The 96574-nt window shown below is 46.5% G+C and carries 70 protein-coding genes and 3 pseudogenes; 28 read left to right on the forward strand and 45 right to left on the reverse strand.

Annotated elements, in window-relative coordinates; all coding sequences use genetic code 11:
- Nucleotides 1-284 precede the first annotated feature (284 nt).
- Nucleotides 285-1235: a tyrosine-type recombinase/integrase gene (locus E5342_RS05965; protein ID WP_135959034.1), complete on the reverse strand. Its 951-nt coding sequence runs from the start codon at nucleotides 1233-1235 to the stop codon at nucleotides 285-287.
- Between the two features lie 155 nt (nucleotides 1236-1390).
- Here E5342_RS05965 and E5342_RS05970 point away from each other — a divergent pair, with 155 nt between their 5' ends.
- From E5342_RS05970 to E5342_RS05990, 5 genes are all read left to right on the forward strand, one after another.
- Nucleotides 1391-1894, forward strand: coding sequence for a DUF4494 domain-containing protein (locus E5342_RS05970; RefSeq protein ID WP_005855722.1), 504 nt, complete (start codon nucleotides 1391-1393; stop codon nucleotides 1892-1894).
- Between the two features lie 4 nt (nucleotides 1895-1898).
- Nucleotides 1899-2567, forward strand: coding sequence for a YggS family pyridoxal phosphate-dependent enzyme (locus tag E5342_RS05975; RefSeq protein ID WP_135959035.1), 669 nt, complete (start codon nucleotides 1899-1901; stop codon nucleotides 2565-2567).
- Nucleotides 2568-2596: 29 nt separating this feature from the next.
- A complete protein-coding gene (locus E5342_RS05980; protein ID WP_121734957.1) occupies nucleotides 2597-3574 on the forward strand; it encodes a dihydroorotate dehydrogenase-like protein in 978 nt (325 codons plus the stop codon).
- A 142-nt stretch (nucleotides 3575-3716) separates the two neighbouring features.
- The gene (locus E5342_RS05985) at nucleotides 3717-4082 is read left to right on the forward strand and encodes a MarR family winged helix-turn-helix transcriptional regulator (protein ID WP_005855716.1); all 366 of its coding nucleotides are present in this window, start codon (nucleotides 3717-3719) and stop codon (nucleotides 4080-4082) included.
- Nucleotides 4083-4149: 67 nt separating this feature from the next.
- Nucleotides 4150-6618, forward strand: coding sequence for an FAD-dependent oxidoreductase (locus E5342_RS05990; protein ID WP_135959036.1), 2469 nt, complete (start codon nucleotides 4150-4152; stop codon nucleotides 6616-6618).
- Between the two features lie 76 nt (nucleotides 6619-6694).
- Here the strand turns inward: E5342_RS05990 and serS are convergent, their stop codons facing one another.
- From serS to E5342_RS06005, 3 genes are all read right to left on the reverse strand, one after another.
- Complete coding sequence (gene serS, locus E5342_RS05995; RefSeq protein ID WP_008771728.1) at nucleotides 6695-7969, reverse strand: serine--tRNA ligase; 1275 nt, start codon at nucleotides 7967-7969, stop codon at nucleotides 6695-6697.
- A gap of 48 nt (nucleotides 7970-8017) precedes the next feature.
- Nucleotides 8018-8557 carry an NlpC/P60 family protein gene (locus E5342_RS06000; RefSeq protein WP_121734960.1) on the reverse strand — a complete coding sequence of 180 codons (540 nt, stop codon included), beginning with the start codon at nucleotides 8555-8557 and terminating at the stop codon, nucleotides 8018-8020.
- A 169-nt stretch (nucleotides 8558-8726) separates the two neighbouring features.
- Nucleotides 8727-10721: a glycoside hydrolase family 97 protein gene (locus tag E5342_RS06005; protein ID WP_135959037.1), complete on the reverse strand. Its 1995-nt coding sequence runs from the start codon at nucleotides 10719-10721 to the stop codon at nucleotides 8727-8729.
- 76 nt (nucleotides 10722-10797) lie between these two features.
- Here E5342_RS06005 and E5342_RS06010 point away from each other — a divergent pair, with 76 nt between their 5' ends.
- Entirely contained in the window at nucleotides 10798-12537 is a 1740-nt protein-coding gene (locus E5342_RS06010; protein WP_135959038.1) for an SGNH/GDSL hydrolase family protein, read from the forward strand.
- A 12-nt stretch (nucleotides 12538-12549) separates the two neighbouring features.
- Here E5342_RS06010 and E5342_RS06015 read toward each other — a convergent pair whose 3' ends face one another.
- On the reverse strand, nucleotides 12550-13038 hold the full coding sequence (locus tag E5342_RS06015; RefSeq protein ID WP_121734963.1) for a CinA family protein: 489 nt from the start codon (nucleotides 13036-13038) through the stop codon (nucleotides 12550-12552).
- 111 nt (nucleotides 13039-13149) lie between these two features.
- Nucleotides 13150-14169 (reverse strand): tRNA (adenosine(37)-N6)-threonylcarbamoyltransferase complex transferase subunit TsaD, encoded by a 1020-nt coding sequence (tsaD, locus tag E5342_RS06020; protein ID WP_121734964.1) that lies wholly within the window; start codon nucleotides 14167-14169, stop codon nucleotides 13150-13152.
- A gap of 139 nt (nucleotides 14170-14308) precedes the next feature.
- Between tsaD and E5342_RS06025 the strand changes: the two genes are divergently transcribed.
- On the forward strand, nucleotides 14309-18772 hold the full coding sequence (locus E5342_RS06025; protein ID WP_135959039.1) for a translocation/assembly module TamB domain-containing protein: 4464 nt from the start codon (nucleotides 14309-14311) through the stop codon (nucleotides 18770-18772).
- Here the strand turns inward: E5342_RS06025 and E5342_RS06030 are convergent.
- The 3 genes from E5342_RS06030 to mtgA are packed head-to-tail and all read right to left on the reverse strand — an operon-like array spanning nucleotide 18729 to nucleotide 21074.
- A complete protein-coding gene (locus E5342_RS06030; RefSeq protein ID WP_121734966.1) occupies nucleotides 18729-19661 on the reverse strand; it encodes a tRNA dihydrouridine synthase in 933 nt (310 codons plus the stop codon). The genes E5342_RS06025 and E5342_RS06030 overlap by 44 nt on opposite strands.
- Before the next feature lies 1 nt (nucleotide 19662).
- Entirely contained in the window at nucleotides 19663-20328 is a 666-nt protein-coding gene (lipB, locus tag E5342_RS06035; RefSeq protein WP_121734967.1) for a lipoyl(octanoyl) transferase LipB, read from the reverse strand.
- Nucleotides 20274-21074: a monofunctional biosynthetic peptidoglycan transglycosylase gene (mtgA, locus tag E5342_RS06040; protein ID WP_121734968.1), complete on the reverse strand. Its 801-nt coding sequence runs from the start codon at nucleotides 21072-21074 to the stop codon at nucleotides 20274-20276. Before mtgA ends, lipB begins: the two co-directional genes overlap by 55 nt.
- A 140-nt stretch (nucleotides 21075-21214) precedes the next feature.
- Between mtgA and E5342_RS06045 the strand changes: the two genes are divergently transcribed.
- From E5342_RS06045 to E5342_RS06060, 4 genes are all read left to right on the forward strand, one after another.
- On the forward strand, nucleotides 21215-22873 hold the full coding sequence (locus E5342_RS06045; RefSeq protein ID WP_121734969.1) for an AMP-binding protein: 1659 nt from the start codon (nucleotides 21215-21217) through the stop codon (nucleotides 22871-22873).
- Between the two features lie 196 nt (nucleotides 22874-23069).
- Nucleotides 23070-23927, forward strand: a complete 858-nt coding sequence (locus E5342_RS06050) for a pyridoxamine kinase (protein WP_135959040.1) — start codon at nucleotides 23070-23072, stop codon at nucleotides 23925-23927.
- A 44-nt stretch (nucleotides 23928-23971) separates the two neighbouring features.
- Nucleotides 23972-24919, forward strand: a complete 948-nt coding sequence (locus E5342_RS06055; RefSeq protein WP_121734971.1) for a ketopantoate reductase family protein — start codon at nucleotides 23972-23974, stop codon at nucleotides 24917-24919.
- A 2-nt stretch (nucleotides 24920-24921) separates the two neighbouring features.
- Nucleotides 24922-25494, forward strand: coding sequence for a DNA-3-methyladenine glycosylase I (locus tag E5342_RS06060; RefSeq protein ID WP_135959041.1), 573 nt, complete (start codon nucleotides 24922-24924; stop codon nucleotides 25492-25494).
- Nucleotides 25495-25550: 56 nt separating this feature from the next.
- Here E5342_RS06060 and E5342_RS06065 read toward each other — a convergent pair whose 3' ends face one another.
- Together E5342_RS06065 and E5342_RS06070 are read right to left on the reverse strand one after the other, a co-directional pair.
- Nucleotides 25551-26528: a type I phosphomannose isomerase catalytic subunit gene (locus E5342_RS06065; RefSeq protein ID WP_121734973.1), complete on the reverse strand. Its 978-nt coding sequence runs from the start codon at nucleotides 26526-26528 to the stop codon at nucleotides 25551-25553.
- Nucleotides 26529-26550: 22 nt separating this feature from the next.
- Nucleotides 26551-28569 carry an alpha amylase C-terminal domain-containing protein gene (locus E5342_RS06070; protein ID WP_121734974.1) on the reverse strand — a complete coding sequence of 673 codons (2019 nt, stop codon included), beginning with the start codon at nucleotides 28567-28569 and terminating at the stop codon, nucleotides 26551-26553.
- A gap of 98 nt (nucleotides 28570-28667) precedes the next feature.
- Here E5342_RS06070 and E5342_RS06075 point away from each other — a divergent pair, with 98 nt between their 5' ends.
- Complete coding sequence (locus E5342_RS06075) at nucleotides 28668-30956, forward strand: cation:proton antiporter (RefSeq protein WP_121734975.1); 2289 nt, start codon at nucleotides 28668-28670, stop codon at nucleotides 30954-30956.
- A gap of 128 nt (nucleotides 30957-31084) precedes the next feature.
- Nucleotides 31085-31279 (forward strand): annotated as a pseudogene (locus E5342_RS20290) (nitroreductase family protein); the annotation flags it as partial.
- Between the two features lie 53 nt (nucleotides 31280-31332).
- Here E5342_RS20290 and E5342_RS06085 read toward each other — a convergent pair.
- From E5342_RS06085 to E5342_RS06095, 3 genes are all read right to left on the reverse strand, one after another.
- Nucleotides 31333-34314, reverse strand: coding sequence for an AAA family ATPase (locus tag E5342_RS06085; protein WP_135959043.1), 2982 nt, complete (start codon nucleotides 34312-34314; stop codon nucleotides 31333-31335).
- Nucleotides 34311-35561, reverse strand: a complete 1251-nt coding sequence (locus E5342_RS06090; RefSeq protein WP_135959044.1) for an exonuclease SbcCD subunit D — start codon at nucleotides 35559-35561, stop codon at nucleotides 34311-34313. The genes E5342_RS06085 and E5342_RS06090 overlap by 4 nt, the downstream gene beginning before the upstream one ends.
- 188 nt (nucleotides 35562-35749) lie before the next feature.
- Nucleotides 35750-36529: a DUF4469 domain-containing protein gene (locus E5342_RS06095; RefSeq protein ID WP_121734979.1), complete on the reverse strand. Its 780-nt coding sequence runs from the start codon at nucleotides 36527-36529 to the stop codon at nucleotides 35750-35752.
- Nucleotides 36530-36742: 213 nt separating this feature from the next.
- On the opposite strand from E5342_RS06095, the gene E5342_RS06100 reads away from it, so the two are divergent.
- On the forward strand, nucleotides 36743-39028 hold the full coding sequence (locus E5342_RS06100) for an NADP-dependent malic enzyme (RefSeq protein ID WP_135959045.1): 2286 nt from the start codon (nucleotides 36743-36745) through the stop codon (nucleotides 39026-39028).
- Between the two features lie 73 nt (nucleotides 39029-39101).
- Here the strand turns inward: E5342_RS06100 and E5342_RS06105 are convergent, their stop codons facing one another.
- A complete protein-coding gene (locus E5342_RS06105; protein WP_135959046.1) occupies nucleotides 39102-39995 on the reverse strand; it encodes a D-isomer specific 2-hydroxyacid dehydrogenase family protein in 894 nt (297 codons plus the stop codon).
- A 24-nt stretch (nucleotides 39996-40019) separates the two neighbouring features.
- Entirely contained in the window at nucleotides 40020-40499 is a 480-nt protein-coding gene (locus E5342_RS06110) for a DUF456 domain-containing protein (RefSeq protein WP_135959047.1), read from the reverse strand.
- A 145-nt stretch (nucleotides 40500-40644) separates the two neighbouring features.
- On the opposite strand from E5342_RS06110, the pseudogene E5342_RS06115 reads away from it, so the two are divergent.
- Nucleotides 40645-40809 (forward strand): annotated as a pseudogene (locus E5342_RS06115) (efflux RND transporter periplasmic adaptor subunit); the annotation flags it as partial.
- 205 nt (nucleotides 40810-41014) lie between these two features.
- Here E5342_RS06115 and E5342_RS06120 read toward each other — a convergent pair.
- From E5342_RS06120 to E5342_RS06150, 6 genes are all read right to left on the reverse strand, one after another.
- A complete protein-coding gene (locus E5342_RS06120) occupies nucleotides 41015-41416 on the reverse strand; it encodes an FKBP-type peptidyl-prolyl cis-trans isomerase (RefSeq protein WP_121734982.1) in 402 nt (133 codons plus the stop codon).
- 734 nt (nucleotides 41417-42150) lie between these two features.
- A complete protein-coding gene (locus E5342_RS06130; RefSeq protein ID WP_121734983.1) occupies nucleotides 42151-42525 on the reverse strand; it encodes a YbaN family protein in 375 nt (124 codons plus the stop codon).
- Nucleotides 42525-43499 (reverse strand): methionyl-tRNA formyltransferase, encoded by a 975-nt coding sequence (gene fmt / locus E5342_RS06135; RefSeq protein ID WP_121734984.1) that lies wholly within the window; start codon nucleotides 43497-43499, stop codon nucleotides 42525-42527. Before fmt ends, E5342_RS06130 begins: the two co-directional genes overlap by 1 nt.
- 30 nt (nucleotides 43500-43529) lie before the next feature.
- On the reverse strand, nucleotides 43530-45314 hold the full coding sequence (locus E5342_RS06140) for a chloride channel protein (protein ID WP_121734985.1): 1785 nt from the start codon (nucleotides 45312-45314) through the stop codon (nucleotides 43530-43532).
- A gap of 1 nt (nucleotide 45315) precedes the next feature.
- On the reverse strand, nucleotides 45316-46674 hold the full coding sequence (locus tag E5342_RS06145; protein ID WP_121734986.1) for a sugar transferase: 1359 nt from the start codon (nucleotides 46672-46674) through the stop codon (nucleotides 45316-45318).
- Between the two features lie 2 nt (nucleotides 46675-46676).
- On the reverse strand, nucleotides 46677-47237 hold the full coding sequence (locus E5342_RS06150; protein WP_121734987.1) for an L-threonylcarbamoyladenylate synthase: 561 nt from the start codon (nucleotides 47235-47237) through the stop codon (nucleotides 46677-46679).
- A gap of 224 nt (nucleotides 47238-47461) precedes the next feature.
- On the opposite strand from E5342_RS06150, the gene recJ reads away from it, so the two are divergent.
- Nucleotides 47462-49186: a single-stranded-DNA-specific exonuclease RecJ gene (gene recJ / locus E5342_RS06155; RefSeq protein WP_135959048.1), complete on the forward strand. Its 1725-nt coding sequence runs from the start codon at nucleotides 47462-47464 to the stop codon at nucleotides 49184-49186.
- Between the two features lie 9 nt (nucleotides 49187-49195).
- The gene (locus E5342_RS06160; protein WP_135959049.1) at nucleotides 49196-51112 is read left to right on the forward strand and encodes a RecQ family ATP-dependent DNA helicase; all 1917 of its coding nucleotides are present in this window, start codon (nucleotides 49196-49198) and stop codon (nucleotides 51110-51112) included.
- 120 nt (nucleotides 51113-51232) lie between these two features.
- On the opposite strand, the gene E5342_RS06165 is transcribed toward E5342_RS06160, so the two are convergent.
- The 3 genes from E5342_RS06165 to E5342_RS06175 form a co-directional block, all read right to left on the reverse strand.
- Nucleotides 51233-52144: a ThuA domain-containing protein gene (locus E5342_RS06165; RefSeq protein WP_135959050.1), complete on the reverse strand. Its 912-nt coding sequence runs from the start codon at nucleotides 52142-52144 to the stop codon at nucleotides 51233-51235.
- A 40-nt stretch (nucleotides 52145-52184) separates the two neighbouring features.
- A complete protein-coding gene (locus tag E5342_RS06170; protein WP_121734991.1) occupies nucleotides 52185-53042 on the reverse strand; it encodes an ROK family protein in 858 nt (285 codons plus the stop codon).
- 245 nt (nucleotides 53043-53287) lie between these two features.
- A complete protein-coding gene (locus tag E5342_RS06175; protein ID WP_121735076.1) occupies nucleotides 53288-54964 on the reverse strand; it encodes a putative transporter in 1677 nt (558 codons plus the stop codon).
- 108 nt (nucleotides 54965-55072) lie between these two features.
- On the opposite strand from E5342_RS06175, the gene E5342_RS06180 reads away from it, so the two are divergent.
- Both E5342_RS06180 and E5342_RS06185 read left to right on the forward strand, forming a co-directional pair.
- Complete coding sequence (locus E5342_RS06180) at nucleotides 55073-55882, forward strand: peptidylprolyl isomerase (RefSeq protein WP_121734992.1); 810 nt, start codon at nucleotides 55073-55075, stop codon at nucleotides 55880-55882.
- A gap of 23 nt (nucleotides 55883-55905) precedes the next feature.
- The gene (locus tag E5342_RS06185; protein WP_121734993.1) at nucleotides 55906-56295 is read left to right on the forward strand and encodes a hypothetical protein; all 390 of its coding nucleotides are present in this window, start codon (nucleotides 55906-55908) and stop codon (nucleotides 56293-56295) included.
- On the opposite strand, the gene E5342_RS06190 is transcribed toward E5342_RS06185, so the two are convergent.
- Genes E5342_RS06190 through E5342_RS06205 form a run of 4 tightly spaced genes read right to left on the reverse strand, consistent with a single transcriptional unit; the run spans nucleotide 56289 to nucleotide 61451 of the window.
- Nucleotides 56289-57413 carry a glycoside hydrolase family 43 protein gene (locus E5342_RS06190; protein ID WP_236651449.1) on the reverse strand — a complete coding sequence of 375 codons (1125 nt, stop codon included), beginning with the start codon at nucleotides 57411-57413 and terminating at the stop codon, nucleotides 56289-56291. The genes E5342_RS06185 and E5342_RS06190 overlap by 7 nt on opposite strands.
- 17 nt (nucleotides 57414-57430) lie before the next feature.
- Complete coding sequence (locus E5342_RS06195; RefSeq protein WP_135959051.1) at nucleotides 57431-59035, reverse strand: NAD(P)/FAD-dependent oxidoreductase; 1605 nt, start codon at nucleotides 59033-59035, stop codon at nucleotides 57431-57433.
- 13 nt (nucleotides 59036-59048) lie between these two features.
- Nucleotides 59049-60419: a DNA repair protein RadA gene (gene radA, locus E5342_RS06200; protein ID WP_121734996.1), complete on the reverse strand. Its 1371-nt coding sequence runs from the start codon at nucleotides 60417-60419 to the stop codon at nucleotides 59049-59051.
- Between the two features lie 33 nt (nucleotides 60420-60452).
- Complete coding sequence (locus tag E5342_RS06205; protein ID WP_121734997.1) at nucleotides 60453-61451, reverse strand: isoaspartyl peptidase/L-asparaginase family protein; 999 nt, start codon at nucleotides 61449-61451, stop codon at nucleotides 60453-60455.
- A gap of 133 nt (nucleotides 61452-61584) precedes the next feature.
- Here E5342_RS06205 and E5342_RS19975 point away from each other — a divergent pair, with 133 nt between their 5' ends.
- Nucleotides 61585-61719, forward strand: coding sequence for a hypothetical protein (locus E5342_RS19975; RefSeq protein WP_259463402.1), 135 nt, complete (start codon nucleotides 61585-61587; stop codon nucleotides 61717-61719).
- A gap of 59 nt (nucleotides 61720-61778) precedes the next feature.
- Here E5342_RS19975 and E5342_RS06210 read toward each other — a convergent pair whose 3' ends face one another.
- From E5342_RS06210 to E5342_RS06220, 3 genes are all read right to left on the reverse strand, one after another.
- Nucleotides 61779-64031 carry a GH92 family glycosyl hydrolase gene (locus E5342_RS06210; RefSeq protein WP_121734998.1) on the reverse strand — a complete coding sequence of 751 codons (2253 nt, stop codon included), beginning with the start codon at nucleotides 64029-64031 and terminating at the stop codon, nucleotides 61779-61781.
- Between the two features lie 99 nt (nucleotides 64032-64130).
- Entirely contained in the window at nucleotides 64131-64958 is an 828-nt protein-coding gene (gene tatC, locus E5342_RS06215; RefSeq protein ID WP_121734999.1) for a twin-arginine translocase subunit TatC, read from the reverse strand.
- 6 nt (nucleotides 64959-64964) lie between these two features.
- Nucleotides 64965-65159: a Sec-independent protein translocase subunit TatA/TatB gene (locus tag E5342_RS06220; RefSeq protein WP_005858259.1), complete on the reverse strand. Its 195-nt coding sequence runs from the start codon at nucleotides 65157-65159 to the stop codon at nucleotides 64965-64967.
- A 139-nt stretch (nucleotides 65160-65298) separates the two neighbouring features.
- Between E5342_RS06220 and fabD the strand changes: the two genes are divergently transcribed.
- A complete protein-coding gene (fabD, locus tag E5342_RS06225; RefSeq protein WP_135959052.1) occupies nucleotides 65299-66180 on the forward strand; it encodes an ACP S-malonyltransferase in 882 nt (293 codons plus the stop codon).
- Nucleotides 66181-66367: 187 nt separating this feature from the next.
- Here fabD and E5342_RS06230 read toward each other — a convergent pair.
- The 3 genes and pseudogenes from E5342_RS06230 to E5342_RS06240 all read right to left on the reverse strand — a co-directional run.
- Nucleotides 66368-66595 (reverse strand): annotated as a pseudogene (locus E5342_RS06230) (hypothetical protein); the annotation flags it as partial.
- Nucleotides 66596-66843: 248 nt separating this feature from the next.
- Nucleotides 66844-68775, reverse strand: a complete 1932-nt coding sequence (locus E5342_RS06235; protein WP_121735002.1) for a SusD/RagB family nutrient-binding outer membrane lipoprotein — start codon at nucleotides 68773-68775, stop codon at nucleotides 66844-66846.
- 20 nt (nucleotides 68776-68795) lie between these two features.
- A complete protein-coding gene (locus tag E5342_RS06240; protein ID WP_135959054.1) occupies nucleotides 68796-71966 on the reverse strand; it encodes a SusC/RagA family TonB-linked outer membrane protein in 3171 nt (1056 codons plus the stop codon).
- A 571-nt stretch (nucleotides 71967-72537) separates the two neighbouring features.
- Between E5342_RS06240 and E5342_RS06245 the strand changes: the two genes are divergently transcribed.
- The 3 genes from E5342_RS06245 to E5342_RS06255 all read left to right on the forward strand — a co-directional run bounded on the left by E5342_RS06245 (nucleotide 72538) and on the right by E5342_RS06255 (nucleotide 78428).
- Complete coding sequence (locus E5342_RS06245) at nucleotides 72538-75966, forward strand: SusC/RagA family TonB-linked outer membrane protein (RefSeq protein ID WP_135959055.1); 3429 nt, start codon at nucleotides 72538-72540, stop codon at nucleotides 75964-75966.
- Nucleotides 75967-76002: 36 nt separating this feature from the next.
- The gene (locus tag E5342_RS06250; protein ID WP_135959056.1) at nucleotides 76003-77880 is read left to right on the forward strand and encodes a SusD/RagB family nutrient-binding outer membrane lipoprotein; all 1878 of its coding nucleotides are present in this window, start codon (nucleotides 76003-76005) and stop codon (nucleotides 77878-77880) included.
- Nucleotides 77881-78071: 191 nt separating this feature from the next.
- On the forward strand, nucleotides 78072-78428 hold the full coding sequence (locus E5342_RS06255) for a hypothetical protein (RefSeq protein ID WP_121735006.1): 357 nt from the start codon (nucleotides 78072-78074) through the stop codon (nucleotides 78426-78428).
- A 545-nt stretch (nucleotides 78429-78973) separates the two neighbouring features.
- Here the strand turns inward: E5342_RS06255 and E5342_RS06260 are convergent.
- The 4 genes from E5342_RS06260 to E5342_RS06270 form a co-directional block, all read right to left on the reverse strand.
- Nucleotides 78974-79978, reverse strand: coding sequence for a M28 family metallopeptidase (locus E5342_RS06260; RefSeq protein WP_121735007.1), 1005 nt, complete (start codon nucleotides 79976-79978; stop codon nucleotides 78974-78976).
- A 233-nt stretch (nucleotides 79979-80211) separates the two neighbouring features.
- Entirely contained in the window at nucleotides 80212-80373 is a 162-nt protein-coding gene (locus tag E5342_RS19310) for a hypothetical protein (protein ID WP_168354460.1), read from the reverse strand.
- A gap of 186 nt (nucleotides 80374-80559) precedes the next feature.
- The gene (locus E5342_RS06265; protein WP_121735008.1) at nucleotides 80560-81102 is read right to left on the reverse strand and encodes a beta-class carbonic anhydrase; all 543 of its coding nucleotides are present in this window, start codon (nucleotides 81100-81102) and stop codon (nucleotides 80560-80562) included.
- Nucleotides 81103-81136: 34 nt separating this feature from the next.
- Nucleotides 81137-81913 carry a Cof-type HAD-IIB family hydrolase gene (locus tag E5342_RS06270; protein WP_135959057.1) on the reverse strand — a complete coding sequence of 259 codons (777 nt, stop codon included), beginning with the start codon at nucleotides 81911-81913 and terminating at the stop codon, nucleotides 81137-81139.
- A 143-nt stretch (nucleotides 81914-82056) separates the two neighbouring features.
- On the opposite strand from E5342_RS06270, the gene E5342_RS06275 reads away from it, so the two are divergent.
- Together E5342_RS06275 and E5342_RS06280 are read left to right on the forward strand one after the other, a co-directional pair.
- A complete protein-coding gene (locus E5342_RS06275) occupies nucleotides 82057-82812 on the forward strand; it encodes a 3-keto-disaccharide hydrolase (RefSeq protein ID WP_135959058.1) in 756 nt (251 codons plus the stop codon).
- A 184-nt stretch (nucleotides 82813-82996) separates the two neighbouring features.
- Nucleotides 82997-84166: a porin gene (locus E5342_RS06280; RefSeq protein WP_135959059.1), complete on the forward strand. Its 1170-nt coding sequence runs from the start codon at nucleotides 82997-82999 to the stop codon at nucleotides 84164-84166.
- A gap of 697 nt (nucleotides 84167-84863) precedes the next feature.
- Here the strand turns inward: E5342_RS06280 and E5342_RS06285 are convergent.
- From E5342_RS06285 to E5342_RS06305, 5 genes are all read right to left on the reverse strand, one after another.
- Nucleotides 84864-85445, reverse strand: coding sequence for a hypothetical protein (locus tag E5342_RS06285; RefSeq protein ID WP_121735012.1), 582 nt, complete (start codon nucleotides 85443-85445; stop codon nucleotides 84864-84866).
- 70 nt (nucleotides 85446-85515) lie between these two features.
- Entirely contained in the window at nucleotides 85516-89064 is a 3549-nt protein-coding gene (nifJ, locus tag E5342_RS06290) for a pyruvate:ferredoxin (flavodoxin) oxidoreductase (RefSeq protein WP_135959060.1), read from the reverse strand.
- A gap of 38 nt (nucleotides 89065-89102) precedes the next feature.
- A complete protein-coding gene (locus E5342_RS06295) occupies nucleotides 89103-90281 on the reverse strand; it encodes an ATP-binding protein (protein WP_135959061.1) in 1179 nt (392 codons plus the stop codon).
- Between the two features lie 180 nt (nucleotides 90282-90461).
- Nucleotides 90462-91481 carry a branched-chain amino acid aminotransferase gene (locus E5342_RS06300; RefSeq protein ID WP_005858291.1) on the reverse strand — a complete coding sequence of 340 codons (1020 nt, stop codon included), beginning with the start codon at nucleotides 91479-91481 and terminating at the stop codon, nucleotides 90462-90464.
- 243 nt (nucleotides 91482-91724) lie between these two features.
- Entirely contained in the window at nucleotides 91725-92357 is a 633-nt protein-coding gene (locus E5342_RS06305; RefSeq protein ID WP_135959062.1) for an HU family DNA-binding protein, read from the reverse strand.
- Nucleotides 92358-92752: 395 nt separating this feature from the next.
- Here E5342_RS06305 and metF point away from each other — a divergent pair, with 395 nt between their 5' ends.
- Complete coding sequence (metF, locus tag E5342_RS06310; protein ID WP_135959063.1) at nucleotides 92753-93706, forward strand: methylenetetrahydrofolate reductase [NAD(P)H]; 954 nt, start codon at nucleotides 92753-92755, stop codon at nucleotides 93704-93706.
- A 256-nt stretch (nucleotides 93707-93962) separates the two neighbouring features.
- Nucleotides 93963-95087 carry an ATP-binding protein gene (locus tag E5342_RS06315; RefSeq protein ID WP_135959064.1) on the forward strand — a complete coding sequence of 375 codons (1125 nt, stop codon included), beginning with the start codon at nucleotides 93963-93965 and terminating at the stop codon, nucleotides 95085-95087.
- Nucleotides 95088-95091: 4 nt separating this feature from the next.
- Here E5342_RS06315 and E5342_RS06320 read toward each other — a convergent pair whose 3' ends face one another.
- Complete coding sequence (locus E5342_RS06320) at nucleotides 95092-96414, reverse strand: MATE family efflux transporter (RefSeq protein WP_135959065.1); 1323 nt, start codon at nucleotides 96412-96414, stop codon at nucleotides 95092-95094.
- Between the last annotated feature and the right edge of the window lie 160 nt (nucleotides 96415-96574).

Below are 96574 nucleotides of genomic sequence, written 5' to 3' on the forward strand. Positions count from 1 at the left end.
CTGAAAATTGCCATACCTTGAAATATCAGGCTACTTGGGGAGTAGCCTAAAAGGTGCGAGAACGGTTATCACCCGTCTCTACAGGAATACACACAAGTTATGAGGCATGGTGGAATGATACCGGAAAAGAGGTCATTTCACCCGCATCACCATGTCTATACGTCTAGGATAAAATAGGAAAATCAAAGAATAGAGAGAATCAAACGCCTACAATGAGTAAACAAGCACATTTGTTTGCTTGTTTTTAGTTATTTTTTACTACATTTGCGCCATGAAATCTTAGGCTACTCCCCAAGTAGCCTCAACCCCACCTTTGGCATATAATTATATACATTCTCAAAGCAAGACTTATTTACCACCGTCATTTTCTCCAAGGAGAAACTTCTTAGATAAATCTGGGTTGTCTTGATGGACTTATGCCCCAATAACTCGCTGATCATCTCAATGGGGACATTTTGTTCCTTCAAAGCCATGGCAAAAGAATGACGGATCGTGTAAGAAGTCACATCCGAGGCTATTCCGGCAACCTCCTTCAACATCCTCAAGTTCCGGTTAAACCGGGACAAGGCCGCATTGTATTCGAGATATTCCTCATGGCCGTTCTTCTTCCCACTTAAAAAGGGAAATAAATAGCCGGAGCCTCCACCCCTCTCACCTGCCAGCTCCTTATACATAACCTCCGCCGTATCCAAGACCTCCAACCGCATAGAGGTCCCAGTCTTCTGGCGATTGTAATCCAATATGCCGTTCTTGATATTACCCCTATTCAAATGGGCGAAATCAACGAACGACATCCCCCCATATTGAAACATCAAGCAAAGCGTCAGCTGTGTCTTCCTCAACTTCTCTCCTTTTACCGGGACAGTCATCAGGCGATTCAAATCACCCAGAGGCAAGGATTTCTTGCGCTGGCTTTCCACACCCGTAAAAACCCCCTTGAATAATGAAGGGATAAACGCCGCCTCGCCATTCTCCACCGCCTTGTTATAGATACAACGCAAACGGCGGATATACGTGGAGACCGTATTACGCATGCAGCCTTTCTCCAACAAATAAGCCTCGTACCGGCGAAGAGTATCCTTATTTATATATGTATATGGGATACGATCCGTCCCGCTATACCGTATAAAAGAGTTCATCGCATCCTGATAACTTTTCGCCGAGGAATACCGTCCTTCCTTTTGTAACAGACTTATATACTCTCGCATCCCTTCCACCAAATCTTTCTCATCCATATCTCTCTATTTTAAATTCCAATTGAAAACAAACACGCAAAATTAGACATCCTGACAAATTATATCTTTTGCGGCAAGTTGTTTTATTGACGAATAGCCACTATATTTGTACGTTGTTTTAAACAGAGTACAGACTAAATTAAAAAGTAAAGCATATGCACAATTGGTTTGAATGTAAGGTCTCTTACGAGAAAATGCTGGAAAATGGCATGCAGAAAAAAGTAACCGAGCCTTACTTGGTAGACGCCCTGTCTTTTACGGAAGCGGAAGCTCGCATCATCGAGGAGATCCGCCCCTTCATCACGGGTGAATTCACGGTAACAGACATCAAACGAGCTCGTTTATCCGAATTATTCTTCAATGAGAATGGTGATCGGTTCTATAAGATCAAGGTTTATTTTATCACGTTGGACGAGAAGAGTGGAGCGGAAAAGAAAACCGCCGCACAAATGCTTGCCCAAGCCACTACGCTGAAAGAGGCCATCGCCGTATTGGAAGATGGAATGAAAGGTACATTGGCGGATTATACCATCGCCTCGGTAACGGAAACCCAGTTGATGGATGTATTCCCATTCGACGCGAACAGTATTCCCGGCGAGAAGAAAAGCGGCGAGGAACTGATAGCTGAACAAAAACAACAAGCTGAACAAAGAGGATAAAAACATGAGCATCGCTCAAAACATAGTACAACTGAAAACGTCGCTCCCGCAAGGGGTGACGTTGGTTGCCGTCTCTAAGTTTCACCCGGTGGAAGCTCTATGGGAGGCTTACGATGCCGGGCAGCGGGTGTTTGGCGAAAGCAGGGCACAGGAACTGAGCGCCAAGCAAAAAGTACTACCTGAGGATATCGAATGGCATTTTATCGGTCCGTTACAAAGCAATAAGGTAAAAGATATCGCTCCTTTTATTCATTTGATCCATAGCATAGACTCCTTGAAGCTTTTGGCAGAGGTGAATAAACAAGCGAAAAAAAACGACCGCACGATCCGGGTATTATTGGAGATCCATGTGGCGCAAGAGGAATCCAAGCACGGACTCAGTCCCGAGGAATGCAAGGAGTTGTTGCGTGACGAGTCCTTGGCCGAATTCCAGCATATTCGTATTTGCGGATTGATGGGCATGGCTACCAATACCGATGATACGGGGTTGATACGGGAAGAATTCCGCAAGATCCATGATTTATTTATCGAACTGAAAGAGACGCTCTGTAAAGATAATGTCGATTTCAAGGAGATATCCATGGGGATGAGCCACGATTACCCGATCGCTATCCAAGAAGGAAGCACCTTGATACGGGTGGGTACCAGTATCTTTGGCGAACGGGAATATTAAAGTAATTATTAAATCTAAATATAGGCAACATGATTGACATTAAAACCCAATACGCGGGGTTAACACTTCGCAATCCGATTATCGTAGGGAGCTCCGGACTCACCAATAAGGCGGAACGTAACAGGGATTTTGAGAAAGCAGGAGCTGGAGCTATCGTATTGAAATCTCTTTTCGAAGAGCAGATCGAAATGCAGAGCGAGGCTTTGATGCAAGACTCTGATTACCCCGAAGCGGCGGATTATATCCGTGGTTATGTAAAAGCGAATCAAGTAAATGATTATCTGGAACTGATCAAAAAGAGCAAGGAATTATGTACGATCCCTATCATAGCCAGCATCAATTGCTATAAGGCGGACGCTTGGATCGATTTCGCCCGTCAAATCGAGTTGGCGGGGGCGGACGCTCTGGAATTGAACGTGTTCTTCATGGAAACCGAACTGACCGAAAATCTCGAGAGTATCCGGGATACGTATGTCAGTATCATCCGCAAGGTAAAAGAGACCGTATCGATTCCGGTTATTATGAAAATCGGAAAGAATTACAGCAATATTCCTTCGCTGGTTCATTTGTTGAAAGCAAACGGTGCAGACGGTGTCGTGCTATTCAACCGTTTCTATCAGCCGGACATCGATATCAATAATATGCAGATTGTTTCGGGTAATGTATTTAGCAATCATTCCGATTTGAGCGACACGATTCGCTGGACGGCTATCGTATCCGGAAAGATCCCGGGAATCAGTATTGCTTCCTCTACCGGGGTACATGATTGGGAAGATGTCGTTAAATGTCTATTGGCCGGCGCTTCCGCCGTACAGATGTGTAGCGCTGTCTATACACATGGAGCGGAAATCATCTCCCAAGTATTGACTTGCGTGGAAGAGTGGATGCATCAGGCACATTACCAATCCCTTTCCCAATTCCAAGGCAAATTGAATTACGCCAATATCCCGAACCCGGCGATGTATGAGCGTTCACAATTCATGAAATATTTCTCCAACAGAGATTAAAAGAAATACCTAGTAATAGAGACGGGCACGCCCCGTCTCTACTATAGGATAATATACAATAGTCTTAATTATTTTCTACTAGAAAGTATTTTTATTAGAAAATAGTTATATCTTTGCATCATCAAACAAGTTATAAAGAAATATGGAACCAATTTGCGCCATAAAGGATATCTATAAGATACTGTACCAGTTCGAGAAAAATTTCTCGGAAGTACATGCTATCACCATTAACGAGGCCATGTTGCTTTGTTGCTTAAAGGATAATGAGGCAAAGTCTGCGGGAATGATTTGCGATTATATCGGTCTTTCAAATTCCCGGGTCTCAAAGGTGATCACCTCCGTCGAGAACAAGGGATTTATCCGCAGAAACATCAATAAAGAGGATAAGCGGCAAATGTTTTTCTCGCTCACCCCAAAAGGGAAAGAGAAAATACAACAGATGATGCAGGCCGAGCTAAACATGGACAGCTTGTTCAATCAACTCAAAGAATACATACAGAAGGGATGAATCCCTTTTTTTAACCAATTATTGTCTACTAACAAATATGTATAATACAAATTAAATAAAAATAGATATGAAGTACTTGATTATTGGAGGTGTAGCCGGTGGAGCTACCGTAGCGGCCCGGCTGCGTAGAATGGACGAGAAAGCGGAAATCATCCTTTTCGAACGTGGGAAATATGTTTCTTACGCAAACTGTGGATTACCTTATTATATAGGAGACACGATCAACGACCGGAATAAATTATTCGTACAAACCGTGAAAGGCTTCACGGATCGATTCCGCATCGATATCCGTACGGAGCAGGAAGTGACCCGAATCCTTCCCGAATCCAAGCAAGTGGAGGTAAAGAAACTCGGCACAGGAGAAACCTACACGGAGACTTACGATAAACTAGTGCTCTCTCCCGGTGCGGAGCCTTTGCGTCCACGCATCGAAGGAATCGAGAGTAAAAAGATATTCACGTTACGTAACGTACCGGATACGGACACGATCAAGAATTACGTGAACACGGAAAAGCCCCGTACCGCCGTTGTTGTAGGAGGTGGTTTCATCGGCTTGGAGATGGCGGAGAATTTGCATGAGCTGGGTATCCACGTCACTGTCGTGGAAATGGCTAACCAAGTGATGGCACCCCTCGACTATTCCATGGCCGCTATCGTACATCAGCAGTTGATCGGCAAGCAGGTAGGCTTGATGCTGGAAGATGGCGTATCTCGTTTCGAGGAGACCTCCGGAGGCGTGACCGTTCATTTGAAAAGTGGGAAGCAGATCCCGGCGGATATGGTTTTATTGAGTATCGGTGTCCGTCCGGAAACCCGATTGGCCAAGGAAGCGGGACTTTCGATCGGAGCACTCGGCGGTATCGCTGTCAATGAATATATGCAGACCTCGAACCCGGATATTTATGCGTTGGGAGATGCCGTGGAAGTACGCCACCTCGTGACAGGCAAACCGGCCTTGATCCCATTGGCGGGTCCGGCGAATAAGCAAGGACGCATCGTAGCCGATAATATCGTATTCGGCAATAAGGTAACTTATGATGGGACGATGGGAACCTCTATCGCCAAGGTATTCGACTTGACGGTCGCCACGGCGGGGGCTAACGCTAAGCTGTTGAAACGGGAAGGAATCGCTTATCAATCCTCCTATACGCATGGAGCCTCGCATGCGGGATATTACCCGGGAGCCGTGCCTTTATCGATCAAGATATTGTTCGCGCCGGAAGGCGGACGACTGTTAGGAGCGCAAATCGTAGGTTTCGGCGGCGTAGACAAACGGATCGAGATGTTAGCGCAAGTGATCCAGCGGAAAGGTACGGTCTACGACCTGGCAGAGTTAGAACATGCGTACGCTCCTCCTTATTCAGCCGCTAAAGATCCCGTAAATATGGCCGGCTTCGTAGCGGAGAACCTACTTACGGGAAAAGCGAAAGCGATTCGGTGGAGAGAGATCCAGAACTTATCGCCAGATACCGTACGTATCGATGTCCGTACCCGTGACGAGTACAGCTTAGGGACAATCCCCGGCTTCATCAATATCCCGGTTGATGAGTTAAGAGAACATTTGGCGGAACTGCCCAAGGATACACCGATCGTAGTGACTTGCGCCGTTGGATTAAGGGGCTATTTGGCTTATCGCATCCTGACTCAAAATGGCTTCACGAATGTCCGGAACCTATCCGGTGGTTACAAGACTTGGAGTGTAGCGACAGCAAAGATCAAGAATGAGCCGGCCTGCGCACCTTGTTCGTCCGAAGCTGTTTCTGATAAGGCATCTGGTAAAAGTAGCTCTTGCAAATCGACTCCGGCAGCTACGGCGATTAAGGTAGACGCTTGCGGATTAATGTGTCCGGGACCGATCATGCAGTTGAAAAAGAACTATGAGAACTTGCGGGAAGATGAGTCTTTGGAAATCACCGCAACGGATCAGGCCTTCGGAAAAGATGTCTCTTCATGGTGCAAGATAACCGGGGCAGAGTTAGTCTCTCTGGAAAATAAGGGAGGTACGATCGCCGCCACGGTACGAAAAAAAAAAGCTGAATGCAAAATAGCGACAGGTGGCAACAACACCGACAACAAGACATTGATCGTTTTCAGCGATGATCTCGATAAGGCGTTGGCCTCATTCGTCATAGCGAACGGGGCCGCCTCCACCGGAAAAAAGGTGACCATGTTCTTTACCTTCTGGGGGCTTAACGTGATTAAGAAGCGGGAAAAACCTGCCGTATCTAAAGATATCTTCGGCAAGATGTTCGGCTGGATGCTTCCGGCAAATAGCGAAAAGCTGAAACTATCTAAAATGAATATGGGTGGAGCCGGAAGCTGGATGATGCGCCTTATCATGAGGAAGAAACGGATCGACAGCTTGGAAAGCCTTATGGCACAAGCCGTAGAGAATGGTATCGAGATGATCGCCTGCACGATGAGCATGGACGTAATGGGCGTCAAAAAAGAAGAACTGATGGATAACGTTGTCCTAGGAGGCGTAGCCACCTATCTGGAACGTGCGGAAGACGCGAACGTAAACTTATTCATCTAAATCATTCAAAAAAAAATATCCCAGCATATCCACAATAAGGACAATGCTGGGATATTTTATATAAATGATTTGATGCTTATTTAATCATATCAAACCCAGTGTAAGGGATCAACGCTTTCGGGATGCGGATGCCTTCGGGGGTTTGGTTGTTTTCCAATAAGGCGGCTACGATGCGAGGCAAGGCTAAGGCACTACCATTCAAGGTATGGCAAAGTTGCGTTTTCTTATTCTCGTCACGATAGCGGCATTTCAAGCGGTTGGCTTGATACGTATCGAAGTTGGACACGGAGCTAACTTCCAACCAACGTTGTTGTGCCTCGGAATACACCTCGAAGTCAAAGCAAAGGGCAGCCGTGAAACTCATATCGCCACCACAAAGACGAAGGATGCGATACGGCAACTCCAACTTCTGAAGTAATCCCTCCACATGATTCAACATCTCTTGGTGAGATTGCTTAGAGTGCTCCGGTTTATCGATCCGAACCAACTCCACCTTAGAAAATTCGTGCAAACGATTCAAACCGCGTACATCCTTGCCATAAGAACCTGCCTCACGACGGAAGCATTGTGTATAAGCGCAATTCTTGATCGGTAACTGCTTCTCATCCAGAATGACATCCCGGTAAATATTTGTCACGGGCACCTCCGCCGTCGGGATCAAATATAAATCGTCTACCTCGCAATGATACATCTGTCCCTCCTTATCCGGAAGCTGTCCCGTACCATAACCGGAAGCCGAGTTCACCACCGTAGGCGGCATGATCTCCAAGTAACCAGCGTCACGGGCCTCATCCAAGAAGAAGTTGATCAACGCACGTTGCAAACGAGCGCCCTGTCCTTTATAGACCGGGAAACCTGCTCCCGTGATCTTAACACCCAGATCGAAATCAATCAAATCATATTTCTTCGCCAATTCCCAGTGCGGAAGAGCGTTCTTCGGAAGTTCCGTTTCCATACCTCCCATTTTCTCTACCACATTGTCCTCGGCGGAGGTACCCTCGGGCACCTCATCATAAGGTACGTTCGGGATCGTATAAAGTAAGTTCTGCAACTCCTCGGCAGCCTGATCCATCTCAGCCTGCAAAGCCTTGCTCACCTCCTTGATCTCGGAAACATGTTTCTTAGCGGCCTCCGCTTCTTCCTTCTTGCCCTCTTTCATTAATTGTCCGATCGACTTCGAAGTTGCGTTTACCTCCGCTAGGTTCTTATCTAATTGATTTTGTGCGATACGTCTTTTATCATTCAATTCCAACACTTTATCGATGCTTTCTTTCGCACCCTTAAAATGTTTCTTTTCCAGTCCACGGATTACGGCATCCGTGTTTTCAGTGATTAATTTGATTGTCAACATATTCTATTTATGTTTATATAGTTTTTCTAAAACGCGAATTTAGTAATTTTATTTTACCCTACCACCCGTTAGCCAAGTTCTTGTATAATAAGGTTCGCTAAGGTTACTTACCATCACGCCACTGGAAGTGCTAGTATGGATGAAGCGCCCATTTTTCAAGTAAATCCCCACATGATTCGGAACGCCACGTTTCCCGCCACGACCCGTCTTGAAAAATACCAGATCTCCTTCCTGCAATTTGGCACGACTCACTTTCTTGCAATCATACTTCAGCATATCCGCCGAGGAACGAGCCAGCTGTTTTCCGTACACCTCCCGATAAACGATCGATACGAAACCGGAGCAATCCACGCCCCGCTTCGTGCTCCCTCCCAATTTATGACGTACACCCAACCAACGGGCCCCCTCGTTGTACAAGAATATATTATCTTCCGGTGTGATACGTACCCCATATAAGCGAGCCAACTCCTTCGGTCCCTTGAAATCGGCGGGCAGAGCTACTTTTTGTTGTTTCTTACTACCGCACGAGGTCAGGCATATAAGCAGGATAAAGATCCGGATAAACCCTAAAGGAATGCTATTCTTCATATCGTTTTCTCTTAATTAAGGCACGAATATACACATAAAGTTTAGAATGCCCATTGTAGGAACCTTATAATGGGCATCCAAGTTCAAGAAGGTTGAGCAGCTTTCAGATAAGCGTTGAACGCCTCTTTGTAGGCATCCGTCACGTGGATGAAAGCAGACGAAGAAAGGATTAACGTCTCCAGATACGAGCCACCCATCCGCCACCGGGAGCCATATGGATCCTCAACTTGCGATCCGCCGGCACGGGGATTATCTCTTTCTTATAATCGCAGGCGGCACGATCGGCATTTATGCCATCCTTGAATAATTCCAAAATATAATCACCTTCGCCCAAGAAAGACAGGTCTAAATCCAGCTCCCTCGGCGTCCAGTTGGTCAACGCCCCGATATACCAATCATTACCATGACGGCGGGCGATCGCTACATACTCGGAGACCTTTCCATCCAATGAGACCGTCTCATCCCAGATGGTCGGAATGTTAGAGATAAACTCCGTACATTCCTTTTCCCTCCTGTAATTAGACGGGGCATCGCACAACATATTGAAAGGAGACTCGAAGATCACGTAAGTGGCCAACTGGCGGCAACGGGTTCCTTGGCTCATCGGCTCCGAGTTTACCGGCCGATGATTTCCTTTGGCGGCGTTTCGCATAGCACCTTGCGTATAATCCATCGGGCCGGCGATCATACGGATAAACGGGATCGTGACATCATACGTCACCATATCAAACTCCTTCTCGGAAGACCACTTCATTTGCTCCAAGCCATTCACGCCCTCATAGTTCAACACGTTCGGATAGGTCCGTTGAAGACCTGTCGGCTTGAATACGCCATGGAAATCCACTAGCATCTTATATTTAGCGCATACCTCGGAGGCCTCATAAACAAAGTTTACCATTTCCTGATCGTCACGATCCAAGAAATCCACCTTGAAGCCTTTCACGCCCATATCCGAATAATGCTTCACGACATTCTCCATATCACGGGCGAAAGCCCAATAACCCGCCCAAAGGATAATACCGACATTCTTGGACTTACCGTAATCCACCAATTCTTGAAGATCGATCTCCGGTATCACTTGCATCATGTCCGCTTCCAGGTTCACGGCCCAGCCCTCATCCAAGATTACGTACTCGATACCATGCCCGGCAGCGAAGTCTATATAATATTTATAAGTAGGATTATTGATTCCGGCACGGAAATCCACACCGTATAAATTCCAGTCGTTCCACCAATCCCAAGCCACCTTACCCGGCTTGATCCAAGAGATATCGTTTACCCGGGAGGGAGAAGCCAGACGGTAGACCATATCGCAATCGGCCAACTCCTTATCATTCCGGGAGATTATAAACGCACGCCAAGGGAAAGAGCGGGTTCCGGATGTTTTAGCGATATAGTTCTCACGCTCTTTCACCAACATCTGTAACTGATTATGGCCGCCTTGCTCCTTCACTTTCGGATAAGGCGCATGAACCGCTTTCAAGGAAGGTTTTCCCGTCTCGTTATTCAAGAACATCCCAGGGAAATCCTCCAGATCGGCTTCCGTGATACAGATCTTGCGACCATCTCCCAGATCCACCAAAAGAGGCAGGATCTTCAGGCGTTTATCATTCAGGCTTGTGATCGTCTCGTTTACGTAGGGCTGCTCGAAGGAGTTGAAGAATTGCTCCTCGAACGTCGGCTTCGTACTATTCACGTAAGCGGTGAATGTCTTATAATCCGAGGGGAAGTTATAGATGGCCTCCTCGTCAGCAATAACGATCGGTTCCTTTCTTTTCGTCGTGAAACGGTAAGCGACTCCATCGTTATACACCCTAAAAACCAGCCCGTAGTTTCCCCGGAACGAGATTTGCATCTCATTATAAATATCCTTTACCACGTCTTTCTTATAGAACGGAGAGGGTATTTCCTTGTCTACCGAGGTCTTCGTCACTTTCGAGACTTTCGGGTTAGCGCCAAGCACCTCACCTCCTTGTAAAGTCATAGATACGGCAGAATTCATCACTTCCGAATGATCCTGCGCAATAGTGAAAGTGACTTTATCGGCTACCGTAACCTCCACCTTTATATCCCGGTTCGGAGACTGGACTTGATAATTCTTCTGGGCGATCGACGGGATAGCACCCATTAAAAAGAGAAAAACAAATAAAATGTTTTTACGCATGGTTTATTGATTTAAGCTTGTTTATAAATACAAATATATAGTATCTTTGCCATATTCATAACAAAATAATACCGGAATGATGAGACTTCACAAAATCTTCTTAACACTCGTATGCCTTACGGCTCTATCCGCCCACGCACAATGGAAATGGCTCAACCCGCTCGAATGCGGATTCCCTGTCATACAAAACCAAGGATGGACCGAAGAGATCGGAAACAGCTACGTTCGGCTTCCCCAAAGAGCCGAAGGCAAGGTACGTAAACCCGTATGGGATTTATCGCGCAATTCCGCCGGTTTGGCGCTTCATTTTTTCAGCAGCGCCCCTGAACTGAAAGTACGCTATCAAGTAAGCGGGCCGCTGAATATGCCACATATGCCCACGACAGGCGTATCCGGTGTAGATCTATATAGCATCGATAGCGATGGCCAATGGAGATTTTATTTCGGCGGCTATCCTTCCGGCGATACGCTTCAATATCATTATACGAACATAGGCAAAGATATATATCATGACAGGGGCTATGAGTTCCGCCTCTACCTGCCTCCTTATAATACGATAAAGTGGTTGGAAATCGGCGTGCCCGAAAACGATGAGCTTACGTTTATCCCCGTATCGCCCGAGAAACCGATTCTTTTATACGGAACCTCGATCGCCCAAGGCGCATGCGCCTCCCGTCCGGGCATGACTTGGGGCACGATCTTGCAGCGTTCTCTGGGATATCCGCTTATCAACCTAGGCTTCTCCGGTAACGGACGTTTAGAGAAAGAGGTGCTGGATTTTATCTGTGAGATAGACGCACGCCTTTATATCCTTGACTGCCTGCCCAACCTCACGCCAAAAAGCAAAGATGAGATCACACAACTCGTATCGGACGCAGTCAAGCAAATACGTACCACCCACTCCTCGCCGATCTTATTGGTGGAACATGCCGGATACAGCAACGCACTCGCCGACGATACGAAATTACAAGATTATACACGCATGAACGAAGGAGCTAAAAAGGCTTTCGAGGAATTGCAGGCACAAGGGGTAAAGGATATCTACTACCTTACACGAGAAGAGCTGGGACTGCACCCGAACGCTTGGGTAGATTACGTCCATCCTTCCGACTGGGGCATGGAAACACAGGCGGACGCCGTAGAGCGGAAAGTACGGGAAATATTACGCATCCCCCAAGGAGACCTCTCTACCACAAAGCCTGTCACCCAACGCCGGGAACCCAATAATTACGAATGGCAAAAACGTCACCGGGATATTCTCTCGCTGAATCAAAGCAACCCGCCTCGACGGGTGATCCTAGGTAATTCCATCACGCATTTCTGGGGAGGAGAGCCCAAAGGGCCGTCCGTGCGAGGTCTGGAAACATGGGAGAAAATCATGCGTCCGGCCGGATTCCACAATCTCGGATATGGATGGGATAGGATCGAAAATGTACTTTGGAGAGTTTATCATGGAGAATTGGATGGATACAAGGCAGAGGAAGTGACATTGATGATCGGAACGAACAACCTAGGCATCAGCAGCGATGACGAGATCGTGGCGGGTCTTCGCTTCCTGCTTTCCGCTATCAAGCAACGGCAACCGACGGCCCGGATCAAGGTGATCGGGATCTTACCTCGTCGAGACCATGAGAATTGGGTCGTAAACATCAACCGCCGCATCCGGCAAATGGCCGAGACCGGATGGTACACGTTCAAAGACCCGGGTACAAAATTGCTTCAAGCAGATGGCAAGATAAACGAGTCTTTATTCTCGGACGGATTACACCCGAACGAGGAAGGTTACAAACGGATCGCGGACGAGATCGCCCATTAAGCGATAGTCCCTTTACTCACGAATCAATCCGAACAACATACGCAACGCCGCCTCCGCCGACAAGCGAATGTTCTCCCGACGAGGATTCTCCCCGAAATGATAGCACTCGGAGAGAATCCTCTCCTTATAAGCGGCGGCAATCCATACCGTTCCCACCGGTTTCGAGGGACTTCCGCCTCCCGGTCCCGCGATTCCGGAGGTAGCGACGGCACAATCACACCCCAATACCCGCATAGCCCCACGAGCCATCTGCTCCACGACCGGCTGGCTTACGGCTCCAAAAGCATTCAAGTCCGCCTCGGAGACACCGAGCACATTATGCTTCACCTCATTGCAATAGGATACCACGCCTCCGGCAAAATACTCCGAGCTGCCCGCCATGGAGGTCATCATGCTGGCGATCTTTCCGCCTGTACAACTCTCTGCCGTACCCATCATCAGGTGTCCTGACTTGAGTACGTTCGCTACTTCTAACTCTATTGGTAAATCATCTACTTCCATTGCTATAATGATACTAAGGGTTTCATTATGGGAAAACAATAGTTTCTTCCTAACGAAACTATTGTTTTCCTACCACAAAACTTTTGTTTTCTCTATAGTAAAACTATTTTCCTATAAGACAACCCTAGAAAAAGGAGCAGCATCCATCGGACAGAACTCCTTATCCATATACTTATAATATCCCGTGATAGCTACCATAGCGGCGTTATCCGTGGTGAACGAGAACTTCGGGATATGCACTTTCCAGCCATAACGTTTTGCGTGATCCAAGAATGCCTCACGCAAACCGGAATTGGCCGATACACCTCCGGCGACGGCTACTTCCTTTATATGCAAATCCTTCGCCGCCTTACGCAATTTACTCATCAAGATATCGATTACCGTAGCTTGCAAGGAAGCGCATAGGTCTCGCTTGTTCTTCTCAATAAAATCCGGATCATCTTTCAAATGATCACGCAAGGTATATAAGAAGGAGGTCTTCAGGCCACTGAAGCTATAATCATATCCGGGGATATGCGGCTTGCTGAACGTAAAGGCATCCGGATTTCCCTCGTTCGCCAAACGGTTCACGACGGGGCCACCGGGATAACCCAACCCCATTACCTTGGCGCATTTGTCGAAAGCTTCTCCCGCAGCGTCGTCGATCGTTTGGCCGATCACCTCCATATCATTATAAGCGTTCACCTTTATGATTTGCGAGTTACCGCCCGAAACCAACAAGCAAAGGAAAGGAAACGAGGGAGCGTGATCATCATCCGGAGTCTCCTTGATAAAATGAGCTAACACGTGAGCCTGTAAGTGATTGACCTCGATCATCGGGATATCCAAGGAAGCGGCCAAGCCCTTGGTGAACGAGGTCCCGACTAATAAGGAACCCATCAAACCCGGCCCACGGGTAAACGCCACGGCACTCAACTCGGACTTATCGATGCCAGCACGTTTGATGGCCTCGGCTACCACCGGAATGATATTCTGTTGATGGGCACGGGAAGCCAACTCGGGGACAACCCCGCCATAGGCCTCATGAACGGCTTGACTGGCTATTACGTTGGACAGCATCACGCCGTCACGGATCACCGAAGAGGAAGTGTCATCGCAAGAAGACTCGATTCCTAATATCGTTATACTCATATCTTCATTCTTTTTTCCGCGAATTAACGAAATCTATCGCGATATTGTTGTAGATTTGCGCTAAATAAATAGAAAAGATATCAGAGGACTTAAATACATAATCATTACCCTGCTTACGTTATTCTGGATATTCTATGCGCTGCCGGGCATCTTGCTGAGAATCCCTTACATTCAAACCCAAGTCTCGGAAGTAGCCACGACCCAATTATCCAGCCACCTCGGTGTACCCGTAAAGATCGGTAATGTGGATATCGAATGGTTCAATCGTCTGGTACTGGAAGGGCTTTACCTGGAAGACCAAGACGGGAAAGTCATGTTCGAGGCGAACCATGTGGCGGCGGGATTCGAGATCATGCCGTTACTGGAAGGGAAGTTCGTCTTTACGACGGTACGTTTGTTCGGCTTCTCCTTCAACCTACGAAAACATACGCCTAAAAGCCCTTTAAACCTGCAATTCGTCATCGACGCTTTCGCCAGCAAGGATTCGATAAAGAAAGAGAAGAATATCGATCTCCGTTTCAACTCCATCATGATCCGAAGAGGTAATTTCAGCTATCATGTGGATAGCGAGAAAGAGACCCCGGGAAAGTTCAACGCCAAGCATATCGATATCAAGAACCTGAGCGCCAAGATATCCCTCAAGGCTTTTAACAAGGACAGCGTGAACGCCCATATCAAGAAGATGAGTTTCGACGAGGCGTCCGGTTTCTCCTTGAATAAGTTATCGCTGAACGTGGTCGGGAACCGGGATAGCGCTTTCGTACAGGACTTCAAGGTACGCTTGCCGCAGACAGACTTGAAGATCGGGCGTGCCCGGATCAATTTAAGCGAGATAGACAGCCTTCCCGCTCTCTTGAACAACGCTCCGATCGACTTGAATATAACACCTTCGCAAATCTGCCTGAAAGACTTATCCCCTTTCGTCCCGGTATTCAAGAACTTCGCCGACACGATAGAGTTATCGGCCGAGGCAAACGGCTATATCAATAATTTCAACTTGAAACGCCTCACCTTGAAATATAGTGATAAGATGTTGTTCGTAGGCCAAATGGAACTAAAAAACATCACCCATCCCGAGGAAACGTATCTTTTAGGGAAGGTGAATAAGATGTATATCACGACAGACGGTATCTCCAGTCTGGCCAATAACTTCAATGAACACCCAAAGACTCTCCCGGCCCCGGTCGTCAAATTAGGAACGATCAATTTCACGGGCGAGATATCAGGCTTTTTTGATAACCTAGTCGCTTTCGGAAAACTATCGTCTTCCATCGGCTCCATACAGACAGACTTGATATTCGGTAGCAACAAGGATAAGAATATAGCCGCTTACCTACGGGGACGCATCGCCTCCAGCAACTTGCGGCTCCATGAGTTATTCGGCGAGAATAATCCTTTCGGGGAGGCTCGCTTCGACATCAATATCGATACCCGTAGACCTGTTGGCGGAAATTTCTCCGGAAATATCCAAGCGCAAGTCAAGGAGTTCGATTATAAAGCTTATAAATACAAGGATATAAATCTTTCCGGTAATTTCAAGAAGAATAGTTTCGATGGAACCATCCATGTAAACGATCCCAATGGCGAATTATACGCCCAAGGAATATTTCAGCACCAAGCACAAAACTCCTTGTTTAATTTCACCGCCCACCTCGATCATTTCCGGCCGGACCGATTGAACCTGACGGACAAATACGAGGCTCCGAATATCTCCTTGGCTTTAAACGCGGATTTCACCGGAGATAATATCGACAATCTGGAAGGTAGCATCACGTTGGACAGCCTTTCTTTCGAGACCGCTCCCAGCAGCTTCTTCCTTAAGAAATTCGAGGTGGTTGCCTCGGGGCATAGCCTCGACCGGCAATTAACCATAACCTCCGATATCCTGAACGGGGAGGTCACAGGGTCTTATTCATTCAACACACTAGTCCCCAGCCTTATGAATACGTTCAAGGGATATGTGCCCGCCTTGATCAACACGACCCAGAAAAAACAAATCGTGAAGGAAAATAACTTCGCTCTCCTGTTAACGATCGAGAATACGGAAGCGCTTTCTACGACGCTGAAATTACCGTTCACGATGGTGCAACCCGGACGGATCACAGGACATTATAATAATATCTATAATAAGTTCCGTATCGAGGCGTGGCTTCCGAAGTTCAATCTTGGGAAATCCATGTTCGAATCCGGCTACTTGGTCTGCGACAATCCGAACGATAAAGTGAACCTCCAATTAAAAACGATTAATTACAACGACAAGGGACTGCGTAATTACCTTGATCTCAAGGCAGACGCTAAAGACAACTTGGTGAATACCATGATTAGCTGGGCAAATAATAAAGAGCAGTTATTTAAGGCCGACCTCTCCGCCTCTACCCTTTTCGTCGAGGAGAAAAGCGAGAAAGAACCGGCCAAGTTACGTACGGAGGTCACGTTGAATAAAAGCCCCCTCATTATTAAAGACACGCTCTGGACCATCAATCCAGCGAATATAACGATTCGTGAGGGCAAGATCGGCATCGAGCATTTCAGGGTAGATCACGATACCCAATATTTATCGATGGAAGGGACGATCTCGAAAGATCCGGCAGATACTTTATTGGTGGACTTGAAGCAAATAGAACTGAGTTATGTCTTCGACGTATTGAATATCCCAGTCTTGCAATTCGGAGGTGAGGCTACCGGTAAGTTCTACGTGAATGATTTATTCAATAGCCGCATGCTAAACACGGATCTGGAAGTAAAGAATTTCTCATTCAACCAAACCCCCTTGGGTCGCCTCAATCTCTTCAGCGAATGGGACGACACGCAGAAAGGTATCCTTATGCTGGGAAGCATCTACAAGAACGACAGCACTTGGACGGATGTAAACGGCTATGTATTCCCAGTCGGTCCCAATGCGGGGCTATCCTTGTATTTCGATGCCAATGATATCAATCTAGCCTTCTTGCAGCCCTTTGTCGATACGGTCGTAAAGAACTTGCAAGGCCGGGGATTCGGAAGCATACATTTGCATGGCCCCTTTAAGGAGCTGAATGTCGAGGGAGATGCCTATGTCATGGATGGAGGGGTAGGCGTTGATTTCTTGGATACTTATTATACCTTTTCCGATTCTGTCCACCTTGACTCTACATCCGTCAATTTACGGAATATCACAGTCAAGGATCAATTTGACAACACCGGAAAAGTCAGCCTTAAATTCAACCATTTGCATTTCCGGGATTATAGCTTCCTCGTAAACGTGCAGGGTAATAATATGTTGATGTATAACGCCAACCAGAAAAAGAATCCGCTGATCTATGGAACGGTATTCGCCAGCGGAACGGCGCAAATCAAGGGCAACGATAAGTTGATCGATTTTGATATCAATATGAAAAGCGAACCAAAGACTGCCATTTATCTGGACTTCATGAATAACAACTCGGCTACGGACTACGACTTTATCACCTTCGTCGATAAAAGCAAGTTGGCCGCTAACGTAGATTCCACGACTACGCATCCATTGCATATCACCCATGGAACAGATGAGGGGGCCGAACTACGGATGAACTTCCTCCTTGACATTACTCCTGACGCCAATATAGAGCTGATCATGGACCCGGTAGCAGGAGATCGCATCAAAGGGAACGCTAACGGAAGCCTGCAAATACAATATGGTACCAAGAGCGACCTCCGCATGTATGGCGACGTGAACATCCTACAAGGAAACTACAACTTTAGCTTACAGCAAATCATCCATAAGGACTTTAAGATCAGAGATGGCAGTACGATTAATTTCCGCGGCGATCCCTTCAAAGCCAACATGGACATCGACGCAATCTACAATCTGACCGCAAATATCGGAGACTTAGACCGGAGCCTCTTACTGGAAAGCTCTCGGACAAACATACCTGTCAACTGCGTCTTGAACCTTGAAGGCGCATTGCGCAGTCCGTCTATCTCCTTCGACTTGGAATTTCCAAACTCCAACGAGGAGTTAGAGCGTCAAGTCAGGTCGTTCATAGACACAGAGGACATGATGACCCGGCAAATCGTTTATTTGCTGGTGTTAAATAAATTCTACACGCCTGAATATGCCCAAACGACTTATACGTCCAACGAGTTGAACACCGTGGCCTCATCCGCTATCTCAGCGCAATTATCCAATCTGCTAGGCAGTTTCACGGACAAAGTGCAAATAGGGACAAACATACGAGCGGGACAAGACGGTTTCAAGGAAGACACGGAATACGAGATGATATTATCCAGCCAGTTGTTAAACAACCGCTTATTGATCAATGGTAATTTCGGCATGAGAAATACAGTCAACACAGGAAAAAATAACACCTTTATCGGAGAGTTCGACCTAGAATATAAGTTGACCCCTTCCGGTGAGATCCGGCTAAAGGCTTATAACCATGCCAGAGATATGTATTTCGGCCTGAAGCAAGCGTTAACCATACAAGGCGTAGGAATCATGTACCGGAAAGACTTCACGAACTTCTCTGAGATTTTCAGGAGAAGAAAGAGATCTCTTTTGCCCTTGATCCCCAAAGACTCTACGAATGTCCCTCCCGCAGTCAAAGACTCAACAAATCTCTCACTGCCGACTGATAAGAAGTAAGGGAAGTACTTTTCGATACTTTCTTGCGAAGCCTTTTATCGGCCCCAGGCAAAAGATAATCCCAGATTGTCTTCATTTTAGATAGTAGCTGATGCTCGCCGCCTTCCAGCCGGGCAGCATATTCATCCATCAACGACTCATGGAACAAGGCTAGTTTATCCCGCCTCTCATTCACGGTCAAGACTTGTCCGGATACAAACTCCGCAGCCAGCCAAGGAGAGGCCAATAACCCTCGTCCCAGCATGATCCCGGCAAGCCCCGGAAAACGCTCCTTTATTCCTTGGATATCTTCCGGACCGACTAAATCCCCATTATAATATAAAGGATGTTCACATTCCTCATAAAAACGGGAGAATCCCTCCCAATCGACGGCCCCTTTATATTGCTGTACCCCTAACCGGGGATGCAAGGTTATATGCTTCAAAGGCAACTTATTTAATATGGAAAGAAGCGCGAATGACTCGGCCGCACACTCCCATCCCAAGCGCATTTTCACAGAAAAAGAAATATCCGGAAACTCCTCGATCGTACGTAATAAAGACTCGGCCTCTTCCTTGTACCGCAAAAGTCCCGAACCCCTATGGACACGAACCTGCATAGGGAAAGGACATCCTAAATTAATATCCGCTTCCCGATATCCATTCTCTTGGAATAAACGTACGATCGACCGAAACTCGTCCGGTGAGGAAGCGATCAATTGCGGTATGACATGTACCTGCCGATTTCTATCGCAAGCGATATCTTTCAAGTCCTTATTCCGGAAACCACCTTTCTCTATCCTTACAAAAGGGGTATAATAGGTAGCTACGCCCCCGAATATGCGGGCATGCGCCTCCCTATAAACCGAATCCGTATATCCTTGCAAAGGAGCGAAATGAATAACAGCCATATCAAGCGAAAATTTCCAAGAAAATCGATCTCAACTGACTTTTCGCCAACTCAAAGTCTTGACCCTCCCCCAACTCCATAGCCAAGGAAGTAACGCCTTTATCCGTAAAGCCACAAGGATTGATCAATGAGAAGTAACTCAGATCCGTATTTATATTCAAAGCGAAACCATGCATCGTAACAAACCGGCTGCTCTTCACGCCAATCGCACAAATCTTACGGGCACGTCCCGGTACCTCAGGATCTAGCCATACGCCCGTCGCCCCTTCCAAACGTGCCCCTTTCAAGTCGTAAAGCGACAGGAAACGGATGATCGTCTCTTCCAGCATATAGATATATTGTTTCAATCCCAGATTCCAATATTCGAGATCAAAGACAGGGTAACCGGTAATCTGTCCCGGTCCGTGATACGTTATATCCCCCCCTCTGTTTATGTGGTAAAACGAGACCCCCCGTTCCCGTAAAGTTTCCTCGGGAATAAGCAAATTGGAGTCTTTGCCACTTTTACCGATCGTCAAAACCGGTAAATGCTCGCAAAAGAATAATTGATTATCCTCTTTCTTTCCCGCAGCCTTCGCATCCAATAAGGCCTCAAAAGCGGCTATCTGATATTCTAACGCATCGGCATAAGCGATTCGTCCCAAGTCGTGATAACGGAAGCTCTCCATTTCTTTCTTTTTTTAACCTTTCCGGTACCCGGATCAATTTGTCCGGCACCATATCCCATTTCTACTTTTATTAGTTTTCCCATTAAGGAAATTATTTTCGCTTGTCGTTCCAGCATATAAGGCGACGGTTTAGCGGAATTAAATTTCCGGGGATTTGGAAGCGTAGCCGCAATCAAGGCAGCCTCGTTTTTGGTCAATTGGTACGCATGCTTACCGAAATGAGCCTCCGCTACCGCCTCCGCACCATAGATACCCTCCCCCATCTCTATCGAGTTCAGATAGACTTCCATAATACGTTCCTTCCCCCACATCCATTCGATCAAGAAGGTAAAATAGACCTCGATACCTTTCCGTAAATAACTTTTCCCCGGCCAAAGAAATACATTCTTGGCGGTCTGCTGAGAAATCGTGCTGGCACCTCTCACTCTTTTGCCTTTCTCAGCCTCGGCCCGTGCCTTTTGAATTTGCTCTATATCAAAACCATTATGCTCCATAAACAAGTTATCTTCCGACGCTATGACCGCTTGCACCAAAGGCTGGGCGATCTTGGATATAGGAACCCACGTATGATCGAGTTTCATTTTCTTCCCATCCTGATGCTGCTCATACATACGAATAAACATCAATGGCGTATAATATACGGGTACAAATTTATATACCACTACCGCTAATATACTGGAGACAAACAGGAAGATCAACAGATTCCTGCACCAGATCCATATCCGTTTTACCAGAGGTGTTACCATATTCTTCTATTTGGAGAGACAAAGGTAAAGAATATTTCAGTTTCCGATAGATTGAAACTTATAATTTACAGAAAAAGCACTATCTTTGGTTTTTGACAACTTTCCACCTTGTCATATGGTTATTTGATAAATAAATTAGTATGGAGAATCGTTTTTTAGGACTCATAGAGAATAGCATCAAGGAGCATTGGGATCTCCCAGCGTTCTCAGATTATAATGGACAAACCTTCCATTATAAAGATGTAGCTCGTCGAATCGAGAAATTTCATATTATCCTAGAGCATGCCGGCATTAAAAAGGGGGATAAGGTGGCTTTAGTTGGACGGAATTCCTCCAACTGGGCGATCTGTTTCTTTGGGATCTTGGCTTATGGAGCCGTAGCTGTGCCTATCCTGCATGAATTCAAACCGGATAATATACATCATATCGTAAATCATTCCGAGGCAAAGGCAGTCCTTGCCGCTTCCAGCAATTGGGAGAATATGAATGAACGCATGATGCCTGACGTGAAACTGTTCATGATGCTGGATAATTTCTCGATCATTCACAGCAAAAACAAAGAAGCCCGGGTAGTAAGAGACCGGATCAATGAATATTTCGGTAAAAAGTACCCTCGTTCATTCACATCGAACGACGTTCGGTATCATGTGGAAAAGCCGGAAGAATTAGCGGTACTTAATTACACTTCCGGAACCACCAGTTTCTCGAAAGGAGTTATGATCCCCTTCCGGAGCTTATGGAGTAATACCCAATTCGCTTACGATAATTTACCGTTCATCCATCCGGGTGATAATATCGTATGTATGCTTCCGATGGCTCATATGTACGGGTTAGCATTCGAGGTGTTGAATTCCGTAAATAAAGGCTGTCATGTACACTTCCTCACACGTACCCCCAGCCCGAAAATCATAGCGGAAGCTTTCACGACAATCAAGCCGGCGTTGATCCTAGCCGTACCTCTGATTATCGAGAAAATCATCAAAAACAAGGTATTCCCTGAACTTGAGAAACCTTTGATTAAATTGCTCTTGAAAGTCCCCTATATAGATCAGAAAGTACTGGATACCATTTCCGCTAAGTTAACAGCATCTTTTGGTGGGAACTTCGGGGAGATCGTTATCGGAGGAGCTGCCATAAATAAAGAAGTGGAGACGTTTCTTCATTCCATCCATTTCCGCTATACCGTAGGCTACGGGATGACCGAATGTGGGCCACTAGTCTCCTATGCGCAATGGGATAAATTTAAACCCGGCTCCGTAGGACGTATCGTCGACCGTATGGAAGTCCGCATCGATTCAGAAGACCCAGAAAACAAGGTGGGAGAAATATTGGTGAAGGGTATGAACATGATGCTCGGTTATTACAAGAATCCGGAGGCTACAAAAGCCATTATGATGCCTGACGGATGGATGCGTACCGGCGATCTGGGAACCCTCGATAAAGATGGATTTTTATATATCCGCGGCCGTAGTAAAACCATGATCCTAGGTCCCAGCGGACAAAATATCTATCCGGAAGAGATCGAGGATCGCTTGAACAATATGCTATATGTAGCGGAATCGCTCATCATCTCCCAAGGAGGTAAACTAGTCGCCCTCATCTATCCCGATTGGGAACAAGTTGATAAGGCTGGTATACAACATTCTGAAATCGAGAAGTTAATGCAGACCAACATTGACCAAGTAAACGAGAAGATGCCGAATTACAGTAAAATCACTTGCTTCAAGCTATATCAAGAAGAATTCGAGAAAACACCTAAAAGAAGCATCAAGAGATATTTATACCAACCGGCCGAATAAAAACAGAGAAAACGCATATTACCTATCACATACAATATCACATGGTACGAACAAAAAACGATAATCGTATTGGTCGATAATTTCGGGATCGCCAGAATAGATAGCGTAGACGAAGACATGGAACGATTTCTAGGAAAGCAAAATAAACCTTTCTCGATCTGCTTTTGTTTTCTTACCACATTTTAATCAATTAAAGATGAATAAGGAACAACAAAAAAGAGTAGCCGCCATTCATGATCTATCGGGATTCGGCAAATGTTCATTGACAGTTGCCCTTCCGATCCTCTCGGCGGCAGGAATAGAGACAAGTGCCTTACCTACGGCCATACTTTCTACACACACAGGAGGAATCCTCGGTTATACATATAGAGACTTGACGGAAGACATGCGTCCGTTCATGAAGCATTGGAAAGATTTGGATATCCGTTTCAACGCTGTCTACAGCGGTTTTCTCGGATCTTTCGAGCAACTGGATATCGTAAAAGAGTTCTTCTCCCTTTTCAAGCGAGAAGATAACCGGATTCTAGTCGATCCTGTCATGGGCGATAACGGAGAACTATACAAGATATTCACCCCTAAATTCGCCAAAGGAATGAGATCCCTTTGCGAAAGAGCGGATATTATCGTACCGAATCTAACGGAAGCCGCATTATTACTAGGCGAACCCTACCAAGCAGGTCCCTATACCAAAGCTTATATCGATGGTATTTTACATAAACTAAATCAGCTAGGCCCTAAGCAAGTTGTTTTGACCGGTATCTATTTCGACGAGAAAGAACTGGGAGCCGCCACTTTTGATGCGGAACGAAATACAACAGAGTATGTTTTAACAGAGAAAATACCCGGTTATTATCATGGTACGGGAGATGTTTTCGCAAGTACTTTACTCTCCGGTTTGTTAAATAATTTCAACTTAGAGAGATCTGCGGAAATAGCCGTTCGCTTCACGACAGATAGTATTCTTCGAACATTCAAGGCGCAAACGGATTATCGCTTTGGCGTAAACTTCGAACAATCCATTCCTGATTTACTAAAAGAACTGAAACTGATATAAATGAGAGCCTTTTTTTCTCATATTTGCAAATAAAAGGAATATATATGGCTAAATTAAGAATAGCGTTTTCAGGTATCGGTGCGGTAGGTGGTTATTACGGAGGCATGATCGCCGCCCGTTATCAAGGAACAATAAAAGCGGATATCTTTTTTATCGCCCGTGGAGAAAATCTAAAGGCTATCCGTGAAAACGGTTTACAAATACAACTAGGCATCCGGACAATCCATACGGCTCCGGCACTAACCACCGATAATCCTGCCGAGATAGGACTGGTAGACTATCTTTTCTGTTGTACGAAAAGTTACGATCTGGAAGAAAACATCCAGCAGCTAAAGCCTGTTATCGGACCTAAGACTGTTATCATTCCTTTGCTAAACGGATTGGATATCGAAGAACGAATCCATAATATACTACCCGGACAAGAGGTCTGGAAAGGATGTGTTTATATCGGTTCCCGTTTGACAAAGCCCGGCGTCGTCGAGAAATTCTCTTTGAAGGAACGTATTTTCTTCGGCAATAAGGACACAGATAAGGACAAGCAAACCGAGTTGCTTAAGCTACTTATGTACGCCCGGTTAAACGCTTTTAATCCAGCGGATATAGACCTACGCATTTGGAAGAAATTCTTCATGATCTCTACGGTGGCTACGGCTACGAGTTTCTTCAACCAGCCCATTGATGAAGTACTAGCCCAACATATCGATCTATTCATCGCTTTGGGTACGGAATTAAAAAGCGTAGCGGAAGCTATGGGAGTCCGTTTACCCGATGACATCGTCTATACTTCCATCGAGACGCAAAAGATGATGCCAGCCGGCTCCACGACTTCCATGCATAGTGATTTTCTAGCCGGGAAAAAAACAGAGTTAGAAACATTGACCGGATATGTGATTCATCAAGCGGAGAAGCTCGGCGTTGATGTCCCTACTTATCGATTTATGTATAACGGATTGTCTTTTTATCCCTATCCGAAGAAAACAGAAATATCATAATTATGCAAGATCTAATAAACGGGCGTTGTGGTTGGTGCGGAACTGACGAGTTGTATATGAGATACCATGATCAAGAGTGGGGGAAGTTGGTGACTGACGATAAAACACTGTTCGAGTTTCTTGTGCTGGAAAGTTCTCAAGCCGGGTTAAGTTGGATAACTATCCTTAGGAAGCGTGAGGGATATCGCAAGGCATTTTGTGATTTTGATATCGAGAGAGTGGCGCAAATGACCGATGAAGATGTTGAACGGTTGATGCAGTTTGAGGGAATTGTGAAAAACCGTCAGAAAATTAAATCGACAATCACAAACGCAAGGCAGTTTCTCTCCATACAGAAAGAATTCGGTAGCTTTTATAATTACACCCTATCATTCTTTCCTAACCAAAAACCGATTATCAACACCTTTCGGTCATTGAGTGAGATTCCGGTATCATCTCCCGAATCCGAAGCTATGAGCAAGGATATGAAGAAACGAGGATTCAAATTCTTCGGACCTACAATTTGTTACGCCCACCTACAGGCTTCTGGATTTATTAATGACCATCTGGTAGACTGCGTTTACCGAAAAGGATAATAAAAAAGGCGGAAACTTTGTACTCCCGCCTTCATTATTATTTCAGTAAACTAGTCTTATTGACCGATATAAGTCTCCATGAACTTAGCACCCGGAGCCGGAGAGATGGTTACAACCTCCGTGTCAGCGGGGATCAAGACAGTTTGTCCTTGATGCACAAAGATCTCGTTTCCTTTATTGTCGCGGATAGAAGCCTTGCCTGCCATACAGATGTAAACAACAAAAGAATCCAATTCTGAGAAGTTACGAACCATAATCGTATCCAGATCCAAAAGGTTTGTTGTGAAATACTTGCAGTCCGCCAACTCTACCGTGGCATTTGTATGGCCTTTGTAGTGAGTACGGTAGTCCGGATACAACGTATAATCGATTGCGTCTTTCGCTAACTCCGTATGCAACTCACGGCCGTTACCGTTCGCATCTTTACGGTTATAATCGTAAATACGATACGTGATATTGCTGGTCTGCTGGATCTCAGCAATAAAACAACCCGCTCCGATCGCATGCACACGTCCCGCCGGCAAGAAGAAGACATCACCTTCATTTACGTCGTAACGTTGAAGCACATCCATGATTGTATTGTTCTCCACCCGTTTCACATACTCCTCAGCGTCGATTTGCTCAGAGAAACCGGAATACAGGCCAGCGCCTTTCTCCGCCTTGATTACATACCACATCTCCGTCTTGCCGAAAGAGTTGTGGCGCTTTTTCGCCAGTTCATCGTCCGGGTGAACTTGAATGGATAAATTATCACGGGCATCGATAAACTTGATAAGCAACGGAAAAGTGGTCCCAAATCTCTCCATCACCTTCTCTCCTAGCAACTCCTTACCATAGGAACGGATCAACTCATCCAAAGACTTGCCTTCCAGCTCACCATTATCGACAACCGAGTAGTTTCCCTCAACATGAGAAAGCTCCCAGCTCTCGCCTACGCCATTCTCAACCGGAGTAATACCCTTAAACGGGCAGATATCAGAACCGCCCCAAATCACCTTCTTGAGGATCGGTTTAAATGTAAATGGATATAACATAACGTGTTTTGTGTATAGAATTTTACTTTTTGACCTTCACTTTCCTTAATACGACGGCACTACGTGCCGGAATATAAAGTTTCAGCCATTCTTTCTTTTCTTTCTTATATAACGGGTCAAATTGCGTGAAATGCCTTATGGTATCATCGGACAAACCAAAGCCCCCGAAACGGGTAGCGTCAGTGTTCAATACGACCTCATATTCTCCCTTCGGAACCAAGAAACCGTAATCCGTGAACGATTTCGTCGGGCTAAAGTTGAACACGAAAACCAAGTCTTTACGCATATAAGCCAATATCTGATCACCATCATTATCCCAAACCTTCTGGATCGGGGTATCTTGGAAATTCTTCACCCCTCCGATCAATTCCAACATCTCGCAGTCGAAATCGCCCAAAAAATGATACTTCAAATCCAAGTTGTCCACCAAATCCCATTGGCGACGGGCGTATTTATGAGACCATCCGTTACCCTCCCTCGGGAAGTCGATCCATTCCGGATGCCCGAACTCATTTCCCATGAAGTTCAGATAACCGCCATTAATGGTAGAAGCCGTAACCAAACGGATCATCTTATGCAAGGCGATACCTCTATCCACCATGAAATTATGATCGTCTTTTTGCATATGCCAGTACATATCGGCGTCGATCAAGCGGAAAATGATCGTCTTATCACCCACCAAGGCTTGATCATGGCTCTCGGCATAACTGATCGTCTTCTCGTCGGCACGGCGGTTCGTCGTCTCCCACCAAATCGAAGACGGATGCCAATCCTCATCCTTCTTTTCCTTGATCGTCTTGATCCAATAGTCCGGGATATTCATAGCCATGCGATAATCAAAGCCATAACCACCATCCTCTATCTTAACCGCCAAGCCCGGCATGCCACTCACCTCCTCAGCGATCGTTATAGCACCCGGGTTCACCTCATGGATCAATTTATTAGCCAAGGTTAAATAAGCGATCGCATCGCCATCTTGATGGCCATTAAAATAATCGCCATAATTACAGAAAGCCTCGCCTAAGCCATGGCTGTAATAAAGCATGGAGGTCACCCCATCGAAACGGAAACCATCGAACTTATACTCCTCCAGCCAAAACTTACAATTCGACAATAAAAAATGAAGCACCTCGTTCTTTCCATAATTGAAACACAAAGAATCCCATGCAGGATGCTCACGGCGTTCGCCACTCAGGAAATATTGGTCATACGAACCGTCGAAGCGGCCTAATCCCTCCACCTCGTTCTTTACAGCATGACTATGTACGATGTCCATGATCACGGCGATACCCATCCCGTGTGCCTCGTCGATCAGTTGTTTCAACTCGTCCGGCGTACCAAAACGGGAAGAGGCGGCGAAGAAGTTACTTACGTGATAGCCAAACGATCCATAATAAGGATGTTCCTGTATGGCCATGATCTGAATGGCGTTATAACCATCCTTCGCCACACGAGGCAATATATTTTGACGGAATTCATTATAGGTTCCTACCTTCTCCTCTTTGGTACTCATACCGATATGGCATTCATAGATCAAAAGGGGAGACCTTTTAGGTTTGAATCGTTTATTCTTAAATTTATATGGTTTCTCTGGATCCCATACTTGAGCGCTGAATATCTTAGATTGCTCATCTTGCACTACCCGGCGAATCCATGCGGGAATACGTTCTCCGCTACCGCCGTCCCACTCGACCAGCAACTTAAATAAGTCCTCATGACGCATCTGCGCATTGGTCAAAGCGATCTCCCATACGCCATTCGCCTTACGTTTAAGTTTGTATTTATTATCTTTTTGCCATTTGTTGAATGTTCCGATTAAATAAATAGCGGTGGCATTCGGCGCCCATTCACGGAACACCCAGCCTTTCGTGGTTTTGTGTAACCCAAAATAAAGATATCCGGAAGCCATCTCGGATAAGGTTAGTTTACCTTTATTTGTCAAGCTCTTTTCTTTATCAATCACGTATTGATACCGACCTTCTATAGCCGCCTCATAAGGGGCCAGCCACGGGTCATTTTTTATCAGATTTAGAGACTCCATAATTTATTATAATTTGGTTCTCGGCAAAGATAAAAGAAAAAAACATACCCATTGATAATATTAGGATATTTCTTATATTCGCGGTAAACCGTACAAAGATGAGCAAAGGAACAAAAAGTATAGCCTTTTACCTAATGATGATCCTCATTTTCGGTTCGCTGATGTACTTTATCGCCAAAGAAGGAGAAAGTCAGCAACTGGAAAACTCGATTGCGTCCATCCAAAACGCACCTAGTAATTTAGAAGAAGGATTTACCATATTTACCCAATTATTAGTACATAATATTGAGTCTTCCATAGGGATTCTGCTTTTACAAATCATCACGATATTGCTTACGTGCCGTTTGTTCGGTTGGTTATTCCAGAAGATCGGACAACCCACCGTCATCGGCGAGATCGTTGCCGGAATCGTATTGGGGCCGTCCGTATTAGGCAATTTATTTCCGGAGGCTTCCGTCTTCCTTTTTCCAGTGGAATCGTTGGTGAATATAAATATGCTGAGTCAATTCGGACTTATACTCTTTATGTTCGCTATCGGGATGGAACTTAATATCTCCGAGGTGAGGAAAAAGCTAAACGAAACGATTTTAATCAGTCATACCAGTACGATCGTTCCCTTCTTTTTTGGTATGTTAACCGCCTATTTCGTATACGACAAATATGCGGATAAGACAACCCCATTCCTTTCCTTCGCCTTGTTTATAGGTATCGCTATGAGTATTACCGCCTTTCCCGTATTGGCTCGTATTATCCAAGAGAAAGGACTTACCAAGACACATCTGGGTACCATCTCGTTAGCAAGCGCAGCGAATGGGGATATAACCGCATGGTGCTTGCTGGCAGTCGTAATTGCGATCGCACAGGCGGGTTCGATGCTTAGTGCCGTCTACAACATCTTGTTCTCGGTCCTTTACATAGCGTTTATGTTTTTGGCGGTACGGCCATTCCTGCGGATGATCGGACATATCTACCACAATAAGGAGGTGATCGACAAGGGACTGGTCGCTTTCATCTTTTTGCTATTGATTACCTCGGCTTATCTGACAGAGATATTGGGATTGCATGCCTTGTTCGGCGCTTTTATCGCAGGGGTTGTGATGCCGGGAAATATCAAGTTCCGCAAGATCATGACCGAGAAAGTAGAGGATGTATCCCTCGCACTCTTCCTCCCCTTATTTTTCGTATCTACCGGATTACGTACGGAAATTGGTCTTCTAAACAAGCCTGAGTTATGGTGGCTATGCCTTATCTTCATTGTCGTGGCCATCGCAGGAAAGTTCGGGGGAGCGATGTTCTCCGCCCGATTCGTGGGTGAGAGCTGGAAGGATAGCCTATACATAGGGGCGCTCATGAACACCCGTGGGTTGATGGAGTTGGTCGTATTGACGATCGGGTACGAGATGGGGATATTAACGCCTTCCGTATTCGTGATCTTAGTGCTAATGACACTGGTCACTACCTTTATGACAACACCATTGGTCTCATTCATCAAATTCTGTTATCGGGCGCATGATAAGCTGATGGAGCAAAAAGAAAGAATGCCATTGGAAGGGATATTCAAGGTACTGCTATCCTTCGGACGAGCCGGAAACGGGCAGATCATGCTGGACGTGGCCTACCAGATGTTCGCCCAAGGTAAAAACAAGTTAGAGCTGACGGCACTACACTTGACGGTTGGCTCGGACGTAAACCCGCTACACACGGATAATTTCGAGGAAATCAGCTTCGGCCCGATCCTCTACGGGGCCAAGAAGCTGGGGATTCAGATACAGACCCGCTACGAGGTATCGAACAACGCAGGAGTGGATATTTGCAGCATCGTAAACAACGAGGGGTACGATTTCCTTCTGGTCGGTTCCGGGATATCGATGAGCAACACGCCGGATGATATAGCGGCAAGCCACTACCGGACCTCTTTTTACAACCGTTATTTCAAACGCTTCAAGGCTCCGGAATCCTGGTTTTATCCGGGAGCCTTATTGAAAGACAAGACGAAGATGTTTATCGAGCAAAGCAATTGCCCGGTAGGTGTATTCGTGAACCGGAATTTCGTCAAGGCATCGAACGTGATCGTAGTCATCGACTCCGAAGAGGATTTATTCCTGTTGGGATATGTCCAGACCTTATTGAAGTCTACACACGGCTCGGCCAGCGTACTTGATAAATCCAGCAGTACGACCCCGGGGTACGAGGCGATCAAGGAAGGAATCCAGCGGTTCACGGAAGACGTAAAGCAGACCACGCTTCTACGAGAGAATGACCTTACGCCCCATTCTTTCAACGGTTTCAACTTTATGCTGATCAGTTATAAGACATGGAATGATGTCTCCGAGCACCGAAAAGAAGCCTTGCAGAAGATGCCTTCTACATTGATATTAAGTAAATAATCTGTTATAAATCCATACAAACCCGTTTTATGAGAATCTATCTTTTCTTCTTGATCACCACTTTCCTAATGAACTGTTCCTCTACGGAAAGCCAACGGCAGGAAGTGGAAAACCGGACCTTGGAAACGATACTCAATCGCAAAAGCGTACGTAAGTATAAGGATCACCCTGTAGAAAAGGAAAAGATAGACAAACTGATACGGGCCGGAATGGCCGCCCCCTCCTCCCGTGACAGACGGCCTTGGAAATTCGTTATCGTAACCGACCGAAAAGCCTTGGACACAATGGCCGAAGGCCTCCCCTTCGCCCGGATGCTGAAAGAGACTCCCAAAAACAAATACAACGTCCAACAGATCCATCACAATGGCTGGTAAAGCTATATGACTTCCAGATAACTCCGTCCGTTTCCCGCCCGGCTCACCCGGATCTGTACGGGAATACGTTCCGTCATTTCCTGTACGTGCGAGATAACACCGATCTTGCGCCCTTGCGTACGCAGGCTCTCCAAGGCATCCATAGCGACCCGCAAAGTCTCCGCATCCAAAGAGCCGAAGCCCTCATCGATAAACAGGCTCTCTACCTTCATCCGGTTCGAGGAGAGCGAGGACAAGCCTAGCGCCAAGGCCAGCGAGACCAAGAATGACTCCCCTCCGGAAAGACTATGCACGGTACGGATCTCGTCGCACATATCTTGGTCGATTACCTGCAAAGCCAAGGTATCCGGCACACGCTCCAGCCGGTAACGCCGGGATAGTTGCCGCAATTGCACGTTCGCATAACTCAACAAGACATCCAAGGTGTAGCCTTGAGCGATCCTACGGAACTTAGCGCCGTCCGCAGAGCCTGCCAACTCATTTAGCTTCGCCCAACGCTCGCTCATCGCCCTCCGTTCCGAGAGTTCTTGCTGGAAACCGGCTATCTTCCGCTTATTCTCCTCGTGCGTACGCAGACGAAAGCTACATTCGGACTTCTGGGAGGCCGTTTCCAACAGGGATTCCTCCAGCGTCTTGCCTTCGTAGGTCTCTTGGTAGGCGGCCAACCAGTTATCCAGTTCTTGCCGGCGTGCGGAAAGAAGGCCGGAAGTCTCCGCCAGATCCTTCTTGATCTGTTCCGTAATCCCCCGGTATTGCTCCACCTCGCCGGCGTGCCTCGTCGTGCTCTCTTGCAGCTGCTTCAAATGGCTCTTCAAGGCTTCCACCCGTTCGTGGAAGGAACGTTCCACCTGGTCGGCGGGCTGGCCTCCCAGCAGGAGATTCCGCTCCGAGCGCAGGCGGGTATAAGATTGATTCTTCTCGTCGTAGGCTTTCGCGGCGTCCTCGTATTGCTTGCGCAAGGAAGGGAGGAAAGCCTCATACGACTCCCGTTCCGCTTGATGCGCGCTTCGCTCCCGTTCCAGTTCCCGCAGGCGTTCCCCGTTGGCTTGCCACTGACGGGCGAAATCCGTCAAGGTCTCCCGGAAGCTTTCCGGGTCCTTGTTCCAGCCCGTCTGCCATGCGTCATTCCCGAACAGGGCATTAGCGGCAGATAGGGATTGGGATAGCTTCTCCTGCTGCTCCCGCTTATCCAGTTCTTCCCGGTCGATTTGCTCGGACAAGGATTGTAACTGGTTCCTTAATTCCGTCCGTGCGTTCTCGTTCGCGGCGAGTTGTTTATGCAGTTCCAATTCTTTCTGTTGCAGGGCGGCCAATTGTTTCCCGTAAGCCTCCTGCCGTTCTTTCTGATCGAGAAGCCGCTTGAGGCGCAGGGTCGCTTCCGAGATGTGATCCGCCAAGGCCAACAGACGCTCATGCGCCTCGTGAGAGGCGAAAGGATGCTCAAGGCTTCCGCAGACCGGGCAAGGCGTTCCGGCGGTCAGCTTGTCCCGCAGGCTTTTGATATCGCCAGTCGTCACGAACTGGGCTTGCTCCAACAATAAACGCTCCCGTTCCGTACGGCAGGTCTCGATCGATCGATCCAAAGCCTCCGGTTCCAACTCTTTGAGGGCAAGCTCTACAGACTTACGCTCTTCCTCGATCTTTACCTGTCCCTTGGCATGCGTCTCCGCCTCTCGCCGCAAAGATTGTCTTTGCACCTCCAACCGCTGGATTTTCTGCCGGATGGCTAGCAAGGCCTTGTCCGACCGCTCGACCGCCCGGCGAGCCGTGAGGCAGATATCCAGATGGATCAATAAGGCCGACAGTTGCTCGGCGATCCCCTCCTTGCCCCGGTAGCGTTCACGCCACGTCGTCAGCTTGTCCCATTCCTCCAAGGCTTTCTTCCGCCGCTCCTCCACCTTCCAGAGTTTCTCTTCCGCCTCCTGCTTCCGCCGGGAGAACTCTTTCATCCGCTCATCGGCCTCGGAGCGGGCTTTCAAGGCCGATTCCAGTTGCACGTCCAGTTTCCGGGCCTGTTGCAATTCCAGTCGCAGACGCTTAGATTCCTCATCCGTCCTCGTCAATCGCACCTCTCCTTGCTCATACTCCTTCCTCGCGGTTTCCAGCGATGCCAGCGCCCGTTCCAAGAAACGGGCGTTCTCCTCCCGCTGTTTTTCCTTCGAGGCGATCTGAACCTCGGCCGCTTTCACGGCCTCCCGCAAGCTTTGCCGCTCGGCCTTCGCCTTCTCCAAACGGGCCATCTCCCCCTCCAAGACCGAAAGGCGGGTTTGGGAGGCTTCCACCTCCTCCTCCGATAGAAGCTCTATGCCTTGTACGCAGGCGTATAGCTGCTCGTAGGCCTCCTTCGCCTCGGCGTTCTTGGCGAAGATCCGGCGGGAGATCTCCGAGTATTGCTCCGTACCGGTCAGTTTCTCCAGCAAGGAGGCCTTCTCGCCCTGCTCCGCTTTCAGGAAGGTAGAGAAATCGTTCTGAGCCAAGAGCACCGAGCGGGTGAACTGATCGAAGGTCAGGCCGATCAGCTCGATGATACGGGCTTGCAGGTCCTTGTTGGTTCCCGGCTCTTCTTTCCCGGCATCTATATTATATAATGTAAGGCGGGCGGCCTGCAAACGTCCGCTCTCCTTCTCCCGGGCCCGGGATACGGACCAGCGGGCGCAATACCGACACCCGTTCAGCGCCACGAAATCCACCTCGGCATAGCCCGAGGCCGTCCCGCGGCGCAAGAGGAAGCGGGGGTCGCTTTGCGGCAACACATCCTCTTGCACGTCCCTCAGCCGCACGTTATTCTCCTTCGCCTGCTCCGTTCGCGGCGTACGGGAGAAAAGGGCGAGGCACATGGCATCCAGCAACGTGGATTTTCCCGCCCCCGTAGGCCCGGATATAGCGAAGATACCCGCCGAAGCCAAAGGCTCTTCCGTAAAATCAATGGAAAACTCTCCTTCCAGCGACGCCAGATTGCGTCCTCTGATCGCCAGCACTCTCATAAAACAACCTCCCTCATCACCTCGTCAAACAATGTCTCTATCTCCTCGGGCAACTCGCCTCCGTATTTCACGGCAAACGTATGCCTCAGCATATCCAGCGGGGCTATCTTTTGCAAATCATTATACGATAAGGCCCTCTCCTCCGCCTCCCCTTCCCGCCGGGGATACGAAGGAACGATGGAGGTGAGGCGGACCGCCTTCCCGACCAACGCCTCCTCTACCCGATGGCGGAACGTAGGGTCCGGCTCCGTCAGCAGGACCCGTATCTCCACGTAAGGCCAGCGGCTCTCGTCCTCCCTGCCCTCCTCCGGTTCCGGAAGCCCGGCGAGGCATCGCAAGACCTCCTCCGGAGGTAACGGGCTGTCCGGTATACGCATCAAGTCCGCAACTCTTGGTATCTCGATCGCCTCGATACCAGCGACCTTCCCCTCCTCGACCGCTATGGCTATCACTTGATGCCGGTAATTCTTCTCCGAGAACGACATGGGAAGCGGGCTTCCGGCGTAACGTACCGCCTCGCGCCCGCCGATCCGTTGCGCTTTATGGATATGCCCTAGCGCCGTATAAGCGATCCCGGCGTCGAAGGTATCCGCGGATACGGACTCCAGCCCTCCCATGATCGCACGCTCGCTCCGGTCGTCGTCCGATAGTTCGGCTCCGGTGGCGTGAAGGTGTCCCAAGGCTACGATCGCCTCGCCGGGATTCCTTTGGGCGTCGGCATAAGCATAGAGCCGCCGGTACATCCGGCCGATACCCGCCACATACGAATCAGTCCCTCCCTCGGGCGCCGCCGGGTAATCCCCTTGGCGGAGGAAAGGCACCGCCAGGCAAAGCGCCTCCCGTTCTCCCGCCCGGTTCCTCAAGGGGACGACGAGCGATCCGAGATCGATCTCCCCGGAATCCGTCCGCCCCATGATACCTACGATCAAGGTATTCAACTCCTCCAGTAAGGGATTCGGGGCTTCCAGACGGATAGCGGAATCATGGTTACCGGCGATGATCACGATCTGCAAGCCCGGATTCCGGCGGTTCGCCTCTTTCAGGAAACGATAGAAACGACGTTGCGCCCCGGCGGAAGGGTTCGTCACGTCGAACACATCGCCGGCGATCAGCAGGACATCCGTCTGCCGTTCCACCAAAAGATTTGTCAGAAAACCGAGAAAAGCCTCGTGCTCCGCCTCCCGGTCGTAGCCGAAAAAGGTCTGGCCCAGATGCCAGTCGGCCGTATGGATAAGTTTCAATGCCATGATGGTAATCTTGTTTTAGAGAGGCCAAAGGTAGAAAAAAATCTCAGGAAAGACCTTTAGAAAGGAGGAGAGGATGCGGGAAGGAAGCAAGTTGTCATTTCCGGGTGCCGGAAACGGACGTTTCCACGTATCGGAAACGAGAGCTTCCGGGTGTCGGAAACGAGAACTTCCGACACCCGGAATAAAAGTTAAACCTCATCGGGGCTTTCGCTATCTCCATCTCCTCCGCCCACGGTTAATGGATAAGGGAAGCGATTCCGGCGTACTTCCTTCAAAAAGACTTTACTGTTGCCACTCGAGCGTGTAGCCACCTCCAAATAATAGGTGCCATCCTCCAAGGCGGGTATGATAAGCGAGAAGTTAGACGGGTCGTTGCGCAACACGGAGTTCATCGGCACGGCCACCGACGTTTGGGAGTCGTCCTTCACGAAGAAGAAGCCCACCGTGTCTCCCTCCTCGCCGGCGATCTTGACGCGCTGCCCGGTGCCGGTCAATCCTCCGCCCGGGGTCAGTTTCGTATTCACGGCACCTGACGCTACGTCCGTCACGCTGATGATCGTAGGCAGCCCCTCCTCCACATGGCTGACGATCACGCTGATGTCCGTCAGCTTCGAACGAATCTCCGCCGTGGGCGTAGAGCGGAGCACGACCTTGTTGCGCGCCGGGTCGAACTGCGCCTTCGGACCGATGAACGAGCCTTCCATGCCCAAGCTGTTCGTCGTGAAACCGAACTCCACGGTACTACCCGAGAAAAGCTCGTCCTCGGCCACCCCCTTGATCTCACTGTAAATACCCTCGATCTCCGAGGCCGAGTATTTCGTACCGAACCGGGCGGCGGCCAGTTTGCATAAGTCGCCGATCGAGCGGCTTTGCACGTAAGTGACGTTGAACGTGAAATCGTCCGTGCGTGTCGTCAACTTGTTCTCCACCAGCTTACCGGTGATACTTCTTTTCTTAGGTTCTGCCATACTATCATTCAGATTATGGGTCTCTCTTGGATGGAGGCCCTGATTATTAAATCTTCAAATATAACAATAAAGTCCCACTCTCGCAAGTTAAAACCGGATTACTATTCACGCTTTCTTAAAAAACTATTTGTAAGCAAAACCTAGCGAACTCATAATAATTTGTTACTTTCGCGGTGGTTTTAAATAGGAACAACATAATTAATAAACATACTTATGGCAAAGATTACAAAAGAGGATGCCCTTCGGTACCATGCCGAAGGCAAACCGGGTAAGATCGAGGTTATCCCGACAAAGCCTCACAGCACGCAAACGGATTTATCCCTGGCTTATTCGCCGGGCGTAGCCGAGCCGTGTCTGGAAATCGAGAAGAATCCGCACGACGCATATGAATATACGGCGAAAGGAAACTTGGTGGCGGTGATCTCTAACGGTACCGCCGTACTCGGATTGGGCGATATAGGCCCCTTGGCCGGTAAGCCGGTGATGGAAGGCAAAGGATTGCTATTCAAGATATTCGCGGGCATCGACGTATTCGACATCGAGGTGGACGAGAAAGATCCGGAAAAGTTTATCCAAACCGTGAAGGCGATCTCGCCTACGTTCGGAGGAATCAACCTGGAGGATATCAAGGCTCCGGAATGTTTCGAGATCGAGACTCGCTTGAAGAACGAGCTGGATATCCCCGTCATGCACGACGACCAGCACGGTACGGCTATCATCTCGGGCGCCGGGCTGATCAACGCCTTGGAGATCGCCGGCAAGAAGATCGAGGACGTGAAGATCGTGGTGAATGGCGCCGGAGCCGCCTCGATATCCTGTACGAGATTATATGTGATGCTAGGCGCGCGCAAGGAAAATATCGTCATGTGCGACAGCAAGGGCGTTATCTCTACCAGCCGCCCGGACTTGAACGCCGCCAAGCGGGAGTTCGCTACCGACCGACCGATCAAGACCTTGCAGGAGGCCGTGGTGGGGGCCGACGTATTCTTGGGTCTCTCCGTGGCAAACGTATTGACTAAGGAGATGGTACGCGGCATGAACGAGAACCCGATCGTATTCGCCTTGGCGAACCCGAACCCGGAGATCTCCTACGCCGACGCTATGGCTTCGCGGGACGATATCATCTTCGCTACCGGACGTTCCGACTATCCGAACCAGATCAACAACGTGCTGGGATTCCCTTATATCTTCCGCGGCGCCTTGGATACGCACGCCAAGGCGATCAACGAGGAGATGAAGCTGGCCGCCGTCTACGCCATCGCCGACCTTGCCAAGGAGCCGGTTCCCGACGTGGTGAACGCCGCCTATAAGCTGAGACGCACCACTTTCGGACGCAACTATATCCTTCCGAAAGCGCTCGATCCCCGCTTGCTGACCCGTGTGTCTTGCGCCGTGGCGAAAGCCGCTATCGACTCGGGCGTGTCTCGCAAGACGATCACCGACTGGGAGGGCTACGCCAACCACTTACGTGAGATGATGGGATACGATAACAAACTATTGCGCTCGTTCACCGATATGGCGAAAGCGAACCCGAAACGGGTGGTATTCGCCGAGGCGAACCACGTGAATATGCTGAAAGCCGCCGCCGAGGCGAAAGCGGAAGGTATCTGTTTCCCGATCTTGCTGGGCAACGAGGAGCGTCTGGCTAAGATCGCCGCCGAGGAGAATATCAGTCTCGAAGGTATCGAGATCGTCAACCTCCGCCACGACCGCGAGACGGAACGCCGCCACCGCTACGCTCGTATCCTTTCTGATAACAAGGCACGCGAGGGCGTGACTTACTCGGAGGCTTGCGAGAAGATGGTAGACCGCAATGCGTTCGGTATGATGATGGTGGCTACCGGCGACGCTGACGCTTTCGTGACGGGCGTATACAGCCGCTACTCGGAGGTTACCAAGATGGCGGAGCAGATCATCGGCATCCGCCCGAGTTACAAGCATTTCGGAGCCTTGAACATCCTGACTTGCAAGAAGGGTACGTTCTTTATGGCCGATACGCTGATCAACCGTCACCCGTCGGCCGAGGTATTGATCGATATCGCCCGCCTGACGCACGACGCCGTGAAGTTCTTCGCTCACGAGCCGGTGATGGCGATGTTGTCTTACTCCAATTTCGGGGCCGACAAGCAGGGCAGTCCGCTGAAAGTACACGAAGCGATCGACTTCTTGCATAAGACATACCCGGACATGGTAGTAGACGGAGAGATGCAGGTGAACTTCGCCCTCGACAAGAAGCTGCGCGACGATATGTACCCGTTCAACAAGCTGAAAGGGCAAGACGTGAATACCTTGATCTTCCCGAACCTAAGCTCCGCCAACAGCGCATACAAGCTATTGGATACGCTGGGTATCACCGAGACGATCGGCCCGATCCAAATGGGATTGAACAAACCGATCCACTTCACCGACGTAGAAAGCTCTACCCGTGATATCGTGAACCTGACTACCGTAGCTGTCGTAGACGCTATCGTTCAGGAGCAGATCGAGAAAGAAAGTTGATAGGGGATAAGCCCTATCAATACAGTCCCCAGTTGTAGAGAGGGGGCGTGCCCCCTCTCTACAACTGAATATATCAATTCTGATAGCTTTCGATATTTGCTATTACCTTTTGCGACAATCGCTCCATACATTGCTCCGAGTGGCCGGAGACTTTCGGGGTATATATGACATTATCGAACTGCGTCAAGGTATCCGCATAATTCCCGATACCCACCCCATCGCATAAGAAGAAATTCCGTTTATGGGCGCTAAGCCAACGTTGTAAATCCGGGACACGGAAAGTCGGCCCTACCGACGTATTGATCAATATCTTCAGATTACCGAACAAACGAAACTCACCCGCCCCCAAAAGAATCGTATTACGAGGCAAGCAAGTACATAAAATATCCACCTCCGGCAGCAACTCCCGCAAAGGCAGATAAGCGATACCGATGGCCTCGGCGTCCGGCTTACGGGTACGGCTGAAATAATAAACTTCCGCCCCCAAGAAACGAAGGGCGTCAGCGATCATTCTCCCGGTGCGACCCAATCCTACGATGCCTACTTTTTGCCCGCCCAGCTCATATGCCTTATGCTTCCACTGCTTCCCGCCGAAACCATGTAGCAGACGGACCAGCTCGCTAATGACATACTCCACGACTCCCTCATCGCCATAGTCACGGATGCCCAAAACCGTTATCCCCCGCTCACGTGCGGCGGCGATATCCACATTTGCGCTAGACTCGCCATAGAGGGTACAGCACATCCCGATGTATTTGATATTCGGGCAAGCCTCGATCACATTCCTACGGATCTGTGTATTATAAGAGACGAGTACACAATCAGCGTCCCCGATCCGGCTCACGGTCTCCTCATCTGTTTCCGGAATGCTGGTATAAAAAATCACCTCTTTTCCAAGCGTCTTCAAACGCTCCACGCCCCATGTATTCAGCCCGGTAGAATCTACCACTACAATTTTCTCAAACATATCTTGCTTTATTAATTACCATCTTCAATTGATTATCCCTCTCACAAAACTATAAATAAAATAGCCACAAAGAGCGACTTTCAACACGACACTCAATAAAAAACCAACGAACGCCCCGAAACCAGCTTTCAACGCATCCCCGGACGCTTTGCCACCCAAAAGTTCCCCAACAAAAGCCCCCACGAAAGGACCAAGTAAGAACCCCCAAGGCGGAAACACGAATATGCCAGCCACGGTTCCCACGGCACATCCCCAATTTCCCCACTTGGACCCTCCGCTATACTTAGTCCCCAGCATGGGCGTAACATAGTCCATCGCCTGTGCCAACACGACCAGCAATCCCCACACGACCAACTCCGTAATCGTAAATTCCTCATAGCCCGTAAAATGCAGTAGCCATAAAGCCAAATACGCCATCGGCAGCCCCGGCAGCCCCGGCAAAAAACACCCCGCCAATCCCACCAACAAACAGATAACGCCTAGTATAACCAATAAGATATCCATACATTTTAGTTTTTGGAATATATAAATAGACAAAGATACAAACATTTCCCAACTTGGGCTATTGCTATATCCGTACGCTTTTCGACGGTGAGGTTACCCGGGCCAGCCGGATTATCTATCCCCCAATATCGACCCATTGACCGGTATCGTGAACGATTCCAATGTCGTACGATATCGTCCTATTGAGGTAGGTAAACTAGTGGACAATACACTTCGCCGAGTGACCGCCGATATCAGTCCCAAAGATCCCTATGTCACCTCCACCCTGCTTAAAGTACGGGATGGTATGACTATCAAACCTATAAAATAAGCAAGCTATGGTAAAGTTCTTTATTAACAGACCGATATTCGCCACCGTACTTGCATCGTGATATCGGAAAGAAGACGGATGATATGCCTAAACAATAGAAAGTATCCAATCCCCAAATGAAGCGAAAAAGAATAGCCGTGGATTTGCCATGGCTATTCTTTTTTACTCCTTTTGTATACATTATTATATACCTTATAAATAGGAATTAGGCGATTCCCAATAGCTCCACCTCAAATATTAATGTTGAGAAAGCGGGGATCGGACCCGAGGTACGATTACCATAGCCTAAATTATAAGGGATATAAATCATCCATCTATCCCCTACCCGCATTTCTTGAAGGGCCAATTGCCAGCCTTCAATCACTTGGTTCAAACGAAAGGCTTCCGGGCAATCCCGTTTCCATGAGTTATCAAACTCCCTTCCGTTAATCAACGTCCCTTTATAATGTACGGAAACGACGCTTTCCTGACTAGGAGAAACTTTGCCTGTACCGGCTTGTAATACCTTATATAATATACCGCACGATAATGCCTGGGCTCCCTCTTCCGAAGCAATCTCATCCAAATACAATAGATTCTTCTCTTTGTACTCCTCTTTTCTACTCATATATATTACATTATCTTAAATTTAGCTGCGCAAATGTAGCAAATAGAAATAGAAATACAATGGTATGGTAACACAATAGACATGCCAAAGGTTCAAACACTATCATTATATGAATTTGATTCCCACTTTTTTATCATAGGTCAAGAAAACATAGGAATTCGCAAAAAACATGCTATAAAACATACTGTGTATAAAATAACGCCGTATATTTGTGCCGTAAAACATAATTGTAAAGCAAATATGGTAAAAAGATTGTTTAAACGTTACATCGATTTGCTGGGGTTTCAACCTTGGACAATTTGGGTTTACCGCATGTGGTAAACCTCACGATGAAAAAGAGAATGATTTAGGTTAAGGTTATCTGAAGTTTGGGATTAGGTTAGTAATAGGTTAAAGGTTTAGGTTTTCAATTCATTCGTTACTCGGACTTCAAAAGTTATGTGAGATTTAAAATGTGCCGAAGGGTACAAATTTATTAATTAAAAAGAAAATGAGCTATGAAAAGCTTTATTAGACATTTCTTGGATAGTTGCTTGAGATCACTCGCTGCTATCGGTCAGTCAGAATTAACAAAATGGGGGTACAATAAATAAGTAACACCCCATTTTACTGGGAAGGTGAACATTTGATTTTTTTCAAATTATACTGCGGTTGCTTGGTATCTTTGCCAGACAACCGCTTTTTTGTATCCATACCTTCCAAGAATTTTCATTATACGAAAAACAAAAGTCTCCTCATCCTTTTTTAGTAGGATAAGAGAGGATATGCCATGAGACCCCGATACTGATAAGCCCTAACAAAACTTTCACCCACCAATAGCCAACTAGCAAAAGGGAAGTGATGACCGTAGATAGCCACATGATAGCGATCGTGATAATCTTAGAGCGCAAAGGAATAGCCTTATCTTCCATAAAGCCCTTAATATGCGACCCGAAATAACGATTACTCATCACCCGATTATAAAGCTTCTCCGAGCTACGGACATAAAACCAACAAGTCAGTAACCAAAAAGGAGTGGTCGGGAGCAAAGGGACAAAGATGCCGATCGCTCCCAATATGAGAAAAAACGTTCCTAACGTAATGTATATGATACGTCTCGTCCCGTTCATCAGCCAACCGTATATTCTGCGATTTGCTTGAAACCATTCAGGAAGTCCGTTATATTCATCCGTTTCTTTCCGGCAAGTTGTAAGGAACGCAGGCGAAGGAAACCGTCCTTCACGGCCACGTCGATATACGATTTATGATCTGTATGGATAGAGCCGATCGGGGAGTTATGCTCCACCTGACGTTTCTCTGCCTGATAAATCTTTAAAGCCAAACGCTTACCATCCATCGAGACCAATTCTGTCCAAGCGGCAGGATAAGGAGAAAGCCCACGGATAAAATCATAGATCTTCTTCAACGGCTGGTTCCAGTCGATATGGCAGGTATCCTTGAATATCTTCGGGGCCGGACGCAACTCGGAAGCATCCTTATAGAATTCCTCTTGAGGGATAGCGTCTGTTTTTCCATCCAACAGTAAGTCCACGGTCTTGGTAACCAACCCCGCTCCCATCGCCATCAAGGCATCGTGAACGGTTCCTACATCGTCGGTATCGGCGATCGGCAGATGTTTCTGACAGATGATCTTACCCGTATCGATCTCATGCGTAAGGAAGAAGGTAGTCACGCCGGTTTCCGTATCACCATTAATAACCGCCCAATTGATCGGAGCGGCACCCCGGTATTGCGGAAGCAAGGAGGCATGCAGGTTAAACGTTCCCAGACGGGGCATATTCCAAACCACCTCCGGCAGCATACGAAACGCCACCACGATCTGCAAATCCGCCCGCAAGGCACGCAGTTCCTCTAAAAACGACTCGTCCTTCAACTTCTCGGGCTGCAAAACCGGAAGACCTACCGATACGGCATATTGCTTCACGGCACTCGGCTGTAGCACACTACCGTGACGGCCCATCGGCTTATCAGGCATCGTAATGACACCTACCACATTATACCCACCTTCCACTAAGGCACGCAGGCTCTCCACGGCGAAATCGGGAGTACCCATATATACGATTCGTAAATCCTCTTTCTTCATATATAACAAATTGGATTTGTTTGTAACAAGTTAGTCCCCGGAAAAGTTATCGACCAAGACTTCCCGATAGGAATTAAATATCTTCGATTTCGACATAAAGCCGATATAATGACCATTCTCATCGACCACCGGAAGATTCCACGCTTTGGTATCGTCAAACGTCTGCATGATCTGGTCCATCGGCGTGTTGATTACGATCTTGGCCGGGGCGGAAACCATGAACTTCGATACATGGAAACGGTTATACAACTCCGGGCGGAACATGATATTCCGGATATTATCCAGCAAAACGATACCCAATAAGATACCTCGATCATCCACGACCGGGAACATATTTCGTCCGCATTTTGAAATCACTTTAACCATATCCCCCAACGTCATCTCAGGAAAGACCGTTTGGAAGTCCTTCTCGATCACACTATCCGCTCGTAACAAGGTAAGCACCGCCCTATCTTTATGGTGCGTCAGCAACTCGCCTTTCTGTGCTAAGCGCATGGAGTAGATGCTATGAGGCTCAAACATAAGGATCGTGATATAGGAACTGATCGAGACGATCATCAAGGGGAGGAACAAATCATACCCACCCGTCAGCTCGGCAATCAAGAAAACACCAGTCAAAGGAGCGTGCATCACCCCGGACATAATACCTGCCATACCCAACAAAGCGAAATTCTTCTCTGAGATATACATCGTGAACGGGAAATAATTAGACGTATGCGCAAAGATAAAACCGGCGATACAGCCCAGATACAAACTAGGAGCGAAAATACCACCGCACCCCCCTCCGGCATTCGTGGCACTGGAAGCGAATACCTTCGTAAGCAAGATCAAGGTCAAGAAGATCAAGACCCCGAAATACGTATCGTTCAGATCGTAAAACAAACTCTTGTCCATGATATGCGAGAACTGCCCGTTCAGCAACGAGCCAATCGTATCATAGCCCTCCCCATATAGCGGGGGAAACAAGAATATCAAGATACTCAGCATCACGCCACCCAACATGAACTTCTTCCAATACGTACCCAACTTCCGGTACACTCCTTCCACCTTGTTCATCACACGGGTAAAATAAAGGGATACCAGTCCGCAAAAAACACCCAGCAAGAGCACGTAAGGAATACGCTCGATCTCGAACGCTTCGGTCTGAGAGAACTTAAACATAGCCTCGATCCCGGTAAAGATATAAGACATCGTAGCCGCCGTCACCGACGAGATCAGCAAAGGAAGCACGGAAGTCATCGTAAGATCCAGCATCAATACCTCGATCACGAACACCAATCCAGCGATAGGCGCCTTGAAAATACCGGCAATCGCTCCGGCGGCACCACATCCCACGAGCAACATCAACGTCTTCTGCTCCATCCTGAACACCCGTCCCAGATTAGAACCGATAGCCGCCCCTGTCAATACGATAGGAGCCTCCGCCCCGACTGATCCACCAAAGCCGATCGTCACGGAACTGGCTACGATAGACGTCCATGTATTATGCGGCTTGATACGGCTCTTTCGTTGAGAGATAGCATACAATATCTTCGTCACACCGTGGCTGATATCATCCCGCACAATGTATTTCACGAATAATCCGGCCAACAAGATACCGATCACCGGATAAAGCAAATAGAGGTAATTCACGCCATCAGCATTGAAATTGCCCGTCAATAAATGCTGTATGAAATGGATCAATTGTTTCAGTATTATGGCGGCGGCGGCTGTACAAAGTCCCACGATAAAACTGATAATAAGAATGAAATGCTTCTCCTTGATACGCTTTTCCCTCCACAACAAGAATTTATAGAATAAACCTTCGTTTGCCATTTTAAATACCTTTACCTGTAAAAACTGTTTTAACTGTATAAATGAGAATCGTTATGTCCAGAATCAAGGACATATTCTCATAGTATAATATATCATATTCCAAGCGCTCGATCATCTCATCCACGCTACCGGCATATCCATATTTCACCATTCCCAAAGAGGTGATTCCCGGACGGACGTTATGCAGTAAATAATAGAAGGGAGCTTTCCTCACGATCCGCTCGATGAAATATTTACGTTCCGGACGGGGACCGACTAGCGACATATCCCCTTTCAGCACGTTCCAGAACTGCGGTAACTCGTCCAAGCGATATTTCCGCATCACCCGTCCGAAGGGAGTGATACGACAATCGTCCTCGGAAGAGAGCAACGGACCTTCCTCCTCGGCGTTCGTATACATCGTGCGGAACTTATAGATCATGAAAGGTTCGCCCATGTATCCGATCCGTTCCTGACTGAAAAACACAGGACCAGGGGAATCCCTCTTCACCCGCCAAGCGATATACAGGAACAAAGGAGATAAGAGCACCAAGAAAAACAGAGACAACATCTTATCCATAAAGAGCTTTACATTCTGCTCGATGGGCAAGAAGTTATTATCCGTCACGTCCACCAGTGGAACGCCTTTTATCGCCTTGATCTTCACTTGCGATAATGAACTGGACTTATCCGCTAATATCTTGATCGGCCGTTTATAGCAATATAACGAATACAGGATATCCATCAAACGACTATTATCCACCGTCTCCAAGGCGACAACCAGCTCATCTACCTTTTTCTCCTCTACGATCGCTGGCAAGGATTCCAAGTTGGATTCAGAGACAAAGCCGACGATATTATAACCCAACCCATACAGGTCGTCGGCAATACAGGCCGCCTTCTTCCCCGCCCCGATCATCAATACGTTCAACGCCCATTCCCTACATTTTATCTTCCGCAACCCGGCCTGCGTAATCAATAACCGGAGAACATACGTCAAGGCAAACTGCAATCCCCATAAGGAGAAAAACATATCATAATACACATGATAGGAACGGGGCAAGTCGTTCAGCACTAAGGCAAAAAACAAGATCACGACACCAATCGACACGCTCCCAAGAGTAGAGAATAACTCGGTAAGCCTCGACTTACCGAAGGGCTTATTATAATAACCGGAAAACCAATATAATACGAACCAGAAAAGCGGGATCAACAACTGCCCCTTCAACGAGGGGATATGCAGCAAAAAAGCCCCGACGGTATCAAACCCTTCATACACCGCCACCTCCTCATAGCGTATTAGGTTAAATAATAACCAGACTGCCGACGACGCAATAAAATCCGAGACAATATATTTTCCGGCTTGTACGCTTTTCTTCATCCTTATCTAATTACCTGCACAAGTCCACCGGCTCCTAGCTTGATAATACCGGACGGAGCGACCTTGCTCATATCATCCTGACGATAACTCACAATATAATCCACACCCTCCTTGATCACCTCCGATACCTCGCTGAAATTAGCGGGTGCAGGCTCGCCACTAACATTGGCGGAAGTAGAGACCAAAGGTTTACGGAAGCGCTCGCACAATTTCTTGGAGAACTCCTCGTTCGTGATGCGGATACCTACGCTACCATCGGCACCCAATAGATTTGTCGCCAAATTCTTGGCACTTGAGTAAATGATGGTCAACGGCTTATCAGACACGCTAATCAAGTCCCAAGCAATATCGGGAACATCCGACACGTACCTATCCAATTTAGCCTCGTTGTCCATTAAGACCAGCATAGCCTTATTGTCTGCCCTTCGCTTTAGCTCGTACACTCTTTGTACGGCTTTTTCATTGGTAGCGTCGCAACCAATTCCCCAGATAGTGTCTGTAGGATAAAGTATTATGCCGCCTGCAGCCATTACTTCGCAAGCTTTTTTAATATCTTCCGTCATTGTTTTTTATAATATTTAGGCAAATGTACGAATCATTCTCCTACTTCAAAAAAATAATAACAAAAAAACTATTTTCTTTAAGCCATACCGGATATACCATATTTAATTTCTAACTTTACGGGATGAAATATATTGCGGAAATCTCGCCTTTGTCATACGGTAGATTAAGGATGACAAGGTATCCGTAGTATCAGGCAAGCAAAAAAGAAAAAAAACAATATATAATGATTAACAAATGGAACTTTCAAACCCCATCAGAAGAAGAGTTACATAAGAGAGACCAACTGGTGGCAGAATTGGGATTCAGCCCGGAAATCTGTCTCTTACTCGTTCAACGAGGTATCACTTCGATCGAAGAGGCGAAGAAATTCTTTAAACCCAGCTTGAACGATTTACACGATCCATTCCTTTTGCCGGATATGGATAAGGCGGTGAGACGCTTGAACAAAGCTTTGGGGAATAAAGAAAAGATTTTGATCTACGGCGATTACGATGTGGATGGAACGACGGCGGTATCGCTCGTCTTCAAGTATTTAAGACCTTACTCGTCTACCTTGGATTTCTATATCCCGGACCGGTACGACGAGGGGTACGGTATCTCTTACAAGGGCATCGATTATGCCGCCGAGAACGGCGTATCGTTGGTTATCTCGCTGGATTGCGGTATCAAGGCGATCGAGAAGATCGAATACGCCAAGGAGAAAGGTATCGACTTTATTATCTGCGACCACCATATGCCGGACGCCACTTTGCCGGACGCTGTCGCCGTGTTGGATGCCAAACGCTCGGATTCTATCTATCCGTATGAGCATTTATCGGGTTGCGGAGTGGGATTCAAGTTCATGCAGGCATTCGCCAAGAGTAATAATTTCCCGTTCTCGGATCTGGAGAAGTTGCTGGAGCTGACGGCGGTCAGTATCGCCTCGGATATCGTTCCGATTACGGGAGAGAACCGCATCCTCGCCTATTACGGGCTGAAGCAATTGAACAGCAACCCCAGCCTCGGATTGAAAGGGATTATCGATATCTGCGGATTGACCGGAAAAGAGATTACGATCAGTGATATCGTCTTCAAGATCGGTCCCCGTATCAATGCCTCCGGCCGTATGATGAACGGGAAGGAGGCGGTGGAACTGCTACTGTCTAAGGATAGCACCAGCGCCCGGGAGAAGAGCGAGAGCATCAACCAATACAATGAGGAACGTCGGGAATTGGACAAGAAAATCACCGACGAGGCAAACGCTGTCATCGACGAAGTGGAGAACATGGATGACCGGAAGGCGATCGTAGTGTATAACCCGGGATGGCACAAAGGCGTGATCGGTATTGTAGCGTCCCGATTGACCGAGAAGTATTACCGTCCGGCGGTCGTTCTTACCAAATCGTCCGAGTTGATCACCGGATCGGCACGTTCCGTAACGGGTTTCGATATTTACAAGGCGATAGAGAGTTGCCGGGATTTATTGGAGAATTTCGGAGGGCATACCTACGCCGCCGGACTTTCCCTTCGGGAAGAAAACCTAGAGGCATTCACCGAGCGTTTCTTGAAAATCGCCTCCGAGGAGATCATACCGGAACAGATGATCCCACAGATCGATATCGACGCTATCTTGGATTTGAAAGAGATCAACCAGAAGTTCGTGAACGATTTGAAGAAGATGAGTCCCTTCGGACCGGATAACCAGAAACCCGTATTCTGCTCGCTTGGCGTAAAGGACTACGGCACCAGCAAGCTCGTGGGTAAGGAACTGGAGCATCTCAAGCTGGAATTGATTGACGGAAACTCAAGTACCCCTATGCACGCCATCGCTTTCGGCATGCACAGGCACAATGACCATATCAAGAGTATGAAGCCTTTCAACATCTGCTACACGGTGGAGGAGAATACCTACAACGGAAACACATCTATCCAGCTGATGATCAAAGACATCAAACCCGACGACACATGAGGAGGACAGGTGGACGTCTACCATAAGATATTAGAGAAGTATTGGGGATACCCTGCTTTTCGCCCCTTACAGGAGGATATTATTCATTCCGTCTGTGCCGGAAAAGATACGCTCGGGCTGATGCCTACGGGTGGTGGTAAATCCATAACCTTCCAGGTGCCGGCCTTGGCTATGGAGGGGATTTGTATTGTTGTCACTCCCTTGATTGCCTTGATGAAAGACCAAGTGGAGAACTTACGCCGGGTCGGTATTAAGGCTACAGCCGTTTATTCGGGCATGAGCCGGCAAGAGATTATCACGCAACTGGAGAATTGCATCTTCGGGGGGTATAAGTTCTTATATGTCTCCCCGGAGCGGCTTAGTACGGATATTTTCCGGATCAAGATGGGGTCCATGCAGGTTTGTCTGCTAGTGATCGACGAGAGTCACTGTATCTCGCAATGGGGATACGATTTCCGTCCTTCTTACCTCAATATCGCTGAGATCCGGGACTTATTGCCGGATGTCCCTGTATTGGCCTTAACCGCCACGGCTACCCCGGAAGTGGTAAATGACATACAAGAGCGCCTGCGGTTCAAGGAGAAGAACGTATTCCAAAAGAGCTTCGCTCGCAAGAATCTGGCTTATATTGTCCGAAAGACGGAAGATAAGTTAAATACACTCGTTTATATATTAGGAAAAGTTCCGGGTACGGCCATCGTATATGTCCGCAACCGGAAACGCACCAAAGAGATCGCCGTCATGCTACAACAGGCGGGTATCTCCGCTGATTTCTTCCATGCCGGGTTAAACCGTGACGAGAAAGAGTTACGTCAGGCCCGCTGGAAAAACAACGAGTGCCGGGTAATCGTATCGACCAACGCTTTTGGTATGGGCATCGATAAGCCGGACGTGCGATTGGTCGTGCATATGGATATGCCGGGATCGTTGGAAGAATATTATCAAGAGGCCGGACGCGGGGGGCGTGATGAGAAAAAAGCGTTCGCCGTGGCTCTTTGTTCCTCCACGGATAGTGCCAAGCTAAAGAAACGGCTGGCGGATGAGTTCCCGGACAAGGAGTTTATCTACCGGGTCTACGAGGCATTGGGTAATTATTACCAGATTGCCGTGGGGTACGGGCTAGATACGGTACACGATTTCTCGTTAACGGATTTCTGTTCCGCTTATAAGTTCTCTTTATTGCAAGCGCATCATGCCTTGAAGATCCTTGGGCTATCTGGTTATATCGAGTATACGGAGGAGATGGACAGCGCCTCCCGTCTGATGTTCACGGCTACCCGTGACGAGCTTTACAGGTACTTAAATGAGAACAAGCGTACGGATGAGGTGATCCAGACGATCTTGCGCTCTTACACCGGGCTGTTCGCAGATTATGTTTATATCGATGAGAGCGTAATCGCTACCCGTGCGAGAGTGACGCCTCACGAGGTGTATGAGATTTTGGTAGGTTTATCCAGATACCGGATCGTAAACTACATCCCGCATAAGAAAACGCCGTTGATTATCTATACCCAGACCCGGGAGGAACAGCGGTACCTATCCATACCCCGCTCGGCGTATGAGGAACGCAAGGTACGCTTCGGAAAACGGATCAAGAAGGTGCTGGAATATATTAACGAGGAACGGGTATGCCGTAGCCGCATGCTCCTATCCTATTTCGGCGAGGAAGATTCCGCCCCTTGTGGCTGTTGCGACGTATGCCTATCGAAGCATGAATCACAACTTATGAATTGGGAATTCAACGCTATCCGGGAAAGTCTCGTAAAGGTATTGGCCGGGGAATCCCCTATCCCCGTGAAAGAACTTATTGAGAAATTACCTTTCCCTCAAGAGAAAAGCCTCACGGCCATCCGCTTTCTGGCGGATCAAGATCTCCGATTCACATTAAGCGACGGCTATCTATCGCACGAGGATTCAGCAAAATAGCACGATGCCCATCGTAAGCTCCTTAGAATGCCCATCGTAAGCTCCTTAGAATGCCCATTGTTAGCTTGCTAGAATGCCCATCATAAGGAGCTTACAATGGGCATTCTAATAAACCAAGTATCACCGCTTATAATTACTCCGATTAGATACTTGTTTTTCCGTCGGGAAATCAGCGGGAACCTTTTGGGTTACCTTGCCGGTAGCGGCCCATTCCGCACCTCTTAACAAGGTGATCTGGAAGCCGGCGCATTGCATAGCCGGGCAATTCTCTACCGTTTCCCCCGCATGCCCTAACATCGTATGGAATATACGGGCATTCCCATAATCAACCGTAAAGATCAACGGCTCTTCACGGCCGGAGCCTCCGGTCTCCTTGTCCGAATAAGCCGTATACAAGCAATCTTTTATATTTCCCGGGCCACGCATACGATCATATAACTCATCCTGCGCATGTTTCCATTTATTCGGCAGCCCCTTCATGATCGGATGCTCATGGTTCCGGGCATTCAGCACATACTCATGTTGCTTGCCATGAGAGCCACCCACGCCCGCCGAACTATCCTTTACCAACTTTCTATCGCTCCAATATACATAGGGGCCCGCTTTCTCATCCCGGTTCTCCCAACCGCCCAAGGCACAAATCATATTGTATTCCGGCCAGTTCACGAAGGCGTTATCAGCGGCATGATAGACCACGACACCACCTCCTCCTCGCACATACTCCAAGAAACGACGGTTGGTTTCCTCCGGCCAAGCATCCCCATTATAATCCAGCACCACCAACTCGTAAGGACTGAAATCCAAGACAAAGCCGGACATATCCTTCCCTGCCTCCGGAGAAATAGCGAAATCCACGGAGAAACGTCCCGAGTTCTCCAATATCTGTTTAAGTACCACATGGCTCACCTGCCAATTATGGTTATTCTGTCCCGTTATTAATAACGTCTTGATCGGCTTACGGGCCGACATGCCACATACAACCAGTAAAGCGGCAAAAAGGAAAACTATCTTCCTACAACATACATGTCTCATGGTATAAATCAGATTTAAGTAAACGATAAATTATCCGTCTTTATTTATCATAACAAAGAGAAGCCGCACCGAATAGCCCCGGATTCTCTAACTTAGAGAAACGTATCTTCAGGTTCTTAATAGAGTTCGGATAAGCGAAATCTTTCAAGTCCTCATACATGCTCTCTTCAAACAACTCATGGGCGGCGGTCACCGAGCCTCCAAAGACGATCATCTCCGGATCCACCGTCAATACAACGATCTTAATAGCGGCGGCCACATGTACACCCAACCTCCGGTAAGCCTCCAGCGCCTGCTCGTCCTTCCGCATTGCACGGGTGTACATCTCCTTCCCATCCACGCCCCATACGTTCATGAAATAGGAACCGCTACAGAAATATTCCAAGATCTGTCCTTGGTAGGGAATCATGCCAAACTCTCCCGAGCCACAATTAGCGTCGGTCAGCAGCTTGCCTTTCTGGATAATTCCACCCCCCAAACCCGTACCCAAGGTGAGGCCCACGAAGTTATCAACCGTCTTTCCTTCGCCAAAGATACGCTCACCCAAAGCGAAGCAATTCGCATCGTTATCCACATAAACCGGCACGGAGAAGCGAGCCTCCAAGATCTCCTTCAAATGTACCTCCTCCCAATGCGGGATATTCACCACGTTATATACGATCCCCTTCTCACGATCCACCACGCTCGGCACACCGATACCGATAGCTACCACAGTCTCGTCCCACACGGAACGGATCACCTCTATCAAAGCTTCCAATGTCTCCCCGTAATCCGCAGCGTCCTTGGGAGTCGGGGCACTCCCCTGAGCCACTAATCGATCCCCTACGATACGGCCGGCACGCATATTCGTCCCCCCTAAATCCACTCCGATATAAGCGTTTTTCTTCTCTACACTCATTCTTTCCACGATATTAAATTAGATTATACTCCCACAAAGCTAACAAAAAAGGCAATGCTACGAATAACATTGCCTTTTAAACTGAATAAATTTAATACATCTATGCTTTTTATTTTCGCCAGCGTCAACTCCATCCAGCACGTATACCAACATCGACTCATGCCTATGTTCGCATAGGCCAACGTCGATATACGTATAAGGCAGTGTCGGTATACGTGTAAAACGGCACCATTATAACTACCGCATCAAGCGAAGAACAAGATCAATAATTGTGCCGTAAGCACCCGCAAGAACATGGTTAACGGATATACCGTGGCGTAACCTACGGAAGGAGCGTCGTTTCCAGCCGTAGCGTTCGAGTAAGCCAAAGCGGGTGGATCCGTCGTACTACCAGCGATCAAGCCCATTAAGGTGAAATAATTGATCTTATAGAAATAGCGGCCTACACAACCTATGATCAGCAAAGGAATCGTCGTGATAATGAAACCGTAACCGATCCAAGCGAATCCACCATTGTTCACGATCGTATCCACAAAACCATCGCCGGCACTGATACCCACACAAGCGAGGAAGAGAGTGATACCGATCTCACGCAACATCAAGTTTGCGCTCTGGGTCGTATAGGTAACCAACTTATAGTGGTAACCAAAACGGCTAATCAAGATCGCTACGATCAACGGACCTCCCGCCAAACCTAATTTAACTGGTTGCGGAATACCCGGGAACGTGATCGGAATACTACCCAAGACAATACCGAGAGCAATGCCAATAAAGATCGTGATCAAGTTCGGCTCGTTCAAACGTTTCATGGAGTTACCCAATACCTTCTCTACGTTAGACACGGCCGTCTCGGTACCTACCACATTCACACGGTCGCCCACCTGTAACGTCAAACCTGGCGTAGCTACCAAGTCCACGCCCGCACGGTTGATACGGGTGATATTGATACCGTATAACTTGCGTAATTTCAATTGTCCCAGCTTCTTGCCATTCAAATCCGGTTTTGTAATCAAGATACGTCGGTTGATAAACTGGCTTTCCATACGAATCCATTGCTTACGCTCCATGTCAATCTCCTCGCCGATGAATGTCTTTACGGAATCGGCATCTTGATCGGTCGTAATCACGAAAATCTTATCATCCTCATGCAAGATCGTACTGGCAGAAGCGATCTCGATCTGCTTGTTATCATTACGCCATACACGGGAGATCACGAAATCCAGATGATCCATCAAACCGGATAACTCCCCTACCGTCTTACCGAAAACCGCTGGGTTCTTTACGACCAGCGAGATCGGTTTCGCCTCATTCGTATGCGAGGCATCCTCCTTATTCAAATCGTCATTCTCCTTATCGAAATTCACACGGAATACGTAACGTACGAAAATGATCGAAAGAATAATACCGATCACGCCCAGCGGATAAGCCACGGCGTAACCCAAGGCGATCGTATTATCAGAAACCCCGTACATATCGGAATAAGCCTGCTGAGCCGCACCCAATCCCGGAGTATTCGTCACCGCACCCGATAAAATACCCACCATCGTAGGCATCGGAATACCTGTCACGAAATGCAATACTAAAGCCGTAGCCACGCCAAGGAAGACAATTCCACAGGCAAGCATATTCAACGTGATCCCCCCCTGCTTAAACGACGAGAAGAACCCCGGCCCTACTTGCATACCTACCGAATAAACAAATAAGATCAATCCAAATTCCTTAAAGAAATGAATCACATTGTGGTTAACCGTAAACCCGAAATGCCCTAAAATAATACCAACAAACAACACCAAGGTAATCCCAAGCGAAATCCCAAATACCTTTATCTTTCCTAACTGGATGCCGGCGGCAATCACGAAAGATAGTAAAAGAATGGAGTGCCCGATACCTTCTCCCCATAATAAATCGTTTATCCAATCCATGCCAAAATCTTTAAAAATCTTATTACCTATTAATAAAGACGCGAAGTTAGGCATTTACTTTGTGTTTTACAACATAACGCCTATATTTACCTTTCAAATTAAAATTTCATGAAAAAGATCTATTATATTTTATCAGCACTATTCCTATGCTTGACAGCCACCTCTGCGCAAGAAGCGGGAAAGACAATCGTGATTAAAACCAACGTAGGTACGATGAAAGCCATCCTGTACAATGATGTGCCTAATCACACCCGTACTTTCATCGAACGGGCGAAACGGGGGGATTTCAACGGGACCTTATTCACCCGTGTCCTGCCGGAGTTTATGATCCAAGGAGGAGCCCCGGATTCCAAGAACGCTCCCGCCGGTGCCAAATGCGGCTTTGGCGATCCTTCCGCCGAGATCCCGCCCGAAATCAACAAGAAATATTTTCATAAAAAAGGAGCCTTGGCCGCTCCCCGTCAACCAGACGATATCAACCCGCAAAAGAAATCGGATATATCGCAATTCTTTATCGTGCAGGGGAAGGTCTACCGGGAAACCGAACTGGATACATTAGAGCGTACCGCCAACTACCCGACCCGGCAAAAGGCCCTGAAGGAGTTTTACACACCGGTCCGTGCGGAGCTGAATATGATAAAGATGAGTAATAAACGGGAATACCAGAAGCGATTGAGAGTAATTAACGCACAGATAGATTCCGTTATTCAAGCGACTCCCGGACATTTGCTATTTACGGATGAGCAACGGAAGGCTTATACCACCGTAGGCGGTTGCCATCATTTGGATGGCACCTATACGATCTTCGGAGAGCTGACAGAGGGTTTCGACATTTTGGATCAGATCGCCACCCAGCCGAAAGACCAGAATGACCGTCCGAAGAAAGACATCCGCATCCAAAGTATAACGATCGAATAATTCACCCTATAAACCCATACATTATGTTAAAAAGAGACTTGATAATGGTACAGATTGAGGAACTAGGCAAGATGATCACCCAGATAGCCCTCAATCGTAACTCGAATGACGGGGCACACAAAAATCTGGAGTTGATCCAAGCCGCTTATACGGCCTTGCGATTGAATAGAGACTTCTTGCTCACTACCTCGCTGGATGATATCCGCAGGTTTCTGGACTGTGAGGATTCGTGTGGCTTGTATCGCATGGATATAGCGGCAAAGACCCTCATCGAGGAAAGCTATCAGCTACCAGATCCCGACAAGAAACGGGTTTTACATCGGGCGAAAGAACTGCTGGAATATATCCAACGCAACGACACTACGTTCTCGTTGGAACGAGTGGCGTTGCTGGAAGAGATCAATAACTATTGAATAGATTGCTGCGGATCGGTGGTAGGGCCTTCCACGACTAGAAGGCCATTCTCATCAATTCGCATTTTATCGATAAATACGACCCGCTCATCCCCGGTCTTCTGAGTACGCCCGTGGTAAACGCAATACATTTGTTTTCCGTCCTTCGACCAAGTAACGCTATTATGTCCGGTACCCGTCACGATACCACCTTTTTCCACATTCTTCTCCAATACCGGATTATTAGATGCTTTCTCAAACGGTCCTAACGGATGTTCGGACACGGCATATCCCACCGCATAATTCGCCCCGCCGAAATAATTAGCGGAATACATCATATAATACAACCCGTTGTGACGTAGCATGAAAGAACCTTCCGTCCAACGACGTCCGACCTCCCCTTGGGTAACCGAGCGACTTTCCCACTCACTTTGCGCATCATCCAATTTTACGGGTGGACGCAGCAGAAGTACGGGTTCCCCAATCACGTGCGTAAGATCCGGAGCGACTTCCACCCCGTAAATCCAACTTTCCTCAACGGAGTCGAACATGCCTTTCTTCTTTGCCTCATCGGCGATCTCGCTTTCTACCGGATGCTTATAGCAACAACGGGAATAATAGAGATAGGTACGGCCATCCTCATCCTCGATCAAGTTTCCGTCGATAACAGGATATCCCGGATCGAATAAAGGCCCATCGGCCAATTCCTTAAATGGTCCGGTCGGCTTATCCGACACAGCTACGCCGATACGGAAATTTTCCTCCTCGTGAGTCGGATTATTCCGCCAATCCGCACTGAAGAACATATAGAACTTCCCGTCACGTTCGTACACTTCCGGTGCCCAGAAATTAGCGATCGCCCAAGAATCGGGCGTATTGCCCCGATAAACTTGCCCTTCCGCTTTCCAATGGATTAAATCATCGGAAGAATAGGCGCAAAAACCGTCTATAGCACCGGCCCCCGTACCATACATATAATAACGTCCGTCCGAGGCCAACAATACGTATGGATCACCAAACTGGACTGACAAAGGGTTACTGTACGTTAATTCCAGTGCTTCCGCAGTAGACTTTTTTCCCGTACACCCCACATTCAAATACATAAGAACTCCCAGACAAAGGGATATTCCTATTTTCATACTACTTTTCATTTTTCTTATTTATTGGATTCAAAATTATACACTCCTTCCGCACAACGTTCCCCATCGATGGCGGCAGATACGATTCCTCCCGCATAACCGGCTCCCTCACCGCAAGGGAAAAGACCTTTTACCGTGACATGTTGATAAGTCTCCCGATCACGGAAGATACGGACCGGAGCAGATGTACGGGTCTCTACACCAATCATGGTTGCCTCGTTCGTCAAGAAGCCTCTAGAGACCTTACCGAAATAACGGAAACCTTCACGAAGGCGACTGGTCACGAATTCCGGCATCCAAAAATGCAACGGAGAGGCCAGCAGACCCGGCGTATACGAGGAAACCGGTAAATCGAATGAGTTCTTCTTCCGCATGAAATCATCCATACGCTGGGCGGGGGCCGTTTGCTTCATGCCTCCATTCAACCAACAGACCTCTTCCAGACGTTCCTGAAAGGCCATCAACGCTAATGGGGAATCCGCACCCACCTTCTCGCCATTCCGAAGATAAAGCTCCTCCTGCCCTACCAGTTCGGAATAATCCTCCGGACGGATCTCTACCACCATCCCTGAGTTAGACCAGCGGGAACCTCGGTTGGAAGGTGACATTCCATTCACTACAACCTGCTTAGGTCCGCTCGCCGCAGGAACCACGAAACCTCCCGGGCACATGCAGAAGGAATAGACGCCTCGATTATTCGCTTGCGTCACAAAGCTATACTCCGCCGCAGGAAGATATTTCCCACGACCTTCCTTCCGATGATACTGAATTTGGTCGATCAATTCCTGAGGGTGTTCCAGACGAACACCGACCGCAATACCCTTCGCCTCGATCAGTATCTGGCGTTCGTATAAATAGTTATAGACATCACGGGCGGAATGGCCAGTCGCCAAGATAACAGGCCCATAAAAATTCTTTCCCGTATTTGTCTCGATGCCAATCACCTCGTTCTTTTTCATGATAAAAGCATCCATACGGGTCTCAAAATACACCTCACCTCCACATCGCTTGATTTGCTCCCGGATATTCTCGATCACATGCGGGAGCTTATCGGTTCCGATATGCGGATGGGCATCCGCCAAGATAGAGGAACTGGCCCCAAATTGGCAGAAGATATTCAATATCTTATCTACCGAGCCTCTTTTCTTGCTACGGGTATACAGCTTTCCATCAGAATAAGCACCGGCACCACCCTCACCGAAACTATAATTTGACTCTCCGTCCACCTTATGCTCACGACTGATCAAGGCGATATCTTTCTTGCGTTCCCTCACGTTCTTACCTCGCTCAACGATGATAGGGCGCAAGCCTAGCTCTATCAAGCGCAAGGCAGCGAACAGACCTCCCGGACCGGCTCCTACGACGATTACAGTTTTCCCTGCCGAGACATCTTTATACTCTATTGATTGATATTCCGGCTCGCTGGGCATCTCGTTCATAAAAACACGCAGTTTCACGTTGACAAATATCGTTCGCTGGCGTGCGTCTATCGAACGTTTCAATACACGTACGGCCCGGATATTTTTCGGTGCCTCACCTGTCTCACGGGCTACTACTTGCCTTAACGATTGCTCATTAACAGCTTCTTCCGGCAATATCCGGAGTTGTAATTCTTTTATCATTGTTTATTATATATTAACCGAATAGTTGCCGAAAGGCTTCCTCCACTTTCTTTACCTGTACGATTTGGATCTTGCTCTTCGCCGTATCGAAACCTTTTAGATTATTATGCGGAATGATAATCCGGGAGAAACCCAGCTTCTCCGCCTCCAAAATACGTTGCTCAATACGGTTGACCGGACGGATCTCTCCGGACAAGCCTACCTCTCCGGCCATACAAATACCCGGCTCGATGCTGATATCCAAGCTAGAGGAAAGGATGGAACTGATTACCGCCAAATCGATAGCCGGATCATTCACTTTCAAACCTCCGGCGATATTCAGGAAAACATCTTTCTGGATCAACTTGAAACCCGCCCTTTTCTCCAATACCGCCAATAACATATTCATTCGGCGTAAATCGAATCCGGTGGCGCTACGTTGCGGCGTACCGTAAACCGCCGAGCTAACCAAGGCTTGCGTCTCGATCAAGAAAGGACGTACCCCCTCGATAGCGGCGGCGATGGCGACACCGCTCAGTCCCTCATGATTCTGGGTTAATAATAACTCGGATGGATTGCTGACCTCACGAAGCCCGTTCTGGCGCATCTCGTAAATCCCTAGTTCCGCCGTACTGCCGAAACGGTTCTTGATGCTCCGCAAGATACGATACATATAATGCTGATCGCCCTCAAACTGCAACACCGTATCCACGATATGCTCCAATACCTTCGGACCGGCGATACTGCCTTCCTTATTGATATGGCCGATCAATAAGACCGGGACACCGCTTTCCTTGGCGTATTTCAAGATAGCGGCGCTACACTCGCGTACTTGGGAAACACTGCCGGGGGAAGATTCCACGACTTCCGTAAAGATAGTTTGTATGGAATCTATGATCATCAAGTCCGGCTGGATATTGGCAGCTTGCGTAAAAATCTGTTCCAGATGTGTCTCGCATAGGATGAAACAGTTCGGATTATCATGCGACAATCGATCCGCTCGGAGTTTCAACTGGCGGCTACTCTCCTCACCCGAGACATATAGGGTTTTCAAGCCTGTCAAGCCCAACACAGTTTGCAAGACCAAAGTGGATTTACCGATTCCTGGCTCTCCACCAATCAAGACCAAAGAGCCCCTCACCAAGCCTCCGCCGAGTACCCTGTTTAATTCATCATCTTTTAAATCAATACGGGGCTCCTCTTCCGTCGTTATATCACGCAATAACACTGGACGAATCTTATTGCCCTCCATATTACCGGGAACCGGCCACTTCATGGCAGGCTCCTTTGTTACGATTTCCTCTACATAGGTGTTCCATTCCCCACAATTCGGGCATTTACCCAGCCATTTCGGGGAATCAGCACCACAATTAGAGCAGACATATACCGTTTTTGTTTTCGCCATTCTATCCTGAATTTGGCGTAAAGATACAAAAAACTACTTTTCCCCTACCACAACGATCTTCTTTCCGATACCGTAACCCTTCTTAATGTCCGGGCTCCCCTTCTCCTTATACAAGAATCCGCGGAACATACCACCACTGTTATAAGGCATGGCGATATTTCCTAGTTTATCCACGGCGATCAAGCCGCCGTTGCCGGCGTTCGTATTCAATTCCGTATGGATGATATAATCCGCCGCTTTCTCTACGCTTTCCTTAAGGTATTTATAGCGGGCACACACATCGAACGCTACCGCATGACGGATAAAATACTCTCCATGCCCCGTACAGGAGACAGCGCAACTGTTATTATCCGCATACGTTCCCGCCCCGACCACGGGCGAATCACCGATACGCCCCCAACGTTTCTTGAACATACCGCCGGTACTGGTCCCGGCCGTTAAGTTTCCTTGTTTATCCAGAACGACACAGCCTACCGTACCGTTCTTCTTACTTTCTTGCTTTAACTTCTCGATCCACTCCATCGTCTTGGGCGTAGCGAAATACATATTGTCTTCTACCATTTCCAAGCCTTGTTCCTTGGCGAACTCCTCAGCACCGGCTCCGCTCAGCATGACATGCGGAGATTTTGTCTTTACGGCATAGGCGGCATTGATCGGATGCTTCACGTGTTTTAGGCCAGCTACAGCGCCTGCGCTTAAATCCTTGCCTTCCATGATGGAAGCGTCCAACTCGAAAGTCCCCTCCGCCGTACAGGTAGCACCAATTCCGGCGTTAAACAACGGATTTCCCTCGAAGTAATTAATGACGGCCATAACCGCCTCCGGTCCCTCGCCTCCCGCCGACAAAACTTTATCTCCAATCATTAAAGCGGAGTCCAATGCGGCGTAATATTGAGCCGACTTAACCGGATCTTCCTCCAATCCGGCCATCGCCCCCGCACCACCATGTACCACGATTACATACTCCCGATCTTGCGCAAAAGCAATGGATGACACCATCAAAGCCGTCAAGGCTATCATTTGTTTTAACATGCTATTATATTTAGTCATTTATACAATGTTCAAAAATAGAACAAATATCTGAATTATCTTAGAGGCATAGGCTTATTTCCCGATTTTTATCCGTACATTTACCTCGAACGGTAATCTCTTAAATAATAACATTATGGAAGAATACATCGATTCTATCATAAGAGTGGGAAAGATATTGATCGGAAGCATAATGGTCGTGTTCGTACTCTGGTACATCGCAAAGGATATTGTCAAGGCTTATGGGAAAGATTTGCATGAGCCGGATTAAAAAAGTGCCGTGGCGATATGACCACGGCACTTCTCTTCATTATATCATAGAGAGCTGTTTCATTCGTTCGTATACCATACCGGTCCCGGCTGGCTGCCCATGACGAACTCCAATGTCGCCCCGCTCATGATTTGCTCGTGGGTGATATAACTCTTATCATAAGGTTGTCCGTTCAGCTTCACGGATTGGATATAAATATTCTCCGCAGAGACCTCGGGAGCCAAAACCGTAAAGGTCTTGCCATTACCTACATGCATCTTCACTTCCGGGAACAACGGGAAGCCGATCTCATATTGGCCACTGATCGGATCAACCGGGTAGAATCCCATGGAGCTAAACACAAACCATGCGGACATCTGCCCACAGTCCTCATTACCACAAATACCGTCCGGGGCATTCAGATACAAGTCATGTAATACCTGAGCCACGTATTTCTGGGTCTTCCAAGGCTGGCCGACCTTATTATATAAGTAGATCACATGATGGCTCGGCTCATTTCCATGCGCATATTGACCAATCATGCCTGTACTAAAGATAGGCAATTCCTCATCCGATTTGGGGACATAGGTAAACATACTATCCAATTTCTCGGCGAAACGTTCCTTACTTCCTACCAATCCGATCAAACCGTCCAGATCTTGCGGCACGGACCAGAAATATTGCCAACCATTGCTCTCGCAAATATCTTCCGTATAATCATCGGGGCTGAAATTAGCGGCAAAGTTTCCTTTCTCATCACGAGGCTGCATAAAGGAAGTAGCCGGATTGTACACATTATGATAATTCTGTGAACGTTTAAAGAATTCGTCGGCGATCTCTTTCTTACCCATCTTCTCGGCCATCTTAGCGATGCAATAATCATCGTAGGCATACTCCAAGGTCTTCGATAAAGACCAGTTCTCCCATTTTTTCGGATCGCTATAAGCCGGTACGTAGCCCAACTTCTTATAATCGCCGATACCCCGATAGTCATCCCGGTTGGCTGTCGCTATACAAGCCTCCAGCGCTTTCTCGGCATTGAAATCACCGATACCTTTCAGATAAGCGTCTACGATAACGGGCACCGCATGATAACCGATCATCATATTCGTTTCCCAGCCATAAAGGTTCCATAAAGGCAAAGCCCCGTTCTGCTCATAGAACTTCAAGAAACCCTTGATCATATCATTCGCCCGTTCCGGCTCCGTATACGTAAACAACGGATGGGAGGCACGGTAGGTATCCCATAAAGAGAAAGTAGAGTAATTCGTCCATCCGTCCGCTTTATGGATTTGCTGATCTGGGCCGTAATAAGAACCATCCACGTCGCTATAGATCGTCGGGGCGATCATGGAATGATACAAGGCCGTATAGAATTTCACCATATCGTCCGTATTCCGGCTCTTCACCTCAATCTTGGAAAGCTGTCGGTTCCAATTCGCGCTAGCCTGCGCTTGATAGTAATCGAAATCATCCTTCGGGACTTCCGCACGCAAATTCTTTCCCGCTCCCTCCATGCTGACACCAGAGATTCCGGTCGTGACAAGGATTTCCTCATCCTTCTTCGTATTGAAATCGAAACGGGCCACATAGGCCGTACCGATCCAACCTTTTTCCTTGGTCACGATAGAAGTCGTATCCATATGACAAGCCACGAAAGGCTTAGAAAAACGGGTCTCGAAATAAACATGCTGCAAGGGAGACCAGCCTTGGGATAGGCGGTATCCACGGATCGTCGTAGAGTCTACCACCTCGATCTTGGAATCCAAGGTAAAGTCCCAATTCATCGCCTTCTTCAAGTTCAAGAATACCGAAGCCTCGGCCTCCGGGAAGGTATACCGCTGGATACCGCAACGCTCGGTAGCCGTAAGTTCCACGTTAATGTTATAATCCTTCAGCAATACCCGGTAATATCCTGCGGAAGCCACCTCGTCATTATGCGAGAACGTGGAATAGATTCCTAACGGCGCCGGGGCCTCTTTATAAGGACGGGTCACGGGCATAAAAGAGATATCGTATAAATCGCCGGCTCCCGTACCGGAAAGATGCGTATGGCTAAAGCCGGCGATTGTCGTATCCGGGTAAAAATACCCCGAGATGCGATCCCAACCCGGCAAGCCGTTGTCCGGACTCAATTGTACCATACCAAAAGGGACTTGGGCTCCCGGGTAAGTATTGCCAGTAAAATCCGTACCGATCATGGGATTCACATACTGTGAATAATCCACCTCCTGTTTCTTTTCAGGCGTGCAGGCCACGAGTGCCAGCAAAGAGACCGCCAATATAGACATGTGCTTCATGTTATGCAATTCGTTTTGAGTTTGAGCAAACATACATAAATTATTTCGAAAGAGAAACTGTTTATGACAAAAAAGACGTAGCCCTTAAACAGAGTTACGTCTTTTTTCTATTACGTTTATAACTTTCGGGATTTATTCCTCATTTTTACCTCCCTCATTCTCCTCGTCTTCTTCCTTTGGGGCTTTCTTCACGAAGAACGCACTCAACTCATACAAACCGTAGAGCGGTAAGAATACGATACTTAACGTAAACGGATCACTACTTGGAGTGATGAACGCTGCACCAACTAACAGACCGACAACAGCATGCCGTCTGTATTTATGGAAGAACGAGCGGTTTAGCAACCCTATCTGAGATAATAGCCAAGATACCAATGGCATCTCAAATACGATTCCCATCACGAATATCAGCATTAAGAAGTTATCCATATAAGAATCAAGGGATACCTGTTCCGTAATGGCAGCACTCAACTCGTAAGTCGCCAAGAAACGTAGTGTCATCGGGAACACCAAGAAATAGCCAACCGAGCATCCGATAAAGAACATAATGGTTCCGAACAGGAATACCCAACGTACATTTTTCTTCTCATTCTCATAGAGAGCCGGACTTACGAACTTCCAGATCTCCCACATCAAATAGGGGAAGGTCAATAATAACGCCAACCAAAAAGAACTTGTCATATGGGTGAAGAACTGGGAAGCCAGTTTGATATTGACAATATTCACATGGAACGTATCATTACAAAAGTCCGGGAGAAAAGAAAAATGAGAACTAATCTTACACATTTCCCGATAGACGATGAAATCGGAGCTACACGGAGCCATCACGACATTATCGAACAGCCACGGCATTACCGAGAACCCGGCTATAGCAAAAACAAAGAGCGCTAAAATAGAGCGAAATAAAGTCCAACGAAGTTCTTCTAGGTGATCCCAGAATGACATTTCTTCTTGTTGCATCTTCCTCTACTTCTTTTCCGTATCGTCTAATTTGATATCGTCTTCCAATCCTTTTACACCGTCCTTGAAATTCTTCACACCCTTACCGATACCTTTCATCAGCTCAGGAATTTTCTTACCACCGAAAAGCAACAACACAACAATGGCGATGATCACGATCTCGCCTGTACCTAAATTTCCTAAAAATAGTAATTCATTCATGATATTATAATATTAGTCATTAATATTCTCGTTTCTATGGGGGCAAAGATACAATTTGTAATGAATAGTAGCCTCATTATTCCAAATTTATTACCTTTGCACCGTCTTAAAAAACTGAAATTAGAAAAAAATTAGAAAGATGAAAGCGTACGTATTTCCCGGTCAGGGGGCACAGTTCGTAGGTATGGGCAAAGACCTCTACGATAATAATCCTCTTGCTAAAGAGATGTTTGAGAAGGCTAATGAGATCCTTGGTTTCCGTATCACGGATTTAATGTTTGCCGGAACAGACAAGGATCTGAGACAAACCAAGGTTACTCAACCTGCGATCTTCTTACACTCTGTCATTCTTGCGAAAACATTAGGTGATCAATTCCAACCGGACATGACCGCCGGTCACTCATTAGGAGAATTCTCTGCCTTGGTCGCTGCCGGAGCCTTGTCTTTCGAGGATGGCTTGGTATTAGTTTCCAAACGTGCCATGGCTATGCAAAAGGCTTGCGAGGCGACTCCCTCAACAATGGCCGCAGTATTAGCCTTGCCGGATGCGACGGTTGAGGAAATCTGCGCAAGCATCAAGGACGAGGTAGTGGTTTGCGCTAACTATAATTGCCCGGGCCAATTGGTAATCTCCGGTTCTATCCCCGGTATCGATCAGGCTTGCGAGAAGTTATTGGCCGCAGGTGCTAAGCGTGCTTTGAAGTTAAAAGTAGGTGGAGCGTTCCACTCACCATTGATGGAACCGGCTCGTACGGAGTTGGCTGCTGCTATCGAGGCAACGACTATCCACAAACCGACTTGTCCGGTTTACCAGAATGTAAGCACGAAGGCTGAGACTTGCCCGGAGACAATCAAGGCCAACATGATCGCACAGTTGACCGCACCGGTACGTTGGACTCAAAGCGTACAGAACATGATCGCCGATGGCGCCACTCATTTCATCGAGCTAGGTCCGGGTGCCGTTCTTCAGGGATTGGTCAAAAAGATCAATAAGGAAATGACTACAGAAGGTATGCAATAATTTACCCTTCCATATAATATTTAGGTATAAAAGTCCGAAAAGGATGGAGGAGTATTTCCCTTGTCCTTTCCGGACTTTTTTATAGACAATAATGATTCCCACGGCGTAATCATTACTCAAGTAAATCGTACTATAATCATTATCCTCTCCCACAAGATTCGGGTTCTCATTGATCTCCTGAAAGTCATTACAGGAGGCTGGTCGGTGCGGCTCCATTCTCGAATCCGGTAGCGTTGGTATTCGTGGCAGCAACAGACTCGGGATCGATACCCGGCAAGTTATAATAGATCATCCAAAGATTGTTACCCCGGGTATACAGGTTGGAGGCTGTCTCCGAATAGATGCTACCACCGGTACGGAAGTCAATCAAGAAGCTCAAGTTAAAGCCTTTGTAAGAGAAATTATGCTCCTGCCCATCATAAGCTCCTTTCGACCGCAGTCGGCAGGGGTTTACGATGGGCATTGTTAGATGCTTATAATAACGGTCGGCACAAAGTGGTATTAGTTAAACAACTACACACTTCATCTCTTCACTATCAATTACAATATAACGTAACTAAAAGACGAGAAATCTACAGGAGAAGTTAAAACCTCATTCAAAACTAATACACAGAAATAACCCAAGGTGGAAGCATTATCCCTCACCTTGGGCTTTCATATAAATCAATGTTTAGCCCACCATAGCGGAGTAGAAATTAAATCAGCTCCACCCAATAGCTCAACAGCTTTCATATAACTATCCTTACTATTGATTTCCATATTCGCTGGATAGCGTAGACGTTCTTGATAGAATTCCCACTTACATTCTCTACAGTTAGCACGAGTAAGAGGCAACTCATTACTAGAAACATTATAATCTATTTCAACTGCCTGATTTTCAAAGAAAGGCAAACCTAAACGACGATGATCAGACCATGCCTCTAAAGGTAACCAAGGAACTTGTGCCAAGTATTTCTGTGAAATTATCTTTGTTAGCTTATCATTATTGACCGTACCATTCTTATAAATAGAGTTCTTAGGATAAGTATAAGTAACAGTCTTTTTCTCACCAGTATAACCATCTACATATTCAGCCATATAAGACTTTGCTTCCGCTGTATGATCAAAAGCGACAGAAGTACCAACACGATTATATTCCGTAGAATTTAAATAATCATTTAAAAACTCAGATACACCATGATACTCAAAACTGGCTGCTATACCTGCCTCATAATGAGATTTAGCACTACCTTGTACATTCCAACCATACAAAGCGGCTTCTGCCAATAAGAACTCGGTTTCCCACGGGCCAAACCAAACACGCTTGTTTGTACTTTCCCGATATATTTTGGATAAAGAAGGATAAGTTTTACTCGCACCTGTCAATTCACTGGTTAACGCAGAGTATTTATCCCATTTTCCTGCAACCCAAGTATTCCAAGTATATTTCACGTTCAATTCCAAATATGCTTTGCCGTTTTCTTCTACATTTCCAGTAGCAGGATCCGCCAAACGAGCCTTATCCGCCAAACCAATATTAGAGAAATAAACAGTACCATCATCATACCCTGGAATATGGAACAACTTAGTAGCACGAGGATCAATCTTTGAAGGAAGAGCATCAAAGAAATAACCTGCGGCCGGATCATTCGTAGAAACAGGCAAGTGCTTTTCCAAACGAAGGCCAAGATAAGTCCGAGCGTCTTTCAATGAGACCTCCGCCTTTATCGCCTCAGGAACTTGAAAGTCAATACCTCCCAAACCAATCATCATATTATTAATAGTAACCGAAATGGGTTGGGCATTCCAAGGACGAGACATCACACCATCAAGATCCGTCCAACCGCCTTTCTCTTGCACCTGAGCAATTTCATCTTGCGTAGTAATAAAATTATTTGTCGAAGCGGCATCTTCGAAAGCAGCCTTTGCTTTAGCCTGATCCACAGCAGATAAACGCATAGCGTAGCGTAAACGTAATGAATTCGCAAACTTTATCCATTTAGAAACATCACCATCATAAAAAGCATCCGTTTTCTCTGATGCAATAGTACTCATATCCACATTTACATCTATCTTGCCAGCGGCATCTTTCAATTCAGAGATAATAAAATCATAAATATCTCCTACACTCTTATATTCCACGATACCATCAAAAGCATTTTCCGGAGGTACAGGACCAAAGTTATCAGCTAACTCCGATATAACATAAGCCCGCCAAATACGTGACATTTGCAACAGATTATTCTCATAAGGATACTCTGGATTGGCTGCACGTTCCGTACCAATTTTCACGGCCATATTAACATTGTTCAGCCATCCCACTCCATAATCAACACCAAAGTAGTCCGTATTATAATCATTATAATTCGCACCTGTAGCTAAACCACTACGACGTTCAAAGCGAGCAGCACTTTTCCATTGATACACAAATATACGTTCTGCTATATGCGGGTTCTGCTGCGCCCCCATAACTGATTTATTTAGTAGATAAGATACTTTGATCGCACTTTCATCTACGGCATTCGGGTCTTTATTTATTTCTTCAAAGTCGTTACACGCAGTAAATAAAACGGCTAATGAAGCTACTCCTATTATTGTTCTTTTTAATGTTTTCATACTTAAAATCATCTTTCTTGTTAGAAACCAACTGTTACATTAAATGTGAAAGAGCGAGAAGTCGGAGCTGATCCATTCTCAAAACCTGTAGCATTGGTATTTGTTGCCGAAATAGATTCCGGATCAATACCTTCCAAATGATTTACAATCATCCAGACGTTATTCGCAACGAATGATACACGTACTTTCTGCAATGGAGTTTTCTCTAACCATTTTTTCTCGAGATCATAACCAACGGTAATATTACGCAGACGAATATTAGTCGCATCATACAAGAATGCCTCACCTACACCGATATTGCCACCTGCGGCACGCCCCCAATACAACTCAGGTGTAACCGCATTCGTATTTGTCGTATAGCCTCCGTTTCCATCAGAAACAACAGAATTCGGAACTACAAATTCCGAGCGAGTACCATTTATGACAGTACCTGCGGCATTACCTGCTTTATATAAATTGGCCGTAGTCGCTGAATAAATATTACCACCAATACGAGCATCAATCAAAAAACTCAAAGAAATATTTTTATAAGAGAACGAGTTAGTCCATCCTAACATACAATCAGGCTGCTGATTACCTAGATAATGATCGTCTGAAGTAACCAAAGGTAAACCTTGTGCATCTACAATAATCTTACCGGCATGCTCCCCGCTTTCAACACGTTGGAATTTCTTACCATAAATATCACCATAGTAACTACCCGTACGAGCCACGATCTTCAAATCATCGAAAGTTTTGATACCATATTCATTTACCCCATCATACAAATCTATGATTTTATTCTTATTGAAGGAAGCATTTAATGTCGTTTCCCAATTAAAACCTTTAGGATTCTGTAAAATAGTACCATAAAGCATTAACTCCACACCTGAATTTTGAATATTGCCTGCATTGATCTTACGTTTGGAATAACCAGAGAATGGGTCCATCGCTAAGTCAAGTAATTGACGAGTAGCATTTGATTTATACCAAGCCGCATCAATACCCAAACGATTGTTAAAAAATTTCAAATCAATACCGGCTTCCCAAGACTTAATCAACTCTGAACGAACCGTAGAGTCATATAAAGTCGTTCCCAAAGCGGCGGTTGGGTTACCATTCGGATCTTTATCAACCTTGAACACCGTATATAATTGATAGGGATCAAGGTCATTACCTACTTCCGCATAAGAGGCACGAATCTTAGCAAAACTCATCCATTCCGGCATTGTACCGCCAACCTTTTCCACCATATCTGAAATAACGCCGGACAAACTAACCGAAGGATAAAAATAGGATTGATTCTCCTTACTCATTGTGGAAGACCAGTCATTACGAGCCGTAATATCCAAAAACAACCAACCATCCCAGTTCATTTGCAATGATCCATAAATGGAATTCATCTTACGCTGCACATCTTCAGATGTATGCGTCATATTATTTTTGTCAGCGGCATTAGACATTGAGAACAGATTCGGGATTAACAAATCACCCGTACCAGCTTCTAATTTTTTACGGCGTTGCATCATCAAGTTACCACCCACGGTCACAAAACCACCAAACTTGCTAAAAAGATTATCTTTCTTAAAGGTACTTAAGAAACTATAGTTATTTTCATAAAAAGTCTCCGACTTCTCTGAATAACGTCCTTTGGGATTTACGTTACCTCCAGAATATACCTTATTGGTAGTCGTAGTCGTATAATAGTCCGTACCCCCTTTTAACTCAAGGTTCCACCAATCCGTAATCTTATATGAAAGAGAAATTGTACCCAACAAACGATTACGAGAGTCTTGATTCGTTCTATAATCTTTAATCCAATACGGATTTTCTTGGGGAGTGCTCTCGGTATCCCACCAAATCATATTTCCATTTTCGTCCAAACAATTCTCCAAGTCCCTAATATCAAGCGAACGTGGCAAATTATAGATCGTACTAAAGGCATTCGATTGGTTAATACCTTGGATTGGACGATTCTTTGCGTTATTATTTAAATAGTTAGCTTTCGCGTCTAACTTCCATCTTTTATCCGGGCCGAATTCGCTTGTTCCACGCAAAGTAAGAGAAGTTTTATTTAATGATGCACCCGGAACGATGCCCTTATCATCAGAACGATTAATTGAGGCAAATACCGCCGTTCCATCATAGCTCTGCTGAAAAGATACACCTTCATTGAATGAAGTTCCCTTCTGAAAATAAGCATCTATATTATCATAAGTATACATCTGGACTTTCTGCCCATCCCAGCGATCAATCGTTACGGAACCATCGGCTATAGGCCCCCAACTTGAACGATCTTTCACATTATATATACCATTTGTACCTTGACCATATATATTTTGTAATTCCGGTTTCAAGAACATGCTCTCCACAGTAACTCCAGCATTTACAGTGATACCTAATCCACTTTGTTTTTTACCCGATTTCGTTGTAATCAAAATTACGCCATTACCAGCACGAGAACCATATAACGCAGCGGCAGAAGCTCCTTTCAACACGTTCATGGATTCGATATCTTCCGGGTTGATATCCGATAAACCATTACCCATATCCACACCACTATTTCCCCAAGCGTCATCAACTCCTCCCGTAAAGTTATCCATAGGAATACCATCAACAACAATCAACGGTTGATTAGATCCAGTTAATGAGTTATTACCACGTAATACTATTTTTGAAGAACCACCAGGACCACTACTAGAACGTACAACCTGCAAACCCGATACTTTACCAGATAATGCATTCGCAATATTACTTTCTCGTGCGTTTACAAGTTCGTCTCCTTTCAATTCTTGCGTAGCATATCCTAACGCTTTCTTTTCACGCTTGATACCTAAGGCTGTTACCACTACCTCATCCAATTTCTGGGTATCCTCGGCTAGTTTGATAACGCCAAGAGACTGACCGGAGTACGTTACCTCTATCGTGGAGTAACCGATAAACGAGACCTGGATCACATCCCCATTTTTTACTCCTTCCAATGTAAAATTACCGTTCATGTCGGTAATAGTTCCATTGGTCGTGCCTTTCACTACTACGGACGCTCCGGCCACTGGACCGAAATCATCTTCTACTGTACCTATGACTTTCCCCGCCTGCTGAGAAATTGAGGTACCTTGCTCTACTGGTACGATATTTGCGTATACACCTCCAGAAAGGAACAACGCACCCATACACAGAATTAAGCTAACAGGTTTGAAGTTTTTCAACATAACTGATGGTTTTTTATTAATAAATACTTAGACAATGTCTTGGCGAAACATTTGTCCTTTTTGTTTATTAGCTTTTACATTTATAATATGTACTGACGTTCATTTTGTACTAGTCCGTAATCATATTTATCTCAACGTATAAGTAGAATTTTGAAAAAGTACAGAAAGAACTCCTAGGTTTATATCCCATCTGCCAGCAACATTGGATAGTTCAGAAAGAACTCCTGCTCTTTTTCTATTCACCGTGGCAAAGGTATTGAAATATTTATTACGAATGTTATTTTTTTGAAAAAAAATGATTGACTACTATATGTTTTAGAATATAAAACTAAGGAAATACCTAATATTTAACAATAAAGGACTTGTCGACACGCATGTTGTCTCTTTATTTGTCGTTAATGTGACTAAATTTATAAAGATCGCATACAGGAGTTCTTTCTGTACTATGGTAAAAACACGATTAAAAACTGATATACATTAGCAACTGAACTCTTGAAACTTTTAAACGCTGAACAACAGACTCTGTTTCGCCAAGACATTGTCTATATTTATTACTATAAAACCATCTGTTATGTTGAAAAACTTTAAACCAGTTAGTCTGATTCTCGTAGCAGGAGCTATGGCATTGCCGACAAGTGCATACGCCAACCTGATACCGGAGAAGCTAGACGTAAGCATTTCCCAACAAAGCGGAAAAGTAGCGGGAACTGTAGAGGATGATTTCGGCCCTGTAGCCGGAGCGTCTGTAGTAATCAAAGGTACGACCAATGGAACAATTACCGACATGAACGGTAATTTCTCATTGGATGGAGTCAAAGACGGAGACGTGATCCAAATATCCTTCATCGGATATTCTACTCAAGAGATTGTCTACAAAGGACAAGCACTCAGTATCAAACTTGCGGAAGACACACAAAAACTGGATGAGGTAGTTGTTACCGCATTAGGTATGAAACGCTCGGAGAAATCCTTGGGTTACGCAATGAAAGAGATGAAAGGCGATGAATTGAACACCAACCTGATCAATCCGGTAGCAGCCCTGCAAGGTAAGGTGGCCGGTGTGGAGATTTCAGGCTCGGATGGTGGAATGTTCGGTTCTTCCAAGGTACAGATTCGTGGAGCTTCTACCTTGGGAAAAAACAACCAGCCAATCTATGTAATTGACGGAGTTATCTTAGACAACTCCATCAAGGAAGGTAACCCGGACTGGGACTCCAACCCAAATGACTACGGTAATGAATTAAAAAACTTGAACCCTGACGACTTCGAATCAGTATCCGTATTGAAAGGTGCTGCCGCTACAGCCTTGTATGGTTCTCGAGGTTTGAACGGTGCCATCGTGATCACGACCAAAAGCGGTAAAAGCGGACAAGGATTGGGTATCAACGTTTCTCAATCATTTGGTATGGATGCAATTACACAAACACCAAGCTTTCAAAACGAATTCGGAAACGGTATCATCGCAGGTAACGTAAGCTATGGCGATAAAGATGCGAATGGCAACTATTACATCTATGACAACTTTGGCCAGTACCCGACCAACGCAGAGGGTCAATTTTCATTGATGAATGACCAAGGAATGTCTTGGGGACCCGCTTTTGACGGACGCGACGTACAATACTACGACGGTTCGACACGAGCCTATTCACCAGTAAAGAACAACTTCCGAAAAGCGTACCAAAAAGGTTTCAGCTCAAATACCAATGTTGCGATCAGCGGTGGAAACGAGAAAACGACATTCTATACCTCCTTGTCATATAAGCACGTGGATGGTACGACTCCTAACAACAGTTTCGACCGTCTCTCTTTCTTGGGCAAAGCTACGCATATGATCCATCCCAAAGTGAAATTGGAGGCTAGCATGGCATTCGCCAACTCTACTCCGAAGAATTCTCCAATCAACTTAGGTGAGAACTTCGCCAACGGCGTATGGGGACGTTTATACGATCCGTCAACCGCAAAGGACAAATACAAAGGCTCGCATGGCGGTCTTGCCAATTCCAAGTATGGTGATGAATGGGGTAATATGCCAGGAAAAGATACTTGGTGGAATGTTTACGAGAACGAATTCCGGCAGAAAGAAACATCCGTTCGCCCGAACGTAAAATTAAACATCGACCTATTGGATTGGTTGAAGTTTAATGTAGAGGGTAGCTATAATTATTACTACACACGTTACGAAGAGAAAAAACCGGGTTCCGGCTATGCTAACGAAGGCGGATATTACGGACTTAGCCAAACCACCAAGGAACAAAGTAACTTGAATGCCAACTTCATGTTCAACAAGACATTTGGCGATTTCACAGTGAATGGTTTCATACGCGGTGAATATTATGAGAACTTCCAGCAAGCCCAGTCAATGAATACGAACGGAGGATTGATCGCTCCTAACCAATATTTCATCGAAAACTCAAAGCAGACACCGGCCTATAAAGCGAAGATACAAGATCGTAAAAAGATGTTATCGGTAGCATTCCAAGCTGGCGTCAGTTGGAAAGACCAGTTCTTCTTGGACGTTACCGGACGTAACGACTGGTCTTCCGCATTGGTTTACGCCGATGGGCATGGAACGTACTCTTACTTCTATCCGTCAGTAAACGGATCGTGGTTGATCACAAGTACGTATCGCGACCAGTTACCGGAGTGGATCTCTTTCGCCAAAGTTCGCGGATCATGGGCTCAAGTAGGTAATGACACAAGCCCTTATATCATCAACTCGGCTTACAATATTAATACGTCTACATTGGGCGGGACGAACTATTATGGAATGTCATTGCCCGAAACCATGTATGACCAGAACTTAAAGCCTGAGCGTAAGAACGCATGGGAAATTGGTTTGGACTGGCGTTTCCTAAACAACCGGATCGGTTTGGATGCTACTTATTATAAAGAGAACACGAAGAACCAGATCATGGAAATCTCGGTGCCTTCCGTATCAGGTATCAAGAAGCAAATGGTCAATGCGGGTAACATCCAAAACAAAGGAGTGGAGTTGGCATTGAACACTATCCCGTTCCAAAACAAAGATTGGGAATGGACTTTGGACTTCACGTGGACAAAGAACATGAACAAAATCGTAGAATTACATGAGAATGTAGCGGACTATATCGTATTGGCCGGTGATATCGCATACGGAAACTACCGTGTCGGTTCTGTCGCCAAGGTAGGTTCTGCATATGGAACCTTGATGACTGATAGTTATTATAAATTCGATGAATCATCCGGCTTGCCTATGTTGGTATGGACAGATGGAACGCGTCGCTCTCATTATTTGCGTAATGAAGCAGAGATCGTAGAGATCGGTTCCATGATTCCGGATTTCTTAGGATCCGTATCAACTGGATTGAAATATAAGAACTGGAGCTTGAGCATCGCATTGGATATGCGCTTCGGCGGTAAGGTCGCATCCTATAACTCCCGTTATGGAACAGCTTATGGCTACATGGAAGAATCCTTGAAAGGTACACCAGGACATGGAGGCATTAGCTGGACATCCAAATATGACGGCAAGACTTACAACGATGGTATTATCCCAGAAGGTATCATTCCTTCAGGTACCCAAATCACGCAACCTGACGGTTCGATCTATACCGTGGGTTCCGGTGGCGTGTCTACAGCCGGACAATCTTATCAAGAATTGATCAACCAAGGTGTGATCGAGCCTACCCACGCTTCGGCTTGGACGTATCGGAACAACGCTTGGACTATGGCTGGACGTAATTATGGTGTAGTAAACGACTCTTGGGTGAAAGACTTGAACTATATCGCATTACGCGATATCTCGTTAAGTTATCGATTGCCAAATACCGCTTGCGAAAAGTTCAAGGCTAAGCATTGCGTGTTGACGTTGAACGGACACAACTTGGGTTATTTATTGAACTCGCTGCCTAACAACATCAACCCGGAATCCGTATCTGGTACAGCAGCGGCAGAGTTCCGTATCCGTTCGTTGACGGGTGTAACCTCTAGCTTTACATTCACGGTAAACGTAGGTTTCTAAATTCATTCATTAACGCATAAAATAAAGAATAGAGATATGAAAAAATATCATTATATAACATCCTTGCTACTGGCAGGTTCTTCTTTGTTGATGACCGGTTGCCAGGATGATTTCGCAGAATTAAACCAAGACCCCTCGACGGTGACGAAAGGCGATATCAGCTACTTGTTCGCCCAAGGTGTTTTGGACTTTGAGCCATCCGATTATACGTATTGGTTCTATAACGCAGACCAAATGTACCAATGGACACAGCTGTTAGTCAGCACAGGCGGCGTGACATCTACCGTGTTCGACGGGGGTACGAATCCCGGATTCAAATCGATCGACGTATTGAAATATGCAAACGAGATCAAATATCTTCGTTCGCAGATGCCGGAAGAAGAGAGCAGTTTGTATGAGGCATACGAGGCAGCCATCAATGTATTGTGCGCTTATATGGGAATCTTCGATTCTGATTTCATCGGAAACATACCTCATACAGAGGCCGCTCAAGCGTTACACGGGGGTACATTGACACCTAAATACGACAGTGTCGAAAGCTTGTATAATTTATGGTTGAGTAATTTGGACGCAGCGATTGTCACCTTCACGACTGCCCAGAACCAAGTCTTCAACACGCAACAGGATGCTATTTATAACGGTCAAAAAGACAAATGGGCGAAATTGGCGAACTCATTGAAATTAAAAATCGCCGCCCGTTTGATCTCGCAAGACCGTGCGAAAGCGATCCAAATCGCAGAGCAAGTAGCAAAGGCTTCTTGTGGAGTATTGGATGGCGAGGCTGATGATTTCTTGTTCAACAAGGCCAGTTACAATTCATCCAACCAAGATAAGACCTATCACTGGAGCAACAGTATTCTGCAAAGTGTGGGAGGATCAAAGACATTGATCGACTTGATGGTAAGTAATCGCGACCCACGTGTCCGGTTCGTCTTTCAAAAGAATGATTGGAACTCCAAAGTTGTACAGTTGTTCTTCGACGCAGGCAAGCAGTCCCAAGTACCCCACTATATTATGGAAAATATCGATTATACGGTGGACGCTGACGGCAAATACAAATTCAACTCATGGAAAGGTGCCGGCGAACCGTGGGTACGCTACTACGGATTCCCGTTGGATTATAATGCAGGACAACAAGCCGGTAAGTTTGGCGATTGGTTCAACTATTCAATCAATTGTAAATACAACGATGATTATACCTATAGACCGTTCTCTCGCTTCCAGCAAGAGCAGGTGTATGGCCGAATTGATTTCACCTATCCGGTTGCAGCAGGAGATCCTGTCATCCAAGACATTGAGGATGTTCCTTGGTATGGTATGTATATGACAACCGCCGAAGTGAACCTGTATCTTGCTGAGTTCAAATTATTAGGCGCAAATCTGCCTGGATCGGCTCAAGACTATTTCAATAAAGCGATCCGAGCTTCTGTTGAGGAATATGACCGTCTGGCTCGTTTGAATAAAATCCCGTATTATGGTACGACTTACAATTATGATCCACATGAGAAACCTATTGATTTGGTTGCGGGCGAGATCGACGAAATGATGTCTCATAAAGACTATCAGTTGACCGGAGACAAGGCCTCTGATTTGGAAAAGGTATATATCCAACAGATCCTACACTTCTTAATGTCGCCGATCGACGCTTACTCTACCGCTCGTCGTTCAGGCGTGCCCAAAATAGGATCTTCTATTTTCCCACGCATGGATTACAGCGCACATGGTTTCCCTGTAACTAAAATCCCGCGTCGCGTAGCATTAAACGCACCGTCACCAACGGACTTAATGTATGATGTATTGAATCAGGCTTACAAAGAGCAAGGCTTCAGTATTGGTTCCGGCAGCATCTTGAACAGCGAACGTATCTGGCAAGATATCAACGCTCCGCAATGGGGTTCCGGTCCGGTCTTTTAACCTTCGTGCTCTTTATATGAGAATGAAATCCTAATCTCTTCTCTAAATATAACCCCAAGAACTTTACCCAAGTTTACAAACAAAAATGTATTCTTGGGTAAGTTTGTAATATTTAATTAGGTGTATACGGATAATCATTCAGATTATTTATATATTTACTATCATTTATTTATCAACGAAATTGGGTCATTATGAAAAAAAGCATTATTCTTATTTTCTCTTTAGCATTTATTTTTTCAAACTGCTCACATGAGGAAATAAAGCCGTCGCCACAAAGCTGTGAGGTTATATATCCAGATTCCACACCTCCAATAATAATACCTGATCCAGAATTAGGGGAAGGTAGTTGTGAAACTGATCGTGACTGGAAATTCAGAGATTTAATCGAAGACTTCCAAATGCATTTCACTAATCCGATCACTATAGACCAAGCAGGCAATCCTAACTGGAAAATTGGCACCCCAGACGATGTCCTCTTGAGATATAGAAATACATACTATATGATATTACAAAATTATGATTACTGTAAAGCCCATTATGGAAAGTAAACAATAGTAAAGACATATCCAAAGAAGATATACTTCAAGTGACATCGAAGTATATCTTCTCCGGCAAAGTAAGTACTACTCTTTATAGATTAGTAATGCTGGTCGCAAAGAATGTAACAGTTCTAAATGAAATCCTTAACGGCAAACGATTTTATAACGCCCGAATACACATTGAGGATTAAAACGAAGCAGCGGAAATATCCGGTGCATATAACATGTTAAACACATTAAAAGTGATCCCATTTTATATGAGTATCGGTGTTGCTGAATGCCATTATAGGCATGGGCTGTAAGCACTATCAGTGTAGACGCTAAGCACTAGTGCTCATGGCTTGTGCCTATGCTGGTGAAATATATAGCGCACATGGTTTCCCTGTAACTAAAATCCCGCATCGCATAGCATTAAACGTACCGTCACCAACGGACTTAATGTATGATGTATTCCAAGTCTATCACTTCAAGTCAAAAGAGAAGCATAAAAACGACAGCCTCGCCAAGATTTACTTAGCGAAGCTGTTTTATTAGGTCCGGTTTCCAATATTCTCCTAGAACTCCTTCTCATTCGCCATATTCCACATATTAAGGAACGAGGCCTTCGTGATATTCACCACCTTGTCCCAATTAATCCGGTCGGCATGGTCGCTCGGTTGATGGTAATCCGGATGCCCGTCGGTATGATACCAGATAATAGGGATACCTATCTTAGCGAAGGAACCGTTATCACTCCCTCCTACCGGGTTATCCCACGGACGATAATCCGGTGCCAGATTCAAGTTGTATTTCTTGATATCGTTCTTCAGCCAATCGCCGAAAGCAGGGTGCGCCTCTGTATAGAAATAAACCACATGGGTAGGCTTCGCTTCGTTATTGTTACGGCCGATCATATCGAAATTCAAATATCCTTTCACGTTCTTTATCTCTGGAAAAGACTGAACGAAGGCTTTCGATCCGAGAAGCCCTTTCTCCTCACCGTCCCAGAAAGCGAATATAACGGTTCGCTCCGGTTGCTGGCCCGTGGCAAGGAAAGCCCTCGCTATCTGCAAAACGGCAGAGACTCCGGAGGCGTTATCGTCCGCCCCGTTATAGACCAGGTCGCCATCCAGCATCGGGTCGATACCCAGATGGTCATAGTGAGCGCCGACGATCACGATCTCACTCGGGTTCTTGCCCTCTATCTTACCCAAGATATTATTCAAGGAAAGTTTCTGGAAAACACCGGTTTGCTTGATAGCCGCTATGGAATCCGGCTGCACCTGCCAGCGGGCCCCTCTCTTCTGGCGTTCCATATGGTAAGCCTCAAACGGATGGTAATAAGAGTCTCCTACAGGGTCGATACCCAATGATTTCAGGTTCGCCACGATATAATCGCCCGCTATACGGCCTCCACGGAAACCGGCCTCACGGCCCTCCAGATCATCATCGGCCAAGAAACCGATATGCGCCTCGGCGGTCGATCTATTTATCACGTCCAAACCTTTCTTCTCCGGACTTTCCGCCCAAAGAGCCGTACTTAATGCCAGCGACATTAAGAGTAATCCTGCTTTTTTCATCGTTTTTGTGTTCAAATGATTATTGTTTTAGCTTTTTCATCCACAAATATAAGTAATTTCCCTGATACGCGAAGGAGAAGGAAAGGAAAGGGCACAAAAAAAAGGCTCACCCGGCCGTATCGCCAAAGGTAATCCTCATTTCCTATCTCTCACCATTCCGTTTTGAACGGAGGTAAGAGATGACATCTAATTTATTTCTTACTTCAATTATTTACTTAAAAAGACGCGGTCTTTTAGTTCTTATCCGCATCTACACTCATTTCGCTCATAAGGCGACGGATCTCAGCGTTTAATCGCTGACTCATGGCACCATTGCCAGTTGACTGGTAACGATCTGCTTGATAACGCAACATCGCTAAAGCACGAAGGCTTTTCTCATTTTCTCTCATCATCATAATCTTTTTGTTTTACGCTTTCCACGCTTGGAAAGCCAGTTAATAAATAATCCTAAAACGATCTTTCTTTCTTAAGTCGTTACAAAGATAACCATTTTATTCGAAACAATGTTGTAGAACATAAGAAAATATTTCATTTTTTCGATTATTTATGACTTGTGCAAATAAGTCTAAATACGCCGGGGATTACTCCACCGGCGTTAATTCTCCTGTAACAGAATCTATTACAAACCCTCTTACCGTTATATCCGACGGAATCAGCGGATGATTCCGGATTTGCTCCACGGTCTCGTGTACGGAAACCTCGGAGGTCTCGAATCCCCGCAACCACGACTCGAAATTTATGCCGCAATAACGGATCATATCTATACGTTCCTGCGGGATTCCCCGCTCTTTCATCTTTTCGATCATCTCGGAGCTGTTCATGTGCTTGGCTCCACAATCGGTATGCCCGATTATCATTACCTCTACAACCCCCAGCTCGTAAATCGCCACCATCAAGCTCCGGATAACGCTTCCGAAAGGGTGAGATATGATCGCCCCGGCGTTCTTTATAATTTTCACGTCTCCATTCTTGATACCCAAGGAGGCGGGCAGCAACTCGGTCAGCCGGGTATCCATGCAAGACACGATAGCGATCTTCTTATCGGGATATTTATTCGTGATATACTTCTCGTACCCCTTGTTCTTTACGAACTCACGATTATAGCTTATCAATTCATCAATCATAGCGTTTGTGATTTAGCGTGATTAAACTTTTCATTTATATAACATCGAAACGTCTCAAAGCGTTCATGACACCATCGTCATCGACGGATTCGGTCACGTAATCCGCCGCCTCTTTCACCTCGTCGCCGGCGTTACCCATTGCCACCCCGATCCCGGCATGGCGAAGCATGGCCATATCGTTGCCTCCATCGCCAAAAGCCATCGTCTCGTGGAGCGAGATCCCGTAATACTCGATGATTTTATCGATCCCTACCGCCTTACTGCTCCCCCGTGGCACGACATCCGCAAATAGCGGGTTCCAACGAGTAGCCTCGCAATGCGGCAAGACGGACATGATACGTTCTTCATGGCCGGGAGAGAAAAAGGCTATCAGCTGGTATACTTCCTTACCCCCGTTGCCACGCAAAGGACGCAAGGGAGGATGAGGGAAGTCTAGCATGTCGTAAAGCTGTCGCACAGAATCATCCACGTAGTTCTGGTAAATCCCATCTTCCTCCACCAAGGCGCACGGGAACGCCTCCTCATTCTCTTGATAGCGGATCAACGCCTCTATATCCTCCGACGGGATATTATGTTTATAGATAACCTTATCTTTTCCGGCCAAGCAATATCCTCCGTTCAAGGTAACATAGCCATCGAACTCTTGCGTCCCGAGGTTATTGATAGATTGCAACTGGCGGCCGGTAGCGATGAAAACCTTGATTCCCTTTTCCCGCAACAGGTCCAAGGCCCGGACCGTGGAGTCCGGTAGTTTATGCGTCTTGAAACTTACCAACGTACCGTCAATGTCAAAAAATACTGCCTTAATCATATTTATTATCCTATTTTATGAGCAAAGATACAACATCCCATCCTATTTTCCGCACTTATTTTTTATTGAGAAAGGCTTTTCATTATCGTAAATGAATCATTACTTTTGCAGGGTATACTTAACATTCTTAATAATTAATTCAAATGAAAAAGTTATTTTTAGCTATTGCTCTGTTCTACAGTTTCATGACCGTGAACGCACAAGAAGGAGGACATGTATCTCCCGCCGCTACAGAATGGTACACGCCAGTACCCGCCAAGGTACAACCGGGCGACAAGCCGGGCAATCCCCCCTCCGATGCCATCATCTTATTTGATGGCAAAGATCTATCCAAGTGGGTGTCTCCCGTAAAAGACGGTAAACCGGTAGAGGCCAAATGGAAAGTAGAGAACGGTGCCATGGTAGTCGTTCCGGGTTCCGGAGTCATCCAGACTAAAGAATATTTCGGCGATTGCCAGCTGCACATTGAGTTCAAGACACCGAAACCCGGTGATAGGAACACCTTGCAGATGAAAGGAAACAGTGGTATTTTCCTGCAAAGCATCTATGAGGTACAAGTGCTAGACGGCGAAGATAACCCCACTTACGTGAACGGCATGGTGGGTAGTATTTACAAACAGCAGGCTCCATTGGCAAATGCTTTCACAGGCACGGAGAAGTGGCAAGTCTATGATATCTACTGGAAAGCTCCGCGTTTCGGGACAGACGGTGTCTTGGAATCTCCCGCAATGGTTACTGTCGTTCTAAACGGTATCTTGGTACAAAACAACTACATCCTGAAGGGTAACACACCGTATATCGGCTTCCCGACCTATAAGCCTCACGGACGTTTGCCTTTGCTCTTGCAAGACCATGGCGTTCCGGTGGCTTATCGGAATATCTGGATTCGTAACCTGTAAGAGCGTATCCATACATTAAAAGAGAGCGACGCCTTCCGTTTCCGGAGGCACCGCCCTCTTTTAAATAAACCTGTTCATATTACCTTATGGTTCGCCGGGGTTTCTCTTTAACCCAACCGTACTCCTAAAGTATATTCAAAAACAGTTTGTACTTTTGCAGCCTGTTACCAACTAAATCTATCGTATGAGGAAACATTTTCTACTTTTCTTGCTTTGTCTAGCCACGAACGCCAGCCTGACGGCCCAAGAAACCCTTCGGGAGAATAACGGGGAACCTACACTCGTGGAACGATTATCGAACGGGGAGATCAAGATCAATAGCGCCGAGATGAACTTCCAGCTTTTCACCTCGGCCAACGCTGAGTTTGTCGGAAAGGGGCTAGACGGTATGAACTTCAAGCTGAACCGTGTCCGGCTGGAGATCAAGGGGGATGTAGGCAAGTGGCTGGGGTATCATTACCGGCAGTCGTTCAACAAATACTCCGATCCCTATTCGCTCGACAACCTCTCCTCCTCGCTCGAGCTGGCTTACGTGAACCTGAAGGCACGGCATAATCTCAATTTCACGATCGGCAAGCAGTTCGTCAATTTCGGGGGATACGAGTATTACGTCAATTCCATCCGGGTACGAGAGTTTAGCGAGTTCAATAATTTACTGACCGCCTACCAAGCCGGTATCTCGGGCAACTGGCAAGTCAGCCCGGATCACGAGCTTTGTTTCCAGATCGTGAATAACCGCAACGGTAACGACGAGGACATCTACCCTACCGGACTTCCCGAGGGTACCGCCAAGGCCAAGATACCCTTTATGTACACGGTCAACTGGAATAGCTATTATCTGGACAAGACCTTGCAACTGCGTTATGCCACCGCCGTCGGGCAGCAGACCCGCAAGCGCTACTCCTACTATTTCACCTGTGGCAACACCTATGAGAAAGGCCCGTTGCTAACGTACCTCGACGTTATGTACACCCGCCAAGGGATCGACCAGCATGGGGTCGTCAGCCGTCTGCCCGGAACGCCTCATACCGCTATGAACACCGAATACCTATCCATTATCGGCGACGTGGATTACCGTGTCCACCCCCAATGGAACGTTTACGTGAAAGGGGCGTACGAGACCGCCCGGGTGTATAAGAGCAACGGTGATTTCCGGAAAGGGATGTACCGCCGTTCGTGGAACGCACAGAGTAGCGTGGAATTCTTCCCCTTCAAGCAACTCGACCTTTTCGTATTCGTCCTATACACCTACCGGGGCGTTATCCTAGAGAAAGCCGCCACGCAAATGGGAGCCATAGAGCCGGATACACACCGTATATCGCTGGGGCTGGTCTATTCGATCCCGATCTTCTGACAAACTGCGCATACGGTAGTATAAGCTTGTAGATACATTCGTGCATAATTGCAGAACGTTCATGCAAACGTGTAGATACGGTAGCGCAGGCTTACACATACGATAGTGCAGGTCAGTACTGCCTTATGTGTAGCTCTACGTCACTATATGTGTAAGCCTATGCTAGTATACGTGTAAAATTCCCATCCACCCCATAAAAAAGCGGTGCCTTCCGTTTCCGGAGACACCGTCTTTATTTTAACTATTTACACGAAATTTCCAAGACAAAAAAGCCAACTTCAAAAATCGTCCCGTTATTTTATAGGTAGTATTTATATCAACACAAAATTTAGGAGCCTCCTTCCTGTTTTGACATTTATTAAACAGACAGCATATTGATTCACTAATTTCACCATTCCTATTATAAAACAGATAATAAAACATCTGTAATAACGAATAATGGGAATATTGTGACGATTCTTTTCTACATTCTTCCACAAACTCATTTAAAATCTCCAATGTTAATATTATACCGATTTTTTTAAGAAACACCACATATTCTTCTAATACTTTAAAATAAAAACAATTCTCATAAGTGTCATTTTCTCTAATATAAGAATCTATTTTTCTTCCCATATTTAAATATTCCCTAAAAACCAGCAATAAATCATCAGTTCTATATCTTATTTCACCATCTTCAGACTCATACTGTCTGTCTTTAAAAAAAATTATTCTGCCACTCTTGTATAACCTTTTTTGCTATAATTTCATCTTCAACATTAACATATTGCTTAAATACTACTGATTGAAAAAAACGATAATTTCTTTTAGGATAGAAGGAGTAACGAAATATATCAGCATCTGTAATTATACAAAAGTTATCTATAACGAAGTTCTGAATTCTTATTACATCAACGACATTATTATTAATAACAGGATGAGACTCTTTTGATTCTATAAATTGATTGGAACTATCATTATAAGCTTGATACCATCTATTTGTATGGATATAACATCTTTCTATATTATTGTATTTCATCAATAACCCTATCGGATATTTCACTTTTTCTCTCTTAGCTTGAAATACACATCTATCATTTGATAGATCATAAATAATTTCGAACATCCTATTTTTATGATTATAAAAACAAGCTCTTGTATGAATTCCATATAGAACGCTACTATGGGGTTCTGGCCAATTTAGCACTAAATCCGACACATGAATTGATTCATTTAACACATCTAAAAAATCAAATTCATTATCATTATAAAGTCTATTTATACTTTCAAAAAAAGACATATCGTTCTATAACAAAAAGGGTGTGGCTTTTAAATATTACCACACCCCCATATTTTCACTTCTGTTCTTATTATTCTACATCCCAATTCTCGGCAGCCATACGTTTGTAGCTACGCAGACGCCATTTAGCGTTCTCCTCGGCGGCGGCAAACAACTCAGCGGCCTCAGCCGGATATTGTTTAGCTACGGAAGCGAAACGAACCTCACCCTTCAAGAAGTCTTGGAACTTGCTCCAATCCGGCTCCTTGCTATCCAAGGTGAACGGATTCTTGTCCTCTGCCTCCAAAGCCGGGTTGTAACGCCACAAGTGCCAGTAACCGCATGCTACGGCTTCTTTCTCCTCAGCTTGCGACTTACCCATACCCTTCTTCAAACCGTGGTTGATACAAGGAGCGTAGGCGATGATCAATGAAGGACCGTCGTAAGCCTCGGCCTCGCGGATCGCCTTCAATGTCTGAGCTTGGTCGGCACCCATAGCGATCTGAGCCACATATACGTAACCGTAAGTAGTAACCATCAAGCCAAGATCTTTCTTACGTACTCTCTTACCAGCGGCAGCGAACTTAGCGATAGCGCCCACCGGAGTAGACTTAGAAGACTGACCACCCGTATTAGAGTAAACCTCCGTATCCAATACCAAGATATTTACGTTCTTGCCGGAAGCGATCACGTGATCCAAACCACCGTAACCGATATCGTAAGAAGCACCGTCACCACCGATAATCCATTGAGAACGTTTTACCAAGAAGTGAGACAATTCCTTGATCTGAGCGCAAACCGGACAACCCTCCTTGATGCCTTGCTCAACGAACGCCATCACCTGCGGAGCCAATTCCTTCGTCTTCTCGGCGTCGTTCTGATTAGCGATCCAAGCGGCGGCTATTTCTTTCGCCTCAGCCGGAGCATGCTCGCCCACGGTGATCTGTTGCAACAAGCCTTCCAAACGTTTACGCATCTTCTCGTTCGCCAATTCCATACCCAAGCCGAACTCGCAGAAGTCCTCGAACAAAGAGTTTGCCCAAGCAGGACCTTGACCCTTCTCGTTCGTAGTATAAGGAGTGGAAGGAACAGAACCGGAGTAGATAGAAGAACATCCGGTAGCGTTAGCCACCATCTCGCGGTCGCCGAACAACTGGGTGATCAACTTCACGTACGGAGTCTCGCCACAACCGGAGCAAGCACCGGAGAATTCAAACAACGGAGTAGCGAACTGTGAGTTCTTCACGTTAGACTTCACGTCTACCAAGTTTTGCTTAGAAGAAACGTTAGCCACGCAGTAGTTCCAGTTATCGGCCTCAGCCAACTGACCTTCCAGCGGAACCATAGACAAAGCCTTGTTGCCCTTGAATCCCGGACAAACATCAGCACAGTTACCGCAACCCAAGCAGTCCATAACGTCTACCTGCATACGGAACTTCATACCCTTCATAGCGGCCGGAGCCTTCACATCCAACATGGCGAAGCTAGCGCCCTTCTGCTCCTCATCGTTCAATACGAACGGACGGATAGAAGCGTGAGGACAAACGTAAGCACATTGGTTACACTGGATACAGTTCGCCTCATTCCAAACCGGAACGAAAGCGGCCACGCCACGTTTCTCGTATTTAGCGGTTCCTTGCGCCCAAGTACCATCCTCGATGCCCTTGAATGCGGAAACCTTCAATAAGTCGCCATCCTGAGCGTTGATCGGACGAACTACCTCGTTGATGAAAGCGGGATCGTTGTTTACAACAGCCTCATCATCCGGAAGATTAGCCCAAGCGGGATCAACCGTCAATTGGTTGTACTCGCCACCACGGTCTACAGCTGCGTAGTTCTTGTTAACTACGTCCTCTCCCTTCTTACCGTAAGACTTAACGATGAATTTCTTCATCTGCTCGATAGCCAAGTCTACAGGGATAACACCTGTGATACGGAAGAAAGCGGACTGAAGGATCGTATTGGTACGGTTACCTAAACCGATCTCCAAGGCGATCTGTGTAGCGTTGATATAATATACAGTGATATTCTTCTGAGCGAAGTAACGTTTTACCTTATTAGGCAAGTGCTTAGCCAACTCCTCAGCGCCCCAAACGGTATTCAACAAGAAGGTACCGTTCTCACGCAAACCGCGAGTCACGTCGTACATGCGCAAATAAGCCTGAACGTGGCAAGCCACGAAGTTCGGGGTATTCACCAAATAAGTAGAACGGATCGGATGATCACCAAAACGTAAGTGAGAACAAGTGAAACCACCGGATTTCTTAGAGTCGTAAGAGAAATAAGCCTGACAGTATTTATCCGTATTATCACCGATAATCTTCACCGAGTTCTTGTTAGCGCCTACCGTACCGTCGGCACCCAAACCGTAGAACTTAGCCTCGAACATACCCTCACCGCCCAAGGCGATCTCTTCCTTCTGAGGCAGAGAAGTGAAAGTAACGTCATCCACGATACCGATCGTGAACTGGTTCTTCGGCATCGGCAACGCCAAGTTCTCGAATACGGACAGGATCTGAGCCGGAGTCGTATCCTTAGAACCCAAACCATAACGGCCACCTACGATAACCGGAGCATCCTCCTGGCCATAGAAGCAGTCTTTTACGTCCAGATACAACGGCTCACCGTTAGCACCCGGCTCTTTCGTACGATCCAATACGGCGATACGCTTAGCGGTCTTAGGCACGGCAGCCAAGAAATGCTTAGCGGAGAACGGACGATACAAGTGAACGGATACCAAACCTACCTTCTCGCCCTTAGCGATCAAGTGATCGATAGCCTCACGAGCGGCCTCCGTAACAGAACCCATGGCGATGATCACACGCTCAGCGTCCTCAGCTCCGTAATAATCGAACAAACCGTATTTACGGCCTGTGATCTTGGAAACCTCGTTCATATATTCTTCTACGATAGCGGGAACTGCTTCGTAGTACGTGTTGGAAGATTCTCTGTGCTGGAAGAAATGATCCGGGTTCTCGGCCATACCGCGAGCGACCGGTCTCTCCGGATTCAAGGCACGGGCACGGAACTCAGCCAAGGCCTTCTGGTCGATAAGCGGAGCCAAGTCCTCATTCTCCAAAGCCTCGATCTTCTGGATCTCGTGAGAGGTACGGAAACCGTCGAAGAAGTTCACGAACGGCACACGAGACTTGATCGTAGCCAAGTGAGCGACACCGGCCAAGTCCATAACCTCCTGTACGGAACCCTCGGCCAACATGGCGAAACCTGTCTGACGAGCAGACATCACGTCTTGATGGTCACCGAAGATACACAACGCATGAGAAGCCAATGTACGAGCGGATACGTGGAAAACGCAAGGAAGCAATTCACCGGCGATCTTGTACATATTAGGGATCATAAGCAACAAACCTTGAGAAGCAGTGTAGGTTGTTGTCAAGGCACCCGCTTGCAATGAACCGTGAACAGCACCTGCGGCACCACCCTCTGATTGCATTTCCTGTACCATTACAGTCTCGCCGAAAATATTCTTACGTCCGGCTGCAGCCCATTCATCTACATATTCAGCCATTGTAGACGACGGAGTGATGGGGTAAATCGCAGCTACCTCGCTGAACATATACGAGATATGAGCAGCGGCCTGGTTACCATCACAGGTTAAAAATTTCTTCTGTTTTGTCATAGACCTATAAAACTATTAGTATTAAAAAATATCCTTACTCAATATAGAAAACCGAACAACCAAAGCGGGATCATGTTCCCCTCCCCGATCTCGGTCTTATCGACAGCATAGTACATATCCGGATTGTTCTTCACTTTCATATTTTCCTCGATCCGGAAATTATACATCATATTCACCAGAAAGTGGGCGTTCTTATTTCCTTCATTCAGCTCATTGTCTTTCAATAGTTGGTTATAAAAGAACGACTCACGCACCGCCCCGGCATTTACCTCCATCGGGCGGATGGGGTACATCAGGTTCGAGTTATACATATATACCTTGGAGGGTTTCTTCGGAAAGGATTCGCCCACCGGATACAGCATACTCATCAAACGGGCATCTGTCAAATACTTGATATAATTCATCACGGTGGCCCGGGATGTCTCGATATCTTTACTCAACTGACTCACGTTTGGGGTACAAGGGGCACTCGTAGCCAATAAGTAGAGTAGTTTGCGTAGCTTTGGCAGATAGCTTTGTTCGATTTGTTTTATGTATAACACGTCCACCTCTAGCATCATGTTCATGGTCTTCAGCAGGTTCTCGGAGAAGTTGCGCTTTTCCAAGAAGAACGGATAGAAACCATGATGGAGATAATCTTGGAAATAAGCCATCGGCCTTACGATCGAGCAAATACGTTTGGCGATTTCCTGATGATTCTCTACTACCTCATCGAACGTGTACGCAGGAAACTGGTTCCCGGACATCAAGTTCAAGAACTCACGGAACGAGAACCCCCTGAGGTTATACGATACCACCTTGCCGGACAGGTCCGGGTTCTCCTCTTTCAGACGCATCACCGATGAGCCGGAGAAAACGATCTTCAAGTCCTCGAAATTATCATAGCAATACCGCAACTCTCTCGACCAATTGGAATACTTAAACACTTGGTCTATCAACAGCACCTTTCCACCTTTAGCCCGAAACTCGGCGGCGAAATCAACGAGTGTGCGTTCCGTAAAATAGAAATGATTTAAGTTAATGTATAAGCATTCCTTATTATCGGCACCAAAATATTCACGGGCATAGTCTAACAAGAAAGTGGTCTTTCCGACTCCTCGCGAACCTTTAATACCGATCAACCGATCCTCCCAATTGATCTCATCCATCAATCCCCTTCGTACCGGAGAATACAGATGCTCTACCAGATATTTATGTGTTTTAAAGAATGCTTCCACCTACATAATTGGTAATTGAAAATTTGGAATTACCGATGCAAAGATAAACATCTTTTCTCATTTGCAATGCGGAGATTGCAATTTTATTGCAAAAAGTAAAGTTCAAACTAACAATTGCCTATCAACGTATTCTGTCTCGTAAAGACGGAGCGCACTCCAGTCCTTACGAAACAAAAGATATTATTCAATGATCGAGATCCATCCGTAAGTATCCGGCTCGTCGCCATACTGGATGGCACGTAGCTTATGATATAATTTCTCGCAAACAGGCCCCGGTTTGCCGTCTTTGGCGATAACAAAAGATTTGTTCTCATCCAAATCGTCGATTTGTGAGATCGGGGCGATAACTGCGGCGGTACCACACTCGGCAGCCTCGTCGAACGTAGCGATCTCCTCGAAAGGAACCGGACGACGCTCTACCGTCAAGCCCATATCCTCGGCCAATTGCTGCAAGCTCTTGTTCGTGATCGAAGGCAAGATCGAGTGGGATTGCGGAGTGATATAGCTGTTGCCACGGATTCCGAAGAAGTTCGCCGGACCGCACTCATCCAGATACTTCTTCTCTTTCGGATCCAGATACAATACGGCTGCGTATCCCTTGGAATGAGCGATCTCGCCAGCTACCAAGCTAGCGGCATAGTTACCACCCACCTTGATCGTACCCGTTCCGTTAGGAGCCGCACGGTCGTACTCACGAAGCACGCATACCTTTGAGGGCTGGAATCCACCCTTGAAATACGGACCTACCGGAGTGACAAATATCATAAACATATATTCGGGAGCCGGCTTCACACCCACCTGAGCACCCAAGCCGATCATCAGCGGACGAATATATAAAGCGGCACCACTCTCATAAGGAGGAACGAAACGCTCATTTAATTTCACGACCTTACGTACAGCTTCCTCGAACATCTCTACAGGCAACTCAGCCATCTTGATACCCCGGCTGGAAGATTGCATACGTTTAGCGTTCTCATCCATACGGAATACACGGATCTTACCGTCTTTCCCGCGGAAGGCCTTCAAGCCCTCGAAAGACTCTTGTCCGTAATGCAAGCAAGTAGCGGCCATGTGAATATTGATAATCTCGGATGAAGAAACTTCCAACTCACCCCATTTACCGTCACGATAGTAGCATCTTACATTGTAGTCTGTCTTGATATAACCAAATCCCAGCTCAGACCAATTTAAATTTTCCATATCTATATAATTTGCTGTAATTAGTTTAAAATTAACAAATTACACTGTTAATAATATCGTTCAAAAGCAAAAACGCCCATAGCCGTCGCTACGGGAGATTTTGTGTACCGCAAATATACGCTAATTTATATATAGTTCGGCCTATAAACTAAAAAAAGCAAGCGGAAGGCTACATTTCGGCCTATAACGAATATATGATCTATCACTTGGTCGAACTCATTCTCCAACTCTTGCTCTGGGAAATCAAGGGCGACCGGATCGGACATATACCTTATGGCTTCCCCAACCGGATATGGTGATACCGCTCACCGGGTCGCCGCTCAAGCGTTGCAGTTCCAATGTAGCGCTAGTCCGTTTCATACCATTGATCGCCATATAGTCCGATATGCGCAAAAAGGGATGTTCCTTCAGATACTCCAACGCACGGGAGAGGCGCACCTCCTCCGTATAGGGCGATTTCCTAACACGACTTATCCCGCCACGGGACAGGTCGCAGCACATCCGTGTCTCTCGTACCAACGTCTTGTCGGCCTTGAAACTGATACCGTTCACCTCAATACTCCGGGCATTACGCTTCGTGTCATCGCCATCCATCGTATCCATCTCCTTATTCTTGACCAAGCCCAACTGAGGCTTGAACGTACCGATGCCCTCAAGCGTCACCGAGCATCCCTCCGCCATGTAACGGGCCAAGCAATCCGCCACCGAGGTCATCACGTGCATCACGCTAGCCCTGCTAAGCCCCGACCCCGGATAGGCAATCCGCTCCGTAAAGTCCTTCATATCGATGTTCCGCTCTATCTTCATCCGATAGAACACCCGTTTCTCACCCGTACCATTTAGGTCGCTCATCTCTTGCTTAATGTATCTTGCCATAAATCTATTAGATATTAATAATAATCAATCATATATAAAACCTTCACCATACATATACAAATATACTCAAACTTAGCTCCATTTCCAAATCTACGACACTGTTTTTACGATCAGCACCAGCGATCTTACAATCAGTGGCACTGATTACAAAATCACTGTCACCGATTATAGAATATATACAGTTCTTGCAAAGAAAGGAAAGGCATCCGAACAACTATACTGCCAGAAGAAAGCGTTTTTTTCGATAAATTCCGCTACAATCGCAGATAAAACACTGGAACAAATGTACGGAGACGCCTTCTACAATAACCCAGAATATGAGAGTAACATCGATTAATGACCTGTCGTTATCAATATTTTCGTTACATTCGCGTCTAAAAATAACAGAATAACACATGAAAGTCATTGATCTGATAAGGAATAGTAAGAGTACCGCTTTTTCTTTCGAGATATTACCGCCGCTGAAAGGTAACAGTATCCAGAAGGTGTATAATGTAATTGACAAGTTGAAGGAATTCGACCCTAAATACATAAATATCACCTCCCACCATAGCGAGTTCGTCTATAAAACCTTACCAGACGGAAGTTTCCAAAAAGTAAACATCCGTAAACGTCCGGGCTCCGTAGCGATCGCTTCGGCTATCCAGAATAAATACGGTATTCCTGCCGTACCTCATATTATATGTAAAGGCTTTACGAAAGACGAGACGGAATACGCTTTGATCGATTTGAACTTCCTAGGCGTAAACAACCTCTTGATATTAAGGGGAGATACAAAGACCTTAGAGGCCTCCCAGCAAAACCCGGAGTTATATCACGACCACGCGACTGACTTGCAACAGCAGGTAAATCATTTCAACGAAGGTATCGCGTTAGACGGTTCCAAGATAGACGGTATAGAGACTCCCTTCTCGTACGGCATGGCTTGCTATCCGGAGAAGCACGAGGAAGCGCCCAATATGGAATCTGATATCTATTACTTAAAGGAGAAAGTAAAAAATGGCGCTGAATATCTGGTAACCCAGATGTTTTTCGATAATGAAAAATATTATGCGTTCGTGGATCGTTGCCGTGCGGAAGGCATCACGGTTCCCATCATCCCCGGTATCAAACCGATCGTTTTCAAGAACCAATTAACGGTTCTTCCGAAGATATTCCGTACGGATATCCCGGAGCCTTTCGCGACAGAATTACGTAAATGTAAAGATGATGCGGAAGCGAAAGAGGTGGGCGTGGAATGGTGTATACAGCAATGCAAGGATCTGATCGCCCATGGCGTACCGAGCTTACATTTCTACACGATGATGGCCTCGGATAGCGTTTACAAAATAGCGAAAGAAATTTATTGAGATACAATAGGGGTTTTTCCACGCTGAGTTGTCTAATACTTAGTACACGATTGAACAATCATGTACTAAGTATGGTTATTTCTAAAATTCTAAGGTAATGAAATATATATTCTTTATTGGACTTGACTTGGCAGTGTATCCGTTCTTAGTTTTACTCTACATATGTCAATTGATATTTACAAAACCCCGCGCCTTTTGATATCTGAATACTTTTCCGTAACTTCGTTCTTTATTCTATAAGAAAAGGAAATATCTCATGTATTTTAAAGATATCATCGGGCAAGAGGAAGTAAAGGAACGGTTGAGGCAATCGGCTCGGACAGGGATCGTACCCCATGCGCAGTTATTCACGGAGCAAGGGGGGGCCGGGGCGTTTCCGCTGGCTTTGGCTTACGCCCGTTATCTGAATTGTACGAACCGGACGGAGACGGACGCTTGCGGACGTTGCCCGTCATGCCTTAAATATGACGAATTGGCACATCCCGATTTGCATTTCGTATTCCCGATCGTAGCCAAGAAAGAGAAAAAGAAAGAGGTCTGCGATGATTATCTCAGCGAATGGCGTGGGTTCCTCAAGGAGCATCCCTATTTCAATATGGATGAATGGCTGGATTATATCGAGGCCGGAAACTCACAAGCGATCATCTATTCCAAGGAAAGCGATGAGATTATCCATAAACTGAGCCTAAAGATTTATGAGGCGGAATATCGTATCCTGATGGTTTGGTTGCCGGAGAAACTACATCCCACTTGCGCCAACAAGCTTCTGAAAATCATAGAGGAGCCACCTATGAAAACGGTTATCCTTATGGTATCCGAGACACCGGACCTTATCCTCGGGACCATCCAATCTCGTGCGCAACGCATCCACATCCGTCCCATTGAGGCCGATGCTATCATGAATGCCATGATATCCCGTTTCGGACTTTCACCCGATGACGCTAAACACGTCGCTCACCTCTCCTCCGGAAGTTTCATCAAGGCGATGGAGGCGATTAGCTTGGGCGAGGAAAATAAATTCTTTCTGGAGCAATTCAAGACCATGATGCGAAACTCATGGGCACGAAACGTAAAAGGTATGAAAGCGATGGCGGACGTCATGGCAGGGATCGGACGGGAACGACAGAAGAACTTCCTCTCCTATTGTCAGCATTTGATCCGGGAGAACTTCATGTACCGGTTCCAATCGCCGGAACTTAATTATATGAATCTGGACGAGGCTAGCTTCTCCGTTAAGTTCTCCCCTTTCGTCAACGAGCGAAACGTAATCGATTTGATGGAAGAATTGGCGAAAGCGGAACGCCATATCACACAGAACGTGAATGCCAAGATGGTCTTTTTTGATTTATCCTTACGAATTACCGTACTAATCAAAAGATAAGTCTTCAGATTTTCTTGTTAAGCCAATTTCCTTTCCATAGATAGAAGAAAGAAGAAAGGATCATGATATTATATACATACTCCGTAGTCCAGCAAACCGCCACGTCCGCACGCAACCATACGGCAACATACAATATATATAATACGTACACGAATATGCTAGCCATATCGATTTCCAGCGCACGGCGGGTATTGCCTGTCCCCGATACGCTAAAGAAATAAATAAAACCGGGAACGGCGAAAAGATAAGAGGACAGCATCACCCACAACGAAGGAATCGAGCAAACGATCAAATCCGGGTTATCCGTATAAATACGCAATACGGTAGACGGGAACATAGCGATCAAGATACCGATCGGTAGCACGAACGCATAGCATAGCCCGATCATCCTCCGGCTAAGCGGAAGTACCCGGTCCGACTCCCCGGCGCCGATCAAGTTACTAACCAGCGAGCTGTTCGTGGAGGCGAAAGCATTCACGAACATAAACAGGAATGAGGAGATGCTACGTACCACATTCGTAATTGCTAACGGCCGCTCGCCCAGATGCTCCATAGCGATAAAGAAGACAAACCACCCTCCAAAAGCGATCCCATGCTGGATCATTACCCAGATAGAGACGCTCAATATTTGTCCCAGCATCCTGAAATCCACTCTCGTAAAACGAAACAGACCGTATTTCTTATACTCTACCTTCTTCCACGTATAAATCACGAAGAACATTACGGAGACAGCTTCCGAGATCAAGGAAGCGATAGCGGCACCCGCTATCCCCAATACGGGGAGACCGAACTTACCGAATATCAAAATATAGTTCAAGACCACGTTGGTAAGCACCATCACCACCGAATTGGCCGTCAAGATCTTCGTATTCGTCGTACTCACGTAAAACGCACGGAACATCACCGCTATAAAAGAAAAGAAGAACCCGTACACCCGCCAGTCCAGATAACTCATCGTCGCCCGATACACCTCTTCCGAGCCGATCATCCGGTGGAGCAGATAGGGCGTAAGCAGATTAGAGGCCGTAAACAACACCGCCGCCAGCAGAAAAAGGAATAGCCCGCCTTGCGTAAAAACCTCGCCGATCCGTTTATACTCCCCCTCACCGTTACGACGTGCCATCAGCACCTGAGCGCCCACGCTGAAACCGAATCCTAGCATATAAATCACGAGATAATAGACCCCAGCCAAGGCGGAGGCACCTAGCTCAACCTCGCCGACACGCCCCAGATAAGCGGTATCCGTCAATCCGATCATATGCTCCATGAGCAAGCTGATCAATACCGGATACGTGATCTTTAGAATTTGTTTGTTCGTATATCGCATGATGAATCTAGAATAAAAGAGAGGCAAAGGTAGTAATAAGAAGCCAGTCACACAATATTACCCTATGCGATCCGTTTCTTAATTATATTACATTTATACGAAGAGATATGAACTATAATATAAAAACAGAATACGGTTAACGATAATTAGCATACTCATG

It is taken from the genome of Parabacteroides distasonis, assembly GCF_004793765.1.
GTDB classification, from domain to species: domain Bacteria; phylum Bacteroidota; class Bacteroidia; order Bacteroidales; family Tannerellaceae; genus Parabacteroides; species Parabacteroides distasonis_A.

Excerpts from the sequence above, each read along its gene's own strand:
- E5342_RS05965 (WP_135959034.1), bottom strand. The coding sequence starts at position 1,235 with ATGGATGAGAAAGATTTGGTGGAAGGGATGCGAGAGTATATAAGTCTG.
- E5342_RS05970 (WP_005855722.1), top strand. The coding sequence starts at position 1,391 with ATGCACAATTGGTTTGAATGTAAGGTCTCTTACGAGAAAATGCTGGAA.
- E5342_RS05975 (WP_135959035.1), top strand. The coding sequence starts at position 1,899 with ATGAGCATCGCTCAAAACATAGTACAACTGAAAACGTCGCTCCCGCAA.
- E5342_RS05980 (WP_121734957.1), top strand. The coding sequence starts at position 2,597 with ATGATTGACATTAAAACCCAATACGCGGGGTTAACACTTCGCAATCCG.
- E5342_RS05985 (WP_005855716.1), top strand. The coding sequence starts at position 3,717 with ATGGAACCAATTTGCGCCATAAAGGATATCTATAAGATACTGTACCAG.
- E5342_RS05990 (WP_135959036.1), top strand. The coding sequence starts at position 4,150 with ATGAAGTACTTGATTATTGGAGGTGTAGCCGGTGGAGCTACCGTAGCG.
- serS (WP_008771728.1), bottom strand. The coding sequence starts at position 7,969 with ATGTTGACAATCAAATTAATCACTGAAAACACGGATGCCGTAATCCGT.
- E5342_RS06000 (WP_121734960.1), bottom strand. The coding sequence starts at position 8,557 with ATGAAGAATAGCATTCCTTTAGGGTTTATCCGGATCTTTATCCTGCTT.
- E5342_RS06005 (WP_135959037.1), bottom strand. The coding sequence starts at position 10,721 with ATGCGTAAAAACATTTTATTTGTTTTTCTCTTTTTAATGGGTGCTATC.
- E5342_RS06010 (WP_135959038.1), top strand. The coding sequence starts at position 10,798 with ATGATGAGACTTCACAAAATCTTCTTAACACTCGTATGCCTTACGGCT.
- E5342_RS06015 (WP_121734963.1), bottom strand. The coding sequence starts at position 13,038 with ATGGAAGTAGATGATTTACCAATAGAGTTAGAAGTAGCGAACGTACTC.
- tsaD (WP_121734964.1), bottom strand. The coding sequence starts at position 14,169 with ATGAGTATAACGATATTAGGAATCGAGTCTTCTTGCGATGACACTTCC.
- E5342_RS06030 (WP_121734966.1), bottom strand. The coding sequence starts at position 19,661 with ATGGCTGTTATTCATTTCGCTCCTTTGCAAGGATATACGGATTCGGTT.
- lipB (WP_121734967.1), bottom strand. The coding sequence starts at position 20,328 with ATGGAGAGCTTCCGTTATCACGACTTGGGACGAATCGCTTATGCCGAT.
- mtgA (WP_121734968.1), bottom strand. The coding sequence starts at position 21,074 with ATGGTAACACCTCTGGTAAAACGGATATGGATCTGGTGCAGGAATCTG.
- E5342_RS06045 (WP_121734969.1), top strand. The coding sequence starts at position 21,215 with ATGGAGAATCGTTTTTTAGGACTCATAGAGAATAGCATCAAGGAGCAT.
- E5342_RS06050 (WP_135959040.1), top strand. The coding sequence starts at position 23,070 with ATGAATAAGGAACAACAAAAAAGAGTAGCCGCCATTCATGATCTATCG.
- E5342_RS06055 (WP_121734971.1), top strand. The coding sequence starts at position 23,972 with ATGGCTAAATTAAGAATAGCGTTTTCAGGTATCGGTGCGGTAGGTGGT.
- E5342_RS06060 (WP_135959041.1), top strand. The coding sequence starts at position 24,922 with ATGCAAGATCTAATAAACGGGCGTTGTGGTTGGTGCGGAACTGACGAG.
- E5342_RS06065 (WP_121734973.1), bottom strand. The coding sequence starts at position 26,528 with ATGTTATATCCATTTACATTTAAACCGATCCTCAAGAAGGTGATTTGG.
- E5342_RS06070 (WP_121734974.1), bottom strand. The coding sequence starts at position 28,569 with ATGGAGTCTCTAAATCTGATAAAAAATGACCCGTGGCTGGCCCCTTAT.
- E5342_RS06075 (WP_121734975.1), top strand. The coding sequence starts at position 28,668 with ATGAGCAAAGGAACAAAAAGTATAGCCTTTTACCTAATGATGATCCTC.
- E5342_RS06085 (WP_135959043.1), bottom strand. The coding sequence starts at position 34,314 with ATGAGAGTGCTGGCGATCAGAGGACGCAATCTGGCGTCGCTGGAAGGA.
- E5342_RS06090 (WP_135959044.1), bottom strand. The coding sequence starts at position 35,561 with ATGGCATTGAAACTTATCCATACGGCCGACTGGCATCTGGGCCAGACC.
- E5342_RS06095 (WP_121734979.1), bottom strand. The coding sequence starts at position 36,529 with ATGGCAGAACCTAAGAAAAGAAGTATCACCGGTAAGCTGGTGGAGAAC.
- E5342_RS06100 (WP_135959045.1), top strand. The coding sequence starts at position 36,743 with ATGGCAAAGATTACAAAAGAGGATGCCCTTCGGTACCATGCCGAAGGC.
- E5342_RS06105 (WP_135959046.1), bottom strand. The coding sequence starts at position 39,995 with ATGTTTGAGAAAATTGTAGTGGTAGATTCTACCGGGCTGAATACATGG.
- E5342_RS06110 (WP_135959047.1), bottom strand. The coding sequence starts at position 40,499 with ATGGATATCTTATTGGTTATACTAGGCGTTATCTGTTTGTTGGTGGGA.
- E5342_RS06120 (WP_121734982.1), bottom strand. The coding sequence starts at position 41,416 with ATGAGTAGAAAAGAGGAGTACAAAGAGAAGAATCTATTGTATTTGGAT.
- E5342_RS06130 (WP_121734983.1), bottom strand. The coding sequence starts at position 42,525 with ATGAACGGGACGAGACGTATCATATACATTACGTTAGGAACGTTTTTT.
- fmt (WP_121734984.1), bottom strand. The coding sequence starts at position 43,499 with ATGAAGAAAGAGGATTTACGAATCGTATATATGGGTACTCCCGATTTC.
- E5342_RS06140 (WP_121734985.1), bottom strand. The coding sequence starts at position 45,314 with ATGGCAAACGAAGGTTTATTCTATAAATTCTTGTTGTGGAGGGAAAAG.
- E5342_RS06145 (WP_121734986.1), bottom strand. The coding sequence starts at position 46,674 with ATGAAGAAAAGCGTACAAGCCGGAAAATATATTGTCTCGGATTTTATT.
- E5342_RS06150 (WP_121734987.1), bottom strand. The coding sequence starts at position 47,237 with ATGACGGAAGATATTAAAAAAGCTTGCGAAGTAATGGCTGCAGGCGGC.
- recJ (WP_135959048.1), top strand. The coding sequence starts at position 47,462 with ATGATTAACAAATGGAACTTTCAAACCCCATCAGAAGAAGAGTTACAT.
- E5342_RS06165 (WP_135959050.1), bottom strand. The coding sequence starts at position 52,144 with ATGAGACATGTATGTTGTAGGAAGATAGTTTTCCTTTTTGCCGCTTTA.
- E5342_RS06170 (WP_121734991.1), bottom strand. The coding sequence starts at position 53,042 with ATGAGTGTAGAGAAGAAAAACGCTTATATCGGAGTGGATTTAGGGGGG.
- E5342_RS06175 (WP_121735076.1), bottom strand. The coding sequence starts at position 54,964 with ATGGATTGGATAAACGATTTATTATGGGGAGAAGGTATCGGGCACTCC.
- E5342_RS06180 (WP_121734992.1), top strand. The coding sequence starts at position 55,073 with ATGAAAAAGATCTATTATATTTTATCAGCACTATTCCTATGCTTGACA.
- E5342_RS06185 (WP_121734993.1), top strand. The coding sequence starts at position 55,906 with ATGTTAAAAAGAGACTTGATAATGGTACAGATTGAGGAACTAGGCAAG.
- E5342_RS06190 (WP_236651449.1), bottom strand. The coding sequence starts at position 57,413 with ATGAAAATAGGAATATCCCTTTGTCTGGGAGTTCTTATGTATTTGAAT.
- E5342_RS06195 (WP_135959051.1), bottom strand. The coding sequence starts at position 59,035 with ATGATAAAAGAATTACAACTCCGGATATTGCCGGAAGAAGCTGTTAAT.
- radA (WP_121734996.1), bottom strand. The coding sequence starts at position 60,419 with ATGGCGAAAACAAAAACGGTATATGTCTGCTCTAATTGTGGTGCTGAT.
- E5342_RS06205 (WP_121734997.1), bottom strand. The coding sequence starts at position 61,451 with ATGTTAAAACAAATGATAGCCTTGACGGCTTTGATGGTGTCATCCATT.
- E5342_RS19975 (WP_259463402.1), top strand. The coding sequence starts at position 61,585 with ATGGAAGAATACATCGATTCTATCATAAGAGTGGGAAAGATATTGATC.
- E5342_RS06210 (WP_121734998.1), bottom strand. The coding sequence starts at position 64,031 with ATGTTTGCTCAAACTCAAAACGAATTGCATAACATGAAGCACATGTCT.
- tatC (WP_121734999.1), bottom strand. The coding sequence starts at position 64,958 with ATGCAACAAGAAGAAATGTCATTCTGGGATCACCTAGAAGAACTTCGT.
- E5342_RS06220 (WP_005858259.1), bottom strand. The coding sequence starts at position 65,159 with ATGAATGAATTACTATTTTTAGGAAATTTAGGTACAGGCGAGATCGTG.
- fabD (WP_135959052.1), top strand. The coding sequence starts at position 65,299 with ATGAAAGCGTACGTATTTCCCGGTCAGGGGGCACAGTTCGTAGGTATG.
- E5342_RS06235 (WP_121735002.1), bottom strand. The coding sequence starts at position 68,775 with ATGAAAACATTAAAAAGAACAATAATAGGAGTAGCTTCATTAGCCGTT.
- E5342_RS06240 (WP_135959054.1), bottom strand. The coding sequence starts at position 71,966 with ATGTTGAAAAACTTCAAACCTGTTAGCTTAATTCTGTGTATGGGTGCG.
- E5342_RS06245 (WP_135959055.1), top strand. The coding sequence starts at position 72,538 with ATGTTGAAAAACTTTAAACCAGTTAGTCTGATTCTCGTAGCAGGAGCT.
- E5342_RS06250 (WP_135959056.1), top strand. The coding sequence starts at position 76,003 with ATGAAAAAATATCATTATATAACATCCTTGCTACTGGCAGGTTCTTCT.
- E5342_RS06255 (WP_121735006.1), top strand. The coding sequence starts at position 78,072 with ATGAAAAAAAGCATTATTCTTATTTTCTCTTTAGCATTTATTTTTTCA.
- E5342_RS06260 (WP_121735007.1), bottom strand. The coding sequence starts at position 79,978 with ATGAAAAAAGCAGGATTACTCTTAATGTCGCTGGCATTAAGTACGGCT.
- E5342_RS19310 (WP_168354460.1), bottom strand. The coding sequence starts at position 80,373 with ATGATGATGAGAGAAAATGAGAAAAGCCTTCGTGCTTTAGCGATGTTG.
- E5342_RS06265 (WP_121735008.1), bottom strand. The coding sequence starts at position 81,102 with ATGATTGATGAATTGATAAGCTATAATCGTGAGTTCGTAAAGAACAAG.
- E5342_RS06270 (WP_135959057.1), bottom strand. The coding sequence starts at position 81,913 with ATGATTAAGGCAGTATTTTTTGACATTGACGGTACGTTGGTAAGTTTC.
- E5342_RS06275 (WP_135959058.1), top strand. The coding sequence starts at position 82,057 with ATGAAAAAGTTATTTTTAGCTATTGCTCTGTTCTACAGTTTCATGACC.
- E5342_RS06280 (WP_135959059.1), top strand. The coding sequence starts at position 82,997 with ATGAGGAAACATTTTCTACTTTTCTTGCTTTGTCTAGCCACGAACGCC.
- E5342_RS06285 (WP_121735012.1), bottom strand. The coding sequence starts at position 85,445 with ATGTCTTTTTTTGAAAGTATAAATAGACTTTATAATGATAATGAATTT.
- nifJ (WP_135959060.1), bottom strand. The coding sequence starts at position 89,064 with ATGACAAAACAGAAGAAATTTTTAACCTGTGATGGTAACCAGGCCGCT.
- E5342_RS06300 (WP_005858291.1), bottom strand. The coding sequence starts at position 91,481 with ATGGAAAATTTAAATTGGTCTGAGCTGGGATTTGGTTATATCAAGACA.
- E5342_RS06305 (WP_135959062.1), bottom strand. The coding sequence starts at position 92,357 with ATGGCAAGATACATTAAGCAAGAGATGAGCGACCTAAATGGTACGGGT.
- metF (WP_135959063.1), top strand. The coding sequence starts at position 92,753 with ATGAAAGTCATTGATCTGATAAGGAATAGTAAGAGTACCGCTTTTTCT.
- E5342_RS06315 (WP_135959064.1), top strand. The coding sequence starts at position 93,963 with ATGTATTTTAAAGATATCATCGGGCAAGAGGAAGTAAAGGAACGGTTG.
- E5342_RS06320 (WP_135959065.1), bottom strand. The coding sequence starts at position 96,414 with ATGCGATATACGAACAAACAAATTCTAAAGATCACGTATCCGGTATTG.